106 protein-coding genes, 1 tRNA gene and 3 pseudogenes (2 of these 110 cut by a window edge) are annotated in these 114721 nt (G+C 70.5%); 43 read left to right on the top strand and 67 right to left on the bottom strand.

Features of this window, described 5'->3' with window-relative positions; all coding sequences use genetic code 11:
* The 4 genes from nadC to ET445_RS09560 all read left to right on the top strand — a co-directional run.
* A protein-coding gene (nadC, locus tag ET445_RS09570) for a carboxylating nicotinate-nucleotide diphosphorylase (RefSeq protein WP_129190922.1) crosses the window boundary here: on the top strand, positions 1-401 show its final stretch. It extends 496 nt beyond the left edge of the window; only the last 401 of its 897 coding nucleotides appear in the window; its start codon lies beyond the left edge, outside the window; the stop codon is at positions 399-401.
* Entirely contained in the window at positions 398-1543 is a 1146-nt protein-coding gene (locus ET445_RS09565) for a cysteine desulfurase family protein (RefSeq protein WP_129190920.1), read from the top strand. The genes nadC and ET445_RS09565 overlap by 4 nt, the downstream gene beginning before the upstream one ends.
* Positions 1540-1683: a hypothetical protein gene (locus tag ET445_RS17230; RefSeq protein ID WP_165314358.1), complete on the top strand. Its 144-nt coding sequence runs from the start codon at positions 1540-1542 to the stop codon at positions 1681-1683. The genes ET445_RS09565 and ET445_RS17230 overlap by 4 nt, the downstream gene beginning before the upstream one ends.
* Before the next feature lie 174 nt (positions 1684-1857).
* On the top strand, positions 1858-3423 hold the full coding sequence (locus ET445_RS09560; protein WP_129192497.1) for an MDR family MFS transporter: 1566 nt from the start codon (positions 1858-1860) through the stop codon (positions 3421-3423).
* An 80-nt stretch (positions 3424-3503) separates the two neighbouring features.
* Here ET445_RS09560 and ET445_RS09555 read toward each other — a convergent pair whose 3' ends face one another.
* Positions 3504-5258 carry a VWA domain-containing protein gene (locus ET445_RS09555; protein ID WP_129190918.1) on the bottom strand — a complete coding sequence of 585 codons (1755 nt, stop codon included), beginning with the start codon at positions 5256-5258 and terminating at the stop codon, positions 3504-3506.
* Positions 5259-5439: 181 nt separating this feature from the next.
* On the opposite strand from ET445_RS09555, the gene ET445_RS09550 reads away from it, so the two are divergent.
* Together ET445_RS09550 and ET445_RS09545 are read left to right on the top strand one after the other, a co-directional pair.
* Entirely contained in the window at positions 5440-6585 is a 1146-nt protein-coding gene (locus ET445_RS09550; protein WP_129190916.1) for an N-formylglutamate amidohydrolase, read from the top strand.
* An 11-nt stretch (positions 6586-6596) separates the two neighbouring features.
* Positions 6597-7304 (top strand): phosphoribosyltransferase, encoded by a 708-nt coding sequence (locus ET445_RS09545; RefSeq protein WP_129190913.1) that lies wholly within the window; start codon positions 6597-6599, stop codon positions 7302-7304.
* A gap of 12 nt (positions 7305-7316) precedes the next feature.
* Here ET445_RS09545 and ET445_RS09540 read toward each other — a convergent pair whose 3' ends face one another.
* Positions 7317-8150: a putative protein N(5)-glutamine methyltransferase gene (locus ET445_RS09540; RefSeq protein ID WP_129190911.1), complete on the bottom strand. Its 834-nt coding sequence runs from the start codon at positions 8148-8150 to the stop codon at positions 7317-7319.
* Between the two features lie 5 nt (positions 8151-8155).
* Positions 8156-9016 (bottom strand): Fpg/Nei family DNA glycosylase, encoded by an 861-nt coding sequence (locus tag ET445_RS09535; protein ID WP_129190909.1) that lies wholly within the window; start codon positions 9014-9016, stop codon positions 8156-8158.
* Between the two features lie 91 nt (positions 9017-9107).
* Between ET445_RS09535 and ET445_RS09530 the strand changes: the two genes are divergently transcribed.
* Entirely contained in the window at positions 9108-9800 is a 693-nt protein-coding gene (locus tag ET445_RS09530) for a hypothetical protein (protein WP_129190907.1), read from the top strand.
* On the opposite strand, the gene ET445_RS17225 is transcribed toward ET445_RS09530, so the two are convergent.
* Positions 9755-9919: a hypothetical protein gene (locus ET445_RS17225; protein ID WP_165314357.1), complete on the bottom strand. Its 165-nt coding sequence runs from the start codon at positions 9917-9919 to the stop codon at positions 9755-9757. The two genes, ET445_RS09530 and ET445_RS17225, sit on opposite strands and share 46 nt — an antisense overlap.
* A gap of 3 nt (positions 9920-9922) precedes the next feature.
* Here ET445_RS17225 and ET445_RS09525 point away from each other — a divergent pair, with 3 nt between their 5' ends.
* Complete coding sequence (locus ET445_RS09525) at positions 9923-10690, top strand: carboxymuconolactone decarboxylase family protein (RefSeq protein ID WP_129190905.1); 768 nt, start codon at positions 9923-9925, stop codon at positions 10688-10690.
* Entirely contained in the window at positions 10600-12438 is a 1839-nt protein-coding gene (locus tag ET445_RS09520; RefSeq protein ID WP_129190903.1) for an anthranilate synthase family protein, read from the top strand. The genes ET445_RS09525 and ET445_RS09520 overlap by 91 nt, the downstream gene beginning before the upstream one ends.
* A gap of 141 nt (positions 12439-12579) precedes the next feature.
* On the opposite strand, the gene ET445_RS09515 is transcribed toward ET445_RS09520, so the two are convergent.
* Positions 12580-13827 (bottom strand): ROK family transcriptional regulator, encoded by a 1248-nt coding sequence (locus ET445_RS09515; RefSeq protein WP_208008356.1) that lies wholly within the window; start codon positions 13825-13827, stop codon positions 12580-12582.
* A 68-nt stretch (positions 13828-13895) separates the two neighbouring features.
* On the opposite strand from ET445_RS09515, the gene ET445_RS09510 reads away from it, so the two are divergent.
* From ET445_RS09510 to ET445_RS09480, 7 genes and pseudogenes are all read left to right on the top strand, one after another.
* Positions 13896-14798 carry a LacI family DNA-binding transcriptional regulator gene (locus tag ET445_RS09510; protein ID WP_208008355.1) on the top strand — a complete coding sequence of 301 codons (903 nt, stop codon included), beginning with the start codon at positions 13896-13898 and terminating at the stop codon, positions 14796-14798.
* Between the two features lie 101 nt (positions 14799-14899).
* Positions 14900-16198: an ABC transporter substrate-binding protein gene (locus ET445_RS09505; RefSeq protein WP_129190901.1), complete on the top strand. Its 1299-nt coding sequence runs from the start codon at positions 14900-14902 to the stop codon at positions 16196-16198.
* 536 nt (positions 16199-16734) lie between these two features.
* Complete coding sequence (locus tag ET445_RS17625) at positions 16735-17250, top strand: carbohydrate ABC transporter permease (protein ID WP_208008354.1); 516 nt, start codon at positions 16735-16737, stop codon at positions 17248-17250.
* A gap of 87 nt (positions 17251-17337) precedes the next feature.
* Entirely contained in the window at positions 17338-18129 is a 792-nt protein-coding gene (locus ET445_RS09495) for a carbohydrate ABC transporter permease (protein WP_129190899.1), read from the top strand.
* Positions 18126-19058: pseudogene (locus ET445_RS18650) on the top strand (glycosyl hydrolase 2 galactose-binding domain-containing protein); the annotation flags it as partial. The gene ET445_RS09495 and the pseudogene ET445_RS18650, both read left to right, overlap by 4 nt.
* A gap of 317 nt (positions 19059-19375) precedes the next feature.
* A complete protein-coding gene (locus ET445_RS09485) occupies positions 19376-20794 on the top strand; it encodes a glycoside hydrolase family 2 TIM barrel-domain containing protein (protein WP_243695146.1) in 1419 nt (472 codons plus the stop codon).
* An 89-nt stretch (positions 20795-20883) separates the two neighbouring features.
* Complete coding sequence (locus ET445_RS09480) at positions 20884-21105, top strand: hypothetical protein (RefSeq protein ID WP_129190893.1); 222 nt, start codon at positions 20884-20886, stop codon at positions 21103-21105.
* 21 nt (positions 21106-21126) lie between these two features.
* On the opposite strand, the gene ET445_RS09475 is transcribed toward ET445_RS09480, so the two are convergent.
* Together ET445_RS09475 and ET445_RS09470 are read right to left on the bottom strand one after the other, a co-directional pair.
* A complete protein-coding gene (locus ET445_RS09475) occupies positions 21127-22014 on the bottom strand; it encodes a DNA-formamidopyrimidine glycosylase family protein (protein ID WP_129190891.1) in 888 nt (295 codons plus the stop codon).
* Complete coding sequence (locus ET445_RS09470) at positions 21960-22937, bottom strand: EamA family transporter (protein ID WP_129190890.1); 978 nt, start codon at positions 22935-22937, stop codon at positions 21960-21962. Before ET445_RS09470 ends, ET445_RS09475 begins: the two co-directional genes overlap by 55 nt.
* A gap of 39 nt (positions 22938-22976) precedes the next feature.
* Here ET445_RS09470 and ET445_RS09465 point away from each other — a divergent pair, with 39 nt between their 5' ends.
* From ET445_RS09465 to ET445_RS09450, 4 genes are all read left to right on the top strand, one after another.
* Positions 22977-23507, top strand: a complete 531-nt coding sequence (locus tag ET445_RS09465; RefSeq protein ID WP_129190888.1) for a MarR family winged helix-turn-helix transcriptional regulator — start codon at positions 22977-22979, stop codon at positions 23505-23507.
* A gap of 64 nt (positions 23508-23571) precedes the next feature.
* Positions 23572-24162 carry a 1-acyl-sn-glycerol-3-phosphate acyltransferase gene (locus ET445_RS09460; RefSeq protein ID WP_129190886.1) on the top strand — a complete coding sequence of 197 codons (591 nt, stop codon included), beginning with the start codon at positions 23572-23574 and terminating at the stop codon, positions 24160-24162.
* A 53-nt stretch (positions 24163-24215) separates the two neighbouring features.
* Positions 24216-24560, top strand: a complete 345-nt coding sequence (locus tag ET445_RS18725) for a cation efflux transmembrane domain-containing protein (protein ID WP_129190884.1) — start codon at positions 24216-24218, stop codon at positions 24558-24560.
* On the top strand, positions 24494-25162 hold the full coding sequence (locus ET445_RS09450; RefSeq protein ID WP_165314355.1) for a cation efflux transmembrane domain-containing protein: 669 nt from the start codon (positions 24494-24496) through the stop codon (positions 25160-25162). Before ET445_RS18725 ends, ET445_RS09450 begins: the two co-directional genes overlap by 67 nt.
* Before the next feature lie 42 nt (positions 25163-25204).
* Here the strand turns inward: ET445_RS09450 and ET445_RS09445 are convergent, their stop codons facing one another.
* The 13 genes from ET445_RS09445 to ET445_RS09385 all read right to left on the bottom strand — a co-directional run bounded on the left by ET445_RS09445 (position 25205) and on the right by ET445_RS09385 (position 40464).
* Positions 25205-26632 carry a hypothetical protein gene (locus ET445_RS09445; protein ID WP_129190880.1) on the bottom strand — a complete coding sequence of 476 codons (1428 nt, stop codon included), beginning with the start codon at positions 26630-26632 and terminating at the stop codon, positions 25205-25207.
* A 90-nt stretch (positions 26633-26722) separates the two neighbouring features.
* On the bottom strand, positions 26723-27313 hold the full coding sequence (locus tag ET445_RS09440; protein WP_243695145.1) for an RNA polymerase sigma factor: 591 nt from the start codon (positions 27311-27313) through the stop codon (positions 26723-26725).
* A gap of 148 nt (positions 27314-27461) precedes the next feature.
* Positions 27462-27962, bottom strand: coding sequence for a hypothetical protein (locus ET445_RS09435; RefSeq protein ID WP_129190878.1), 501 nt, complete (start codon positions 27960-27962; stop codon positions 27462-27464).
* A complete protein-coding gene (locus ET445_RS09430) occupies positions 27959-28519 on the bottom strand; it encodes a signal peptidase I (protein ID WP_165314354.1) in 561 nt (186 codons plus the stop codon). Before ET445_RS09430 ends, ET445_RS09435 begins: the two co-directional genes overlap by 4 nt.
* A 10-nt stretch (positions 28520-28529) precedes the next feature.
* The gene (locus ET445_RS09425) at positions 28530-28880 is read right to left on the bottom strand and encodes a hypothetical protein (RefSeq protein WP_129190874.1); all 351 of its coding nucleotides are present in this window, start codon (positions 28878-28880) and stop codon (positions 28530-28532) included.
* A 447-nt stretch (positions 28881-29327) separates the two neighbouring features.
* Positions 29328-29903, bottom strand: coding sequence for a hypothetical protein (locus tag ET445_RS09420; protein ID WP_129190872.1), 576 nt, complete (start codon positions 29901-29903; stop codon positions 29328-29330).
* A 241-nt stretch (positions 29904-30144) separates the two neighbouring features.
* Positions 30145-31848 (bottom strand): ABC-F family ATP-binding cassette domain-containing protein, encoded by a 1704-nt coding sequence (locus tag ET445_RS09415; RefSeq protein ID WP_129190870.1) that lies wholly within the window; start codon positions 31846-31848, stop codon positions 30145-30147.
* Positions 31849-31876: 28 nt separating this feature from the next.
* A complete protein-coding gene (locus ET445_RS17995) occupies positions 31877-32065 on the bottom strand; it encodes a hypothetical protein (RefSeq protein ID WP_243695144.1) in 189 nt (62 codons plus the stop codon).
* 149 nt (positions 32066-32214) lie between these two features.
* Positions 32215-33378, bottom strand: a complete 1164-nt coding sequence (locus tag ET445_RS09405; protein WP_243695143.1) for an ATP/GTP-binding protein — start codon at positions 33376-33378, stop codon at positions 32215-32217.
* A gap of 52 nt (positions 33379-33430) precedes the next feature.
* Complete coding sequence (locus ET445_RS09400) at positions 33431-35968, bottom strand: DEAD/DEAH box helicase family protein (protein WP_129190864.1); 2538 nt, start codon at positions 35966-35968, stop codon at positions 33431-33433.
* The gene (locus tag ET445_RS09395; protein WP_129190862.1) at positions 35961-37655 is read right to left on the bottom strand and encodes an Eco57I restriction-modification methylase domain-containing protein; all 1695 of its coding nucleotides are present in this window, start codon (positions 37653-37655) and stop codon (positions 35961-35963) included. The genes ET445_RS09400 and ET445_RS09395 overlap by 8 nt, the downstream gene beginning before the upstream one ends.
* Positions 37652-39829, bottom strand: coding sequence for a GmrSD restriction endonuclease domain-containing protein (locus ET445_RS09390; protein ID WP_129190860.1), 2178 nt, complete (start codon positions 39827-39829; stop codon positions 37652-37654). Before ET445_RS09390 ends, ET445_RS09395 begins: the two co-directional genes overlap by 4 nt.
* Positions 39826-40464 (bottom strand): N-6 DNA methylase, encoded by a 639-nt coding sequence (locus ET445_RS09385; protein ID WP_129190858.1) that lies wholly within the window; start codon positions 40462-40464, stop codon positions 39826-39828. Before ET445_RS09385 ends, ET445_RS09390 begins: the two co-directional genes overlap by 4 nt.
* Before the next feature lie 95 nt (positions 40465-40559).
* Between ET445_RS09385 and ET445_RS09380 the strand changes: the two genes are divergently transcribed.
* Entirely contained in the window at positions 40560-40832 is a 273-nt protein-coding gene (locus ET445_RS09380; RefSeq protein WP_129190856.1) for a helix-turn-helix domain-containing protein, read from the top strand.
* A 223-nt stretch (positions 40833-41055) separates the two neighbouring features.
* Here the strand turns inward: ET445_RS09380 and ET445_RS09375 are convergent, their stop codons facing one another.
* The 7 genes from ET445_RS09375 to ET445_RS09345 all read right to left on the bottom strand — a co-directional run bounded on the left by ET445_RS09375 (position 41056) and on the right by ET445_RS09345 (position 46762).
* Entirely contained in the window at positions 41056-41280 is a 225-nt protein-coding gene (locus ET445_RS09375) for a hypothetical protein (protein WP_129190854.1), read from the bottom strand.
* 8 nt (positions 41281-41288) lie between these two features.
* Positions 41289-41666, bottom strand: coding sequence for a zinc ribbon domain-containing protein YjdM (locus ET445_RS09370; protein ID WP_129190852.1), 378 nt, complete (start codon positions 41664-41666; stop codon positions 41289-41291).
* A gap of 173 nt (positions 41667-41839) precedes the next feature.
* Positions 41840-42787 (bottom strand): virulence RhuM family protein/type II toxin-antitoxin system death-on-curing family toxin, encoded by a 948-nt coding sequence (locus ET445_RS09365; protein ID WP_129190850.1) that lies wholly within the window; start codon positions 42785-42787, stop codon positions 41840-41842.
* A gap of 85 nt (positions 42788-42872) precedes the next feature.
* The gene (ychF, locus tag ET445_RS09360) at positions 42873-43946 is read right to left on the bottom strand and encodes a redox-regulated ATPase YchF (protein ID WP_129190848.1); all 1074 of its coding nucleotides are present in this window, start codon (positions 43944-43946) and stop codon (positions 42873-42875) included.
* Positions 43947-43957: 11 nt separating this feature from the next.
* Positions 43958-45286 carry a glycosyltransferase gene (locus ET445_RS09355; protein WP_129190846.1) on the bottom strand — a complete coding sequence of 443 codons (1329 nt, stop codon included), beginning with the start codon at positions 45284-45286 and terminating at the stop codon, positions 43958-43960.
* On the bottom strand, positions 45283-45855 hold the full coding sequence (locus ET445_RS09350) for a TetR/AcrR family transcriptional regulator (RefSeq protein ID WP_165314353.1): 573 nt from the start codon (positions 45853-45855) through the stop codon (positions 45283-45285). Before ET445_RS09350 ends, ET445_RS09355 begins: the two co-directional genes overlap by 4 nt.
* 103 nt (positions 45856-45958) lie before the next feature.
* Positions 45959-46762 carry a class I SAM-dependent methyltransferase gene (locus ET445_RS09345; RefSeq protein ID WP_129190842.1) on the bottom strand — a complete coding sequence of 268 codons (804 nt, stop codon included), beginning with the start codon at positions 46760-46762 and terminating at the stop codon, positions 45959-45961.
* Between the two features lie 174 nt (positions 46763-46936).
* Here ET445_RS09345 and ET445_RS09340 point away from each other — a divergent pair, with 174 nt between their 5' ends.
* Entirely contained in the window at positions 46937-47554 is a 618-nt protein-coding gene (locus ET445_RS09340) for a 3'-5' exonuclease (protein ID WP_129190840.1), read from the top strand.
* A gap of 68 nt (positions 47555-47622) precedes the next feature.
* Positions 47623-49065, top strand: a complete 1443-nt coding sequence (locus ET445_RS09335) for a DNA recombination protein RmuC (RefSeq protein ID WP_129190838.1) — start codon at positions 47623-47625, stop codon at positions 49063-49065.
* 56 nt (positions 49066-49121) lie between these two features.
* On the opposite strand, the gene menC is transcribed toward ET445_RS09335, so the two are convergent.
* Genes menC through ET445_RS09320 form a run of 3 tightly spaced genes read right to left on the bottom strand, consistent with a single transcriptional unit; the run spans position 49122 to position 51720 of the window.
* Positions 49122-50282, bottom strand: a complete 1161-nt coding sequence (gene menC, locus ET445_RS09330; RefSeq protein ID WP_129190836.1) for an o-succinylbenzoate synthase — start codon at positions 50280-50282, stop codon at positions 49122-49124.
* Between the two features lie 2 nt (positions 50283-50284).
* The gene (locus ET445_RS09325; RefSeq protein WP_243695142.1) at positions 50285-50872 is read right to left on the bottom strand and encodes a MurR/RpiR family transcriptional regulator; all 588 of its coding nucleotides are present in this window, start codon (positions 50870-50872) and stop codon (positions 50285-50287) included.
* Positions 50873-50922: 50 nt separating this feature from the next.
* Positions 50923-51720: a GNAT family N-acetyltransferase gene (locus ET445_RS09320; RefSeq protein ID WP_129190833.1), complete on the bottom strand. Its 798-nt coding sequence runs from the start codon at positions 51718-51720 to the stop codon at positions 50923-50925.
* A 160-nt stretch (positions 51721-51880) separates the two neighbouring features.
* On the opposite strand from ET445_RS09320, the gene ET445_RS09315 reads away from it, so the two are divergent.
* A complete protein-coding gene (locus ET445_RS09315) occupies positions 51881-53005 on the top strand; it encodes a M20/M25/M40 family metallo-hydrolase (protein WP_243695141.1) in 1125 nt (374 codons plus the stop codon).
* Between the two features lie 73 nt (positions 53006-53078).
* Here the strand turns inward: ET445_RS09315 and ET445_RS09310 are convergent, their stop codons facing one another.
* From ET445_RS09310 to ET445_RS09285, 6 genes are read right to left on the bottom strand one after another with little or no spacing between them, the layout of a single operon-like run.
* Complete coding sequence (locus ET445_RS09310) at positions 53079-54047, bottom strand: S66 peptidase family protein (protein WP_129190831.1); 969 nt, start codon at positions 54045-54047, stop codon at positions 53079-53081.
* Positions 54044-56125: a prolyl oligopeptidase family serine peptidase gene (locus tag ET445_RS09305; protein WP_129190829.1), complete on the bottom strand. Its 2082-nt coding sequence runs from the start codon at positions 56123-56125 to the stop codon at positions 54044-54046. The genes ET445_RS09310 and ET445_RS09305 overlap by 4 nt, the downstream gene beginning before the upstream one ends.
* Positions 56118-57794, bottom strand: a complete 1677-nt coding sequence (locus ET445_RS09300; protein WP_129190827.1) for a dipeptide ABC transporter ATP-binding protein — start codon at positions 57792-57794, stop codon at positions 56118-56120. Before ET445_RS09300 ends, ET445_RS09305 begins: the two co-directional genes overlap by 8 nt.
* Entirely contained in the window at positions 57794-58726 is a 933-nt protein-coding gene (locus tag ET445_RS09295; RefSeq protein WP_129190825.1) for an ABC transporter permease, read from the bottom strand. The genes ET445_RS09300 and ET445_RS09295 overlap by 1 nt, the downstream gene beginning before the upstream one ends.
* A complete protein-coding gene (locus ET445_RS09290) occupies positions 58723-59760 on the bottom strand; it encodes an ABC transporter permease (protein WP_129190823.1) in 1038 nt (345 codons plus the stop codon). The genes ET445_RS09295 and ET445_RS09290 overlap by 4 nt, the downstream gene beginning before the upstream one ends.
* 1 nt (position 59761) lies before the next feature.
* Positions 59762-61606: an ABC transporter substrate-binding protein gene (locus tag ET445_RS09285; protein ID WP_129190822.1), complete on the bottom strand. Its 1845-nt coding sequence runs from the start codon at positions 61604-61606 to the stop codon at positions 59762-59764.
* A gap of 324 nt (positions 61607-61930) precedes the next feature.
* Here ET445_RS09285 and ET445_RS09280 point away from each other — a divergent pair, with 324 nt between their 5' ends.
* Positions 61931-63280 carry a M20/M25/M40 family metallo-hydrolase gene (locus tag ET445_RS09280; protein WP_129190819.1) on the top strand — a complete coding sequence of 450 codons (1350 nt, stop codon included), beginning with the start codon at positions 61931-61933 and terminating at the stop codon, positions 63278-63280.
* A gap of 73 nt (positions 63281-63353) precedes the next feature.
* Here ET445_RS09280 and ET445_RS09275 read toward each other — a convergent pair whose 3' ends face one another.
* From ET445_RS09275 to ET445_RS09265, 3 genes are all read right to left on the bottom strand, one after another.
* Positions 63354-64199: a serine hydrolase gene (locus tag ET445_RS09275; RefSeq protein ID WP_129190817.1), complete on the bottom strand. Its 846-nt coding sequence runs from the start codon at positions 64197-64199 to the stop codon at positions 63354-63356.
* 108 nt (positions 64200-64307) lie between these two features.
* Positions 64308-65306, bottom strand: coding sequence for a class II fructose-bisphosphatase (gene glpX / locus ET445_RS09270; RefSeq protein WP_129190815.1), 999 nt, complete (start codon positions 65304-65306; stop codon positions 64308-64310).
* 52 nt (positions 65307-65358) lie between these two features.
* Positions 65359-66420 (bottom strand): fructose-bisphosphatase class II, encoded by a 1062-nt coding sequence (locus ET445_RS09265; protein ID WP_165314352.1) that lies wholly within the window; start codon positions 66418-66420, stop codon positions 65359-65361.
* A gap of 112 nt (positions 66421-66532) precedes the next feature.
* Between ET445_RS09265 and fbaA the strand changes: the two genes are divergently transcribed.
* Positions 66533-67564, top strand: coding sequence for a class II fructose-bisphosphate aldolase (gene fbaA / locus ET445_RS09260; RefSeq protein ID WP_129190811.1), 1032 nt, complete (start codon positions 66533-66535; stop codon positions 67562-67564).
* A 9-nt stretch (positions 67565-67573) separates the two neighbouring features.
* Entirely contained in the window at positions 67574-68227 is a 654-nt protein-coding gene (locus ET445_RS09255; RefSeq protein WP_129190796.1) for a DUF6264 family protein, read from the top strand.
* 4 nt (positions 68228-68231) lie between these two features.
* Here the strand turns inward: ET445_RS09255 and ET445_RS09250 are convergent, their stop codons facing one another.
* The 4 genes from ET445_RS09250 to ET445_RS09235 all read right to left on the bottom strand — a co-directional run bounded on the left by ET445_RS09250 (position 68232) and on the right by ET445_RS09235 (position 73991).
* Entirely contained in the window at positions 68232-70307 is a 2076-nt protein-coding gene (locus tag ET445_RS09250; RefSeq protein WP_129192492.1) for an ABC transporter ATP-binding protein, read from the bottom strand.
* Positions 70308-70402: 95 nt separating this feature from the next.
* A complete protein-coding gene (locus ET445_RS09245) occupies positions 70403-72139 on the bottom strand; it encodes an ABC transporter ATP-binding protein (RefSeq protein WP_129190794.1) in 1737 nt (578 codons plus the stop codon).
* Between the two features lie 7 nt (positions 72140-72146).
* Positions 72147-72758 (bottom strand): TetR/AcrR family transcriptional regulator, encoded by a 612-nt coding sequence (locus ET445_RS09240; RefSeq protein WP_129190792.1) that lies wholly within the window; start codon positions 72756-72758, stop codon positions 72147-72149.
* Positions 72759-72956: 198 nt separating this feature from the next.
* Positions 72957-73991: a 4-hydroxy-3-methylbut-2-enyl diphosphate reductase gene (locus tag ET445_RS09235; protein WP_129192490.1), complete on the bottom strand. Its 1035-nt coding sequence runs from the start codon at positions 73989-73991 to the stop codon at positions 72957-72959.
* A 79-nt stretch (positions 73992-74070) separates the two neighbouring features.
* On the opposite strand from ET445_RS09235, the gene xseA reads away from it, so the two are divergent.
* The 5 genes from xseA to ET445_RS09210 all read left to right on the top strand — a co-directional run bounded on the left by xseA (position 74071) and on the right by ET445_RS09210 (position 78541).
* Positions 74071-75414: an exodeoxyribonuclease VII large subunit gene (xseA, locus tag ET445_RS09230; protein WP_424922838.1), complete on the top strand. Its 1344-nt coding sequence runs from the start codon at positions 74071-74073 to the stop codon at positions 75412-75414.
* Positions 75415-75424: 10 nt separating this feature from the next.
* Positions 75425-75682 (top strand): exodeoxyribonuclease VII small subunit, encoded by a 258-nt coding sequence (locus tag ET445_RS09225; RefSeq protein ID WP_424922837.1) that lies wholly within the window; start codon positions 75425-75427, stop codon positions 75680-75682.
* Positions 75682-76323, top strand: coding sequence for a DUF4245 domain-containing protein (locus tag ET445_RS09220; protein WP_129190788.1), 642 nt, complete (start codon positions 75682-75684; stop codon positions 76321-76323). Before ET445_RS09225 ends, ET445_RS09220 begins: the two co-directional genes overlap by 1 nt.
* Before the next feature lie 58 nt (positions 76324-76381).
* Positions 76382-77095, top strand: a complete 714-nt coding sequence (locus ET445_RS09215; RefSeq protein ID WP_129190786.1) for a carbonic anhydrase — start codon at positions 76382-76384, stop codon at positions 77093-77095.
* 72 nt (positions 77096-77167) lie between these two features.
* Positions 77168-78541, top strand: a complete 1374-nt coding sequence (locus tag ET445_RS09210) for a class II fumarate hydratase (RefSeq protein WP_243695394.1) — start codon at positions 77168-77170, stop codon at positions 78539-78541.
* 100 nt (positions 78542-78641) lie between these two features.
* Here ET445_RS09210 and ET445_RS09205 read toward each other — a convergent pair whose 3' ends face one another.
* From ET445_RS09205 to ET445_RS09195, 3 genes are all read right to left on the bottom strand, one after another.
* On the bottom strand, positions 78642-79994 hold the full coding sequence (locus ET445_RS09205) for an RNA 5'-3' helicase PhoH2 (protein WP_208008353.1): 1353 nt from the start codon (positions 79992-79994) through the stop codon (positions 78642-78644).
* A gap of 258 nt (positions 79995-80252) precedes the next feature.
* Positions 80253-81371 carry an aminotransferase class V-fold PLP-dependent enzyme gene (locus ET445_RS09200; RefSeq protein ID WP_129190782.1) on the bottom strand — a complete coding sequence of 373 codons (1119 nt, stop codon included), beginning with the start codon at positions 81369-81371 and terminating at the stop codon, positions 80253-80255.
* A 91-nt stretch (positions 81372-81462) separates the two neighbouring features.
* A complete protein-coding gene (locus ET445_RS09195) occupies positions 81463-82245 on the bottom strand; it encodes an isoprenyl transferase (RefSeq protein ID WP_129190780.1) in 783 nt (260 codons plus the stop codon).
* 115 nt (positions 82246-82360) lie between these two features.
* On the opposite strand from ET445_RS09195, the gene trhA reads away from it, so the two are divergent.
* The gene (gene trhA, locus ET445_RS09190; protein ID WP_129190779.1) at positions 82361-83167 is read left to right on the top strand and encodes a PAQR family membrane homeostasis protein TrhA; all 807 of its coding nucleotides are present in this window, start codon (positions 82361-82363) and stop codon (positions 83165-83167) included.
* 3 nt (positions 83168-83170) lie between these two features.
* Here the strand turns inward: trhA and ET445_RS09185 are convergent, their stop codons facing one another.
* Positions 83171-83494 (bottom strand): hypothetical protein, encoded by a 324-nt coding sequence (locus ET445_RS09185; RefSeq protein ID WP_129190777.1) that lies wholly within the window; start codon positions 83492-83494, stop codon positions 83171-83173.
* A 78-nt stretch (positions 83495-83572) separates the two neighbouring features.
* Between ET445_RS09185 and ET445_RS09180 the strand changes: the two genes are divergently transcribed.
* Positions 83573-83977, top strand: a complete 405-nt coding sequence (locus ET445_RS09180) for a DUF4307 domain-containing protein (RefSeq protein WP_129190775.1) — start codon at positions 83573-83575, stop codon at positions 83975-83977.
* Positions 83978-84092: 115 nt separating this feature from the next.
* Complete coding sequence (gene greA, locus ET445_RS09175) at positions 84093-84584, top strand: transcription elongation factor GreA (protein WP_129190772.1); 492 nt, start codon at positions 84093-84095, stop codon at positions 84582-84584.
* A 71-nt stretch (positions 84585-84655) separates the two neighbouring features.
* On the opposite strand, the gene ilvA is transcribed toward greA, so the two are convergent.
* Both ilvA and ET445_RS09165 read right to left on the bottom strand, forming a co-directional pair.
* Entirely contained in the window at positions 84656-85903 is a 1248-nt protein-coding gene (ilvA, locus tag ET445_RS09170) for a threonine ammonia-lyase (RefSeq protein WP_129190770.1), read from the bottom strand.
* A complete protein-coding gene (locus ET445_RS09165; RefSeq protein WP_243695140.1) occupies positions 85900-87021 on the bottom strand; it encodes an AI-2E family transporter in 1122 nt (373 codons plus the stop codon). Before ET445_RS09165 ends, ilvA begins: the two co-directional genes overlap by 4 nt.
* Positions 87022-87236: 215 nt before the next feature.
* Here ET445_RS09165 and ET445_RS09160 point away from each other — a divergent pair, with 215 nt between their 5' ends.
* Positions 87237-88472, top strand: coding sequence for a winged helix-turn-helix domain-containing protein (locus tag ET445_RS09160; protein WP_129190766.1), 1236 nt, complete (start codon positions 87237-87239; stop codon positions 88470-88472).
* Here ET445_RS09160 and ET445_RS09155 read toward each other — a convergent pair.
* Together ET445_RS09155 and ET445_RS09150 are read right to left on the bottom strand one after the other, a co-directional pair.
* Positions 88469-89350, bottom strand: a complete 882-nt coding sequence (locus ET445_RS09155) for a M48 family metalloprotease (RefSeq protein WP_129190764.1) — start codon at positions 89348-89350, stop codon at positions 88469-88471. The two genes, ET445_RS09160 and ET445_RS09155, sit on opposite strands and share 4 nt — an antisense overlap.
* Positions 89351-89373: 23 nt before the next feature.
* Positions 89374-89940, bottom strand: coding sequence for a LemA family protein (locus tag ET445_RS09150; RefSeq protein ID WP_129190762.1), 567 nt, complete (start codon positions 89938-89940; stop codon positions 89374-89376).
* Between the two features lie 138 nt (positions 89941-90078).
* Between ET445_RS09150 and ET445_RS09145 the strand changes: the two genes are divergently transcribed.
* Genes ET445_RS09145 through ET445_RS09135 form a run of 3 tightly spaced genes read left to right on the top strand, consistent with a single transcriptional unit; the run spans position 90079 to position 92274 of the window.
* Positions 90079-90756 carry a TetR/AcrR family transcriptional regulator gene (locus tag ET445_RS09145; protein ID WP_129190760.1) on the top strand — a complete coding sequence of 226 codons (678 nt, stop codon included), beginning with the start codon at positions 90079-90081 and terminating at the stop codon, positions 90754-90756.
* Positions 90749-91543 (top strand): ABC transporter ATP-binding protein, encoded by a 795-nt coding sequence (locus ET445_RS09140; protein WP_129192488.1) that lies wholly within the window; start codon positions 90749-90751, stop codon positions 91541-91543. Before ET445_RS09145 ends, ET445_RS09140 begins: the two co-directional genes overlap by 8 nt.
* Entirely contained in the window at positions 91540-92274 is a 735-nt protein-coding gene (locus ET445_RS09135) for an ABC transporter permease (RefSeq protein WP_129190759.1), read from the top strand. Before ET445_RS09140 ends, ET445_RS09135 begins: the two co-directional genes overlap by 4 nt.
* A 98-nt stretch (positions 92275-92372) precedes the next feature.
* Here the strand turns inward: ET445_RS09135 and ET445_RS09130 are convergent, their stop codons facing one another.
* The 4 genes and pseudogenes from ET445_RS09130 to ET445_RS18645 form a co-directional block, all read right to left on the bottom strand.
* Positions 92373-93686 (bottom strand): D-arabinono-1,4-lactone oxidase, encoded by a 1314-nt coding sequence (locus tag ET445_RS09130; RefSeq protein ID WP_129192487.1) that lies wholly within the window; start codon positions 93684-93686, stop codon positions 92373-92375.
* 83 nt (positions 93687-93769) lie between these two features.
* On the bottom strand, positions 93770-95020 hold the full coding sequence (locus tag ET445_RS09125; RefSeq protein ID WP_129192486.1) for an alanine racemase: 1251 nt from the start codon (positions 95018-95020) through the stop codon (positions 93770-93772).
* Positions 95017-96285: an MFS transporter gene (locus tag ET445_RS09120; RefSeq protein WP_129190757.1), complete on the bottom strand. Its 1269-nt coding sequence runs from the start codon at positions 96283-96285 to the stop codon at positions 95017-95019. Before ET445_RS09120 ends, ET445_RS09125 begins: the two co-directional genes overlap by 4 nt.
* A gap of 541 nt (positions 96286-96826) precedes the next feature.
* Positions 96827-96997 (bottom strand): annotated as a pseudogene (locus ET445_RS18645) (hypothetical protein); the annotation flags it as partial.
* Positions 96998-97052: 55 nt separating this feature from the next.
* Between ET445_RS18645 and ET445_RS09110 the strand changes: the two are divergent.
* Positions 97053-97979 carry a Ppx/GppA phosphatase family protein gene (locus ET445_RS09110; RefSeq protein WP_129190755.1) on the top strand — a complete coding sequence of 309 codons (927 nt, stop codon included), beginning with the start codon at positions 97053-97055 and terminating at the stop codon, positions 97977-97979.
* Between the two features lie 152 nt (positions 97980-98131).
* Complete coding sequence (locus ET445_RS09105) at positions 98132-99340, top strand: cupin domain-containing protein (protein ID WP_129190753.1); 1209 nt, start codon at positions 98132-98134, stop codon at positions 99338-99340.
* Positions 99341-99354: 14 nt separating this feature from the next.
* Here the strand turns inward: ET445_RS09105 and ET445_RS09100 are convergent.
* The 7 genes from ET445_RS09100 to ET445_RS09070 all read right to left on the bottom strand — a co-directional run bounded on the left by ET445_RS09100 (position 99355) and on the right by ET445_RS09070 (position 105826).
* Positions 99355-99428, bottom strand: a tRNA-Leu gene (locus ET445_RS09100).
* Positions 99429-99560: 132 nt separating this feature from the next.
* Entirely contained in the window at positions 99561-100967 is a 1407-nt protein-coding gene (locus ET445_RS09095) for an NAD(P)/FAD-dependent oxidoreductase (protein ID WP_129190751.1), read from the bottom strand.
* Positions 100968-101004: 37 nt separating this feature from the next.
* Positions 101005-102264: a S8 family serine peptidase gene (locus tag ET445_RS09090; RefSeq protein WP_129190749.1), complete on the bottom strand. Its 1260-nt coding sequence runs from the start codon at positions 102262-102264 to the stop codon at positions 101005-101007.
* Positions 102261-102857, bottom strand: a complete 597-nt coding sequence (locus ET445_RS09085) for a DUF501 domain-containing protein (RefSeq protein ID WP_165314351.1) — start codon at positions 102855-102857, stop codon at positions 102261-102263. The genes ET445_RS09090 and ET445_RS09085 overlap by 4 nt, the downstream gene beginning before the upstream one ends.
* Positions 102854-103609 carry an FtsB family cell division protein gene (locus ET445_RS17990; protein ID WP_243695139.1) on the bottom strand — a complete coding sequence of 252 codons (756 nt, stop codon included), beginning with the start codon at positions 103607-103609 and terminating at the stop codon, positions 102854-102856. The genes ET445_RS09085 and ET445_RS17990 overlap by 4 nt, the downstream gene beginning before the upstream one ends.
* 75 nt (positions 103610-103684) lie before the next feature.
* On the bottom strand, positions 103685-104965 hold the full coding sequence (gene eno / locus ET445_RS09075; protein WP_129190747.1) for a phosphopyruvate hydratase: 1281 nt from the start codon (positions 104963-104965) through the stop codon (positions 103685-103687).
* 216 nt (positions 104966-105181) lie between these two features.
* The gene (locus ET445_RS09070; protein ID WP_129190745.1) at positions 105182-105826 is read right to left on the bottom strand and encodes a DUF559 domain-containing protein; all 645 of its coding nucleotides are present in this window, start codon (positions 105824-105826) and stop codon (positions 105182-105184) included.
* On the opposite strand from ET445_RS09070, the gene ET445_RS09065 reads away from it, so the two are divergent.
* The gene (locus ET445_RS09065; protein ID WP_129190743.1) at positions 105827-106366 is read left to right on the top strand and encodes a hypothetical protein; all 540 of its coding nucleotides are present in this window, start codon (positions 105827-105829) and stop codon (positions 106364-106366) included. It abuts the gene before it with no gap.
* A gap of 99 nt (positions 106367-106465) precedes the next feature.
* Here the strand turns inward: ET445_RS09065 and hisS are convergent, their stop codons facing one another.
* From hisS to ET445_RS09050, 3 genes are read right to left on the bottom strand one after another with little or no spacing between them, the layout of a single operon-like run.
* A complete protein-coding gene (gene hisS / locus ET445_RS09060; RefSeq protein ID WP_129190741.1) occupies positions 106466-107740 on the bottom strand; it encodes a histidine--tRNA ligase in 1275 nt (424 codons plus the stop codon).
* A 55-nt stretch (positions 107741-107795) separates the two neighbouring features.
* Positions 107796-108473, bottom strand: coding sequence for a nucleoside triphosphate pyrophosphohydrolase (locus ET445_RS09055; RefSeq protein ID WP_129190739.1), 678 nt, complete (start codon positions 108471-108473; stop codon positions 107796-107798).
* Between the two features lie 29 nt (positions 108474-108502).
* On the bottom strand, positions 108503-109186 hold the full coding sequence (locus ET445_RS09050; RefSeq protein WP_129190737.1) for a LysE family transporter: 684 nt from the start codon (positions 109184-109186) through the stop codon (positions 108503-108505).
* 133 nt (positions 109187-109319) lie between these two features.
* Here ET445_RS09050 and ET445_RS09045 point away from each other — a divergent pair, with 133 nt between their 5' ends.
* Complete coding sequence (locus tag ET445_RS09045; protein WP_129190735.1) at positions 109320-110549, top strand: Na+/H+ antiporter NhaA; 1230 nt, start codon at positions 109320-109322, stop codon at positions 110547-110549.
* A gap of 56 nt (positions 110550-110605) precedes the next feature.
* Here the strand turns inward: ET445_RS09045 and mfd are convergent.
* Positions 110606-114270, bottom strand: a pseudogene (gene mfd / locus ET445_RS09040) (transcription-repair coupling factor); the annotation flags it as partial.
* A 40-nt stretch (positions 114271-114310) separates the two neighbouring features.
* On the bottom strand, positions 114311-114721 hold the 3' portion of the coding sequence (locus tag ET445_RS09035; RefSeq protein ID WP_129190732.1) for a hypothetical protein. The gene runs 168 nt beyond the window's last position; only the last 411 of its 579 coding nucleotides appear in the window; the start codon falls outside the window, past its right edge — the gene reads right to left on this strand; the stop codon is at positions 114311-114313.

Genomic DNA, 114721 nt, shown 5'->3' with positions numbered 1-114721 from the left:
ACAATCACCTCGCGGTGCTCACCGCCGGCGGACGCGACCTCGCGACGGCGCTCCGCGCGGCGCGCGACCGGATGCCGCACACCGCCCACCTCGAGGTCGAGATCGACCGGCTCGACCAGCTCGATGCCGTGCTCGCGGGCGGCGCCGACACGATCATGCTCGACAACTTCACGCTCGACGACCTGCGCGCGGGCGTCGCCCGCATCGGCGGCCGCGCGATCGTCGAGGCGTCGGGCGGCGTCAACCTCGACACCGTCGCCGCGATCGCCGCGACGGGCGTCGACGTCGTCTCGGTCGGGGCGCTCACGCACTCGGTGCGGTCGCTCGACCTCGGGCTCGACGCGGTCATCGAGACTGCACCCGCCCTCGCGAACGCGAACGCGGGCGGCGACTCCGCGTGATCTTCCTCGACCACGCGGCGACGAGCCCCGTGCGCCGCGAGGCGCTCGAGGCGATGTGGCCGTACCTCACGGGCGCGTTCGGCAACCCGTCGAGCCGCCACGGGCTCGGCGACGAGGCCGCGCGGGCGCTCGCGTGGGCGCGCGAGGAGGTCGCCCGCGCGGTCGGAGCACGCCCCGGCGACGTCGTGTTCACGAGCGGCGGCACCGAGGCCGACAACCTCGCCGTCAAGGGCCTCGGGCTCGCGAATCCTCGCGGACGGCACGTCGTCGTGTCGACCGTCGAGCACGAGGCCGTGCTCGAGTCCGCCGACGCCCTTCGGCGCCTCCACGGCTTCGAGGTGTCGCACGTCGAGGTCGACGCGGGCGGCGTCGTACGGCCCGAGGCGCTTGCGCGGGTCATCCGGCCCGACACGACGCTCGTGTCGGTCCAGCTCGCGAACAACGAGGTCGGCACGGTGCAGCCGATCGCGACCCTCGCCGAGATGGCGCGCGCACACGGAGCGCTCGTGCACACCGACGCCGTGCAAGCGGCCGGATGGCTGCCGCTCTCGCTCGACGCGCTCGGCGTCGACGCGCTCTCGCTCGCGGGCCACAAGGTCGGCGCGCCCAAGGGCACGGGCGCGCTCGTCGTGCGCGGTCGCCTCCCCCTCGAACCCGTGCTGCACGGCGGCGGGCAGGAGCGCGGCAAGCGCTCGGGCACCGAGAACGTCGCCGGCGCGGTCGCGTTCGCGACGGCGCTCGGCCTCGCCGAGCAGGAGCGGGCGGATGCCTCGGCCCGCGTCGGCGCCCTGTCGGCCTCGCTCGTGGCGCGCGTACTCGGGTCGATCGAGGGGGCGCTGCTGACCGGCGACCCCGAATCTCGACTGCCGGGCACGGCGTCGTTCGTGTTCCCGAGAGCCGCCGGCGAAGCCGTGCTCCTCGAACTCGAACGCGACGGCGTGCTCTCGTCGAGCGGATCGGCGTGCGCCGCGGGCCGCGATGAGCCCTCGCACGTGCTCACGGCGATGGGGTACTCCCCCGAGCTCGCGCAGACCGCCGTGCGGTTCACCCTCGGCCGCGAAACCACGGCCGCAGAGATCGACACCGCGGCATCCGCCGTCATCCGCGCCGTGTCGGCGGTGCGCGGTATCGTGGGCGCATGACCGACTCCACCCCTGAAGAGCGCACGAACGCCGACGAGGCCGACCGCGACCTCGAGGTCGAGCTCGCCCCCGAAGAAGAGCTGCTGAAGGGCTTCCTGCCCGAGGCCACGCCGACCGACGGGCCCGCGCCGGCTCCGTAGGCCGGCCGCTCGTTCCCCTCTCGCTCGCAACGCGTTCGAATGCGTTGCGATGATTCGCCGTTTCCGGGAATGCGCGACGACCGTCCGCGGTTGTCGCTCGATACCGACTTCATCGGCACTCCAGACCCCACACCACGAGACCGGTCGTCCGCGCTGCGCGACGGCCTCGATTGGATGCTTGTGACCGAACGCGCTCTCGACGACCTCGACACCCGGAGCGACCCGGCGATCGGCGACTCCGCCGCCGAGGCCGCTGCGAACGCACCCGCGACGCACGCGGCACCCGCGACCGGCAGCACGTCTGCCGCACCGCCCGCCGACACGCGCGTCATCTGGCTGCTGCTCGGCGCGACCTTCGTCGTCTTCCTCAACGAGACGATCATGGGCGTCGCGATCCCGCACCTCGTCGTCGACCTCCAGGTGAGCCTGAGCGCCGCCCAGTGGCTCACGACGGGCTTCCTGCTGACGATGGCCGTCGTCATCCCGATCACGGGCTTCCTCATCAAACGGTTCCCGACCCGGCCGGTGTTCATCGCGGCCATGAGCCTCTTCTCGGCGGGCACGCTCCTCGCGGCCGTCGCCCCCGGATTCGAGCTGCTCCTCGCGGGCCGCATCGTGCAGGCGACGGGCACCGCGATCATGATGCCCCTCCTCATGACGACGATCATGACCGTCGTTCCGCCGCGCGACCGCGGCCGCTTCATGGGTCGCGTGTCGATCGTCATGTCGGTGGCCCCAGCGATCGGCCCCGCGATCTCGGGCCTCATCCTGAGCTTCCTCAACTGGCGCTTCATGTTCTGGCTCGTGCTGCCGATCGCCGTCGTCATGCTCCTCATCGGCGCGCGCCGCGTCACGAGCGTCGGCGACACCGAGCGGCTGCCCATCGACGTGTTCTCGATCGTGCTTTCGGCGATCGGCTTCGGCGGACTCGTCTACGGGTTGAGCCTCGCGGGCGGCGAGGCGAGCGGTGCGACGCCGGCGGGACTCCTCTGGGCGACGCTCGCCGTGGGCGCCGCCGGCATCGCGGCCTTCGTCGCACGCCAGCTCGTGCTCCAGCGCCGCGACGCCGCCCTCCTCGACCTCCGCACCTTCAAGTCGGGCAACTTCGCCGTGTCGGTCGCGCTCATGGTCGTCATGATGGCGGCGCTGTTCGGCACCATCATCGTGTTGCCCGTATACCTGCAGAACGTGCTGAAGCTCGAGCCGCTCGCGACGGGCATCCTGCTCCTGCCCGGCGGCCTCGCGATGGGCCTCCTCGGTCCGACCGTCGGCCGGCTGTTCGACCGCTACGGCCCGCGTCCGCTCCTCGTGCCCGGCAGCATCGTCGTGAGCGGCGTGCTGTGGGCGCTCACGACCGTGGGCCCCGAGACATCCGAATGGTTCGTGCTCGCGATGCACGTCGTGCTGTCGATCGGCCTCGCGTTCATGTTCACGCCGCTCTTCACGTCGGCGCTCGGATCGGTGCAGCCGAAGTTCTACTCGTACGGCTCGGCGATCGTCGGCACCGTGCAGCAGGTCGCGGGCGCGGCCGGCACGGCGCTCTTCATCACCGTGCTGACCGCGCAGCAACTCGCCGCGCAGTCGGCCGGCGCGACGGCGTTCGCGGCCGAGGCGTCGGGCATCCGCACGGCGTTCCTCGTCGGCGCGATCATCTCGATCGTGGCGATCGTCGGCGCGTTCTTCGTGCGTCGGCCCGCCGACATGGTCGAGGGCGCCGACGCGCACCACGGCGGGCACTGAGCTTCGCGTTCCATCGACGACCAGGGGCCGGGCGGATCATCCGCCCGGCCCCTGCCGTGTCTCGTCCGTACGCGCCGCGCTCAGCCGCCGCAGTTCGGACGGCAGCTGCGCTGGGAGAGCGCGTCGACGAGCACCTTGCTCAGGTCTTCGGGCTGCGCCGCACTGTAGGCGGCACCGCCGGTGACCTGGGCGATCTGCTGCATCGCCGCGACGTCGGTGTCGGGACCGAACCCGATCATGATGACGGGAACCGGTCGCTTGGGGTCGTGCATCTGCTGCAGCTCGGCGATGAGCTGGTCGAGCGAGATGCCGTTCTCGTCTTCGTTCTTGCCGTCGGTGAAGAGCAGCACGGAGTTGACCTTGTCGGGGTCGTACGTCTCTTGCACGCGCTGCACGGCGGCGAGCGTCGTGTCGTAGAGGCCCGTCGCACCGCCGAGCCTCGCGGGCAGCGAACCGATGATCTGCTGGATCTCCTGCGTGTGGGCGAGGTCGGCGAGCGGCGCGATGGGCGAGAGGTCTTCGTAGTCGAGGTCGCCGTTGCGTGCGGTCGAGAACACCCACACGCCGAGCTCGACCTCGCCCGAGAACTTCGACATGGCGCCGACGGCGGCCTGCTGGAAGATGTCGATGCGGCGCAGGCCGTTGGCGGCGGGCTCCTCCATCGAGCCCGACACGTCGATGACGGCGAGCATGCGCGAGCGGAGCGTGAGCACCGCCCACGACCGGAGGATGTCGAGTTGGGCGAGCGAGTCGATCGCGGAGGGCGCGACGGGCGCGTCCTTCGTGATGCCGGCGATGTCGAGTTCGCCGGTGCCGTCGGGTTCGCGGAACCCGAACGCGGCGCGCACCTTCTGCGCGTCGACGAGCGCCTGCTGGAACCGCTCGAGGAGGGGCTTGCCCTTCTCGACGAACTCGGCTTCGGTGTCGGCGTCGGCGTTCTCGGCGGCGAGTGCCGCGGCGGCCGCGGCCTTGTCGGCTTCGGCCTCGCGGTCTTTCAGGACGATGAACGGGTAGTCGAGGGCGACGGTGCCGTCGGTCGGATAGGCGGCGACGAGCGGGTCGACCTCTTCGTCGAGGTTGTAGGCGGCCAGCTGCGCTTCGCTCGTGATGACGACGGTCGCGGTGGGCGTCGACGGGAGGGCGCCGAAGGCGGCGCTCGGCGAGGCGGGGATGGCCTTGCCGAGGGCGATCATGGCGCCCGCGAACTGGCGGGGGTCTTCGGCCGAACTGTGCCCCTTGAGCGCGTAGAGCCCGGCGAGGCTCGCGGCCTGCGCCTCGGGGTCGGGGAGGATCGCGGGAAGGGTGCCGCCGATGACGCGCGCCCAGGTGACGGGCTCGGCCGCGATTTCTGGGGCCTTCGACGCGGGGGCTGCGAACACGACGGGCGAGCTCGCGACCGATCCGCGCGCGTCGAGCTCGGGCGCCGGACGGCCGAGCGACGACGCGGTCGCGCCGGCGCGCTGCACCCACACGCTCGAGTCGGGGATCCAGACGTCGGCTTCGAGCCCGCCGCCGGCGACCATCGCCGCGGAGTCGGCGGACTCCTGCGAACGGACCTCGGTCTCGACGCATCCCTTCTCGGCCTTGTCGAACGCGGCGGCGACCTCGGTGACGTACTTCGCCGCCGTCGCGTCGGCGACGACCGAGAGTTCGCGCACGCCGTTCTCGCACGACGGTTCGTCGGCGGACGCGAAGAGCGGGTTCAAGTGCCCGCCGACCCACAGGTAGACGCCCGAACCGATGACGCCGACGACTGCGGCCGCCGCGACGATCGAGAGCACGAGGGCGCGCTTGGACTTCTTCGCCGGCGCAGCGGCGATGCTATGACGACCCACGGAACACTCCAAGCCGAACCGAGGGCCAGGTCGCGCCGCCGATCCCGAACTCTGAACAGGGATCCCCCTGTTCAGGGGGAGGGTGCGCACAAGTTTAGGTGATGCCGGCGCGTTGTCGAGCAATCATTTCCACAAAGAGCGCCTCTCGACCCTCGCTCTGGGGCCGACTAGGGTCGGCAGCATGGATGCCGCGGCGCCGCTCTTCCTCCCGTCGGGGACGGTCTTCGAGCCGTCGGACATCGTGCATTTCGCGGGTCGCGGCACGCGTTCGCTCGACGAGGCGCTCGCCCGCGCCGACGTGATCGTGTCGGCCCCGCACGCGGGGTCGGCGATTCCCGAAGAGCTCGCCGAGTTCATCGCGCCCGAGTTCACGCGGCGCCTGCAGTTCGACTACACGGACTGCTCGACGAGCCCGATCGTGCGCCGGTGGGCCGAGATCGACGACCGCATCGTCGTCGTCGAGAACCCGCACCCGCGCATGGTGCGCGACCCGAATCGCGAGCGGCCGGCCGATCTCGCGGCGACGCTCCGGGAGGCGCTCGCACGCGTGCGCGAGGCGGGGGCGTGGAACCGCGTCGACCTCTCGGGGGTCGATGCGATCCGGCCCGTGACGTTCTCGTTCTCCCCGCTGCTGCGCGTGCCCGATGACGAAGCGGGCGTCGACCGGCTCGTCGCGGCGTTCGAGCGCGTCGGCGCGCAGGGCGTCGACGTGTACGAGCGCACGCGCGACGACCTGCTCGAGCGCCTGGTGCGGTCGCGTTTGGACCGAGCGGATGCCTCGGGGCCGACGGATGCTCCGCGCGAGCGCGCCGTGACCTTCCTCGCCTTCCACGACACGATGAACCGCACCACGACGCGCGAGGGCGCCATCGACGTGCTCCGAGATCCGGCCGACCGTCTGCCCGACGTCGTCGCGCTGTCGAACCGCGGCGACGCCGACGGCGAGTCGCGCGGCGCCGCGAGCGTCGACGACCCGATCACGATGCGCGCCGACGTGCTGCGCCTGCTCGCCGACGACGTCCGTGCGGGATTCGGCGTGGAGCATCCGGCCGCCGTCGCCCTCAACCAGCCGTATCTCGGGAGCTACGAGATCGTGCGCGAGTCGGCGCGCTTCCGCGAGCTCGCGAGCGAGGCGGATGCCGCGGGGCTCGTGTTGAACGCGCTGCAGGCCGAGTTCCTGCGCGAGTTCCTGCTCGGTGCGGCGAACGTCGAGGTGCTGCGGCGGCCCGGCACCGGCTGGATCGAACCCGACGCGGAGCGCGTCGACGAGATCGCGCACGCGTGCAAGCGGTCGTTCGACCGGTTCCGCGCTCGCTGGACGGAGTGAGCGCGGCGGCGATGTCGCGCTTCGCGGATCGGCGCGACGCCGGGCGGCGGCTCGCCGAGGCGGTCGCGGGACGGTTCGCGGCGGATGCCTCGGTGTCGGCTGTCCCAGGGCCGGATGTCTCAGGGCCGGACGTCGTCGTCCTCGGACTGCCGCGGGGCGGCGTGCCCGTCGCCGACGAGGTCGCTCACGCGCTCGCCGCGCCTCTCGACGTGCTCGTCGTGCGGAAGCTCGGCGTGCCGCACCGGCCCGAGGTCGCGATGGGCGCCGTCGGCGAGGGCGGCACGGTCGTGTGGAACGACGACGTGCTCGCGCAGGCGCGGGTGCCCCACGGCGAGCTGCGGCGCATCGAAGCGCGCGAGCGCGCCGAGGTCGAGTCGCGCGTCGCGCGGTTCCGGAGCGGGCGTGCGGCCGCGCCGATCGAGGGCCGGACGGCGGTGATCGTCGACGACGGCGTCGCGACGGGAGCGACCGCGCGGGTGGCGTGCCGGGTCGCGCGGGCGATGGGTGCCGCGCGAGTCGTCCTCGCCGTCCCGGTCGCGGCTCCCGACTCGCTCGCCGACCTCGTGGGCGACGGCACCGCCGACGAGGTCGTGCGCCTCGCGGCGCCGCCGGGCTTCATGGCCGTCGGCATGCACTACCTCGACTTCGCGCAGACCCCCGATGCCGAGGTCGTCGCGATCCTCGCGGACGCCGATTCGCGGGTGCGCGGCGGGGGCTGAGCGCTCGCCCGCTCAGCCCGCCTTCCGCCCGACGACGAGCCGGCCCACCACGAACGTGCCGTCGCGGTCGTCGTCGTGCTCGACGCGGACCTCGAGCCCTCCCGCGGCGAGGAGCGCCGACGTGCGCGGCGCCTGCGCGACACTCGTCTCGATGAGGATGCTGCCGCCGGGGGCGAGCCAGTCGGCGGCCGACGCCGCGATGCGCCGGTGCAGCTCGAGTCCGTCGGCGCCGCCGTCGAGCGCGACGCGCGGCTCGTGGTCGCGTGCCTCGGGCGGCATCGTCGCAATCGCGTCGGTCGGCACGTAAGGCGCGTTGACGGCGAGCACGTCGATGCGACCGGCGAGGTCCTCGGGCACCGCCGCGAAGAGATCGCCGGCGTGCGCCTCGCCCGCGTAGGGCGCGAGATTGCGCGCGGCGACGGCGGATGCCACGGGGTCGATGTCGGTCGTGACGAGCGCGCCGAGCGCGACGCCCGCGGCCCGGCACCGTTCGCCGACGACGGCCGCGATCGCCCCGACTCCCCCGCACAGGTCGACCACCACGGGCGCGGAGGCCCCCGAAGCCGCGATCGCGAGCCGCGCCGCCTCCGCGGCGAGCGCCTCGGTGCGCACGCGCGGCACGAAGACGCCGGGCGCGACGGCGAGGCGGAGCCCGCCGAACAGGACCCAGCCGAGGATCGTCTCGAGCGGTTCGCCCGCGACACGGCGCGCGACGAGCCCGTCGAGCACCGAGGCATCCGCCGCCCGTGCCGCTTCTTCGAGCAGCCGCGTCTCGTCTTCGGCGAAGACGCACCCGGCGGCGCGCAGCCGCGCGACGACGGCGTCGCGCGCGTCGGCGTCGCTCACCCGGCTCACTTGACGAGCCGCGAGAGCACGCGGTCGGCGAGCGGCTTGCCGCCCGTCTGGCACGTCGGGCAGTACTGGAAGGTCGAGTCGGCGAAGATCACCTGACGGACCGTATCGCCGCACACGGGGCATGCCTGGCCGGCGCGGCCGTGCACCTGCATGCCGCGTCGCTTGGCGTCTTTGAGGTCGGCGGGCGGTTTGCCGGATGCCTCGGCGACGGCCTCTGCGAGGGTGTCGCGCATCGCGGAGTAGAGGGTGTCGATCTGCTCGGGCGTGAGCTTCGCGGCGAGCAGGTAGGGCGACATCTTCGCGGCGTGCAGGATCTCGTCGGAGTAGGCGTTGCCGATGCCCGCGAAGATCGACTGGTCGCGGAGGACGCCCTTGATCTGCGTGCGCCGCCCGTCGAGGATCGCCGCGAAGTCGTCGCGCGTGAATCCGGGCTCGGTGGGGTCGGGTCCGAGCCGCGCGACGCCCGGGATCTCGGCGGGGTCGCGCACGACGTACACGGCGAGCGACTTCTTCGTGCCGGCCTCGGTGAGGTCGAAGCCCGCGCCGTCGTCGAGCCGCAGTCGCAGCGCGAGCGGCGACTTGCCGGGCTTCACGGCCGTCTTCGGCACCTCGTCGTACCAGCGCAGCCATCCGGCGCGCGCGAGATGGAAGACGAGGTGACCGGCCGGCGTCACGAGGTCGACGAACTTGCCGTGCCGATCGACGGCCGTGATCTCGGCGCCCTCGAGCGTGTGCAGGGGCGGATCGAACGTCTTGAGCGCCGAGATCGACGCCATCCGGATCGACGCGACGGCATGGCCCACCGTGCGCTCGCGGAGGAACCGCGAGAGCGCTTCGACCTCGGGGAGTTCGGGCACGCTGACATCCTGCCGCGCCGAGCCGACATCCGCGAGAGCTCCCCCGAAGGAGTCCTTACCTCGCGTCGGCGGTCGCCCATAGGATCGCGACGTGGACCCGTACACCGCCCGCGCCTGGCTGCGCCTCGATCCCACCGCGCCGCTCACCGTCGACCGCATCGAGTCGGCCGCCGCGCAAGCGGCCTGGGCGAGCCATCCGTCTCGCGCGATCGACGAAGCCTCGCGCCGCGAAGCCGAACGCGCCACCGCGGCGATCGCCGTCGCCCGGGCGACGCTCCTCCACGAACTCGCCGCCGCCCCGCGGCGACACCTCTCGGGTGGCGCGATCGCGGGCATCGTCATCGGATCGGTCGCGACCCTCGCGCTCCTCGTCGTCGCGGTGTTCGCCGGCGTCGCCGCCGTGCGGCCGCTCGTCGACACGGCGGCGTCGGGCGGCTCGGCGGGGCCGGGCGAGCACGGCGTCGACCGCTACTCCGCACTCGAAACGCTCTTCACGTTCCCCGCCGCGCTCGAGGTCTACACCGACGGCCGCCTCGACGACCTCTGCTCGGAGAAGTTCGAGAAGGGCTGCTGGGAGACCGCCGTCTTCCCCCTCGACAAGTGCCGCATCATGTCGGTCACGATCGGCTACACGAACGACGAGGACGGGGTCGAACCCGAGTTCTACGAGACCCAGCGGTTCCAGGACGCCGAGTCCGGTGAGGAGTTCGACGTCGTGTTCGGCAACGACCTCTACGACTACGGCTGGGTGAACGACGTCAACTGCCATGACTCGGCTGCGTAGCGCGTCGGTCTCGCGGCTCGAAGCTCGCGGGCGGATGCCTCGGGGTCGCCCCTGATGCCGCTGCGGCGCTGGGAGCGTACCTTGACCTCGTCGAAGGCGACGCCGATCGGGAGGGACACGCCATGTCGATCATCCGGACGCCCGAGCCTGGCGAGGCCACGGGACTCGCGGCCGAGCAGTACGCAGAGGACGAGCGCGACCTCGGCTACGTCGCGAGTCACACGCGCGTCATGGCCGTGAACCCCGAGGCGACCGCGGCGTTCCGTGCGCTCGTGAAGGCCGTCGTCGCCGACCTCGGGCTCCGCAGGTACGAGCTCGTGACGCTCGCCGCGGCCCGCGCGATCGGGTCGGACGCGTGCCTGCTCGCCCACGGGCGCAAGTCGCTCAAGGTCTTCGACGAAGACCAGTTGACCCGCATCGCGCGCGACTACCGCGACGCAGATCTCTCCCCCGCCGAGATCGAGATGATGGCGTTCGCCGAGCGGTTGAGCGGCGACTCGGCGTCGATGACCGAGGCGGATGCGTCGCGCCTTCGCGCCCACGGCTTCTCGGACCGCGAGATCGTCGACATCGCGCTCGCGGCGGGCGCCCGCAACTATTTCTCGCGCGCGCTGCACCGAGACATCCGCAGCGCTCGACCTCGTCGGCATGCGCTACGCTCGTGCCCATGCAGCCCGCGTCGACCCGCTCCTGGTGGCCCGCCTCCTAGGCGGATCACGAGCGCACGACGCACGACGACCGCCCGAGGGCGGTCGTCTCGCGTTTCCGGCGGCCACCGCGGGCCCGACCGGAGAACCACATGTCGAGACTCCTCCCCACGCTCACCGCCCCCGGCGCCCCCGCGTTCGCGATCATCCGCCGCGAGCAGGAGCCCACGCTCGACGTGCTGATCGGCGACGTGGTCGATGTCGACCGGCTCGCCGACATCCCGCTCGACGGCGCCGAGGTGCTGACACTCGTGCCGTTCCGCCAGGTGCGCGAGCGCGGGTACGTCGCCCACGACGACGGGGCGCCGCTGCGCTGCCTCATCGTGCGCGACCGCGAGACGCTCTCCGTCGATGCGGCGATCACCGCGCTCCCGCCGCACCCCGCGGCGATCGGCGACCTGTCGGTCGACATCCCCGACGACGAGTACGCCGCCATCGTGCGCCGCGTCATCGACGACGAGATCGGGCACGGCGAGGGCGCGAACTTCGTCATCCGTCGCGACTTCACGGGCACGACCGACGTGCCGACGCGCGAGGCGCTGCTCGGCTGGCTGCGGGCGCTCCTCGAGTTCGAGCGCGGCGCGTACTGGACGTTCGCGATCTCGACGCCCGGCGTCTCGCTCGTGGGCGCGACGCCCGAACGGCACGTCTCGTCGATCGGCGGCGTCGTATCGATGAACCCGATCAGCGGCACATTCCGCCACCCCGCGGGCGGCGCGACGGGCGACGACCTCGTCGCGTTCCTCACCGACGTGAAAGAGCGCGAAGAGCTCTTCATGGTCGTCGACGAAGAGCTCAAGATGATGAGCGCCGTGTGCCCGAACGGCGGCCGCATGCGCGGCCCGTTCCTGAAGCGGATGTCGCGGCTGACCCACACCGAATACCTGCTCGAGGGGCATTCCGACCTCGACGTGCGCCAGGTGCTGCGCCTCACGATGTTCGCCCCGACCGTCACGGGCTCGCCCATGCAGAACGCCTGCACGGTCATCGCCCGCCACGAGACGACGGCGCGCGGATACTACGCGGGCGTGCTCGCGCGCTTCACGCCGACCGACGCGGGCTACGACGTCGACGCCCCCATCCTCATCCGCACGGCCTTCGTCGACGACGCCGGGCACGTGCGCGTGTCGGCGGGCGCGACGCTCGTGCGCCACTCCAAGCCCGAGAGCGAGGTCGCCGAGACATGGACCAAGGCGTCGGGCGTCCTGACCGCGATCGGCGCGATCCCCAGGGCGGATGCCTCGGCGGCGGGCTCGTCGGCCGAAGCCCACGACGACCCTCGCGTCGCACCCCTCCTCGCGGCCCGCAACCACGACCTCGCGCCGTTCTGGAGCACCGCACAGGCCTCACGACCGTCGAAGGACGCCGACGTGCTCGTCGTCGACAACGAAGACGAGTTCACGACGATGCTCGCCCACCAGTTGCATCACCTCGGCTACCGCGCACGGGTCGTGCCGTGGCACGAGGCGCCCACCGAGGCATCCGAAGCCCTCGTCGTCTTCGGCCCCGGTCCCGGCGACCCGCGCGACGAGTCCGACCCGCGCGTCGCGCGCCTGCGCGAACTCGTGTCGGCCCGCCTCGCGCAGGGCCGTCCGGCGCTCGCGGTGTGCCTCAGCCACCAGGTGCTCTCAGACCTCGCGGGGCTTCCCATCGAGCCGCTGCCCGCGCCCCGGCAGGGGCAGCAGCATGTGATCGACGTGTTCGGCGAGCAGGCGGCCATCGGGTTCTACAACACGTTCGCGGCGCGCGGCGAGAACGGGTCGACGACGCCCGAGCTCGCGCTCGAGATCGCGTCCGACCCCGAGACGGGCATCGTGCATGCGCTCCGCGGCGCGAAGATCGCGTCGGTCCAGGGCCATCTCGAGTCGGTGCTCTCGCCCGACGGCCTCACGGTGCTCGAGCGACTCGTCGACGGGGTACTCACAGACTGAGCGACGCTGCGCCCTGCGCACGTCGCCGGTCTCTCCACCGATCCGTCGCAGAACGCCCTTCGCGAGCACCACTGAGGGCAATCTGCGACGGATCGACGCACATGCGACCCACGCGGGCGCGGTGCGAGGGTGTCTGCACGCTCAGCCGCGCGCCGCAGGCCCGTGGCCGGGCGCGACCGACGACTGCAGCACGAGCGTCGCCGCGCCGATCGCGGCCGAGTCGCGCGGGTCGATCGCGAGTTCGACGCGCACGGGATGGATGCGCCGGGCGAACGCCCGCGCGTCGAGGCGTTCCTGCACGGCGGTCGCGAAGATCGAGCCGGCGACGGCGAAGCCGGCGCCCGCGAGCACGATGCGGTCGAGGTCGAAGAGGTTCGCGAGGGTCAGGACGGCCCGGGCGAGCCGATCGGCGGCCTGCCCGACGATCGCGCCCGCGTCGGGATCGCCGATGACGGCGGCCCGCGCGAGCAGGTCGAAGAGGGCGTCGTCGCCGAGCGCGTCGGCGTCGGGAGCGGGCAGGATGCCCCGCCCGCGGGCGAGTTCGGCGACCGCCGCTGGCGACGCATAGCGCTCGAGACATCCGATGTTCCCGCAGAAGCACTCGATACCGTCGGGCTCGATCGTGATGTGCCCGAGCTCGGCCGTGTTCGAGCTCGCACCCCGCAGAAGCGCCCCGTCGAGCACGACGCCCGCGCCGATGCCGCCGTCCATGTAGACCGTCGCGAAGGCGTCGGAGCGCGAGACGTTGCGGCTCCAGAACTCGCCGACCGCGGCGAGCGACGCGTCGTTGTCGACGAACACGCGCGTGTCGAGACGCTTCGCGAGCTCGTCGCGGAGCGGCACCCCCTCCAGGCCGGGGACCGTCGCGGGCGCGGGCACGAGGCCGGAGGCGAGGTCGATCGCGCCGGGCACGGCGACCGCGAGCCCGACGACGTCGGCGGGGTCGAGCCCGACCGCGTCGACGAACCGTCGGTAGAGGGCGACGATGCGGTCGGCCATGCCGCCCACGGCATGCGTGCCCGACGCGACCGCGCCGTCGGACGCGCCGCCGCCCGCGCTCGTCGCGACCGCCTGGCGCGCGACGACGCCGCCGAGGGTGTCGGTCGCGACGCACGTGATGGCGCCGGGGCTGACGTGCATCCCGATGCCGTAGGCGGCGTGCGAGTCGAGTTCGAGGAGCGAGCGCGGCTTGCCGCCCGTCGAGACGACGGCACCCGTCTCGCGGATGACGCCGTCGGCGATGAGCTTGCGGACGATGCCCGACACGGCGGGCTGCGTCAGCCCCGTGAGCTCGGCGAGCTCGACGCGGCTGATGCGGCCGGCCGAGCGCACGAGGTCGACGATGACCGCGCGGCTGCCCGGCCCCGCGGCCTGTTCGCGACGCGCCACACCGTCTCCCTCCGTCGTCCCAGTAGGTTAGTTCACCAGAACAGGGCGGCGATCGGCGGGAGGCGCGAGTGGAGCTCACGGTCGGATTCGCACTGGCCAAACCCGCCGAAGTGCTGGGCGCCGAGCCGTACATGCACGAACTCGTCGCGGGCATCGAGCGTGTGCTCGTGCCGCAGGGCGGCTCGGTCCTGCTTCGGATCGTGCCGTCGGCCGCCGAGGTCCAGGCGACGATCCGCCGATGGGCGGACGGCGGGCTCGTCGACGCCGTCATCCTCATGGACCTCGAGCCGGGCGACCCGGCGGTCGCGCTCGTGCGCGAACTCGGCATGCCCGCGGTCGTGTCGGGCGACCTCGACACGGCGTCGGGCCTCTCGTCGGTGTGGTCGCAGGACGAACTCGTGATGGATGCCGCGGTCGAGGCAATGCTGCGGCTCGGTCACACCCGCATCGCGCATCTCTCGGGCCCCGAGCGGATGGCGCACACGCGCCTGCGGCGCGCGGCGTTCGAGCGGGCCGCCGCGGCAGCCGGTGCGAAGACGGCCGTGCGCGAGGGCGACTACTCCGAGCGCAGCGGGCGCGAACTCGCAGCCGAACTGCTCCGTGAGAACGCGGAAGAGCGGCCGACGGCGATCGTCGCCGACAACGACGTCATGGCGATCGGCGCGCTCGAGGCGGCGCGCGAGGCGGGGCTGGATGTCCCGGCCGACGTGTCGATCGTCGCGTGGGACGACTCGGCGCTGTGTCAGCTGTCGCAGCCGGCGCTCTCGGCGATGAGCCACGACGTGCAGACGATCGGCGAACTCCTCGCGACCGCGGCGCTCGCGGCGGTGGCCGGCGAAGCGCCCGGAGCCGTGCGCGCTCCCGTCGCCGCGTTCGTCGCGCGCGGGTCGACCGCGGCGGCTCCCGTCGCAGCGGCCGCAGGCGTCGCGCCCGAGGCATCCGGCGGCTCCGAGGCATCCGGAGACCGCTGACTCACCTTCCAAGCAAAACATAAATTATTTATCTAAGTAATTGACATCCGATGTTCGATCGGTGATCCTGATGTGGATTCGCATTCGAGCAAAGGAGCCCCATGAATCACAGCAGGACCCGATCGGTCGCGCTCATCGCGGCCGTCGCCGTCCCGGCCCTCGCCCTCACCGGCTGCGCCGGGGCCTCCGGCGGAGCCTCGCAGGCGTCCGACCACATCAGCGTCGTGACCCGTTGGGCGGCCGGCAGCGCCGAGGCCGAGATCCAGCAGCGCGTCTTCGACCGCTTCACCGAGAAGACCGGCATCACGGTCGACTTCACCGACGGACTCGAAGACATCGACGACCAGGTCGAGACCGCCGTCGCGGCGGGCAAGGCACCCGATCTCGTCATCGTCAACCTCTACGACAAGACCCTCGGCTGGCTCGACGCGGGCGTCACCGTGCCGCTCGACGACCTCGCCGACGAGTGGGGCCTCACCGACAAGCTCCAGCCGAGCGCGCTCGACGAGTGGCGCGTCGGCGGCGACAGCTCGGCCGAGCTCCAGGGCCTGCCCTACTCGGGCTTCAACTGGCCGCTCTGGTACAACACCGACCTGCTCGCGAAGGCCGGCGTCACCGAGATCCCGCAGACGACCGACGACCTCATCGCCGCTGCGAAGGCGCTGCGCGCGGCCGACGTGCCGCCGCTCATCGTGGGCGGCAACGACTGGTCGGGGCAGAAGCTCTTCTACCAGATCATCCAGTCGTACGCCGACGCCGACACCTCGAAGGAGGTCATGTCGAAGGGCGGCTACTGCGACTCCGACGAGTTCCTGAAGGGCATCGACCTCTTCACGCAGCTCCGCGACGCGGGCGTCTTCGTCGACGACGTGGCCGGATACACCGCCGACGACATGTACGCGACGTACTACGCGGGCAAGGCCGCCGCGATGCCGGCCGGCTCGTGGGCTTTCGCGCCCGCGATCGAGGCGGGCACGGGCATCGAGGACGCCACGCAGCTCGGCGGCCTCGCGGTGCCCGACGGCGGCGCGTTCGACAAGCCCACGGCGTTCCAGGGCTTCACGGGCGTCGGCTTCATGGTGACCAAGCAGGGCGCCTCCGACGACCGCGTCGACCTCGTTCGCCAGCTCGTCGAAGAGTTCTACACCGACGAGTCGGTCGCCGACTTCGTCGAGAACGGCAACAACGTGACGCCCGTCATCGGCGACTTCGCGGACAAGGCCAAGAACCCGCTCCTCCAGCAGGCGCTCGGCCTCGGCGACACGGTCGACTACGCGGTGCTTCCGGACGTCTGGATCGGCGCCTCGTCAGACCCGCTCATCCAGGTCATCACGAAGGCCTTCGGCGGCGGCGACGCGCAGGAGATCTGCGCGGGCCTCGACGCGGCGACCGTCTCCTGACCCATCCGAACGACCGCGGAGTGCGGGGCCGGTCACCCGGCCCCGCACTCCGCGAAAGGACGCACCACTGTGATCGAGACCCCAGTGCAGGCCGCCCGCAGGGCAGCTGATCGACACTCCGACGCCCCCGGCGACGAGCGAGACCGAAGGAGCGGCGAACAGCGCTCCGGAGGAGGCATCCGCTCGCCGCGTCGCCGCACCGGCGGCCTGCTCTGGCTCACCGCCCCCTCGCTCGCGTGGTACCTGCTCTTCACGGTCGGGCCGCTCGCGGGCATGTTCGTCATCGCGTTCCTCGACTGGCGCGGACTCATCTACACGCCGAGCTTCGCCGGATGGACGAACTTCGAGCGCGTCTTCACCGACCCGACGTTCTACGACGCACTGCGCAACAGCCTCGTGCAGGTCGTCATCGCGATCCCCGTCATGATGCCGCTCGCGTTCATGCTCGGGTACTTCCTCAACTCGAAGCCGCGCGGGCATCGCCTGCTCGGCGTCCTGTTCTTCTCCCCGGCCTCATCTCGATCTCGATCAAGGCGATGGTCTTCTACGGCGTGTTCTCGCCGACGGGCGGCCTCAACGGGCTCCTCGATGCGCTCGGGCTCACGGATGTCTCGACCGCGTGGCTCGCGAATCCGTCGACGGCACTCGGGGCGATCATCTTCATCGACCTGTGGTCGGGCATCGGCTGGACAGCGGTGCTGTTCTCGGCGCGGCTCGCGAGCGTGCCGCACGAGGTGCTCGAAGCCGCCGACCTCGACGGCGCGGGGCGCACCCGCAAGATGTGGCAGATCGCGTTCCCGATGGTCAAGGACTACTTCGCGACGCTCACGATGCTGCAGTTCCTGTGGACGCTGTTCACGTCGGCGGCGCTCATCCTGCTCCTGACCAACGGCGGCCCGGGCACGTCGTCGACGACGCTCTCGTACCTCGTCTACGCGAAGGCGTTCTCGCAGCGCGACCTCGGCTACAGCCAGGCCGTGGGCCTCATCCTCCTCGTCGTCGGCGTCGCGGGCATGCTCCTCATCCGCCGCGTCCTCCGCTCCAAGATCTGAACGGACCGAACCCGTGACCGCAGTCCAGAACGCGCCGCGCCGCAGGCGCCGCCTCCCCGCCCCGAACTCGTCGGGCCCCTCGCGACGGTGCTCGCGTGGGTGTACGCCCTCATCCTGGCGATCCCCCTGTATTACCTGATCGTCTCGTCGCTCAAGAACAACGTCGGCATCTTCACCGACCCGTTCGGCCTGCCGCTCGACCCCGTGTGGACGAACTTCGCCGAGGCGTGGGAGCGCGCGAAGCTCGGCCAGGCGCTGCTGAACTCGGTGTTCATCTCGGTCGTCGCCGTCGCGCTCACGCTGTTCCTCGCGATCCCCGCGGCGTATGCGCTCGCTCGCAGCGAGGGCCGCATCGCCCGGGCCATCACGGGCACGTTCTCGGCGAGCTTCCTCATCCCGCCGTTCGCGGCGCTCATCCCGACGGTCATCCTCGCGATCAATCTCGGTCTCTTCTACACGCGCGAGTTCCAGATGCTCTTCCTCCCGGCGAGCGCGCTGCCGCTGTCGATCCTGCTGCTCGTGCAGTTCATGAAGACGGTGCCGGGAGAGCTCGTCGAGGCCGCGGCGATCGACGGCGCGGGCCAGTGGGCGATCCTCCGCCGCATCTTCATCCCGCTCGCGATGCCGGGCATCGTGAGCGTCACGATCCTGCAGGTGCTGACGTTCTGGAACGAGTACCTCTTCTCGCTCACGATCACGGGCACCTCGCCCGACATCCGCACGGTGCAGGTCGCGCTGCCGACGCTCGTCTCGGATTCGACGCGCTTCGGCGTGCTTGCGGCGGGCACGGTCATCACGTTGCTGCCCGTCTACCTCGCCTACAGCATTCTGCAGAAGCGGATGCAGGAGGCGCTCGTCGCGGGGGCGCTCAAGGGATGACCGACATCAAGCACTCCACCGCTCGCGCGGTGGAGCGATTCGACCTGACCGGCGAGTGGATGCTTCGGCGCATCGCATCGCCCGACGATGCGGCCGAGGCATCCGCCGCCCCTTCCCTGCCCGATGCGATCTCCGCGACCGTGCCCGGCCAGGTACACCTCGACCTGCTGCGTGCGGGGCTCATCGACGACCCCGACGTGGGGTTCGGCGAGCTCGCCCAGCGCTGGGTCGGGCATTCGGTGTGGGAGTACCGGCGCTCGTTCGAGTGGGCGGGAACGGCGGGCGACGACGCGTACCGGGCCGCCGAGCGCGTCGAGCTCGTCGCCGAGGGCCTCGACACGTTCTCCGAGCTGCGGCTCAACGGCGTCGTCGTCGGCAGCACCGAGGACCAGCACCTCGAGTACCGCTTCGACGTCGCGGGCGCGCTCCGCGACGGCGAGAACGAGCTCGTCGTGCGCTTCGACTCGGCGTGGGCGCGCGCCTACGCCGACGAGCGGGCGCGCGGGCCGCTCCCGAGCCCGTACGACGAGCCGTACGCGCACGTGCGGAAGGCCGCCTACAGCTTCGGCTGGGACTGGGGCCCCCACCACCTGTCTGCGGGCATCTGGAAGCCGATCCGCCTCGAACGGTTCGAGGCCCGCATCGCGGGCGTGCGGCCGCTCGTCGCGCTCGCCGACGATCACGCGTCGGCGACGGTCACGACGGTCGTGCGGGTTGAGACGAGCGGTTCGGATGTCTCGGATGTCTCGAATGCCTCGGATGTCTCGGGCTCCGCCCGTGCCGCCGGGCGCGTCGAGGCCGTGCTCACCGCACCCGACGGGCGGATCGTCGCACGTGCGGAGGCGCGGGTCACCGACGCCGCTCCGGCAGGGCCGGATGCCTCCGAGATCGCCCTTGCGCTCGAGGTGCCCGACCCCGAACTCTGGTGGCCCGTCGGCCTCGGCGCGCAGCCCAGGTACCGGCTCGTCGTGCGGCTGCTTCGCGACGGCGCTCCGGACGGGGACGACCCCGAGGCATCCGTCGTGCTCGACACCCGCGAGCACCTCATCGGCCTCCGCTCGGTCGCGGTCGACGACGAGCCGGGCCGCTTCGCGATCATCGTGAACGGTCGACGTGTGCGCATTCGCGGCTACAACTGGATCCCCGACGACCCGTTCGAGGCCGAGGTGACCGATGCGCGGCTCGCGCAGCGGCTCGATCAGGCGGTCGACGGCGGCGCGAACCTGCTCCGCGTCTGGGGCGGGGCGTGTTCGCGAGCGAGGCGTTCCTCGACGGCTGCGACGAGCGGGGACTGCTCGTGTGGCAGGACTTCCTGTTCGCGTGCGCCGCGTATCGCGAAGACGCCGACGTCGCCGACCTCGTGCGGCGCGAGGCCGAGCAGGCCGTCGAACGGCTGTCGAACCATCCGAGCGTCGCGGTCTGGTGCGGCGGCAACGAGACCGTCATGGGTCGGCAGGGCTGGAACTGGACCGACATCGTCGGCGATCAGCCGTGGGGCGCGGGGTACTACACCGACCTGCTGCCGAGCATCGTCGCCGAGCTCGACCCGACGCGTCCGTACGTCGCGAACAGCCCGTGGGGCGGCTCGCTCGACGCCGACGCGAACGACCCGACGCGCGGCCCGAGCCACCTGTGGGACGAGTGGAACGAGCGCGACTTCGCGAACTACCGCACGCACGATCCCGTGTTCGTGTCCGAGATGGGCTGGTGCGGCGCGCCCGCGTGGTCGACGCTGCGGCGGGTCGTGACGTCTGGCGAGCTCGGGCCCGAGAATCCCGAAGTCGTGCACCATCTGCGCGCGATCGGCGGCCTCCACAACCTCGCGCGCGGCATCCAACCGCACTTCCCCGTGCAGCGGACGCCCGAGGGCTGGCACTTCGCGACCCAGCTCGTGCAGGCGCGCGCGATGACGGCGGGCGTCGAGTGGCTGCGCAGCCGCGGCGGATGCTCCGGGGTCGTCGTGTGGCAATTGAACGACTGCTGGCCCGTGCTGAGCTGGGCGGCGGTCGACGCCGACGGCATCGAGAAGCCGCTGTGGCACGCGATGCGGCGCTCGTTCGCCGACCTGCTCGTGACCGTGCAGCCGCTTGCGCCGGGTGGGCCGCTCGACCCGACGGGGCCGGGCGGGCTCGAGATCGTCGTCGTGAACGACGGCGCGGACGACCGGCGGGTGCCGCTCGCTGTGCGCCGGGTCGACTTCGACGGCCGCACGCTCGCGTCGGCCGACCTCGTCGTCGACGTCGCGTCCGACGGCACGGCGCGTCTGACGCTCGATGACGCGCTCGCCGCACCCGGCGACCCGTCTCGTGAGCTGCTCGTCGTCGACTCGGCCGCGGGTCGCGCACTCTGGGCGTACCGCACCGACCGCATGAGCGGCCTCGCGGCGGCCTCGCCGGCGATCGCGGTCGACCTCGACGAGGGCGCCCTGCGCGTGACGGCGACGGCCGACGTGCTCGTCCGCGATCTGACACTCCTCGCCGACCTGCTCGGCGAGGCGGTCGGCGTCGAGCCGAACGCGCTCCGCGTCGACGGTGCGCTCGCGACGCTCCTGCCGGGCGAGCGCGCGGAGTTCCGCGTCACACGGCGCGACGGCGTGTCGATCGCCGAGGTCGTGCCCGATGCGGTCGTGCGCGCGGCGCTCCGGAGCGCGAACGACCTCGTGTGAGCCGTGCGCCGGGCTCTCGGACCTCCGTGTTCCCTGAGTCCGGCGCACGTCTCCGCTTCGAGGTCGGTGGGTGCTGAGAAGATCTCAGCATGGAGGTCATCGAACTGCGACAGACGCGAGAACTCGCCGCGGGCGACACGCTCGTCAACGTCCACGGCCGCCGCTTCGAGGTCACCAAGCTCGTGCGGGTCGGCCGCGGCATCCGCGTGCACTACCTCACGCCCGAGGGCGACCCCGGCTTCTTCACGGCCGCGCCCGACGCCATGAGCCGCGTCGCTGCGCCCATCGTCGTCGGGTCGCACGCCGCCTGAGTTCGCGCGCCACGCGCCGCGCTACGCCTTGAGCGGCAGGATCTCCCCACCCGTCTGGCACTCGGGGCAGTACTCGGCGGTCGTCGACGCGAACGAGAAGGAGCGGATGACTCCCCCGCACCCCGCGGGACACGGCTCGCCGGCACGCCCGTGCACCTGCATGGCCGCGACCTTCGCGGCCTTCAACCGCGAGATGGGGATGCCTCTGCGCGCGGCGATCGCGTCGCGGACGACGCCGACCGTGGCGGCGAAGAGCCGGTCGAGCTCGTCGGCCTCGAGCGTCGACGCGTGCGCGACGGGCGAGAGCCGGGCGGCGAAGAGGATCTCGTCGGAGTAGGCGTTGCCGATGCCCGCGAGCGACTCCTGCTCCTGCAGCACGGCCTTCAGCTGCTTCCGGCGGCCGACGAAGGCGCGGTCGAAGTCGGCGCGCGTGAACCCGGGCGACGCGGGATCCGGGCCGAGCTTCGCGATCGCGGGCACCTCGCGCGGGTCGTCGACGACGAAGACGCCGAGCGAGACCCAGTCGCCCGCGTCGGTGAGGTCGAGTGCGAGGCCGTCACCGTCACCGTTCCCGTCGCCGTCTGCACCGCCGTCGAAGCCGAGCGTCGCGAGGGTCACGTGCACCGGCGAATCGGGTGCGGCCGAGGCATCCGGAGTTTCTTCATCGCCCCACGCCGCCCACCCGTGGCGTCCGAGCGACACGACGAGGTGCTGTGCGCCGAAGGCGAGGTCGACGTGCTTGCCCAGGCGCTCCGCGCCCGTCACCGACTGGCCGACGAGCGACTCGGGCGGCCGCCCGCGGCTCTTCACGACACGGAACTCGACGAGGTCGACGCTCGCGAGGGCGCGGCCCGTCAGCCGCTCGCCGAGCGCCTCGGCGAGAGCCTCGACCTCCGGGGACTCGGGCACGCCGCCAGCCTGTCACGACCGGCGCCGCCACGGAAGGGCGCGACGCCTCGAAGAACGAGTCGTCCCACGACCCGTGCCGCGGCGGGCTGCCCGAGGAGGATGCCGGCGAAGACGAGCACGAGCCCTGCGATCTGCTGCGCGCCGAGCGCCTCGCCCGCGACGAGCGTGCCGAGGAGCACCCCCGTGACGGGGTTCACGAGTCCCACGAGGCCGACGGTCGCGGCATCCAATCGTCTGAGCGCGCTGAACCACGCGACGAACGCGAGCGCGGTCGCGACGATGCCGACGTACGCGAACCCGGCGAGCGCGACGCCGTCGAGCGCGGGCGGGGCGCCTTCCCACACGAGGGCGACGGGGACGAGCATCGCGCCGCCCGCGATGAGCTGCCACGACGTGAGCGAGAGCACGTCGAGGTCTGTGCTCCAGCGCTTGGCGAGGATGTAGCCGAGGGATGACATCGTCATGGCCGAGATCGACGCGACGACGCCCCACGGCGAGAACGAACCGGCGCCGCCCGCGAGCATGATCGCGACGCCCGCGATGCCGAGCGCCCCGCCGACGAGGGCGAGCGCGCGAAGCTTCTCGGAGACGAGGAGCCACGCGAACAGCATCATGACGACGGGCGAGGTCGCCATGATCGTCGCGGCGATGCTCGTCGGGAGGAGCTGGGCGGCGAGGTAGACGAGCACGAAGAAGGCGCCGACGTTGAGGGCGCCGATGACGGCTGCGCGCCACCACCACGAGCCGTGCGGCAGTTGCCGCTTGATGAGGAGGAGGAGCAGGATGCCGGCGGGCAGGGCCCGCAGCACGCCGCCCCAGAGCGGGAAGTCGGCCGGGAGGAACTGCCTGGTCACGTAGTAGGTGCTCCCCCACGCGATCGGCGCCACGGCCGCGATGAGCGTCCAACGCCATTTAGTTTCCATGGAAGATACAATACCTTCCAAGGAAGGTAAAGTGAAGGGATGTCCCGAACCGAGGTTCCCGACCCCGCCGAAGCCGCGCCCCGCGACCGCGTCGCGCATATCATGGCCGAGTGGGCGCGCGAGCGCCCCGACCTCGACATCTCCCCGCAGGGCGTCATCGCGCGCCTGCACCGGCTCGCGAACCACCTCACCGACGACCTCGTCGCGGTGTACCGCACGTTCGACCTTGCCGAGGGCGAGTTCGACGTGCTCGCGACCCTCCGCCGCAGCGGCGCCCCCTTCGAGCGCACGCCGACCGAGCTCGCGCAGACGACCATGGTGACCTCGGGTGCCATGACCAAGCGCATCGACCGGCTCGAAGAGCGCGGGCTCCTCACCCGGCGCGTGAGCGACGCCGACGGGCGCGGACGGGTCATCGCACTCACCGACGCGGGCCGCGACCTCATCGACCGCGCGTTCACGGCGCACCTCGCCAACGAGCGGCGACTCATCGACGAGTCGATCTCCCGCGACGACGCCGATGCGCTCGCCGGCATCCTCGCGCGCTGGCTCGCACACTACGAGGGGTGAGACATCCGGGGCATTCGTCCCTCGTATGTCGAAACGGACATACACTCTCGCATACGTTTGCCGGATGCTCAGACGATTCCTCGCCCGCATCTCCTGGGCCGCAAGCGGCTGGTCCCTCGTGGGCGAGCCCGCTCCCGATCGGCCGTCGGTGCTCGTCGGCGCACCGCACACGTCGAACTGGGACTTCGTCTTCATGCTCGGCATCGCGTGGCAGCGCGGCATGCGCATCCACTGGCTCGGCAAGAAGAGCCTCTTCGAGGGGTGGAAGGCCGGCATCATGCGCGGACTCGGCGGCATTCCCGTCGACCGCGCCGACCCGAGCAGGGTCGTCGGCGAGGTCGTCGACCGCATCAACGGCGGCGAGGTGTTCGGTCTCGTCGTGACGCCCGACGGGACGCGGAAGAACGCCGGGTACTGGAAGTCCGGCTTCTACCGCATCGCGCAGGAGACGGGGATGCCGCTCACCCTCGGTTTCGTCGACCGCACGACGAAGACCGCCGGCCTCGGCCCGACGTTCCCCGTCACGGGCGACGTGTCCGCCGACATGGACCGCGTGCGCGCGTTCTACGCCGACAAGGCCGGCGTCCGACCCGAGTACCGCCGCGAGCCGCGCCTGCGGTCGGAAGACGGCGGCGCCGAGGCATCCGAAGACTGACGCGCACCGCGCTTCGACGAGCCCGGCCGCACATGCGCCGATAGGCTCGCGACGTGGCCACAGAAGCCGATGACCTCTCAGGTTCGGCGAGCGACCGCGCCGCCGCCCGCGAGCGCCGCGCGCTGCGACTCTCGATCGTCGTGTCGCTCGGCTTCGTCGTCGTCGCGCTCGTGTGGGGCCTCCTCGCGCAATCGCAGGCGATCCTCCTCGACGCGATCTTCACGCCCGTCGCGCTCCTCATGACGTGGGCGTCGATGCGCGTCTCGGGCGTCGTCGCGAAGGGCCCGACGCGCCGCTACCCGTTCGGGCGCACGGCGCTCATCCCCTCGTCGTGCTCCTGCAGGCGATCGTCATGGTCGGCACGCTCGCGTACGTCGTCGTCGAGGCGGTGCGCGTGATCCTCTCGGGCGGGTCGGAGGTCTCGCCCGTGTCGCTCGCCGCCTACGGCGGCGCGAGCGCGATCGTGTCGATCCTGACGGCGCTCGCGCTGCGACGGATGGGCAAGGACCTGCCGCTCATCGAAGCGGAGGCGGCCGGATGGCTCTCCGCCGCCGTGTCGAGTGCGCTCATCTTCGTCGGCGGGCTCGTGGTGCTGCTCCTCCGGCTGACGCCCGCACGCGGGTTCGAGCCGTACGCCGACTCGGTGCTCGTCATCCTCGGAAGCCTCCTGCTCGTGCCGCTGCCCGTCATGCTGCTGCGGAAGGGCCTCCGCGAACTGCTCGGGTCGGTGCCCGACGACGCGATCCAGGCTCGCGTGCGCGAAGCCGTCGGCAAGGTCGCCACCGCGGAGGGCCTGCCCGTGCCGATCCTCCGGGCGAGCAAGCAGGGCAACACGGTGTCGATCGAGGCCGCGTTCGTCCTGCCCGACGAGTCGGGCGACGCGGGCGACGTCGACGCCGCCGACCGCGTGCGAAGAGGCATCCGCGACGGCCTCGCCGACCTGCCCTACGACGTCTGGATCATCGTCGAGTTCACGCACGACGCGGGGCTCGTGGAGTGAGCCCCGCGTCGGGTGCGCTCAGCGCGCCGACCGCGCCGGCCGCTACTTCGTCGCGAAGTCGAGCTTCGAGTCGGCGACCGCGATGACCGACCAGGTGCCGCCCGAGGCATCCGTGAACTCGTAGGCGGGCACGATGAGGACGCTCCCGTCGGGCTGCCACTGCGACGCGAGGCCGAGGCGCGCGCTCACGATCTCGACGTCGTTGACCGGCCACGAGAGGGCGATGCCCGCCGTCGGGGTCGCGGGCGGCTCGGTCGGGGGCGTCCATTCGACGGGCGCGTCGGGGGCGACCTCGAGGGATTCCGCGATCGCCCCGCCCGTCGTGTCGGCACGCGCCGCCATGGGCATGATGCCCGCCTGCGCGCCGAACCGCGGGTCGGAGAGCCGCTCGAACGCCTCCTGCGCGCTCACGACGGGGTACTCGCCGAGCGGCACGATCGCCGCGAGCTGGCCCGAGGCGCTCACGACGCCGCCCTCGGCGAGCTCGAGGTACCACGAGACATCCAGCCGCTGCCCGTCGACGACGGGGTACGCCTGCGCCGCGCGCGTGACCGCGCCCTCGTAGGTCTGCGACGCGAACTCGTAGGTCGCGGCATCGCGTCCGGTCGCCGCGATGAGCGAGCGCAGCGCGTCGATCGCGGCCTGCTCACTCGGCAGCGCACCGCTCGGCTCGCACGACGAGCCGTCGGCGGCGCACTTCCACGGGTTCAGCTGCGGGTTGTTGTACGAGAAGCTCAACGTGCCGTCGAGGCTCGCCCACAGGCTCGGCGACGATCCGTCTTGGGGGCCGAGCACCCAGCCGCCGTCCTTCAGCTCGGGCGTTCCCTCGAGGCCGAGCGTGTGCGCGACCTGTCCGATCGTCTCGGGGTTCGACGCCCCGCGTGCGTCGAACGTGTATCCCTGCGCGTTGCCGGCCTCGGTCGAGAGGCCCGATGCGCGGAACGTGTTCCGGCCGCCGAAGAAACCGCCCGGGTAACGCAGGTCGGTCGCGCCGGCCGCCATCTTCTCGGCGCCGGGTGCGCCGCCGCCCGCCCGCTCGCTCGCGCCGCCCTGCGTCACGCCCTGCAACGAGATCGGCGGCGCCGCGCCGTCGGCGAGGGTCGAGCCTCCGCCCGCGTTCGCGGCGGCGCCGATGCCGTAGCCGGCACCGCCCACGATGACGAGGGACGCCGCGACGGCCGCGATGCCCGCCCAGCGCCGCGGGCGGCGGCGGGCGCGCTCGGTCGCGAGGTCTGCGACGGGGGCGTCGTGGCCGGATGTCTCGGGCGTTCCGGATGTCTCGGGCGCAGTGTCTGCCGCGACGTCGGCCGCCGCTCGCGCGACGACCTCGTCGGCGAATCCGGCGCGTGCTTCGATGCCCGCGGCGGGGTCTGCGTCGCGCAGCCGCGCGACGGGGTCGAGGTCGGGGATGCCGGGCTCGTCGTGCCCGCCCGGGTTCGGACCGTCCGAGTTCGGGGTCTGCGCGTTCATGTCGTTCGCCTTCCGTGGCATCCGGTGCTCTCGACCGGGTCTACCTACGCATATGTCGGAGACATCCGGAACCTTGCAGCCGTGCGGCGCTCAGAACGTGAGCCGCTCGCCCCACGCCTCGCGGAGGCGCTTGCGCGCACGCGACAGCGCCGCGTCGGCGCCCGACCGCGAGATGCCGAGGGCGAACGCGAGCGCCTCTCCGTCGAGGCCCTCCCACGCGTGCAGCAACAGGATGCGCCGATCACGTTCGCCGACGCTCGCGAGCGCCCCGCGCAGTTCGGCGTCGAAGAGCGCCGCGAGCTCGGGATCGGCCGAGACGCTCGCATCGTGCGTCTCGGGCACCTCTCCGACCGGCAGTTCGACGTGCTTGCGGCGGTGGTTCGCGAGCGTGAAGCCCGCCGTGCGGTACAGCCACGGCAGCACAGCGTCTCGCGGAACGTCCGCGCGCCGCCGCCACGCAGTCGCGAACACGTCGGCAGCGAGGTCTTCGGCGTCCTGGCGCGGGCCGCGGCGCGCGAAGTACTTCACGAGCGCCGTCGCATGCTCGCGTGCGACGGACGTGAACCAGGTGAGGTCATCGGCGGTCGCCTGCGTCGGCGCAGCGCTGCCGTCCTCGGGCGCGTCGGGCATCGCCACCCCCTCGGTCTCGTCGGCGTCAGCAGCGGTGCTCGCAATCGTCACACCCTGCTTGTGTCGCGTCGACGCCGAGTCTTGCACGCGGACACGAGAATGGCCCCGACCGACGCGAGGGGGGAATGCGTCGGCCGGGGCCGGGGGAAGGGCCCGCGCGCTGGAAGGGGGATGCGCAGGCGGGCCCTGGTCTTTGGGGTCAGCCGATCGTCGGTTCGGGGACGCGCTGCCAGCAGATCACGAGATTCGAGGTCGGACTCGGAGCCCAGTGAGGTTCGCGCCCGAAGATCGGGCCTGTCCAGCTCTGCTCCGCGAGATCGATGTTGTCGGAATCGGGATGGGCCCAGACGTTGCCGGCGTTCCCCCAGAGCGGGAAGCCCTCCCTCGAGAACTCGAACGACCACGGGACGCCATCGCCCACAACCGTGAACGCAGCACAGCTCTGATCAGGTTCGTCGGCGCGATCGAACCACTCGATCTCGCCGATCGTCGTGGCTTCGCCGGGGATGAACGGGCCGAGGTCGCCGGGCTCGGGATCAGGATCGGGCTCCGGCGTCGCAGCGACGGTCGACCGGCCGAGCACGACGGCGGTCTCCGACCAGGCCGCGTTCGTCGAGGCGAAGGCCCCGAGTCCGGTGGCGACGGCCACGAGCCCGGCGAGCCCTCCGAGGGCGCGCTTCATGTGTGCTGGGCGGTTCATGCGGTCTGCTCCGTTCCGGCGGATCGCTTGGAGGCCTCGCGCTCACGCCGGTCGTCCTGCGCGGGGAAGACGGCGAGAGAGCAGAGGGCGAGCAGCCCGACGACGAGCGGCACCGCCACCGTGGGCGTCGTGAGCTTGTCGATGACCACGCCCGCCCCGGGAACCTGCATCCACGGCGTCCACACGCTCATGCCTGCCGGCACGACGTAGTCGTGCGGGTCGACCGTGTCGTTGGCGTCGCCCTGCATGCGGACGACGGCCGAGCCCGAGGCATCCGCTTCGACCTCGACGACGCGGTGCGTGATGAGCTCGTGCCGCGCACCCCCGCGGATCGTCGCGACGTCGCCGACTTCCAGGTCGGTCGCGGTCTTCGGCAGCGAGAGCAGCAGGTCGCCCGTGTTGATCTCGGGCGCCATCGACCCTGAGACGACGATGAGCGGCTTGACGAGGCCCGCTGCGCTCGCGGCCCACAGGGCGAGCGAGGCGGCGCCGATGATGGTCAGCACCCACAGCACGACCGATCCGGCCGTGCGCGCGATGCGCGTGAAGATGATCATGGTGTTCCCCCTAGGCCGGAATCGCGGCGGCGGCCGCGGCATAGCGAGGCTGGAGCGGGGTGATCGCCAGTGAGGTGCGCGTCTGTGCGGATTGCGCCGGCGCGGTGTTCGCCCCGCCGGCCGACCGCTGCGCGGCGGCAGTGACCGAACCGTCGACGGTCGCGGTCACGACGAGGCGCATCTCGCCCGTGCGCTCCTCGGCGTGCGGCTCCAGCACGCTCGGGTCGATGACGACGTCGATCCGCGCGGCCTGTGTGCTCGTGACGAGCACGTCGTACGTTCCCCCGGTCGTCGTGATCGGCGTTTCCCCGCCGTCGACGCCGATCTCGAACCGGAAGAATCCCGCCTCGCTCTCGAACACTCCCCGAGGGCTGCGTCGACGGTGATGAGCGTCGCGCTCGTGCTCGTGTTGCGCACGAACAGCGAGTGACGGCTCGCGGCGTCGTCGTTCTTGATGAGGCTGTCGTCGAGCGACGGCAGGAAGACCTCGCCCGTGTGCGAGAGCGGCTGCCAGGTCTCGCCGTTCCACGAGAGTTCGGGGGTGAACGCGGCCCCGTTCGCGGCTGCGTCGAAGGTCGCGCTGCCGGTGAAGGCCGCGGCGGTCGCGGTCGCCCCGAACCCGAGCATGGCGCATGCTGCGAGTGCGACCGGTACGACGGTGCCCCAGCGCCGTGACGCGCCCGCAGTCCTCGTCATGTCGATCCCCCTCAGGTCGATGAGTCATTCGTGGATGGCACCGTCGGGCCGGGGAGCTCGCTCGAAAGCGGCTCGCATCCGGCCCGACGGGCTTCAGGCTGAGCGATCGGCCTCAGTCCGCGATGGTGGCAGCCACTGCCTGGCCGTTCACGGTCACCATGATGGAGCCCTCACCGCCCATCGCCAAGTCGGGCATGGCGCCCGTCGTGACGATCAGGTCGAATGTGTGCGGGCTATGAGCCGGGATCGTCATGGCGGTGGTTCGGCTCAGACGGTCGAACGAGATGGTGGCGTCGAACGCGGGCCAGTTGGTGAAGCTCGCGACGACATCGGCAATAGTGGCGTCGAGCGCTGAAGTGCCGTTGTTGTGCAACGTGAGCTCGATCGTTCGGATCTCGTTGGGGACGAGGTCCTCGAGCTCGGATGCGGGAATCGGGACGATCGCGAGTTGTTCACCGCCACCGTGGCTGCCGAGGAACGCGAACTCCGCGCCAGTGGCGTCTGCGTTGAACTCGACATTCGCGTTGAAGACCGCAGATGTCGCCGCGGCCCCGATACCGAGGATCGCGAGGCCGGCGAGGCCGAACTTGAAGAAGGCTCCGCCGCGACGGCGGCGCTTCCGCTCCTCCTGCGGCTGGGTCGGGTCATGCTGCAGTTCATGCGTGGACATGGCGAGAGCCCCTTCCAAGGGTGCTTGTACCGTCTCCGGTGGGATGGTCGGCCCGCATGTTCCGCGGGCCCGGCCTGACTTCCTCTGTCGGCGCATTCATCAAACTACCGGGACTTTCTGGCAACCAGCTGTGGTCTGACCACATAGCGCCTGAAACCCGCGCATTATTCGTCTTTATGGACGGAGCGCTCCGAGTCCGGCTCGGTTCTCGGCCATCGAGAAGGTCTGCGCACGAGGCATCCCCCACCGTGCGCAAAGCTCACCCCTCGGTGACGCGCCCGCCCTCGACACTCCACCGCCGGTCGAGCCGCACGTGCTCGAGCATCCGCCGGTCGTGCGTCACGAGGAGCAGCGTGCCCTCGTAGCTTTCGAGCGCCTGCTCGAGCTGTTCGATCGCGGGCAGGTCGAGGTGATTCGTGGGCTCGTCGAGCACGAGCACGTTGACGCCGCGCGCCTGCAGCAGCGCCATTCCCGCGCGAGTGCGCTCGCCGGGTGAGAGCTCGTCGACGGGCCGGCCGACGTGGTCGGCCTTGAGCCCGAACTTCGCGAGCAGGGTACGCACCTCGCCAGCGGAGTACTCGGGCACGAGCGCTTCGAAGGCGTCGGCGAGCGGCCTCCGCCCGACGAAGAGCGACCGCGCCTGGTCGATCTCGCCGATCGCGACCGACGACCCGAGGCTCGCGCGGCCCGAGTCAGGCTCGACGCGACCGAGCAGGAGACCGAGCAGCGTCGACTTGCCGGCGCCGTTCGGACCGGTGATGCCGACGCGATCACCGCCGTTCACCTGCAGCGACACGGGCCCCAGCGTGAAGTCGCCGCGGGCGACGGATGCCTCGGCGAGCGTCGCGACGACGGCCGACGACCTGGGCGCCTGGCCGATCGTGAACTCGAGCTTCCATTCCTTGCGCGGTTCCTCGACCTCTTCGAGGCGGGCGATGCGGCTCTCCATCTGGCGCACCTTCTGCGCCTGCTTCTCGCTCGACTCCATCGACCCCTTGCGCCGGATCTTGTCGTTGTCGGGCGACTTCTTCATCGCGTTACGAACGCCCTGGCTCGACCACTCACGCTGCACGCGTGCTCGCGCGACGAGGTCGGCCTTCTTCGCGGCGAACTCCTCGTAGTCCTCGCGCGCGTGCCGACGCACGGTCGCACGTTCTTCGAGATAGCTGTCGTAGCCGCCCCCGTAGAGCCGGTTGGAATGCTGGGCGAGATCGAGCTCGAGCACCTTCGTGACCGTGCGTGCGAGGAACTCGCGATCGTGGCTGACGAGCACCACTCCCCCGCGCAGGCCCTGCACGAACGCCTCGAGACGCGCGAGCCCGTCGAGGTCGAGGTCGTTCGTGGGCTCGTCGAGCAGCACGAGGTCGAACCGCGAGCAGATGAGGGCTGCGAGACCGACCCGGGCAGCCTGGCCGCCCGAAAGGCCGGTCATGAGGGAGTCGACGGTCACTGCGGCGGATGTCTCGCCGGCGCTGTCCTTCGTCGCGTCGCCGCCGTGCGTCCGGTCGAGCCCCAGCTCGGCGAGCACCGCAGGCAACCGCTCGTCGAGATCGGCCGCGCCCGACGCGAGCCAGCGTTCGAGGGCGACCGAGTACTCCTCGCCGGGGTTCACCCCGGCGGGCACGTCGCTCGCGGCGAGCAGTTCGGCCGCAGCATCCATTCGAGCGGATGCCTCGGCGCACCCCGTGCGCCGGGCGACGTACTGCCCGACCGTCTCGCCCTCGACGCGCTCGTGCTCCTGTGGAAGCCACCCGACGAACGCGTCGGACGGCGCGAGCGACACCGTGCCCGCGAGCGGCGCGATCACCCCGCCGAGGATGCCGAGGAGCGTCGACTTGCCCGCCCCGTTCGCGCCGACCACGCCGATCACGTCGCCCGGGGCGACCGTCAGGTCGAGGTCGTCGAAGAGCGTGCGGTGCGCGTATCCGCCGGCGAGGCCCTGGGCCACGAGTGTTGCAGTCACGCTTCAACGGTAGCCCGGGTCGTGGCCCTCACTCCGCCGAGGGCGGCGAGGCGAGATCCCACACCCGAGCGTACTCGTCGGCGACGAGCGGCCAGACCTCCGCGAGGCCGTCTTCGACCGACCCGACTCGCTCTGCAAGCTCGCCGGACAGCACGAAGTCATGCGGGATGATCCGGCCCGCGCGATCGGTGCGCCCCTCGGGGTCGACGAACCGCAACGCGACGCGTTCACCGACACGAGCAACTCCTTGGCGTCGCCCTTGAAGATCAGCGAATGCGGTCTCGTACGTCGGAAGCGGATCGCCCAACCCACCGGTTCTGAGGAAGCGGAAGCCCCACGTCCTACCTCGTGTCGCCCATATCAGGCTCACCGGCGGCTCAGCCGCAACACTCGACGCTCCTCGCCCTCGATGAGGGCGAGTCGGAACCCCGTGAGCACCGCGGTGAAGTACTCCTTCTTCTCGAGCGCCCGACTCCTGGCATCCTCGAGCTTCTCTCTCGCCATGTTCAGGAGGCCTTCGATCACATCCTTCGAGAACACAGATGTCACCAGGCCGACCACCAGGCCGACGGGGCCGGGCATGTTGAACCGCTTGGTCAGCAGCAAGCCGACAAGGACGCTTGCCCCGGCGAACAGGTTCTCGACGACCTTCTCAGGGAGTTTGTTCGCAGCCCGCTGTTCGATCCACCGTGCGTGCCGTTCGAAGGGCAGGATCGCGGCGAGCGGAAGGATCAGATCCAGGCCGATCGGCGAAGTAAGGTCGATCTTCTCGGGCGAGAACTTCGCCGAGGAGAACAGTACGAAGTCGTCACCGACCGACAGCGCAGCCCCACCCTGAACCATGTCTCGGATCGTGTCAGTTAGCATGCTCAACTCGCCCGCGGCCTTGAGCACGATGAGTTCTTTGAAAGCCTGCACGTCGAGGTCTGGGAGGAGATCGGCCTTCGACAGCGCAACGACCCAGATGCGCGGAAACTCGACGAGCGGCTGGCCGCCGACCAGGATCTCGTCCTCGAGCCGCACCAAGCCGGTCCGGAAGTTGCTGAACAGCGACTTCAGATAGCGCTCTTCCTGCCCGACGTTGTCGATCAGACGCTGCGCATCGACGAGCAGGAACGCAACGTCGGAGCCGAGCAACGAGCGGAAGGTATCGACGCGGCGCTGCGCCTCTTCGCCCTCGACATCCTGCTCGAACCACTCACCCGGGTAGTCGTGCCACACGAGACGCAGGTTGTCGACCGGCTGCGCCCGCTGCGCTCTGGAGTCGGGGTTCACCTTGGGCTTGACCCTGAACGCGTAGCTGTGGGACCGGAACCTGTTCGGCTCGGGGGCGCGGGCGTCGTTGCGCATGCCGAGATAGTTCTGATGAAGCGTCAGCCCCTGTGATGCACTCTCCGCGATCACCTCGTACAGGTTCTCCTTCGCAAAGCCCGGCTCCTGCGTCGGCCCGTAGAACGACGACAGCAGCACGGTCTTCCCGCTGCCGCTCTCGCCGAACACGGCGATGTGCTGCTCGAGCGATCTGTTCACTTCCACCTGGTTTTGTCTCCCGGTTCTCTCTGCTTCGCTTCTTCGTCCACCGTCACGCGTCGACCGCCACAACCGTGTCGTAGAGCCCGATCTTCGTGAGGTCGTCGTGCGAGTCGATGCCCGTGTAGCGCAGCGAGGCATCCTCATATCGTCTGAACGCGAAGACCGCCTGGTTCATGTGCCCCGCGTTGAAGACGCCGAGGGAGACGAGCAGTTCGAAGTCTTCGACGGTGAGACCCGTGACGGCCTGGAACAGTCCGGGCTCGATCTTCGTGATGACGTCTTTCAGGGTGTGCTCGCGGTAATCCGTGAGGTACATGAAGGCGGGGATGCGCGTCGCGAACTTGATGAGCTTCTCTTGGATCTGTTTGCGCTTGGACTTGTACTCGCGTTCCTCCGCGGTCAGTTCGCGCTTCTCGGTCTGCGTGAGGTCGTCGCCCTTCTCCTTCTTCGTCTTGCCGACGGATTCGCTCTTGTTGACGACGGTCTCGAAGACGTTCGACCCGAGCGCGCGGAAGCCCTCGATGTTCATGACGGCGTCCATCGCCTTGGGGTCGCCCATGATCTTCTTGAGCGTCGCGTTGTCGACGTTGACGAGGATCGCCGACTCCCACTTGCGCGCGAGGAGCGTCGCCGAGGTGCCCGCCATCGCGATGTCCAGGATGCCTCCGGCGTCGACCTGCGTCATGTTCGAGCCGTCGTATGCGAGCACCGGCAGGAAGCTCACGAGGTCTTGCACGGCCTTCTCGGGGTTGGATGCCTCGGGGTCGAGCCCTGTGCCGTACTCGCTGATCTGCCGCAGCGCGCGCGTCGGCGCGAAGTCGAACACGAAGCAGACGGGCTTCAGAATCGCCTCGGCGTTGGGGTCGTCGCCGTCGGCGTTGCGGATGGTCCACGGCGACTGCACGCGGAACGCGGCCTGGAAGTAGGTCTCGGGCGCCTGGAGGTTCCGCAGCATGAGGATCGACGACCATTGCGGCACGGTCACGCCGGTCGTGAGCTTGCCGACCGTGAGCGTGATGGTCTTCGTGTCGTAGCCGTTGCCGATCGCGTCGCGCACGGGCGGCAACGCGTCGAGACCGACGCCGACGCCGGGCGCCGACACGTTCACGACCCGGTAGTCGTGCCAGAACGCGTTCTGGGGCTCTGCGAGGAGGTTCGCCATCGCGGCGCACGACGCCGTGCGCGGAAGCATCCAGATCGAGTGCTGCAGGTACGGCAGCAGGCGCACGTCGGAGTACGGAAACGGCGGCTTCGAGCCCGCCTTGAGCGCGTCGATCTGGGTCGCGAAGTGCGAGCCGCGAATGATGTCGAGCCACTTCTGCACTTCGTCCTTGTGCACGAAGGATGCCTCGGCGCCCGTGCCGTTCGCCTCGAAGAACGCGTTGAGGTCGAACTCGTCGAACTCGCCCTGGTGGGCGATCGCGACGAGCTCGTCGGGCATCTGGTAGGTGAGCAGACGCATTTCAGGCAGCGCAACGTAGGGATTCGGGACATCCGGATGCTTCGCCGTGAACTCCGCCTTCGCGCGCTGTTCGTCGGTGTAGGTCCAGTTGAAGATCTGCTCTTCGATGAACCGGCCCTCGCGCAGCACCTTGAACGGCGTGCCCGAGAGGTAGAGGTAGGCACCCGCGCGGATCGGCACGAACGCGTCTTCGTCGCTGCCGCGCTCTTCGAGCTCTTCGGCGAAGGTCTCTTCGGCGTCGGTGAACTCGAACGCCTCGGCCTTCTTGCGCGTCGAGTCGTCCTCGCCCTCGAACAGCTCTTTCGAGGCATCGCGCCACGCGCCGAAGTGGTACTCGTCGAAGATCACGAGATCCCAGTGCACCTCGGTGAGCCACTTGTGCTTCGCCTTGAAGTTACCGGCTTTGTCGCGCCCCATGAGATCTTGGAACGAGCCGAAGAAGACGAGCGGCTTCGCCGGATCGACGGATGCCGGGTCGCCACCCGTCGCCCGCGAGAGGTACTGCCACCCGTTGAAGTCGACGTGCGACTTGAGGTCGGTTTCCCACGCGTCTTCGACGGCGGGTTTGAACGTGACGACGAGCACGCGCTTCGCGTCGAGCTTCTTCGCGAGCTGGTAGGCGGTGAACGTCTTGCCGAACCGCATCTTCGCGTTCCAGAGGAACTCGGGCACGGCGTCGGCGTCGTCAGCCCACAGCGACTGGTAGTACGCGTAGGTCTTCTCGACGGCCGCCTTCTGCTCATCACGCATGCCGAACGTCGCGTGGTGCGTGCCCTCGAAGCTCTTGTTGGCCCTGAGCTCGGCGATCGCCGTACGCACGTCGTCGACGCCGCACACCATCCACTCGAGCGTCGGGTTCGCGAACCCCTTCGCCTTCAACCGATCGCGCACGTCGAAGTCGCGGAACACGCTGCCGTCGGCACGCTCCCCCGACTCGTCGACCTCGATCGTGTAGTTCTCGATCGCAGCCGTCTTGAGTTGCTGCGCGACCCTGGTCTTCACGTCTTGGGTGGTGTGCCCGACCTTGAGCCGACCTGCATGCGCAGCGTCGTCGATCGAGTAGGCGTAGATGCGAAGGCGTGCGTCGGGCTTCTCAGGGAGCAGATCGTCGATGGGCCTAGGCATCCGCGACGTCCATCGGGCGAACGAGCTTCTCGACGAATGCGATCTCGTCCTCGGAGAGACCGTACTTCGCGTAGAGCTCTTCGTCGGTCCACTCCTTCGTCCAGTCTTGGGTCGGCACGAATGCATAGACCTTGCGCGTGACGTGCTGGGATGGCTTGTGCAGGAGGATCAGGAGTCTGGTCAACCTGCAGGAGATGTATGAGAGAGCGCTCTGCGCCTCAGGCTTCGACTCAAAAGGACCGATACAGAGGTATGTCTCCGACGAGATCTCTCCAGGCTCCCCGAGAAAGGGAGTGCCGATGATCCGGTGAGGATAGCTGTCCTTGTTTCCAGTACCGGGCGCTGCATACCCTGCGAACAGCTTCCACTTGTCGATGTACTGAACGCCGCTGGGCACATCCACTCTCGGGATATGGCCGATTCCGCCGTTCTGAAAGACGCGGAGGTCTCCGTCAGCGGCGGTGACCTTGCCCTTGAAGGTCGTCTCAAGGCCGAACGGCTTGCGCGAACTGACGAGTCGTTCGAAACGCTTCTGCTCCGGCAGGGACAGAGATGTCTCGTCGCGGCGTTCTACCGCCATGACCTTCTTCAGGATCGATAGCCCCTCGTTGAACCGAATGAACACATCCGCACCTGGTTCGAGCAACGGCCGGACAGCGACAGAGTCCTCCCACCCGGCGAAGTGCGTCGACACTCTGGAATCGCCAGGGTGGTCTCGATTCCAGAGGAAGTGACATACGCCGCCTTTGAGCCCGACGCCCGGGAAGACATCCGACGCACTCAGGTAGTCGTCGATGGATCGCAGTCGATCGTCCGTCAGCATCGATTCCCGGAAGTCATCAAGGCCCTTGCCACCGGCGAACCAGCGCGAGGGAATGATCATCGAGAGGAACCTGGGATCCAGCGCCTTCGCTTGCTCGACGAACTCCTGGTAGATGGGCGCCGCACTCGTGCCGAACCCACCGTCGCCAAGCTGGTACGGCGGATTCCCGATGATGACGTCGAACTGCAATTCGGCTCCGAACAGCTCATTGATGCGAGCGTTGATGTCGTCTGTGTGGATGAAGGCGTACGCGTGGGTCTCGAGCACTTCGGCGCGGTCGTACTCGCCGCCGGCACCGCAGTACTTGCACTTGCCGGTGCCCCGCAGTTCGACCGAGACCTCACGCCCCGTCGTCGGGTGCACGCGGAACACGCGCTTGCGCCCGACCCACGTGTGCTCGGTCCGTTCGAACCAGATGTTGCCCCAGTCGCGGTCGAAGCTCTTCGCGATCGAGTGCGACCCCGTGGCATCCTTCGAGCAGTAGACGCTGCGGCGGGCGAGGAGCGCGGTCAACTGCGTGATGCCGATGCCGAAGACCTGCTTCGTGAGGATGTGGTCGACGCGCTCCTGCAGGTCGGGGATCGCGTCGGCGAGCCGTTCGGTCAGGCGTGCCGTGATCTCGCGGAGGAAGACGCCCGACTTCGTGAACGGATCGAGGAACGTCACGTTCGGGTCGGACCAGATGGATGCTCCGCCGTTCGACTCGGCCCACGCCTTCTCGAGCGTGTCGAGCATCTGGTTCGCGAGCTCGGGCGGCGTGAACACCTCGTCGTTCGAGAGGTTCGCGATGCACGTGAGCACGTCGGGGTTATGGCCGCGCAGCGCGAACGAGGCCTTGCCCGAGGCATCCGTCGCCGTGCTCACGCCTCGACCTCGTCGACGTCGTCGACGACCTCGGCATCGTCGAGCTCGGCATCGTCGAGCTCGTCGTCGCCCAAGCTGGCGAGGTAGTCGGCGCGCACGTCGGTCAGCCGACGGTCGGTGCCCGCGACGCCCCAGAACCACCACCCGTTGATCGCGCCCTTCCCTGCATAGAGCGAACGCGCCGCCGCGCTGGGGGTGTTGTACGCGACGCCGTCGAGGAAGATGCGGCCGTCTTGCGACACCTCGGCCTCCGCCCTGCCGAGATATCCCTGGAGCGCCGGCACGAGTGCCGTTCCGGCGTCGAGCCAGCCCGCGTCGATGAGCTGTGCGAGGTCGACCGACGCACGGGTCACGGGTGCCGGCGGCGGGGCGGCCAGCCCCACATGGCCCGCGGGAGCCGGCCAGAGCGCACAGATCTGCGCGATCATCGTCGCCGTGCGAGAGGCGATCGCACGTTCGTTCCACTCGCCGTCGCCGGCGAGCGCGAGCGCCTCTTTGGTGATCAGCACATCGTCGGAGGTAAGGAAGTGCGCGCGCTTGTGCGCCCACGGGCCGTTCGACACCTTGCTGTTCAGGGCTTGCGTGACGATCGTGAGGTTTCCGAGCTGCTGGACGACCGCGTCGCGGTGCCGGGCCTCTTCGTCAGTGAGGTCGTCGTGCCAGTGGGTGCGCCACTTCTGCGGCATGAGGTGCTCGACCGTCGCCTTGCCTCGCACGATGGGCCCCATCGCCAGCGGGTTCGCGCCCGGGTAGCCACGCTTGTGGTCTTCAAGCGCTTCGAGCACCATCCGCACGCGGCCGCGACGGTAGTTTCCGTACATGTTCGCGTCGGTCAGCGCCGCACGCACCTCGTCGTCACCGGGCCAATAGCCGACCACGGTGTGGTTCGCGACGAGGAACTCCTCGACCGCCTCGTCCAACCGCTCCTTCGGCGCCCGGCTCAGGTACTGCAGCAGATCGGCGAGGAACCGGTTGGAGCCTTGCGACGGCGCCTTGACGAGCGCGCGGCGCACGAACCAGCTCTCGAGCACCTCGAGGATGCGGTCGCGGACCGACGAGGGGAGATCGGCCTGCTCGGGCTCTTCGAGCCAGATGAGGAGCGGTCGGCTGATCTCGGAATCGAGCGTGCCGACCCGATAGCTGAAGAGCTGGGCACGGGTGAGCTCGCCGACCGGATTCTCCGAGCGCTCGATCACGGTGCGGTAGCGGTCGGCGGCAGCGCGCACGCGCGGCAGCAGCACGTCGACGTCTTTCTCGACTGTGGTGACGTAGTACTTGAACTGCGTGAAGACCTCGCGGATGGGAAAGTCGCTGAGGGTCCGCGCGACGAGCCACTGCCAGAGGAAGAGCGACGCGCGGGGGTTCTTGAGACGCCCCGACGTGATCACGGCCTCCCACCACGGAGTCTCGAACTCCGCCCAGTGCGAGACGTAGGCGCGCTCGGCCCGATCGGCGTCGACCTGCTGGAAGACGAAGTTCTTGATCAGGTCGGCGGCCGACAGCGGGGTGCCGCGCGCGTTGAGCGTCTCGAAGATCGCCTGTGCGTCTTCGTCGGCGTCGAGCCGGATGCTCGCGATCTCGAGCCGTTCGGTCAGCGCTCCGACCAGCAGCGTCGCGCGCTGCTCGAGATCGTCACCGCCCAGCCACTCGCCGATCTCTTCCGAGAAGTAGCGGTGGGCGTCGCGCAGACGGGATGCCGGAAGCGAGGCATAGGCCACGGGGGAAGGCGCCGACATCACGGCGCTGAACGCGTCGCGATCGCGATTGGTCGGCCACAACTTGTAGCGGTCTTCGACGGACTTGCGGTAGCTCCTCGGGTTCTCGACCAGCGGAAGCACCCGATCGGCCAAGTCGTGCAGCCCTCGCAGCTCCAACTGCGCATGCAGCGCATCGAGCAGCAGTTGGAGCGTCGTGAGGCGTTGTTGCCCGTCGATGACGTTCCACGTCGGCAGTCCGCCGAGTTTGGGAGGGCCATGCTGGATGACGATCGCGCCCAGGAAGTGCGTCGCGTTGTGATTGTGGCTCTCGATCACGTCGATCAGCCGGACGATGTCGTCCCACAGCGGCTTCCATTGCTCCTGCTGCGCCCACACATACGGGCGCTGGAACAGCGGAACCGTCAGCCGGGTCGGGTTGAAGAAGATCTCCTGAGGTTTGACGACGTCGGTTCTCATGCCGCGCCCCCCGCGATCTCGGCGACCGACATGACGGGGTACGACCGCACCGGCGTGAAGATCTCGTGCTCCTCGAACGCGTCGAAGAGGGTGCCCTGCACAGACGCCCGCTGGGTGAGGTTCTCGAAGTGGAAGTCGCGCCGCTGGTACTTGCCCTTGCCGAGATAGCCCCACTCGGGGAACGTGATCGGCTCGCCCGAGGCATCCGTCATCGCGAGCGCGTCGCCTTGCACGATGTTCGCCGCGAGCACCCCGGCTGCGGCCTTCGACCAGACGTCGACAGCTGAGACATCGAGATACCGGGCGAAAGTACCCGCGAGGTTCTCCCGACACTCGGCCGCATTGTCGGCGAGCAACTCGATGCCATACACGCACATGAGGCCGAAGAGCGCGTAGTGGCGCCGCTCGAAGTCGCTGCGCCCGTACTTCGCCTCGACGGCCGCGAGCTTGCGCTCGAGGATCGGCACGAGGAAGTTGCCGGACCCGCACGCCGGCTCGAGGAACCGCGAGTCGATGCGCTCGGTCTCGGCCTTGACGAGGTCAAGCATGTCGTCGACGAGCCACCGCGGCGTGAACACCTCGCCGTGATCGGCGACGCGCTGGCGCGACTTGACCAGCCGCTCGGGATCGGACACCCATGGCCCCCCTTCGTGAAGACAGAACCTGAGTGTACTTGTACCCGGCGACATGCACCCTGGCACGAGCGACCGGAGTTGAACAGTCTTGACGGATGCCCCGAGTCCCGTCCGAAGCCGCCGCCTATATCGGCGCACGGATCGCGGACGCGCGGAAACGCATGGGCGTCTCTCAGGACTGGCTCGCGGCGACGAGCGGCATCGACTCGTCGAACATCCGCAGCTACGAAAGCGGCCGAGCGATGGTGAGCGTGCACACGCTCGTGCGCATCGCCGATGCGCTGGATGCCCCGCCTGGAGACTTCCTCGACGGACTCACGCTCGACCTGTTCGGCGGCCCGGCGGGTGAGCGCAAGAAGGTCAGCTGAGCGAACCCGTCACCGGAGCGTTTGACGCCTCCCCAACAGTTCGGTGCGAGCGCGAACGTTCCACAGTGTGAGCGAGGAGCGAGATCAGCGTCGGCGGGAGCACGCGATCCTGTGCGCCATGACAATCCGCCAATCCGAGTCGACCGATCCGGCGCTCGAGAAGCTCTCCGCCGAGACCGCCGTCAAACAGCTGAGGAAGCTCGATCGTTCTACCGCCCGCGGTTCACCGGACCGCGACGATCACCATCCCGACGATCACGAACAGCCCGGCGCAGATGAAGAAGACCCCTGCACCGAGAAGCAGCCGCGGCGACTGCGTGCGCGCGATGAACCCGCTCCCCTGCTGTTTGGCGAGTTCCGAGATGGCCTCGCGCTTCACGATGAAGAGCACGCCCAGGCCGACGGCGAGCACGCCCCAGACGACGGCGAAGATCTGACCGGCATCCATCAATCCGCTCACGCCTTCTTGACGACGCTCGACTTGAGCTGCATCTGGCCGAAGCCCGGCACCTTTGCGTCGATGTCGTGGTCGCCGACACCATCGGTGATGAGCCGGATGCCCGTGACCTTCGTGCCGACCTTGACGGTGCCGCCGCCCGCGCCCTTGACCTTCAGATCCTTCACGACGGTCACGGTGTCACCGTCGGCGAGCACGTTGCCGACCGCGTCGTGGACGACGCGGGCGTCGGAGACATCCGCCCCGTGTTCAACAGCATTCGAAGCGCCGGCCGCCCACTCATACCCGCACATCGGGCACACGAGCAACGCCCCCTGCTCGTACGTGTACTCGCTCGCGCACTCGGGACACGGCGGAAGCTGCTGGGATTCGGGCATGCGTCAAACCTAGCTTGCGAGCCGTGGGCGTACCCTGAACGAAGCCGCGTCCTCGACCGCGCGCACCGACGAAGGGCACCTGTGAAGATCGACCAACTCCGCCGGTTCCTCGTGGTAGCCGAGGTGCTGCATTTCCCGCTCACACGTTGAACCGGCACTCCACCGCGTTCCGCTCAGCCGACCTCGCCGGCGAGCATGCTCACAAGCAGCCCGACCATGAGCTCCTTCTCTTTCGGATCGCTCATCGCGACCATGAGCGTGATCGCGGCGAGCGCATTGTTCGAGATGAGGGGAACCCCGTGCGCGTCGTCGAGCGCACCGTTGCGTGCGAGGAAGTGCACGAAGAGCGCGGCGGCGCTGCGCTTGTTGCCGTCGGAGAGCGGATGATCCTTGACGACGAGGTAGAGCAGGTTCGCCGCCTTCTCCTGCACCGTCGAGTAGAGCTCGACCCCGCCGAACCCCTGGTAGATCGTCGCGACGACACCGCGGAGGGCACCGCCGCGCTCGCCGCCGAACAGCGTGTCGTCGGGGAACTCGGCCCCGACTTCGTCGATGACCTCGCGAGCCTCGTCGTACGTGAGTGTCCAACTGGGCGCAATGCCGACCGCCGGGAGAATCTCGCCCTCGTCGTACGCGCGGAGCGCGCGCAAGCTTGGGAGATACCGAGCCACGACTTCGGCGACGCCTGCCACGAGTTCATCGGTCGACCGCGAGAGCACGTGCACGAGCGAACCGAGTTGCTCCAGCCGACGCTCGTTGAGCGCGACACCGTCGAGGAGATACTGCCGAAGTACCTGCGTCGCCCATCGGCGGAACCGAATTCCTTCGGGAGATTTCACGCGGTATCCGACCGAGATGACGACGTCGAGATCGTAGTGCGCTACTCGATAGGTCTTGCCGTCCGCGGCAGTTGTTGCAAAATCTGCAACAACTGACTCGCGTTCGAGTTCGCCTTCAGAGAAGACGTTTCGAAGGTGCCGCGAGATCGTCGACCTATCTCGGCCGAAGAGTTGCACGAGTTGCTCGGCGGTCAGCCACACCGACTCCCCGTCGGTGCGAACCGCGATTTCGAACTCGCCGGTCGCCGATCGATACAGCTCAACGCTCTGAACGTCGGGCACGCGCTTCCTCTCTGCGTTCCCGCCCGGACGGCAGGTCGCCTGCGGTCAAGATAGCGCGCGCGACCGACACCAGGCTCGAGTCAACTCACACGTTGAACCGGAACTCCACGACATCCCCGTCTTGCATGACGTAGTCCTTGCCCTCCATGCGGGCCTTGCCCTTGGCGCGGGCCTCGGCGACCGAGCCGGTCGCGACGAGGTCGTCGAACGAGATGACCTCGGCCTTGATGAAGCCTCGCTCGAAGTCGGTGTGGATGACGCCTGCGGCGGCGGGCGCCTTCCACCCCTTGCGGATGGTCCACGCGCGCGACTCTTTCGGGCCCGCGGTGAGGTAGGTCTGCAGGCCGAGGGTCGAGAAGCCGATGCGGGCGAGCTGGTCGAGGCCCGACTCCTCCTGGCCGGTCGAGGCCAGAAGTTCGGCGGCGTCGGCGGGGTCGAGGTCGATGAGCTCGGACTCGATCTTCGCGTCGAGGAAGACGGCCTCGGCGGGGGCGACGAGGGCGGCGAGCTCGGCCTTGCGGACGTCGTCGGTGAGCACGGCCTCGTCGACGTTGAAGACGTAGATGAACGGCTTCGCCGTCAGGAGTCCGAGCTCTTTGATCGGGTCGAGATCGATGGATGCCGCGGACAGCGGCGTGCCGCGCTGCAACAGGTCGAGCGCCTGCTTCGCGGCCTCGAGCACCGAGGGGTCGAGCTTCTTGCCCTTGACCTCTTTCTCGTAGCGCGTGATCGCGCGCTCGAGGGTCTCGACGTCGGCGAGGATGAGCTCGGTGTTGATGGTCTCCATGTCGGCCTTGGGGTCGACGGCGCCGTCGACGTGCACGACGTCGGCGTCGGCGAAGCCGCGGACGACCTGCGCGATCGCGTCAGCCTCGCGGATGTTCGCGAGGAACTTGTTGCCGAGTCCTTCACCTTCGGACGCGCCGCGCACGATGCCGGCGATGTCGACGAACGACACCGTCGCGGGCAGGATGCGCTCGGAGCCGAAGATTCCGGCGAGCGTCTCGAGGCGCGGGTCGGGCAGGTTGACGACGCCGACGTTGGGCTCGATCGTCGCGAACGGGTAGTTCGCCGCGAGCACCTGGTTCTTGGTGAGGGCGTTGAAGAGGGTCGACTTGCCGACGTTCGGGAGACCGACGATTCCGATGGTAAGAGCCACGGGCGACCAGTCTACCGGGGGTCTTCCTGAGCGGATGTCTCCCCCGCACGCTCGCGAGCGAGTGCGCGCCCGGGCAGCGCCTCCAACTCGGCTACGAGGACCCCCGAGGCGATCTCGGCACGGATCCGCTCGCCGAGCGCCGCCGCGGCAGCGGCGTAGGTCGGCGTGGCGAGCATGTCGACGACGGCCTGGGCGATGGCCGAGGCATCCGCCCGCTTCGACAGCACGCGCCCTGCGCCGTGGCGCACGACGCGCTTCGCGTTGTCGGGCTGGTCGCGTGCGATCGGCAGGCACAGGAGGGGTACGCCCGCGGCGAGCGCCTTGATGACCGTGCCGTGCCCGGCGTGGGTGACGACGAGCGACGCGTGCTCGAAGAGCGCGGTATGCGAGGCCGCGCGGACGACGCGCACGTGGGCGGCGGCCGGCACATCGGCGGGGTCGATCGCGGGCCCCGTCGTGATGACGGCCCGCACGGGCAGTTGCGCGAGGGCGACGGCGATGTGGCGGAGCAGCAGCTCCTGCTGCATGTACGAGCTCGAGAGGCCGACGACGACGAGAGGAGCGTCGCCTGGCGGCAGGTCGAGGGCGCCGTCGGCGGGGAGGTCTTCGAGCACGGGCCCGACCCAGCGGACGTTCGCGGGCACGGGTGCGGTGTTGTCGAACGCCGCGCCCGTGAGGATCAGCACGCGGTCGGCGCGATCCCACTGCGACCACACGTGCTTCAGTGGCGCGAGTCCGTACCGCGCACGAGTCGTGTTGAGGTCGCGGAGTCCCGTGTCCCACCCGGCGTTCGTGAGCGCGAACCCGAGACGGTCTCGGAGACGGCCGAGCGGCCCGCGCGCGGGCGCGAGGCCGAGCCCGAACAGGGGGCGGTCGGGGTTCGGCGCGAGGTAGACGCTTCCGACGAGCGCGGCGTTCGGGATGCCTCGGGCCTCCGCCGCGACGAGCGCGCCGAAGAGCATCCCGTCGGCGAGCACGACGTCGAACGGCGCGCCCGATCCGGCTTCGGCAAGCGCCGTCGCCTCGTCGATCGCCGCCGCGACATCCGCGGCGAAGCGGCCCGACGCACCCGTGACGAGACGGTCGCGCAGGCGCGCGAACGCGCCCATCGGCGTCGCCGGCTCCCAGTCGCGCAGCAGGTCGTCTTCGATCGCGCTCGACACGCGCTGCGGCGCGGTCGGCCATTGGCGATGGGTCGCCCCCGTCGCGAGGATGCCCTCGGCGACGCTCGGGTCGCCGTAGACGACGACCTCGTGCCCGCGCTCGATCAATAGGCGTGCGACGCCGAGGTTCGGCGGGGTAGCGCCGCCGCCGTCCCAGACGGCCATGAGGTATCTCATCGTCCGCTCCCTTCGAGCAGCGTTCCGACGAGGCGGCGCAGGAGTGCGCGCGTCTCGGACTCCGAGCGGCCGAGGTCGCGTCGGAGGAGCTTCCAGGTGCCGACGTCGGTCGCGGCGTAGAGCGCGTCGACGAGGGCGGTGCGGGCGGATGTCTCGGGGCCGGGCAACTGCGGCGCGAACACCGTCTCGAGCCACTTCCGGTGCTCGCCGCGGGCACTCTCGAGGAGTTCGCGGAGCACGGGCTGCCGTTCGGCGTCGGCCACGGCCCGCCAGTTGCCGTCGCCGAAGGCCTCGTAGTGCCGCATGAGCGCGTCGATCGCGCCGTCGAGGTCGCCGGGTTCGACGGGGCCGCGGAGGTCGGCGACGGCGCCCGCGAAGTGCTCGATGCCGGCGCGCAGCAGCCCTTCTTTCGAGCCGAAGTGATTGAAGACGGTCTGCACGGTGACGCCCGCGGCCTCGGCGATGCCCGCGAGGGTGACGTCGTCGTAGTGGGCGTCGGCGAAGCGGACGGCGGCTGCCATGAGGATGCGCTCGCGAGTGCGGACGGCACGGGCCGCGCGTGCGGTCATGTCGTATTCGCGAGTCGCCCCGGCTTCCCCAGCAGCCATAGCTGAAGCATCCTCGTGATTTGATGCCGAGTCAAGCGAAATCTTGACCCGCATTCAAACGAATTCAGGGGCGCAGGCGCGCGCGATAGGCCCGGGTCACGTAGGGCACGTCGAGCTCGGCGCGCCCCGCGACATCCGGATGCTCCTCGAAGAGCCGCTCGAGCTTCGCGATCGTGTCGGCCTGCTCGGCGGGCGACGACGTGATGAAGTACGAGCGCGACCGCACGAGGTCGAGGAACCGCTCGCGCGGCATCCGCTCGACCCACCTCGTCTCGTGCTCCTCGATCGCGCCGAACGGCCGCCCGATGCGCACATACGACTCGAAGGTCGCGCTCGCGTCGTGCCGCTCGTGCATGATCTCCCCCGCTTCGCGGAGCCATCCGACGCTCGTGTCGCGGCTGTTCCACACGAGCCCGAGCACGCCGCCCGGCCGCAGCACGCGCGCGATCTCGGGCACCGCCCGCTCGGGGATGAACCAGTGCCACGCCTGCCCCACGACGACCGCGTCGAACGAGGCGTCGTCGACGGGGATGTCTTCGGCCGTGCCGAGGATGCGCGGCACAGCGGGCACCGCGAGCTCGAGTTCCTCGAGCATCTCCTCGACGGGATCGACCGCGACGACCTCGCGATCGAGCGCGACGAGCGCCTGCGTGAGCTTGCCCGTGCCGGCGCCGAGGTCGAGCACCTTCGCCGCGTCGCCCACGAGCCACGCGACGGCGTCGGCCGGGTAGCCCGGCCGCGACGCCTGATAGACGGATGCCGCGTGGCTGAACGACCTGGCATGCAGGGCGGCCTCGGGCGAGGCGGGATCACGCACGAGTCCGTCGGACGGGTTCGGAGCGTCGATCTGCTCGGATGTCTCGGACATGCGTTCCTCGTTCCCTGAGCGTGTCGACGGGGTGGGCCGTGCGAGGGCCCCCGCCATTCCACGCCAGGGCCGAGGCATCCGTCAAGCGCGCGACCCGCGGGTCGAGGAGCGCAGCGTATCGAGACCCCGGCGGGGCATCCGCCCGCTGTCGCCGGGCCATGCGACGATCTGAGCGTGCCAGTGGACTTCACCGCGATCGATTTCGAGACCGCGAACTCGTCGGGGGCGTCCGCGTGCTCCGTCGGGCTCGTGAAGGTGCGGGGCGGCGACGTCGTCGACCGCGCATACTGGCTGCTCAGACCGCCGTTCCCGCACGACGAGTTCCACGAATGGAACGTGCGCATCCACGGGATCACGCCCGAGATGGTCGCGGATGCCTCGACGTGGGCCGACCGCATGCCCGAGTTCCGCGCGTTCGCGGGCGACGACTGGCTCGTCGCCCACAACGCGTCGTTCGACATGGGTGTCATCGCGAAGTCGTGCGAGGCGTTCGGGGTCGACGTGCCGAACCATCCGTACCTCTGCAGCCTGCAGGTCGCACGCAAGACCTATCACCTCGACTCGTACCGGCTGCCGTCGGCGGCGATGGCCGCCGGCTTCGAGGACTTCTCGCACCACAATGCGCTCGACGACGCACTCGCCTGCGCGGCGATCGTGCAGCACGCGGCGAAGCGCCACGACGTCGACGACCTCGCCGCGCTCGCGCGCGTGACGGCCGTGCGCGTCGGCGCGCTCGGGCCCGTCGCGACGCGCGAGCGCGGGGCCCTGCACGGGCCGATGGCCCTGCAGTAGCGGGTCGGTCTTCCGCTCCGCGCCCGTCGGAACCGCGGATGTCGGCGGCCCCTGCGACACTCGATGGCATGGAGATCCTGCTGCTCGTCATCGGCCTCGTGGTCGGCGCCGCCCTCGGTTCGCTCGTCATGTGGGTCGTCGCCGCGCGCCGCGCCTCCGAGGCCGCGTCGACCGCCGCCCCGGTCGAAGACCCGGCCCTCGTCGAGGCGCGCCACGAGCAGGCGCTCATACGGCTTCGCGCCGAGGCCGACGCCGCGCTCGCGCGCTCCGTCGCCGAGCAGCAGCAGCTCCAGTCGCAGCTGCGCGCCGAACTCGCGGCCGTCGAGGCCACAGCAGACGGGCTTCGCGAGCAGATCGAGTCCGCCCGGCAGCAGTACCGCGAGATCGTCGAGCGACAGAAGGCCGAGCAACGCGAGCGCGAGGCGCGCGAGGCGGGCGACAGCAAGGTGCTCCAGGCGCTCGCACCCGTCAAGCAGAGCCTCACCGAGATGCAGACGAAGGTCGCAGACCTCGAGACCCAGCGCCACCGCCAGCACGGCGAGCTCAGCCAGCAGCTCAAGATCGCCGCCGAGAGCGAAGAGCGGCTTCGCTCGACGGCCGAGTCCCTCGCCTCGGCCCTCCGGTCGAACAGCACACGCGGCGTGTGGGGCGAGACCCAGCTGCGCAGCGTCGTCGAAGCCGCGGGCCTTCTCGAACGCGTCGACTTCGACACGCAGCGCTCGATCTCGACCGACGCCGGGGCGGGTCGCCCCGACATGGTCATCCACCTCCCCGGAGGCAAGAACATCGCCGTCGACGCGAAGGTCCCGTTCACGGCGTTCCTCGAGGCGAGCCAGATCCCGGCGACCGCGGCGGGTGCCGAGGGCGCGCAACGCGACGCCCTCCTCAAGCACCACGTCAAGGCGGTGCGCGACCACATCAACGCGCTCAACTCCAAGACCTACTGGGAGGGACTCGGCGCTTCCCCCGAGCTGGTCATCGCCTTCATCCCGAGCGAATCGCTCATCTCGAGCGCCCTCGAAGCCGACCCGTCGCTGCTCGAGTACGCCTTCTCCAAGCGCGTCGCGCTCGCCTCGCCCGTCACGCTGTGGTCGGTGCTCAAGACGGTGGCGTTCAGCTGGCAGCAAGACGTCCTGACGAACGAGGCGAAGTCGCTTTTCGACCTGAGCCGCGAGCTCTACTCGCGCCTCGCCACGACCGCGGGCCAGATCGAGAAGCTCGGGCGCACGATCGAACGCACCGTCAAGGACTACAACACCTTCGTCGGCTCGCTCGAGAGCCGGGTGCTCCCGACCGCCCGCAAGCTCAAGGCGCTCGACGAGACCAAGGTGTTCGCGTCGCTCGAGGGCATCGACGAGTCACCGCGCGAGCTCACGGCGTACGAGTTCACGACCGCGATGGCGGCTGCCGAGTCCGGTGCCGCGATCGAGTCGGGCGATGCGTCGACCGCGCCTGCGGTCGACGACTCCCTCTTCGAGGCCGACCTCGACCCCGACCTCCGCTCGATCTGAGCACGCCCGCCGCTCGATCTGAGCACGCCCGGCGTTCGTCGCCGAGCTCGGGCGCGTCAGGCGCGAGTCGCGAGCGGCACGGCCGATGCCTCGGCCGAGGCATCCCCCAAGACGACGACGTCGACCGTGTTGCTCGCCGTGAACTCCTCGTCGACGTCGTAGCCGAGGCCCGGAGAAGCGGGCACCGCGACACGACCCTGGAGGGCGCGAATCGGCTCGGTCGTGACATCCCGTGCATAGTACTTGTCGGAGCCCGACACATCGCTCGGCAGCACGAAGCCGGGCAGGCTCGCGATCGCGAGGTTCGCGGCGCGCCCCACGCCGAACTCGTGCATGCCGCCGCACCACACGGGCATCCCGGCGTCGAGTGCGACGGCGTGCGCGGCGCGCGCGGGCGTGAGCCCGCCCATGCGCGAGACCTTGATGTTGAGAATGCGGCCCGCGCCGAGCGCGAGCGCCGTGTGCAGGTCGTCGACCGACTCGACCGACTCGTCGAGACAGACGGGCGTCTCGATGCGGGCCTGCAGACGCGCGTGAGCGAGCAGGTCGTCGGGCGCGAAGGGCTGCTCGATCATCGTGAGCCGATGCTCGTCGAGGGCGACGAGTGCCGCGAGGTGGTCGGGTTCCTCGCGGTAGGCGCCGTTCGCGTCGACGTGCAGGTCGAGGTCGGGTCCGAACGCTGCACGAACGGCGCGCACGGGCTCGACGTCCCAGCCGGGAGCGATCTTGAGCTTCACCCGCGGGTAGCCCGAGGCGATGTGGGCGGCGACCTGCTCGAGGAGCCCGTCGATCGTCGGCTCGATGCCGAGTGAGACGCCCGCGACGACCTCGGTCGCCGTGCCGCCGAGGTCCTGGGAGAGCGAGACCCCGTTCGCGGCCGCGTGCAACGCCCACACCGCCGCATCCACGCCCGCCTTCGCGAAGCGGTTGCCGCGCACCCCGCGCCACAGGCCGGCCGCCTCTTCGGGGGTATCCCACTCGGCGCCCACGAGCCGCGGCAGCAGGTGGTCGCGCGCGATGAGCCAGCACGTGTCGGTCGTCTCGGCGCCGTAGAACGGGCCGCTCGGCGAGGCGATCTCGCCCCACGCCACGAGTCCGTCGTCTGAGACGAGCCGTACGAGCAGATGCTCGAGCGCACCCTTCGTGTGGGAGCTCGTCTGGAACTCGTGCACGAGCGGAAGGCGCACGCGCTGAAGGCGTGCCTGGACGATGCGCATGGTCAGTTCTCCACGTAGAGGTCGAGCGATTCGGCGAGCCGATCGCGTTCGGCGAGTCGACGGCCGGCGCCCTTGGCGCTCGCGGTCGTGAGGGTCGCGAGGAGGTGGATGACGAGGGCGACCGAGGTCGGCGAGTTCGCGAACGAGGCGCTCTCGGTGCTCACGATGATGCGTTCCGACGCGTGCTGCACGAGGGGCGCGTCGGGCGAGTCGGTCACGACGATGAGGGTGCCTCCCGCCTTCGCGAACTGGAGCGCCATGTCGACCGTGTACCGCCGGTAGCGCGACAGGGAGATCGCGACGAGCACGTCGGAGGAGCGGACATCGCTCAGCACGTCGAGCGGCCGCACGATCGTGCCGTCGATGAGCGTGACGTTCGCGAGCCCGGCGCTGAGGTCGAGAGCGAGGAGCGAGGCGTACGTGAACGACTTCGCAGCGCCCAGGATGAATCGGCGCCGCGCCGCGACGATCTGGGCGGCGACGCGTTCGAACGCGTCGTCGTCGCGGGCCCAGTCGAGGGCGAGCTCGAGCTGGCGGCGCTCCTGCTCGATGACGCGACGCTTGAGCACGGCGGCGGAACGTCGTTGCACGCGCGCGTCGAATCGTTCGTGGGGGCTGGAGAGTCGGTTCTCAGGCATCGTCATCGCCCTCCGAAGACGTAGACGGCGCGAGCGGGCGGAAGATCGGCGGTCGGCCCGTCGGACACCCCCGAGCGCGAGTCGAGTCCGCACGAGCGGGCCACGAGCCCGTCGGCCATGGCCGCGGCGATCGCGGCGCCGAGCGCCGGCCGATGCACGGGAGCGACCGCGCCGCCGTCGAGGGGCGCCGAGATCGTGCGCACGTCGGCGCCGGTCGCGACGACGACGCCCGCCGCGTCGGCGCGGCCCTCGACGTCGGTCGAGGCTGCGAGTGAGGATGCGTCGGCGAGCGCGCGCACCCGGCGGGACGCCGCGGCGGCGGCGAGCTCGGGGTCGAGCGGCCAGTCGACGACGACTCGGTCGGTGCCGGGTTCGCCGTAGTAGTCGTGCCGGAACCGGATGCCGACGCCGCCGAGCACGTCGAGGTTGAAGTGCGCGTTCCGGGTGAGCGCGGGGTCGTACGTCCAGCGCATCGAGCGAGCGCCGAGGGCGCGGGCGGCGTCGGCCTGCGCGTGCTTGAGGGCTCGGCCGAGTCCGCGGCCCTGCTCGGAGGCTGCGATGACGGTCGCCTGCGAGTAGTGGTAGAGGCCGCTCGCGTCGATCGCGGAGAAGCCGTAGCAGAACCCGAGCGCGCGTCCGTCGGCGGTGAAGACGCCGAGCGCCGTGCCGCCGTTGTCGACGAGACCCTGCAGGAGCTTGGGGTTGACCGAGTGATCGGTGTCGGCGTACGCGAAGACCTCGCGGTAGAGCACTGCGGCCGCGCGTTGCCGTGCGAGGGTGTCGAGGGGCACGATGGACACAGCGGGAGTGTCGCGGTCCGGGGCCTCCCGGATGCTGGGGGTCGGCATGGGCGATCCGTTCGATGCAGGGATACAACACGCAACTTTGATTGCGATGGTCAGAGTACCGCTAGTTTATGCGGGTTGAGTTCCAAAGAGAAGGACTATACGTTTCATAACTGTGTCACGTAACGATCGCATCGCCACCCTGGTCGAACGGCTCCGCCTCGCAGTCGCGCTCGAGTCTCCGACTGGCGACGCCCGCGCGATCGCCGCGCTGGGGGCGCACCTGACCGAACGATTCACCCGACTGGGGGCAGCCGTCTCCGTCGAACCGCACGAGACCGGCCCCAACCTCGCCTTCGCGTTCCCCGGCACCGCCGGTCGCGAGTCCGAGGCCCCCGTGCTCTTCCTCGCCCACGCCGACACCGTGTGGCCCGTCGGCACGCTCGCGTCGACGATGCCGTGGCGCGATGACGACGGCATCGTCGCAGGCCCCGGCGCATTCGACATGAAGGGCGGCATCATCGCCTTCGAAGGCGCGCTCGAACTGCTCGCCGAGTCGGGCGCCGCGCACCGGCCCCTGACCCTCCTCCTCGTCGCCGACGAAGAGATCGGCTCGCCCTCCTCGCGCGCGCTCGTCGAGTCGCACGGCCGCTGCGCCGTCGCCGTGCTCGGCCTCGAGTCCCCCCACGCCGACGGAGCCCTGAAGACCGCCCGCCTCGGATCGACGCGCGTGCGTCTCACCGTCGTCGGCCGCGAGTCGCACGCCGCCCTCGACCCCGACGGCGGCGTGTCGGCGATCGAGGAACTCGTCGACCAGCTCCTGCGCGTGCGCGAGATCGCGGCGGCGCACCCGACCGTGCTGTGCAACGTCGGCACGATCGCGGGCGGCGGGCGCACCAACGTCGTCGCGGGTCGCGCACACGCCGACATCGGCTTCCGATTCCCGGATGCCTCGACCGAGCGCGCCGTGCTCGACGCCCTCGCCGCACTGGCTCCAGTCCGCTCGGGCGGCGAGCTCTCGGTCGAGGTGCTCTCGAGCCGACCCGCATGGGGGGTCGACGCACGTCACGACGCGCTCACCGCCGAGATCGCCGCCGCCGCCGCGACCGTCGGGCAGGCCGTCGACGGACGCCCTGCAACCGGCGCCGCCGACACCAACCTCACGGGAGCACTCGGCGTGCCGACCGTCGACGGGCTCGGCCCGCGAGGCGCGGGCGCCCACGCCGTGCACGAGCACGTGGTCGCCGCCTCGCTCGCCGAACGCGCCGAGCTCATCGCCGCGCTGCTCGCCCGGATCTGACGCGCGACGCGCACGGGGCCATGCCGCCCGGCGACTCGAGCGCGCGCGACGCGCACGCGCGGACCCGCCGTCGTCAGCCCACGACGAGACGCGGCGCATCCTCGGCCTCGAGCGTCGCGATGGTGCCGAGCGGCACACTGTGCGCCCGCGGCCCGTGGCCGAAGCCGAGCTCCCACACGAGCGGCACGCCGAGCGGCGCGAGGAGTTCGACGGCGAGCGCCTCGATCTCCTCGAGCGGTCCGCACTCGTGCCAACTGCCGAGCGCGATGCCCGCGATGCCGTCGAACCAGCCGGCCCGGAGGAGCGACATCAGGAACCCGTCGACCCGGTAGGTCGCCTCGGTGACGTCTTCGAGCAGCGCGATGCGGCCGGTGTTGTCGACGGGCGGACGCCCCTTGGCGCCGAGCGTCATCGCGACGAGGCTCAGGTTGCCGCCGACGGTCTGTCCCGTGGCGCGCCCGGGCACGAGCACGCGCGCATCGGACGACGTGTAGACCCGCCCCGCGACGGGCTCGAGGACGGAGCGCCGGAGGCTCTCGATAGCCTCGTCGTCGTCGAGGAGCGCACCGGTCGCGAGCATGGGCGTGAACCACGTCGCGACCCCGAGGCGCTCGAGCCAGAACTCGTGGACGCCCGTGACGTCGGAACTGCCGAAGAGCGGCTTCGGGGCCGCGGCGGCGAGGGCCGAGACATCCAGGCGATCGAGCACGCGCACCGATCCATAGCCGCCCCGGACGCAGAACACGGCATCGATCGAGGGATCGCACCACGCCTGCTGCAGGTCGGCGGCACGCTGCGCGTCGTCGCCCGCGAGATAGCTCGCACGCGGGTGCGACGCCGCGACGCTCGGGAACACGACGGGCTCGAGCCCCCATGCCCGCACGAGATCGAGCGACCGCTCGACCAGGGGCGCGGCCGGCGGGCCGCTCACCGCGACGAGCGCGACGCGCGCGCCCGGCCGCAGCGGTCCGAGCTCGGGCGGGACGTCCGAGCCGGCCGGCGCCGACGCGGACACCGCCGCCGCGGATGCGCGTGCGCTCATGCGACCGCCTCCGCTCGCGTTTCGCGGACTGCCGGCAGGCCCGCGACGTCCGCGATCTCGTCGAGCCCGAGCGGCTCGGCCGACACGGGATCGAGCTCGAACGCGCGTACGAGGAACGCGAACTCGGTCGCGATGGCGTGCTCGACGGTCTCGCTCTTGCGGAACCCGTGCTGCTCGCCCTCGTACCCGACGTAGTGGTGCGGCTGGCCCGAGCCCGCAAGGCCCGCGACGAACCGCTCGGTCGTCACGGCGAGGCAGATCCGGTCGTCGAGGCCCTGGAGGACGAGCACCGGCCCGTGCGCTTCGGCCGGATGCTCCGACGGCGACCGGTCGCGGTAGCGCTCGACCTCCTCGGGCAGCGGCCCGACGATGCTCACGAGGTACTGAGATTCGAGGTCGTGGTTCTCGCCCTCCATCCACGCGATGAGGTCGATCACGGGATAGCTCACGAGTCCGACGGCGAAGCTCGACGGCGCGGTCATCGCGCGCGCGCTCGTGAAGCCGCCCGCGCTGCCGCCGCGGATCACGAGCCGGCCGGGGTCGGCCTCGCCCGCCGCGACGAGCCCGCGCGCGACGGTCTCGGCGTCGGCGAGGTCGACGACGCCCCACTGCTCGTTCAGTCGGTCGCGCCATGCGCGGCCGTAGCCCGTCGACCCGCCGTACTCGGGTGCGACGACGCCGACGCCGCGCGAGGTGAAGTACGCGATCTCGAGGTCGAGGCTCACACCGTTCGTGCCGGTCGGTCCGCCGTGGATGTGCACGACGTACGGCGGGCGCTCGCCCGCGGGGCCGTGGGCGCCGGGGTTCGTCGGCGGATAGACGTGCGCAGGCACGCGAACGCCGTCCGCCGCGTCGAACCAACGGTGCTCGGGAACGGGGAGCCACTCGGGATCGAGCGTCGTCGAGGCATCCGCACCGATGAGCGGCAGCGCAGGCAGCGTGCCGAACACGGCGATGCGGCCGGATGCCTCGCCGCGGGTCTCGACCGCCACGACGGCGGGGAGGTGGGCGGGCCCATGACCGACGGCCGCGAGACGGCCCTCATGGGCCGTGATCGTCGAGGTCCAGTGGTCGAGGCCGAGTTCGTCGAGCCCGGCGATCGGCTCGATCGCCCCCGCGACCGGATCGAGGATGCCGGGGCGGTCGGCCGCGAGCACGCCGAAGCGGCCGTCGCCGAGCGGCGCGAACCAGCGCTGGCCCGGACGCCACAGCGCTCCGCCGATCTCCTGCTCGACCTCGAGCACGGGAGTCTGCTCGCCCGACGCTGGATCCAGGCGGCGGAGGTTCCACCAGCCGTTCTCGTCCCCGAGGTAGAGGATCGTGCCGTCGGCATCCCACTCGAGCTGGCACACGGCGACGTCGGGGCGGCCTTCGCGCACTCCGCCCGCGAGCGTTCGGGGGTTCTGGAACCCGCCGTCGACGAGGTCGGCGACGACGAGCTCCGCGCTCCCCCACGACATGTGCGGGTGGCTCCAGCCGAGCCACGCCGCCCTCGCGCCGTCGGGCGAGACCCGGAGCCCGGCGAGGAAGTGGTGGCCGCTCGCGCCGAGCTCGTGCACGGCGTCGGGGTCGTCGGCGGCGGCGCCGTCGAGCGGGATCGCGACGTAGTCGCGCACGACATCGGTCGGCGCGTCGCCGTAGTGGTGCTCGCGGAGCGCCCACACCTCGTCGCCCACGACCTGGAGCTCCGCGTAGCGGAAGCCGCCGTCCCGGTCGGGTGCCGGTGTGATCGGTCGCGCGACACCGCCCTCGACGAGCCGGATGCGGCCGTCGGTCCACTCCGTGTAGCAGAACGAGGACGGGACGGATGCCCCGGGCACGGCGCACCACGGCAGCCCGCCGTACTCGTGGACGCGGTTGCGGACGTTCGAGCCGAGCGGCGTGAGCCGCACCGCCTCATCGGGCGCTCCAGCGCGGTAGAGCGCGAGCCTGCCGCCGTCCGCCGGGTCGCTCTGGATCCACCAGACCGCTCCGTCGGGCTGCGCGGCCCACGTCATCGAGCCGTGGGCGGCCGCGACATCCGCCGCCGTGATGGGCGATGGCCACTCGCCGTAGGCGACTTCCCGCGACTCAGCCATTCGCCACCGCCAGACGAGACGGCACGACGGAGAGCAGCTTCTTCGTGTACTCGTGCTGCGGGTCGAGCAGCACCTGCTCGACCGTCCCCTGCTCGACGATGCGCCCCTGGTTCATGACGACGACGCGGTCGGCGATGTTCCACGCGAGGCCGAGGTCGTGCGTGATGACGAGCGCGCCGAGCCCGAGCTCGTGCTTGAGCCGCAGGAAGAGCGCGAGGATCTCGCCGCGGACGCTCGCATCGAGGCTCGCGACGGGCTCGTCGGCGACGAGGTACGACGGGCCGAGCGCGAGCGCGCCCGCGATGACGACGCGCTGCCGCTGCCCGCCCGAGAGCTCCTGCGGGATCGCCTGCGCGTACCGCTCGAACGGCGTGAGCTCGGCCTCGCGGAGCGCCCGCTCGACGATCTCGCGCTCGTCGCCCGGGAGCCGGTGCAGGCGCGGCCCCTCCGCGACGGCCTCGTAGACCGTGTGCTTGGGGTTCAGCGACCCGGTCGGGTCCTGCAGCACGAACTGCACCCGGCGGCGGTACTCCTTGAGGCCCTTGCGAGAGCGGGGCATGGGCTCTCCGAGGTAGCGCACAGTGCCGGAGGTCGGCTGCTGGAGCCCGAGGATGGTACGTGCGAGGGTCGTCTTGCCCGAGCCGGACTGTCCGACGAGGGCGACGATCTCGCCCGCACGGCAGTCGAGGCTCACGTGGTCGACGGCCTTGACCTCTTCGCCGCGGGCGTGGAAGCGCACCGAGACGTCCTCGACCGAGAGCACGACCTCGCGGCCGGCCGATGCGTCCGGCGCATCGGCCTCGACCGAGGTCGCCCCGTCGGCGGGAGCGTCGGGCGCCGTGTAGTTCGGCAGGCGCCGACGCGAGGCGGGATCGCCGATCGTCGGGAACGCGGCGGCGAGCGCTTGGGTGTGCGGATGCCTCGGCGACGTCATGACCTCGAGCGACGGCCCCTCCTCGACGATGCGTCCGTGCTGCATGACGACGATGCGCTCGCACGTCGCCGCGAGCACCGAGAGGTCGTGGCTGATCATGACGAGCGAGAGCCCGCGGTCGCGCACGAGACCGGTGAGGACGTCGAGCACCTGCGCCTGCACGATGACGTCGAGGGCGGTCGTCGGCTCGTCGGCGATGATGAGCTCGGGGTCGCACGCGAGCGCCATCGCGATCATGATGCGCTGCTTCTGCCCGCCCGAAAGCTCGTGCGGGTAGGAGCGACCCTTCGCGACGGGCAGGTCGACGAGTGCGAGCAGCTCGGCGACGCGCGCGGAGCGCGCCGCCTTGTCGCGGTACGTCTTCGACGAGTGCAGCACGAGCGCCTCGGCGATCTGGTCCTCGACGCGCTGCACGGGGTTCAGCGAGTGCATCGCGCCCTGGAAGACGATGGCCGCCTCCGTCCAGCGCACGGCGCGCAGCCGGCCCCAGCCGAGCGTGAGGATGTCCTCGTCGCCGAAGCGGATCGCGCCCTCGATGCGGGCGTTCTGCGGCAGGAGGCGAAGCACGCTCATCGCGAGCGTCGACTTGCCGCACCCCGACTCGCCCGCGAGCCCGAGCGTCGAGCCGGGCTCGAGCACGATGCTCACGCCGTCGACGGCGGTGCGCTCGGCCGGCCCGTCCTCGCTCTGGGTGCGGTAGACGACCCGGAGGTCCTGGAGTTCGAGTCTGGGCATCAGCGGCCTCGCAGGGTGGGGTTGACGACGGCCTCGAGTGCGCGGCCGACCAGGGTGAAACAGAGCACGACGAGCACGATCGCGATGCCCGGCGGCAGCACGTACCACCAGTAGCCGGCGGTCGCGGCGCCCGTGTCGAGGGCGGTCTTCAGCATCGTGCCCCACGACACCGTGGTGGGGTCGCCGAGGCCGAGGAAGGCGAGCGTCGACTCCGAGATGACCGCCGAGCCGACGGTGAGGGTCGTGTTCGCGAGCACGAGCGGCAGCACGGCGGGCAGCACGTGCTTGCGCAGCACGTGTCCGTTGCCGGCGCCGAGCGCCCACGCGCGCTCGATGTAGGGGCGCGCCTCGATCGTGAGGGTCTGCGACCGCACGAGCCGCGCGGTGCCGGCCCATGACGTGACGCCGATCGCGATGATGATCGTGACGACGCCGCGCGAGAGCACGGTCGAGAGCACGATCGCGAGCACGAGCGACGGGAGCACGAGGAAGAAGTCCATGATCCGAAGGAGCACTGCCTGCGCGACCCCGCCGAAGTGACCCGCCGACATGCCGACGATCGTGCCGATGATCATCGACACGGCCGTCGCGGCGAAGCCGACGAGCAGCGAGACCCGCGAGCCCCAGAGGAGCATGACGAGCACCGAGCGGCCCGCCGGATCGGTGCCGAGCGGGTTCGCCCACGACGGCGGCTCGTTCGGACCGGCCGTGACCTTCGTCACGTCGAGCAGCTGCTCGGGCGCGATGACGGGGGCGAGCAGGGCGAGCGCGATGACGGCGAGGAGGAGCACGAGTCCCACGACGCCGGAGCGGTGGCGGGCGAACTCCCGCCAGACCTCGCCGGCGCGCTGCTTGCGGCGCGCGGATGCCACGGAGCGGGCGCCGCGCGCGGCACTCGCCGTGACGGCCTCGGTGGTGACGGCCTCGGTCATGACGCCTTCAATCTCGGGTCGATGACGCGGTAGACGAGGTCGGCCGCGAGGTTCGTGATGATGACGATCGAGGAGAACACCACGAACGTGCCCTGCAGGAGCGGCAGGTCGGGCGAGGTGAGGGCCTGGAAGGTCAGGTAGCCGAGCCCGGGCCACGAGAACACCGTCTCGACCGTGACGGCGCCCCCGATGAGGCCGCCGATCGTCAGGAAGATCAGGGTGATGGTCGGCAACAGCGCGTTGGGAACGGCGTGCTTGCGACGGACGTCGTCTTCGCGCAGTCCCTTCGCACGGGCCGTCGTCAGATAGTCCGCGGACATCTCCTCGAGGAGCGAGGCGCGCATGACGAGGAGGTACTGCGCGTAGACGACCGCGACCATGGCGGTGACGGGCAGCACGAGGTGCCGCACGACGTCCCACACGTACGCGAGACCCGTCGCCCCGAGGCCCGGGGTCGACATGCCTCCGGTGGGGAACCAGTGCAGCCACCCGCCGAAGACGAGCAGGAGCAGGAGGCCGAGCCAGAAGGTCGGCACCGACCAGAAGATGAGCGCGACGGAGGTCTGCGTGCGGTCGAAGGCCGTGCCGCGACGCCACGCCGCGCGCTGGCCGAGCGAGAGTCCGAGGACGATCGACACGAGCGCCGCCGTCCCCGTGAGCAGGAGGGTCGGGCCGATGTAGGTGCCGATGAGGTCGACGACGGGACGGTTGTACGTGTACGACGTGCCCAGATCGCCGTGGAGGAGTCCGACGAGGTAGTTCCAGAACTGCACGATGAGCGGCTGGTCGAGGCCGAACTGCTTGCGGAGGATCTCGACCTGGTCGGCGCTGACCTGACGGCCGCGGGTCATCGAGATGGCGGGGTCGCCGGGCAGGACGCGGAAGGCGAAGAACCCCACGACGACGACCATGACGAGGCTCACCGCCGCCCCGCCACCCTTGAGGGCGAGGTAGCGGGGCCAGGAGGCACCGCGAGAAGTCTCCTCCTCGGGTGCCCCCTGGATCGCCTCTCCGGGCTGGAGAGCGACGGTCATCTTATGCCCGATCGTCCGAGGTCGCGGCGCGGCGGCGGGCGATGAGGAACACGGCGAGTCCGCCGAGCACGACGACCGCCGCACCGATGCCGATGTACAGACCCGTCGGGGCGCCCGCGTCGGCGAGCTGCGACGTGTCCGCGACCGGCGTCGTGCTGTAGTAGCCCCAGTAGCCGTTCTGGCCCGAGATGACCCCGCCGTCGGCGGGCTGCGTGACGAAGCCCGTGAAGCGGTCGGAGCGGTAGGCCTCGAGCGAGTCGGCGTACCAGATGACGTTGTTCACCGAGGCGTCGTAGATCGTCGCGAAGGCCTGCTTGACGTAGTCGGCGCGCTTGGCGGGGTCGAGCTCGCCGTGCTGCTTGTCGAACAGCGCGTCGAACTTCGGGTCGCACCAGTTGTTCTCGGAGAGGTTGCCCGAGCCGTCCGCGTTGGGGTACGACGAGCAGCGGTTGATCGAGAGCTGGAAGTCGGGGTCGGGCCCGATGCCCCAGCCCGTGAAGTACAGGTCGTACTTGCCGAGCGTCGAGTCGTCGTTCACCTGGTTGTCGGAGTACATCGCGACGTTCAGGCCGATGCCGATCTCCTTGAGCCACGAGACCATGTACTCGGAGATCTGCGCGTGCTGCGGGTTCGACGAACGTCCCATGAGGCGGAGGTTCAGCGGTGCGCCCTGCTTGTCGAGGCGGATGCCGTCGGGGCCCATGACGTAGCCGGCCTCGTCGAGGAGCGCGTTCGCGCCGTCGATGTCGAACGGGATGACCTTGTCCTCGTCGATGCCGAAGTAGTTCGGGTAGACGGGCGGGACCTCGGTCTGGCCGAGCGTGCCGAGACCCTGGAGCACCTTTTCGAGGAGGGTCTTGTTGTCGATCGCCATGAAGATCGCACGACGCAGCGTCGGGTCCTGGAGGGCGGGGTTGCCGTCGCCGAGGGGTGCGCCCGTGGCATCCTTCGCGCCCGGGTTGATCGCGACCGACGTGTAGCGGCGACCGGCGCCGGCGTTGACCGTGATGCCCTCGACGCCCTTGAGCGACTCGTACTGGGCGGGGAGCAGTCCGCTCACGATGTCGACCTCACCGGACTTGAGCGCCTGCACCTGGGCGTCGGCGTTCTTGTAGTAGACGAACCGGATGCCGTCGATCTTGGGGGCGCCCCGCCAGAAGTTGGGGTTGGCCTTGAGCTCGACCGACTGGCCCTCGTCCCACTTCGCGATCGTGAAGGGGCCCGAGCCGACCGAGTCCTCCGCGTTGCGGTACTCGGCGGGGTCCTTGATGTCCTTCCAGATGTGCTCGGGGAGCACCATCATGCTGTTGCCCGGGTTCTGGGGCTGCGGTTCCTTGAGGACGATGCGCAGGTTCGTGTCGCTCGTCGCCTCGATCGACTTCATGTTCGCGACGAGTCCGCCGCTCGCCTGCTGCAGGTCGGGGTCGGTCTGGATGGCGTTGAGGGTCCACTCGGCGTCGTTCGCCGTGAGCGGCTCGCCGTCGCTCCACTTGCGGCCCTCGGGGAACGTGAAGTCCCACGTGAGGCCGTCGTCGGAGGTCTTCCACTCGGAGGCCGCGCCGGGCACGGGCGCGTTGTCGGCTGCGCCCCACTCGACGAGGCGCTCGTAGGCGAGCGTCAGGATGCCGGTGCTCGAGCCGAGCACCGCCGTGAAGGGGTTGAGCGTGTCGATGTCGGCGCTCGTCGCGATCCGGAGGTAGTTGCCGCCGTCGCCGTCTTCGGCGGCGAACGCCGCCGGCGCGAAGGCGAGGGGCGCCGCCGCGACGGCCGCGCTCACCGTGAGGGAGAGCGCGAGCCGGCCGAGCGGGCGTCGCCTCGCCGTGCTGCTGGATTGGGTGTCGAACACTGGGCCTCACCTTGTTCGGGGGGTGCGGCGCCGTCGCTCGCACCCTGGTTCTGTAGGGACAGGAGACCGAGCGGAGCTCGTCTCCGGTTTCTGCCGTCATCGGCGTTCGTTGAACCAATCACCCGTGCCGGTCGACTGTCAAACCGATTCCGGCAAGCCGTGAATATGTTTACACAGTCGAAACGTTTGGTCGGTTTACGTTACGGATAACGTGCATTGGCGTCGAGCATTGTCCGGAAATTCCGGAAATTCAAGGGGCAATGCAAACTTCTCTGGTAGAACTGACGAAATTATCCGAAACGTAACCTTGCTCCTGGAGTTCCAATGGCGGATGCCGCACCCCCTCTCGTCGATCGAGTCGCGACCACCGACGTGGCGGCGCTGTGCGCGCGCCTGATCCGGTTCGACACGAGCAACTTCGGCGCCGACCGGTCGAACGGCGAGCGCGAGTGCGCCGAGTTCATCGCGGGCGAGCTGCGCCGCGCCGGGTACGAGCCGCTCATGATCGGTCCCTCCCCCGCACGGCAGAGCGTCGTGCTCCGCGTGCCCGGTCGCGACCGGTCGCTCCCGGGCCTCCTCGTCCACGGCCACATCGACGTCGTGCCGGCCGAGGCATCCGATTGGTCGGTGCCGCCCTTCGAGGGCCGCATCGCCGACGGCTACATCTGGGGCCGCGGCGCGATCGACATGAAGGACATGGTCGCGATGATGCTCGCCGTGCTCCTCGACTGGGCCGAGACCGGCGACGGGCCCGAACGCGACGTCGTCTTCCTCTTCGTCGCCGACGAGGAGGACCGCGGCGAACACGGCGCGCTGTGGCTCGCCGCCGAGCACCCCGAGCTGCTCGCGGGCGTCGAGGCCGCCATCGGCGAGAGCGGCGGAGGACCGACGCCCGTCCTCGCCCCTGACGGGCGGACGGTCCGCCTGTATCCCATCGCGACCGGCGAGCGCGGCACCATGCACCTCCGCGTCCGCGCGCACGGTCGCGCGGGGCACGGTTCGCGGCCGACCTCGGAGCACGCCGTCCAGCGACTGATCGACGCGCTGCACCGCGTCGGCACCCACCGCTGGCCGCTGCACGTGTCGGCTTCGGTCGGCGCATTCCTGTCGCGCGCGAACGCGGCCATCGGCCTCGACGCCGACCTCTCGACCGAGACGGGCGTCGAAGCCGCCATCGCAGCACTCGGCGACGCCGGCGAGACCGCCCGCTACACCGTGCGAGGGTCGTCGACCCCGACCATGCTCTCGGCGGGCTACAAGGTCAACGTCATCCCGCAGACGGCGTCGGCCGAGATCGACGTGCGCTGCCCTCCCGGGTACGACGACGAGATGCTCGCGACCATCACGACGCTGCTCGGCGATGAGGTCGAGTTCGAGTTCTCGTCGTTCCAGTCGCCGATCGAGGCGCCCATCGACAGTGCGTGGTTCGAGTCGATGCGCGCCGCTGTGGTGCGCGCCGACCCCGAGGCCGTCGTAGTCCCGTTCTGCATGGGCGGCGGCACCGACGCGAAGGCGTTCGCGCCCCTCGGCATCGCATGCTACGGCTTCGCTCCGCTCGGTCCCGACCCCGACGGGCGGGTGCCCGCCGGTGCGCACGGGATCGACGAACGCGTTCCGGTCGCAAGCCTCGAAGCCGGTCGCCGCATGCTGCGGGACTTCCTCGAGCAGGTCTGAGGCCGCGGTTCCCCCGGGGGCAGGATGCCTCGGGCGCGAGCGCGACCCCGAGGCATCCGCGCTCTTCGCCCGGTCAGGACTCGGCGCCGACCTCGGCGCGGACGACGCGCCCGACCGCTCCCATGCGCGCGAGCACGGCGTCGCGAGGGTCGCCGTCACTCGCCCAGTTCGCTCCGACCGCCCACGCGATCGCGCGACCCGACGGCCCCTCCGCGGCGCCGACGTCGACGCGCACGGTCGAGACCGTGCCGGTCTTGTTCCAGAGCCGGATGCCTCGGTCGACGTCGGCGTGGGCGAGCGGGTCGAGTCCGAATGCCTGCGCGGTCATCGACAGGTCGGTGTTGAGCTTCAACCAGTCGGTGACGCGCGACGAGACCCCCGGTGAGACGATCGCGCCCCGGTGCAGGCGCGCCGCGACGTCTGCGAGCTCGTCGGCCCGACCCACCGACAGCGCCACGGGGTGCTCTGGCAGCCGCTCCTCGCGCACCCGGTCGAGCAGGGCCGACTCGGCGACGCCGAGCGCGCGCGTCGTCTCACGGATGCGATCGATGCCGAGGCGGCGCACGAGCACGTTGGTCGCGACGTTGTCGCTCACCATGCCGATGAGCGCGCACGCGTCGCCGATGCGGAGCGTGTCCTCGGCGAGCACGTGCCAGATGCCCGAGTCGGCGAGGATCTCTTCGGGCAGGCGCGTGACGCGTTCGGAGAGGTCGAGCTCGCCCGCCTCGATGAGCCGCGCGACCTCCACGAGCAGGAAGATCTTGCCGATGCTCGCGGTGCGCAGCACGACGTCGGGCGTGTGCGACCAGAGGACTGCTCCCGAGCCGGCGTCGACGACCGAGGCCGACCACGAGACCTCCGCGAGTGCCGGGTCGTCGGCGCCCAGGGCCAGGTCGAGTCGTCGGGCGATGTCGGTCATCGGTCTCCAATCTCCTCGGCGAGCGTACCCGCTCCGCGGAGCCCGATCGGCCCGAGTCGGCGCTCCGCGGTCAGAGATGCGCTCCGCGGTCAGCGATGCGCTCGGCGCTCAGAGATGCTCATCGTCGAGCCACTTCTCGACGAGGTGCTCGGCCTCGATGCGCCGCAGCGTGCCCGACTTCGACCGCAGCACGACCGACTCGGTGCGGATGATCGGGCCCTCGCGCTTGACGCCGTTGACGAGCGCGCCATCGGTCACGCCCGTCGCGACGAAGAACGTGTTGTCGCCGCGCACCATGTCTTCGATCGAGAGGACGGCGTCGATGTCGAGTCCGGCGGCGATGCCGCGCTCGCGCTCGGCCTCGTCCTTCGGCGCGAGGCGACCCTGCATGAATCCGCCGAGCGCCTTGACCGCGCACGCCGTCGTGATGCCCTCGGGGCTCCCGCCGACCCCGATGCACATGTCGATGCGCGTGCCGCGGCGCGCGGCGTTGATGCCGCCGGCGACATCGCCGTCGAGGATGAGCCGGGTGCCGGCTCCCGTCGCCCGGATGTCGGCGATGAGTTGCGTGTGCCGCGGCCGGTCGAGCACGGCGATGCGCATCTCCTCGATGTCCTTGCCGATGGCCTTCGCGTAGGCGCGGATGTTGTCGCCGACGGGGCGTTCGATGTCGATGACGCCGTGACCTTCGGGGCCGGCGACGATCTTGTCCATGTAGAACACGCTCGACGCGTCGAGCATCGTGCCGCGATCCGAGACGGCGAGCACCGAGAGTGCGTGCGATCGCCCGGCAGCGGTGAGCGAGGTGCCGTCGATGGGGTCGACGGCGATGTCGCACGCGGGCCCCTTGCCCGACCCGACGTGCTCTCCGTTGAACAGCATGGGCGCTTCGTCCTTCTCGCCCTCGCCGATGACGATGACGCCGTCGAAGTCCACCGTCGCGAGGAACGCGCGCATGGCGTCGACTGCGGCCTTGTCGGCGGCGTTCTTGTCGCCCTTGCCGATCCACGGCACCGCGCGGATCGCGGCGGCCTCGGTCGCGCGCACGAGTTCGAGGGCGAGGTTGCGGTCGGGGTGGTGGAAGAGCGGGGCTTCTTCGGTGCTCATCGTCGAGGTCCTCCGTCGGGCCGTGCGGCGGGGGTGTCCCGCCCGTTCGAGCCTATCCGCGGGCCTTTCGCGCGCGGCCGGAATCTCGGTGAAACCCGAGCGAAAGATCGAGGGTTCTTAACGCGACGGGAACTCGGGAAGGAGGTCGATCCAACCGGTCTGCTGCTCCGAGGCCGTCCAGTGGGTGACGCGCACCCCACCGCCGGGGAGGGCGCGCGCGCCGTCGACGGGGGTGCCGACATCGAGGTCGGTCACGGCGGCCAGGACGAGGTCGGCGGGAGCCGAGCAGAGATCGTCGAGCATCAGGATGTCTCCGAGCGGCGCGCCGTGGGCCACGACTCGGTCGTGTTCGCGCGAGGACTGGGGGGGCCAGCCGGGCGCGCATCGACCCGCCGAGCGCCCGCACGCCCGCTGCGACGAGCACGCCCTCGGGTGCTCCCCCGATGCCGACGAGCACGTCGATCGCACCGGCACCTCCTTCGTCGGCGACCCGCCGCTGCGCGGCGCGGAGCGAGCGCTCGACGTCGCCGTGCACGAACTCCTCGACGGTCGCGCCGGCCGCGCGTGCGGCGTCGGCGTAGACGTCGTTGCGCGGTCGGCCCTGCACTGCGACCCGCACGCGGGCCGGGTCGCCGCCGCGCGTCGCCGCGATGCGGGCGACGAGCCAGGGCACGCGGTCGAGGATGTCGCGGGGCCCGGCATCTGCAGAGGACGCGTCCGAGTCATCCGGCCACCACGTGACGAGCTTCTCGAGGTAGTGCGCGGGGCCGATGTCGCAGAACGCGCCGCGGGGCGCGACCGCGGCGACCGCCATGGCGCCGGGGAGCCCGACCGCGGCGAGTCGGGTGCCGTCGACGGGGTCGACGGCGAGATCGATCGCGGGCCCCTCCCCCGTGCCGAACCGCTCGCCCAGGTACAGCATCGGGGCGTCGTCCTTCTCCCCTTCGCCGACGACGACGCGGCCGTCGACGGGCGCGTCGGCGAGCGCGGCGCGCAGCGCGTCGACCGCGGCGCCGTCGACGGCGTCGCCGTCGCCCGAGCCGACGAGCGGCAGTGCCGCGGCGGCCGCGCGCGCGACGGCGAGACGGAACGGGCCGACGGGAAGCGAGGTCACGCCTCCATCCTGCCCGCAGACGCCCGCCACGGGACATCCGGATTCGCCGCGCCGCCGCACGCCGACTCGATAGACTCGTGCCAAACCAGACATATCCGACGGAGGAGCCTTCATGCCCATCGCCACCCCCGAGCAGTACGCAGAGATGCTCGATACCGCGAAGCAGAAGGGCTTCGCCTTCCCGGCGTTCAACGTCTCGAGCTCGCAGACGCTCAACGCGGTGCTCCAGGGCCTCACCGAGGCGGGCTCCGACGGCATCATCCAGGTCACGACGGGCGGTGCCGACTACTTCGCCGGCCACACCGTCAAGGCCCGTGCGCGCGGCGCCCTCGCCTTCGCGGCGTTCGCCACCGAGGTCGCGAAGTCGTACCCCATCACGGTCGCCCTCCACACCGACCACTGCCCGAAGCCGGCGCTCGCCGACTTCGTGTTCCCGCTGCTCGAGGCGTCCGAGGCGCAGGTCAAGGCCGGCGGCAACCCCATCTTCCAGTCGCACATGTGGGACGGCTCGGCCGTGCCCCTCGACGAGAACCTCGAGATCGCCAAAGAGATCCTCCCCCGCATGAAGGCGATCAACGCGATCCTCGAGGTCGAGATCGGCGTCGTCGGCGGCGAAGAAGACGGCGTCAAGCACGAGGGCTCGAACGACGCCCTCTACACGACGCTCGACGACGCGATCGCGACCGTCGAGGCGCTCGGCCTCGGCGAGCAGGGCCGCTACATGGCCGCCCTCACCTTCGGCAACGTGCACGGCGTGTACGCGCCCGGCAACGTCAAGCTGCGTCCGGCGCTCCTGAAAGAGATCCAGGACGGCCTCGCGGCCAAGTACGGCACCGGCCCGAAGCCGCTCGACCTCGTCTTCCACGGCGGCTCGGGCTCGACCGATGCCGAGATCGCCGAGGCCGTCGCGAACGGCGTCGTGAAGATGAACATCGACACCGACACGCAGTACTCGTTCACGCGCTCGGTCGCGGGCTACATGTTCGACAACTACGACGGCGTGCTCAAGGTCGACGGCTCGGTGGGCAACAAGAAGGCCTACGACCCGCGCGCGTGGGGCAAGGTCGCCGAGACGGCGATGGCCGCGCGCGTCGGCGAGTCGACGCGCCAGCTCGGCTCGGTCGGCAACTCGATCACCGCGTAAAGGCACCGGATGTCACGCGACGAGGCCGCTCAGACGCCCGCACCCGAGGCAGGTTCCGGCCAGAACCAGGCCGTGCCGCCTCAGGTGCCCGCCGACGAGCGGCCTCGTCCGCGCTACGGCGAATACGCTCCTCCCGGGTGGACGTGGACGCCGCCGCAAGAGGCCGCAACCGAGGCATCCGCTTCGACGGCCGATGCGAACGCCGACCGGCCTGCCTCGCCCTGGGGGGCGACCGCCCAGCCCGCGCCGAGCGCCGCGCCCGGCGCGCCCGCCGGCCGCTCCGCCGACCGCTCGTGGACGACGGCACTCCTCGTCTTCGGCGTGCTCGGCGCCCTCTACAACACGCTGTCGCTCATCAGCGCGCCCGGGGCTGCGCTCCAGGCCGCCCAGACGTCGGCGTCGATGCTCGGCCTCGACGGCCCGACGTCGTTCACCCCGGGCCCGGCAGTGCCATTCGCGATCGGCGTCGGCGTCGCCCTGCAGATCGTGCTGTGGGTCGGAGCGATGCTGTGGTCGCGCGCCCGTATCCGCGCCGGTCGGCTCGCGTGGTGGGTGCCGCTCCTCGCGGGCGCCGTCGCGTTCGTCGTCGTCGTGATCGTGCAGATCATCGTGTTCGCGAGCGACCCCGACTTCTTCGCGACCCTCACTCAGCTGCCGACCTGACTCCTCACTCGGCCGACGTGAGCTCCTCCGCGGTCTGCTCCTCGGCCGCCTGCTCCTTCGCCGCCGCCTCGGCGACGACCGCGGCATCCACGGCCGTCTTCGCCGCCGACTCGGCCGCCTCTTCGACGCTCTCATCCATCGGCGCCGCGAACTGCGCCTCGTAGAGCCGCGCGTATGCGCCGCCCGCGGCGAGCAACTGCGTGTGCGTGCCCTGCTCGACGATGCGGCCCTGCTCCATGACGATGATGAGGTCGGCGTCGCGGATCGTCGACAGGCGGTGCGCGATGACGAACGACGTGCGGTCGGCCCGCAGCGCGTTCATCGCCTGCTGCAGCAGCAGCTCGGTGCGGGTGTCGACCGAGCTCGTCGCCTCGTCGAGGATGAGCACCGACGGGTCGGCGAGGAAGGCGCGCGCGATCGTCACGAGCTGCTTCTCACCGGCAGACAGGTTGGATGCCTCGTCGTCGAGCACGGTGTCGTACCCGTCGGGCAGTGTGCGCACGAACCGGTCGACGTAGGTCGCGCGTGCCGCTTCGAGCAACTCGTCGTCAGAGGCATCCGGTCGCCCGTAGCGGATGTTGTCGCGGATCGTGCCCGCGAACAGCCAGGTGTCTTGCAGCACCATGCCCATGCGCGATCGCAGGTCGTCGCGCGTCATGCGGCGGGTGTCGACGCCGTCGAGCGTGATGCGTCCGCCGTCGAGTTCGTAGAACCGCATGATGAGGTTCACGAGGGTCGTCTTGCCGGCGCCCGTCGGTCCGACGATCGCGATCGACTGGCCGGGTTCGGCGATGAGCGAGAGGTGCTCGATGAGCTTCCGCTCGGGGTCGTACGAGAACGAGACGTCCTCGAAGACGAGACGGCCGGATGTCACGGCGGCGGCGGCGACCGCAGCTTCACCCGCGCCCGCGCGCGACGGCGACTCCGGGTCATCCGGATCTGGCACCTCCTCCTCGGCGTCGAGCAGCTCGAACACGCGCTCGGCGCTCGCGACACCCGACTGCAGGAGGTTCGCCATCGAGCCGAGCTGGCTGAGCGGCTGCGTGAACTGGCGCGAGTACTGGATGAAGGCCTGCACGTCGCCGAGCGAGATCGACCCGCCCGCGACCATGAGCCCGCCGACGACGGCGATCGCGACGTAGACGAGGTTCCCGACGAACATCATGGCGGGCATGATGATGCCGCTCACGAACTGGGCGCCGAAGCTCGCGTCGTAGAGGGCCTCGTTCTCGGTGTCGAAGCGCCGTTCGACCTCGCGGCGGCGACCGAAGACCCGCACGAGCGCGTGGCCCGAGTACGACTCCTCGATCTGCGCGTTGAGGGTGCCCGTTCGCGCCCACTGGGCGACGAAGTGCTTCTGCGACCGCTTGGCGATGAGCGCCGTGATGACGAGCGTGAGCGGGATCGTCACGAGCGCGATGAGCGCGAGGAGCGGCGAGATGACGAACATCATGACGAGCACGCCGACGACCGTGAGGAGCGAGGTCAGGAGCTGGCTGAGCGTCTGCTGCAACGTCTGCGAGATGTTGTCGATGTCGTTCGTGACTCGGCTCAAGAGCTCGCCGCGTTGCATCCTGTCGAAGTACGACAGCGGCAGGCGGTGGATCTTCGCCTCGACCTCTTCGCGCAGCCGGAACACCGTGCGCTGCGTGACGCCGTTGAGCACGTACCCCTGCGCCCAGCCGAACAGGGCTGCGACGATGTAGAGCGCGAGCACCCACATGAGCACGGTGCCGAGCGCCGTGAAGTCGATGCCCTGCCCGGGCACGAGGTTCATCGACTGCAGCATGTCGGCGAGCTGGCCCTGCCCGTCGGCGCGGAGGCCCTCGAGCACCTGCTCCTTGGTCGCGCCCGCGGGCATCTGGGCGCCGATGACGCCTTCGAAGATGAGGTTCGTGGCCTGGCCGAGCACCTTGGGGCCGAGCACCGAGAGCACGACCGACACGACGCCGAGGAACACGACGAACGCGATGACCATGCGTTCGGGCCGGAGCTTGCCCATGAGCCGCTTCGCGCTCGGCCCGAAGGCCTTCGACTTCTCGGCGGGCATGCCCATGCCGCCCATCGGGCCGCCGCCCATCGGGCCGCGGCGGGCGGGCGGGCGCGCCGGCGTCACGGTCTGCGTTGCGGTCGCACCGGTGTTCGCGCCGCCTTCGTTGTTCGCAGCCGTCTCGCTCACGCGGCCGCCTCCTCTGCGCTCAGCTGGCTCGACACGATCTCGACGTAGGCCGCCGAAGTGTCGAGGAGTTCTGCATGGGTGCCGCTCGCAGTGATGCGGCCGTCTTCGACGACGAGAATGTTGTCGGCGTCGACGATCGTTGCGACGCGTTGGGCGACGACGAGCATGGTCGCGTCCGAGACATCCGCCGCCAGTGCGCGCCTCAGGCGCGCGTCGGTCGCCGTGTCGAGCGCCGAGAACGAGTCGTCGAAGAGATAGATCGGCGGATGCTTCACGAGCGCGCGTGCGATCGACAGGCGTTGGCGCTGCCCGCCCGAGACATTCGTGCCGCCCTGGGCGATGGGCGCGTCGAGGTCGCCGGGCATGGCGCGCACGAAGTCGGCGCCCTGCGCGATCTCGAGGGCGCGCCAGAGCTCTGGGTCGGATGCCTCGGGGTCGCCGTATCTGAGCGTCGAGGCGACCGTGCCGGCGAAGAGGTAGGGCTTCTGCGGCACGAGTGCGAACTGGGCGTTGAGCACCTCGGGGTCGAGGTCGCGCACGTCGACACCGCCGACGAACACGCTCCCCTCAGTCGCGTCGAAGAGCCGCGCGGCGAGGTTCACGATCGTCGTCTTGCCCGACCCCGTCGCGCCGACGATCGCGGTGACCTCGCCCGGGCGGGCCGTGAAGCTCACCTCGTGGAGCACGGGCGCCTCGGCGCCGGGGTAGGCGAACGTGACGTTCCGGAATTCGAGGGTGCCCGGCGCCGTGAGCGCGCGCACGCCGCCCTCCGGTTCGACGACGCTCGGCGCGGTCTCGAGCACTTCGCCGAGCCGACCCGCAGAGACCGCCGCGCGCGGCAGCAGGAACGCGATCATCGTCGACATCATGACGGCCATGAGGATCTGGATGAGGTAGCTGAGGAACGCCGTGAGCGAACCGATCTGCATCTCGCCGGCCTCGATGCGGAACGCGCCGAACCACAGCACGGCGACGCTCGACGCGTTCAGCACGAGCATGACGATCGGGAAGACGAGCGCGAACGTGCGGCCCGCCTTGAGTGCCGTGTCGGTGAGCGCGGCGTTCGCCTCGTCGAAGCGCTCGCTCTCGACGCCCTCGCGGACGAACGCCCGGATGACCCGGATGCCCGTGAGCTGCTCGCGGAGCACCCGGTTGACGTGGTCGAGCTTCTTCTGCATCGACTGGAAGAGCGGCACCATGCGGCTGATGATGATGCCCACGACGAGGAGCAGCACGGGCACCGCGACGACCATGATCCACGAGAGCACGAGGTCTTCGCGCAGCGCCATGACGACGCCGCCGATCGCGAGGATCGGCGCCGACACGAGCATCGTGCAGCTCATGAGCACGAGCATCTGCACCTGCTGCACGTCGTTCGTCGTGCGCGTGATGAGGCTCGGCGCGCCGAAGCGTGTCACCTCCTGCTCGCTGAAGTCGGCGACGTGATGGAAGACCCCGCGCCGCACGTCGCGGCCGAACTTCATCGCGACGCGCGCGCCGAACCACACCGCGGCGATCGAGCACGCGATCTGCAGGAGCGTGATGCCGAGCATCATGCCGCCCGTCTGGATGATGAACCCCGTGTCGCCCTTGGCGACGCCGTCGTCGATGATGTCGGCGTTGAGCGCCGGCAGATAGAGCGACGCGATGGTCTGGGCGAGCTGGAACACGACGACGCCCGCGAGGAGCCAGCCGTACGGTTTCAGATACCGCTTCAGGAGGGTCATGAGCATGTGGCGCTCACCTCTCGTTCGTGGGGTCGGATGTCTCGTCACGCGCGATGCCGTGCACGATGAGGTGCGCGAGCCGCGCCGTGTCGAGATGAGCGGATGCCCCGAGGTGCGGCATCGCCGAGGAGAACGCGACGAGGCGCACGAAGCCGACGACGTCGATGGGCGCGACGCGGAGGCGCTCGAGCTCGGGCGTGAGCAGTTCGTCGAAAATCGCGATCATGACGGATGCGTCGGGCACGACGGGCTTGCGCGGCTGCATGCCGAGCGACGCGAACACGCCGAAGATGCCGCTGAACCGGTCTTGGAACCGGTCGAGCAGGAGCCGCACCTTGAGTTCGAGCGGGAGCGACGGGTCGATCGCGCGGAGCGCGTCGCGGAACGGCTCGGGGTCGAGGAACTGCTCGACGGCGGCGTCGATGATCTCGGTCTTGTCGGCGAAGACCCTGAAGAGCGTCCCTTCGGCGACCCCGGATGCCTCGGCGATCTGCTTCGTCGTGACGTCACGCCCGTGCGCGATGAGCAGGGGCACGGTGGCCTTGGCGATCGCGGCACGGCGCTCTTCGACGGGCAGGGGCTTCGCCCGCGCCGCCTTCGCCTTCAGTCGTTCCGTCTGCGCCACGCGGGTGACCCTACTCCTGAGTGAGCGCTCACTCCACTGAGGGTCGCCTCACTTCGGGGTGATGTTCGCGGACGGCTGAAGCCCGGAGCATCCGAAGCTCCGATGACCCTCGCGATCCGTCGGAGATCGCCCTTCCGCGCACACTCGAGGGGCGATCCGCGACGGATCGCGATGCGGGAAATTCGCGCGGAGCGTGCGTCACGCGCGCGTGCGACCGCCGAGCGCGCGCTCGTCGCGGTTGCCCGCGAGATCCTTGCGGAGCTCCTTCGGGAGCGAGAACATGAGGTCTTCTTCGGCCGTCTTGACCTCGGACACCTCGCCGAAACCCGCGTCGGCGAGCTCCAGCAGCACCTCTTTCACGAGCCCCTCGGGCACCGACGCCCCGCTCGTGACGCCGACGGTCGCAATGCCCTCGAGCCACTCCTGCTTGATCTCGGTCGAGTAGTCGACTCGGTAGGCGGCCTTCGCGCCGTTCTCGAGCGCGACCTCGACGAGGCGCACGCTGTTCGACGAGTTCGCCGAGCCCACCACGATGACGAGTTCGGCCTCTTCGGCGACCTTCTTGATCGCGACCTGACGGTTCTGGGTCGCGTAGCAGATGTCGTCGCTCGGCGGATCCTGCAGGTTCGGGAACCGTTCGCGCAGCCGCCGGACGGTCTCCATCGTCTCGTCGACCGAGAGGGTCGTCTGCGAGAGCCACACGACCTTGTCGGGGTCGCGCACCTCGATGTTGGGCACGTCGTCGGGGCTGTTGACGAGGGTCACGTGGTCGGGCGCCTCGCCCGCCGTGCCCTCGACCTCTTCGTGGCCCTCGTGGCCGATGAGCAGGATCTCGAAGTCGTCGCGCGCGAAGCGCACGGCCTCGCGGTGCACCTTCGTCACGAGGGGGCACGTCGCGTCGATCGCGTGCAGACCCCGATCGGACGCCGCGTGCACGACCGCGGGCGAGACGCCGTGGGCGCTGAAGACGATGTGGGCGCCCTCGGGCACCTCATCGACCTCGTCGACGAAGATCGCACCCTGCTTCTCGAGCTCGGTCACGACGTGGATGTTGTGCACGATCTGCTTGCGCACGTACACGGGCGCGCCGTAGTGCTCGAGCGCCTTCTCGACGGCGATGACCGCGCGGTCGACACCCGCGCAGTAGCCGCGGGGCGCGGCGAGCAGCACGCGCTTGGGTCGGTCGCCGGGGATATCCTTGAGCCGGCCTCGCACGCTCGGGATCCTCGGCATGCCGAGGTCGATGCGGGGGGTTTCGGTGGCGATCGTCACGAGTGTCATCCTACGCGGCGACGCATGAGAGGAGCCCGCAGTGGCAGACGGAGCAGGCGGGCCGACGACGCGCGATGCGCCATGGCCCGTCGCGATGCTGTCGAACAAGCTCAAGGAGTACCTCGACCGTCTCGGCACCGTGTGGGTCGAGGGCGAGATCACGCAGTGGGGCATCTCGGCGGGCAACGTCTACGGCAAGCTCAAAGACGTCGACGCCGACGCGACCGTGTCGTTCACGATCTGGTCGTCGGTGAAGGCCCGGCTCTCGGAGCAGTTCACGCAGGGCGACCGCGTCGTCGCGCTCGTGAAGCCCAACTGGTGGGTCAAGGGCGGCTCGCTCACGATGCAGGTCTTCGACCTCAAGCACGTGGGCGTCGGCGACCTCCTCGAACGCATCGAGCAGTTGCGGGCGAAACTGCAAGCCGAAGGCCTGTTCGACCCGGCGCGCAAGAAGCGCCTCCCCTTCCTTCCGGGCGTCATCGGACTCGTCACCGGCCGCGACTCGGACGCCGAGAAAGACGTCCTGCGCAACGCCCACTTGCGCTGGCCCGCCGTCGAGTTCCGCATCGAGTACGCGGCCGTGCAGGGCGACCGCACGGTGCCCGAGGTCGTGCGCGCGATCGCGAAGCTCGACGCCGATCCCGAGGTCGAGGTCATCATCGTCGCGCGCGGGGGCGGAGACTTCCAGAACCTGCTGGGCTTCAGCGACGAGCGCGTCGTGCGGGCCGCCGCCGAGGCATCCACCCCTATCGTCTCGGCGATCGGCCACGAAGCCGACCGTCCGCTCCTCGACGAGGTCGCCGACCTCCGTGCGTCGACGCCGACCGACGCCGCCAAGCGCGTCGTGCCCGACGTCGCCGACGAGCTCGCCCGCGTCGAGCAGACCCGCGCGCGCCTCGGCATGCGGTTGACCGCCATCCTCACCCGTGAGATCGACCGCATCGAGCACTTGCGCTCGCGCCCGTCGCTCGCCGATTCGAACTGGATCGTCGACCGCCGCGCCGAGGAGCTCACGCGTTGGGTCGCACGCGGCACCGAGCTCGTCGAGCGAACCCTCGAACGCCAGGCCTCGCGGGTCGGAGAGCTTCGCGGGCATCTGCGCGCGCTGTCGCCTCAGGCGACGCTCGACCGCGGATACGCGATCGTCCAGGGCGCTGACGGTCACGTCGTGAGATCTTCGGATGCCGCGCCGGCAGGCGCTTCGCTCGTGGTGACGCTCGCCGAGGGCGCGCTCGCGGCGGTGTCCGAGGGGGCGACGGGCGACGTGCGCACGGGGGCGAGCACGGTGACGAGCACGGGGGCGAACACGGGCACGAGCACGGGCGCGAGCACACCGAACCCGTCGGAATCCACCCCCGCCGAGCCCGTCGGCGGCCGCGAATAGAATGACAGGCATGCCCACTCTCCCCGACGTCGCGTCGCTCAGCTACGAGCAGGCCCGCGACGAGCTCGTGCAGGTCGTCGCCGAGCTCGAGCGGGGGTCGGCGACCCTCGAGCAGTCGCTCGCCCTGTGGGAGCGCGGCGAAGCCCTCGCGGCGCGCTGCGAAGAGTGGCTCATCGGGGCGAAGGCCCGTCTCGACGCGGCACGCCAGGGCGCCCGCGCCGAGGCATCCGCCGCATCGAACCTGAGCGACGCAGGAGCCGACGACTGATGGCGAAGTCCACCGAACCGCCCGTCGTCGCCGAACTCGGCCGTCCTGAGACGCCCGAGGAGACCGCCGCGCGCAAGGCCGCGAACTCCAAGCGCTACCGCGACGCCAAGACCCTGCAGAACCTCGTGTGGGCGACCCTCGCGACCCTCGCGATCGTGCTCGTCATCGTCCTCATCGTGCCGCGCAGCAACACGCCCATCGAGCGCGACATCGACGTCGCGGGCACGGCCCAGCAGGCACAGATCGCGTCCGACACCCCGCTCGCGGTGCCCGACCTGCCCGATGGCTGGCGGGCGAACGCCGCCGAGCTGCGCCGCAGCGACGTCGACGGCGTCACCGCCTGGTACATCGGCTACCTCACGCCGAGCGACGAGTACATCGGCGTGTACCAGGGCATCGAGGCGAATCCCACGTGGGTCGCGGGTCTCCTCGCCCGCACGCTCGCGACGGGCGCGACCACGATCGCCGGCGTCGACTGGACGCTCTACGACAACCGCGATTCGTCGGCCGACGTCGGCAACGCGCGATACGGCCTCACGACCGAGGCCGGGTCGACGACGTTCGTGCTCCTCGGCACAGCCTCCCCCGAAGAGTTCGCTACGCTCGCGACGGCGCTCGCGCCGACGATCGCCGAGCAGTAGCCCGGCACGACTCCTCCGCCGCAGCGCCGCGGCCCGATCCGCCCCCAGGAAGGACCGCATGAACGACGCGACGCAGAGCCCCGAGACCGAGGCTCCGGTCGAGGCCTCGATCCAGGCGCCCGGCCAGCCGACGACGCAGACCCCCGCCGAGGCGTGGCGCGAGCTCCGCCGCGGCAACGAGCGGTTCATGTCGGGCAAGCCGCTGCACCCGCGACAAGACGTCGAGTACCGGGAGGCGCTCGCGGCGACGCATCGCCAACTCCCCCGAGTCGCGGTGTTCGGCTGCAGCGACTCGCGCCTCGCGGCCGAGATCATCTTCGACCTCGGCCTCGGCGACGCGTTCGTCGTGCGCAACGCCGGGCAGGTCATGGGCGACTCCATCCTCGGCTCGCTCGAGTACGCGGTCGGCGTGCTCGGGGTGCCGCTCATCCTCGTGCTCGGGCACGACGAGTGCGGCGCCGTGCGCGCGGCGATCGACTCGGTCGGGCCCGACGCGCCGGCACTCCCGGCGCACATCAAGTCGCTCATCGACCGCATCGTGCCGTCGGTGCGCAGGGTCGCGGGCGGCGATTCCGATGCCTCGCTCGACCCCGCCGAGATCGATGCCGGCTTCGTCGGACGCGAGCACCTGCGCGACACCGTGAGCGAGCTCCTCGAGCGCAGCGAGATGATCAGCGAGGCGATCGCAGCCGGTAGGCTGGCGGTCGTGGGGGCGAACTACCGGCTCGTCGAAGGCCGCGCTGAAACCGACGTCGTCGTCGGTCGCATCTGAGCCCCGAACGAAATCGAAGGGAATCACACCGTGGTGGACAACGCCGCCGACTACCGTATCGAGCACGACACGATGGGCGAGGTGCGGGTTCCCGCGAGCGCCCTGTATCGCGCGCAGACGCAGCGCGCCGTCGAGAACTTCCCGATCTCGGGGCACGGCCTCGAGCCTGCCCAGGTCGCCGCCCTCGCGCGCATCAAGAAGGCAGCAGCGCAGGCCAACGCCCAGCTCGGCGTCCTCGACGCCGACATCGCGCAGGCGATCGTCGACGCGGCCGACGAGGTCATCGCGGGCGAGCACGGCTTCACCGAGCACTTCCCCGTCGACGTCTACCAGACCGGCAGCGGCACGAGCTCGAACATGAACATGAACGAGGTCCTCGCGACGATCGCGACCTCCAAGCTCGGCCGGCCGGTGCACCCGAACGACCACGTCAACGCGTCGCAGTCCTCGAACGACGTCTTCCCGACGTCGGTGCACATCGCCGTCACGGCCGCCCTCATCGACGACCTCATCCCCGCGCTCGACCACCTCGCGGTCGCCCTCGAAGAGAAGGCGACCGCGTGGGCCGAGCTCGTGAAGTCGGGCCGCACCCACCTCATGGACGCGACGCCCGTCACCCTCGGCCAGGAGTTCGGCGGCTACGCACGCCAGATCCGCCTCGGTATCGAGCGCGTGCGCACGGCGCTCCCCCGCGTCGCCGAAGTGCCGCTCGGCGGCACGGCCGTCGGCACGGGCATCAACACGCCCGCGGGCTTCCCGCAACTCGTCATCGAGATCCTGCAGAAAGAGACCGAGCTGCCGATCACCGAGGCCCTCGACCACTTCGAGTCGCAGGCCAACCGCGACGGCCTCGTCGACGCGTCGGGCGCGCTCCGCACGATCGCCGTGAGCCTCACGAAGATCTCGAACGACCTCCGCTGGATGGGCTCGGGCCCCAACACGGGTCTCGGCGAACTCCACATCCCCGACCTCCAGCCGGGCTCGTCGATCATGCCGGGCAAGGTCAACCCCGTCGTGCCCGAGGCCGTGCTCATGGTCGCCGCGCGCGTCATCGGCAACGACGCGACGATCGCGTGGGGCGGCGCGTCGGGCTCGTTCGAGCTGAACGTGCAGATCCCCGTCATGGGCACCGCACTCCTCGAGTCGATCCGCCTGCTCGCGAACTCGGTGCGCGTGCTCGCCGACAAGACGATCTCGGGCCTCGAGCCGAACTACGACCGCATCGCCGCCCTCGCGGGCATGTCGCCGTCGATCGTGACGCCGCTCAACAAGCTCATCGGCTACGAGGCGGCCGCGGCGATCGCGAAGCACTCGGTCAAGAAGGGCATCACGGTGCGCGAAGCCGTCGTCGACCTCGGCTACGTCGAGCGCGGCGAGCTCACCGAGGAGCAGCTCGACACCGCTCTCGACCTGCTCTCGATGACCCGCCCGCCGCAGGCGAAGTAAGGGTCGCGCCCGCGAGGGCGCACACGCACCACGAACACGGATGCCTCGTGCCGCACGCGTGCGGCACGAGGCATCCGCCGTTCTCAGGCTGCGCCGCTCGCTACGCGAGCTCGTTGCCGTCGAGCAGGTCGCTCACGAGCGCCGCGATCGCGGAGCGCTCGCTGCGGGTGAGGGTGATGTGCCCGAAGAGCGAATGGCCCTTGAGCGTCTCGATGACGGATGCCACGCCGTCGTGCCTGCCGACCCGCAGGTTGTCGCGTTGCGCGACGTCGTGGGTGAGCACGACGCGCGAGTTCTGCCCGATGCGGGAGAGCACCGTGAGGAGCACGTTCCGTTCGAGCGACTGCGCCTCGTCGACGATGACGAACGCGTCGTGGAGCGAGCGGCCGCGGATGTGCGTGAGCGGCAGCACTTCGAGGATGCCCCGGTCGACGACCTCGTCGAGCACGTTGTCGGAGACGACCGAGCCGAGCGTGTCGAACACGGCCTGCGCCCACGGGTTCATCTTCTCGGCGGCGTCGCCCGGCAGGTAGCCGAGCTCCTGCCCGCCGACGGCGTACAGCGGGCGGAAGACCATGATCTTCTTGTGCTGCTGCCGCTCGAGCACGGCCTCGAGTCCTGCGCAGAGCGCGAGCGCCGACTTGCCCGTTCCCGCACGCCCGCCGAGCGAGACGATGCCGATCTCGGGGTCGAGGAGCAGGTCGATCGCGAGCCGCTGCTCGGCCGAGCGCCCGTGGAGGCCGAAGACCTCGCGGTCGCCGCGCACGAGCCGCAGTTCGCCCTCGTCGCCGACGACGCGCGCGAGCGCCGACCCGCGGTCGGAGTGGAGCACGACGCCCGTGTTGACGGGAGTGCCCTCGGCCACCGGGAGCGTCAGGTGCTCGTGCTCGTAGAGCTTCGCCATGTCGTTCGACCCGAGGTCGAGCTCGGCCATGCCGGTCCACCCGGAGTCGATCGCGAGCTCGTGCCGGTACTCCTGCGCGTCGAGGCCGACCGAGGCGGCCTTCACGCGGAGCGGCAGGTCTTTGGAGATGACCGTGACGGCGAGCCCGTCATTCGCGAGGTTCATCGCGCACGCGAGGATGCGGGAGTCGTTGTCGCTGAGGCGCAGACCCGTGGGCAGCACCCCCTGATCGGTGTGATTCAGCTCCACTCTGAGCGAACCGCCGTCGCCCACGGGGATCGGGAAGTCGAGCCGCTCGTGCTCGATCCGCAGTTCGTCGAGGATTCGGAGTGCTTTGCGCGCGAAGAACCCGATCTCGGGATCGTTGCGCTTGGCCTCGAGTTCGGTGATGACGACGACCGGGAGCACGACCGCGTGTTCGGCGAAGTTGAACAACGCCCGCGGATCGCTGAGCAGCACCGACGTGTCGAGCACGTAGGTGCGCTCGGCCTGCTCCTGCCCGGAGGATGCTCCGCGCCCGACCGACCTTGAGGTTTCGAGAGATGCCACGACCGCTCCCGCCCCGAGCTTCCGCTCGGCTTACACCAGCCGGCGAGGGATCCTCTCGACGAGCGGTTCACGAGCCGACTCGAACAGGCACCTTGCCCGTTGACAGGAACCTACGTCGCACCGCCGACATCCGGTGTAAAGACACGCGAAACGTCATCGCGTGTTCATCAACGGATGACCCGGCGGCAACATTCGCGGGCGCGGTGCGCGCGCGAGCAGGCGCGGGCGGCGCCGGATGTCCCGTCCGAGTCATCCCGCTCAGTACGTCGCGGCCGTGCCGTACGACACGAACGCGGCACGCAGCATGTCGAGCGTCTCGTCGTCGGTCGCGGCGTGCACCGAGAGGCGCACCTGCCCGAGCCTGGTCGTCGCACTCACGCCGTGGTTGTGGAGCGACGCCGTGAGGAGCGTGGTCTGCTCGGCGGGCGGCTCGAGCACGACGATGCCGGCCCGCTCGTGCTCGTCGCGCGACGAGACGACGGCGAGCGCGAACTCGTCGGCGAGCTCGATGACGCGGCTCACGCGTTCGGCGATCTCCGCGTTGACGGCGGCGACGCCGACGGCGGCGAGCTCTTCGAGGCCGGCCGCGAAGCGGGCCTCTGCGATGGGGTCGGGGTTCGACACCCGGTAGGCGCGCGCGTCGGCCGCGGGCGGCGGCACCTGGCCCCACACTTCGTCGCCGTCGGTGCCCGTGTAGCCCGAGAAGACGGGTGTGAGCCGTTCGAGCGCGCGGTCGGAGAGTGCGAGGAAGCCCGTGCCCCAACCGGCGCGGCACCACTTCTGCCCGCCCGACACGACGACGTCGGCGACCTCGTAGGGGGCTTCGACGACGCCGAACCCTTGGATGGCGTCGACGATGAGCAGACGGTCGCCGATGACCTGGCGGATGCCTTCGAGGTCGACGAGGTAGCCCGTGCGCGAGTCGACGAGGCTCACGGCCACGGCCTGCACGTTCTGCTCGAGCTGCTCGCGGATGGAGCCCGGCGTGACCTTGCCGTGGTCGGTCTCGAGCCACGCGGGCTGCACGACGTGCAGCGCCTCTTGCGCGCGCACGATCGAGATCGGCAGGCTCGGGAACTCGCCCGGCGAGCACAGCACGGCCCCCGTGAGTCCGAACGCCGCGTGCATGAGCCCGGACGTCGTGTTCGGCACCCCGACGATGTTCGCCGCCGCGAAGCCCGTGAGCGTGCCCACGGCCTCACGGAGCCTCTGGTCTTGCTCGCCGAAGACCTCCATGCTGCCGTGGCGCGCTCGCTCGAGCAGGTGCGCGAAGGCGTTGCCCTCTTCTGCCGCGACGCGCGACAGCGGCCCCACCCGGCCGTAATCGAGATAGCCCGGTTCTTCGTTGAACCCGGCGATGAATTCGTCGATGGTCACTTGCTCGTGCCCCCTTCTCCGGTGGCTATCTTGGCAGAACCAGATAGCGCCGGTGAACGCCCCCGCTCGCGGGACGTCGCAGAGCGACGTGTCAGCCGCCGAAGCGCCGGTTGCGTTTGGCGTAGTCGCGGATGGCTCGCAGGAAGTCGACGCGGCGGAGGTCGGGGCCGAGCGCCTCGACGAAGTAGAACTCGCTGTGCGCCGCCTGCCACAGCATGAAGTCGCTGAGCCGCTGCTCGCCCGATGTACGGATGACGAGGTCGGGGTCGGGCTGACCGCCCGTGTACAGGTGCTCGCCGATGAGCTCGGGCGTGAGGCGCTCGGCGAGGTCTTCGAGGCTCCGCCCCTCGGCGTGGTGGGAAGCGACGATCTTGCGCATGGCATCGGTGATTTCGGTGCGCCCGCCGTAGCCGACCGCGAGGTTGACGTGCAGGCCCTTCTTGTCGGCCGTGCGGTGCTCGGCGGCGTCGAGCGCGGCGATCAGCGGCTCGGGCAGTCCCGCGTCGCTGCCGACGTGCTGCACGCGCCAGTCGCGGTAGTGGCTGAGCTCCTCGGCGAGGTCGGCGATGATCTCGATGAGGTCGGTGAGCTCGGGTTGCTGCCGGTTCACGAGGTTGTCGCTCGAGAGCAGGTAGAGCGTGACGACCTGGATGCCGAGGTCGTCGCACCACTCGAGGAACTCGCGCACCTTCGCGGCACCGGCGCGGTGGCCGTGGGCTGCGGTCTCGTAGCCGAGCTGCTTGGCCCAGCGCCGGTTGCCGTCGATGATCATCGCCACGTGGCGCGGCAGTGCTCCCTGGTCGAGGTCGCTGCGGAGTCGACGCTCGTAGACGCGGTAGAGGAGGCCGCGACCGGATGATCGATCGCTGTTCACGGCACTACGCTACCCCCGTCGCGAGGGTGTCGCGTGACGGCCGGGGTGCACGGACGGCGACCGTCCAGGCACCCTCACAGCATCGCGGCATATACGACGCCCTACGCTTGGCGACATGACCCCCGCGAACCGCAACGAGCCCGAAGACGTCGCCGAGCACCTCGAACACCCGGCGGCCGAGCTCGACGCGGCCGACCGCGCCGTGGCCGTCGACGACCGCGAAGGCCCCGCCCTTCCGAACATCCCGCTCCTCGACGCATCCGTCGCCGACCCGACCGAGCTCAAGCCCACCTGGCGCGGGTGGATCCACGCGGGCACCTTCCCCGTCACGATCGCCGCGGGCATCGTGCTGATCGTGCTCGCCGACGGCGCGTGGGCGAAGTGGGCGAGCGCCGTCTTCACGCTCACGTCGATGCTGCTGTTCGGCAACTCGGCGCTCTACCACCGCTTCAACTGGAAGCCGAAGACGAAGGTCGTCCTGAAGCGGATCGACCACGCCAACATCTTCCTGCTCATCGCGGGCACGTACACGCCGCTCGCCCTCCTCGCGCTGCCGCCGTCGAAGGGCTGGCTGCTGCTCGCGATCGTGTGGGGCGGAGCCCTCCTCGGCATCGGCTTCCGCGTGTTCTGGATCACGGCACCGCGGTGGCTGTACGTTCCGATCTACCTGCTGCTCGGCTGGGCGGCCGTCATGTACCTCGGCGACCTCCTCGCTGCGAGCGTCGCCATGATGGTGCTCGTGCTCGTGGGCGGCGTGCTCTACACGATCGGCGCCGTCGTCTACGGCATCAAGAAGCCGAACCCGTGGCCGGGCCACTTCGGCTTCCACGAGATCTTCCACGTGTGCACGGTGCTCGCGTTCATGTGCCACTGGACGGCGACGCTCATCATCGCGCTCGCGCCCGCGTACCACGCGGGCTAGGAACTACCGAGAGGATGCCTCGCCCGAGGCATCCTCTGCGCGCCCGTCTGCCGACCCGCCGTCGACGGCTCCGCCGTCGGCGTCGCCCGCGACATCCGCCTTCGCGCCTTCAGCCTCTGCGGCCGCCTCGGCCGCGAGCTGCTCGCGCACCTCGGCCCGGTAGTTCACCCGACGGATGCGGCGCACCATGTCGATCACGAGGAACACGACGATGAGCATGATGACGATCGTCAGGACGAATCCCGCGACGCCCGGCGTCACGTCGTTCGGATCGAACTCGTCTTGGTTGTCGGCGACGACGGACACGATCCGGGAGAGCTGGTGCACGGGTGGGAAATCCCTTCAGACGCCGAGGTTAGGCTGGTGGAAAGCCTAATCGATCCGACCCGGAGGGAACCGCTGGTCATGAGCGCCGACGACGCGATCGCGTCCCGCTACGGACGCACGCGCCGCACCCGTCGACGCGACCGGATCGTGCTCGTCGCGGGCGGCGTGTTCGCCGCGATCGTCGTGATCGCGTGGGTCATCTGGGCCGGGTCCGACAGCGCCGGCCCGTCGATCTCGACGAGCGACACGGGGCACACGCTCCACAACGACGCCCGCTCGGTCGAGGTCAGGTGGAACCTCACCGTGCAGCCCGGCACCGAGACGGTGTGCGTCGTGAAGGCGTACAACGACGACTTCACGGTCGTCGGGTGGAAGGTCGTCGAACTCCCGGCCTCCGACCGCTACACGCGCAGCTTCACCGAGACCGTCCGCGTCGCGCAACCCGCCAACACAGGTTTGATCGACCGCTGCTGGCTCGCTTAGACTGAGGCCTTCGCTCCGATGTTCATCGGGGCGACACGTCTATCCGGCGCAATGCGTCCGGCGAAGAGATTCGCGGATGTCCCACGCCGGCAAGTTCCGGAACGGAGGGTGCATCATGGCGCAGACGACCACGGTCACCTGGCTGACCCAGGAGGCGTACGACCGCCTCGCCGCCGAGCTCGAGCACCTCTCGACGACCGGCCGCGAAGAGATCGCGAAGCGCATCGAAGCGGCACGCGAAGAGGGCGACCTGAAAGAGAACGGCGGCTACCACGCCGCGAAGGACGAGCAGGGCAAGCAGGAGGCCCGCATCCGCCAGCTCAAGGAGCTGCTGCGGACGGCGCAGGTCGGCGAAGCCCCCGAGTCGACGGGCGTCGTCGAGGCGGGCACCGTGATCACGGCGGTCATCGCGGGCGACGAAGAGACCTTCCTCATCGGCAGCCGCGAGATCGCAGGCGACTCCGAGCTCGACGTCTTCAGCGAGCAGTCCCCCCTCGGCGCGTCGATCCTCGGCCTCAAGGTCGGCGACTCGACGTCGTACACGGCGCCCAACGGGCGCGAAATCTCGGTCGAGATCACCAAGGTCGAGACCTGGGGCGGCCAGTAAGGCTCTGAACACACGAACGGCGGAGGCCCCGTGGCATCCGCCGTTCGTCGTTTCCGGGTGTCCTGGGGCGCTCAGTCGTCGAGCACGACGGGCGAGTACCCCGCCCGGCGCAGCACCTCGACGACCTCCTCGCGATGGCCGGGGCCGCGCGTCTCGACCGAGATGTCGATCTCGACCTCGGAGATCTGCAGGCCGCGCCCGTGGCGCGTGTGCAGGACCTCGACGACGTTCGCGTGCATGCTCGCGAGGAGCTCGGCCACGCGCACGAGTTGTCCGGGACGGTCGGGCAGTCCGAGGCGCACCGTGAGATAGCGGCCGGAGGCTGCGAGGCCGTGGGCGATGACGCGTTGCATGAGGAGCGGATCGATGTTGCCGCCCGAGAGGAGCGCGACGACGGGGCCGTCGAGTTGGACCGCGTGCGAGAGGAGCGCCGCGACCGACACCGCGCCGGCCGGCTCGACGACGAGCTTCGCGCGCTCGAGGAGCACGAGGAGCGCGCGCGCGATGTCGTCCTCGCTCACGGCGACGACCTCGTCGACCGCCTCCTTGATGATCTCGAAGTTCAAGACGCCCGGCCGGTAGACGGCGATCCCGTCGGCGATCGTCGGCACGACGGGCACGTCGCGCGCCTCGCCCGCTTCGAGCGAGACGACGTAGGGCGCGGCGTTCGCAGCCTGGACGCCGATGACGCGGATGCTCCGACCGAGGCGCGCGGCCTGCTGCTTCGCCGCGCTCGCGATGCCGGCCGCGAGCCCGCCGCCGCCGATCGGGACCACGATGGTCGTGACATCCGGAGCCTGCTCGAGGATCTCGAGCCCCAGGGTGCCCTGACCCGCGATGACGTCATGGTGGTCGAACGGCGGGATGATCATGGCGCCCGTCTCGGCCGCGAACGCCGCGGCGGCCTGGAGCGTCTCGGCGACCGTATCACCGCGGAGGACGACCTCGGCGCCGTACGAGCGGGTCGCTTCGAGCTTCGGCAGCGCGACGCCGACGGGCATGAAGATCGTGGCCTTGATGCCGAGCTCGCGCGCCGCGAACGCGACGCCCTGCGCATGGTTGCCGGCAGACGCCGCGACGACGCCGCGCGCTCGCTCGTCGGCGGTGAGCGCCGAGATGCGGTTGAACGCACCGCGCAGCTTGTACGAGCCCGTGCGCTGCAGGTTCTCGGCCTTGAGGTACACGGGCACGCCGAGCAGACGCTCCAGGTGGCGCGACGACTCCATGGGCGTGCGGCGGGCGACGGCCGCGACCGTCTCGCGGGCGCGCTCGAACTCGTCGAGGGTCGGCCCCGGGTACAGCTTGGTCGCTTCGGTCATGCTTCGGGCTCCGCTTCGCGTCTGAATCCTGGTCGCTTGGGGACGGTCTGCCAGAGCGGCGACCGCGTCGCGCCCGTGGGCGGCGCCGAACCGCCCTTCCACGAGCCGCCCGAGATGAAGAGGATCATGACGTTCGCGACGGCCGCGAACGGCACCGCGAAGAGCGCACCCGGGATGCCTGCGAGGAACGAGCCGGCCGCGACGGCGAGCACGACGCCGAGCGGATGCACCTTGACGGCCGTGCCGAGGATGAGCGGCTGCAGGATGTGCCCCTCGACCTGCTGCACGAGCAGCACGATGCCGAGCATGATGAGCGCGGGCACCCACCCGTTGAAGACGAGGGCGACGAACACCGCGAGGGCGCCCGTCGCGACCGCGCCGACGATCGGGATGAACGAGCCGAGGAAGACGAGGATCGCGATCGGCACGGCGAGCGGGATGCCGAGGAGGAGCGCGCCGAGCCCGATGCCGACGGCGTCGATCGTCGCGACGAGGATCTGCACCTTGACGAAGCTCTGCAGGGTGTTCCACCCGGCGAGGCCCGCACCGTCGACGGCGGCGCGCGCCCGGCGCGGGAAGATGCCGACGATCCAGTTCCAGATGCCGCGGCCGTCGATGAGGATGAAGAGCGTCGTGAAGAGCGTGAGGAGGAGCCCCGCGAGGAAGTGCCCGACCGTCGATCCGACCGAGAGCGCGCCGCTCACGAGCACGCCGCTGTCTTCCTGCAGCGCCTTGAGCGCCTGATCGGCCCACGCGTTGAGCTGCGCCTCGGAGATGTGGAACGGGCCTTCGAGGAGCCACACCCGGAAGTCGTCCCACGCGACGAGCGACTGCGCGGTCAGATCGTCGGCGCCGCGAACGATCTGCGAGATGCCGAGCGTCAGCAGGCCGCCGACGACGATGAGCGCAGAGAGCATCGCGACCGCGACGCCGAGCCACTTCGGCCAGTGCAACCGCCTCTGGAGGAACTGCGAGAACGGCACGAGGAGCGCGCCGAGAAGCACGGCCACGAGGAGCGGGATGACGATCAGCCGCAGCTGGATGACGAGGAACACGACCACCGCGATGACGCCGCCGACGAGGAGCAGCCGCCACGACCACGCGGCCGCGAGTCGCATGCCGAAGGGCACCGACTCGGTGACATCGTTTCGCTCGGCATGCTCGATCGCATCGATGTTCGGCCGGGGGGCGTCCGCCCCGAGTTCCCGCCGTCTGCGTCGCCGCATCCGCCCTCGATCCCGCCCGTCCGAGTCCGTCATCGTTCCAGCATAGGCGGGGCGGATTCCGCGGGCGGTATGCGCTGTCGGAGGCCGGCGGTATCGTCACAAGCATCATGACCGACACCGCCCGCGCCTCACGCACCGACACGATCAGCCCCGCGCTCGCGCGCCGCATCGCGCTCGCCGCACAGGGGTTCGGGCGTCCGCAGCCGCCGACCGCCGGCCTGCGCCACGTCGGCGGCGTGTTCGACCGGCTCTCGCTGCTGCAGATCGACTCGGTCAACGTCTTCGAACGCAGTCACTACCTTCCGGCGTTCAGCCGCATCGGCGCCTACGACCGCACGATGCTCGACAAGCTCACGACGGGCAAGCGCGGGCGCGCCGTCGAGTACTGGGCGCACGAGGCCGCGTTCATCCCGCGTGAGCTGTGGCCGCTCTTCGGCTTCCGGCGCGACTACTACCACGAGGCCGGGCACGCCTGGGGCGGGTGGGTCGCCGAGAACCTCGAACTCAGCCGGTTCCTGATCGACGAACTGACGGCGAACGGGCCGATGCGCGCGAGCGAGATCGAACACGACGCCAACGAGAGCACCGGCCCCTGGTGGGGGTGGTCGGGAGTCAAGCGCACGCTCGAATGGATGCTCCGCACGGGCGAGGTCGTCTGCATCGAGCGCCAGCGGTTCGAGCGGGTCTACGCCCTGCCCGAGCAGGCACTGCCCGACTCGCTCCTCGGGGTGGAGATCGCCCCCGCCGACGCGATCCGCGAACTCGTCGGGCTCGCGGCATCCGCCCTCGGCATCGCGACCGACGCCGATCTCGCCGACTACTGGCGACTCAAGCGCGAACAGGTGAAGCCCGCGATCGACGACCTCGTCGACGCGGGTGTGCTCGTGCCCGTCACTGTGCCCGGCTGGCAGAAGGGGTCGAAGCCGATCCCCACGTGGGTGCACCGCGACGCCCGCCGTCCGCGCAAGCTCGAGGCGGCCGCCGTGCTGTCGCCGTTCGACCCCGTCGTGTGGTTCCGCCCGCGCGCCGAACGGCTCTTCGACTTCCACTACCGCATCGAGATCTACACGCCCGAGCCCAAACGCGTCTTCGGCTACTACTCGCTGCCGGTGCTCATCGACGACGACGTGGTCGGCCGCGTCGACCTCAAGAGCGACCGCAAGGCGAAGGTGCTGCGGGTGCAGTCGGCGTGGATCGAGCCGGGGGCGTCTGCCGAAGACACGGCCGAACGCCTCGCACCCGTGCTGCGCCGGGCGGCGGAGTGGCAGGGACTCGACGACGTGCTCGTCGTCGACAAGGGCGACCTCTCCCCCGCGCTCGGCGCGGTCGTGAACGCGGGCTAGAAGCTCCCGCCCATCTCTTCGAGCCGCTTGACGCGCTCGGGGATCGGCGGGTGGGTCGCGAACAGGCGGTCCATGACGCCCGGCTTGAGCGGGTCGGCGATCCAGAGATGCGCCATCGACGAGTTCTGGCGCTGCATGGGGCGACCGTATTGCTCGAGCTTGAGGAGGGCGCGCGCGAGCGCGTCGGGGTGGCGGGTCGTCATCGCACCGGTCGCGTCGGCGAGGTACTCGCGCTGTCGCGAGATCGCGAGCTGCACGAGGGTCGCGACGAGCGGTGCGACGAGGAGCGCGACGATGCCGAAGATCGCGAGGATCGGGTTGTTGTTGTTGTTATTGCGGTTGCCGCCGAAGAACGTGAGGCGCACGAGCACGTCGCTGATGAAGCCGATCGCGACGACGAGTCCGAAGACGATCATCGAGAGCCGGATGTCGTAGTTGCGCACGTGTCCCATCTCGTGGGCCATGACGCCCTCGAGTTCGGCGTCGTCCATGATCTCGAGGAGGCCGGTCGTGGCTGCGACGATCGCGTGGTCGGGGTCGCGGCCGGTCGCGAACGCGTTGGGCGCGGGGTCGGAGATGACGTACACCTTGGGCATGGGCGAACCGGTCGCGATCGAGAGGTTCTCGACCGTGCGCCAGAGGCGCGGGTGGTCGGCCTTCGACTCGATGAGCACCGCGCCCGACATCGCGATCGCCTGCTTGTCGGCCGTGAAGTACTGGATGAGCGCGTAGCCGATCGCGATCGCGACGGTCACGATGACGATCGTGAGGTCGTTGTAGATCGCGGCTGCGAGCCATCCGAGTCCGCCGACGATGGCGAGGAACAGGATGATCGTGAAGACGGTGTTGCGCTTGTTCCGTGCGATTGCGCGGTACATCGGGGGCGCTCAGCGCTCCTGGACTAGAACTGCACGCGCGGCGGCTCGGCGATCGCCGCGGCGTCGGTGACCTCGAAGAACTCGCGCTCGTGGAAGCCGAGGTTGCGCACGAAGAGCGTGTTCGGGAAGACCTTGATCTTGGTGTTGAGCTCGCGCACACCGCCGTTGTAGAAGCGGCGCGAGGCTTGGATCTTGTCTTCGGTGTCGACGAGCTCGGCCTGGAGCTGGAGGAAGTTCTGGCTGGCCTGGAGCTGCGGGTACGCCTCGGCGACCGCGAAGATCGACTTGAGGGCCTGCTGCATGTGGTTCTCGGCGACGGAGGCCTGCGCGGGGCCCTGCGCGGTGAGCGTCTCGGCGCGCGCCTTCGTGACGTTCTCGAAGACGGCCTTCTCGTGCGCCGCGTAGCCCTTGACCGCCTCGATGAGGTTGGGGATGAGGTCGGCGCGGCGCTTCAGCTGCACCGTGATGTCGCTCCACGCCTCGTCGACGCGGACGTTGAGGGTGACGAGCGAGTTGTACGTCGCCCAGAGGTAGATGCCGATGATCACGATCAACGCGACGACGATGAGGACGGGGATGAGCCATTCCATGGCCAGAACTCCTTGCGGACGTGATTCGGACGGTGTGCTCATACTATCCGCGCGCCTCGCGCGCTCCGCGGTTTCCCACAAGACTCCAAGAAACCGTGGAGAAGACGCTCCGCGAAACCGACGGATTAGGCTCGCCTCGTGAGCGAGGAGGCGTCGGCAGGGCACGTGGGAGCCCCGCGGCGGCGCGGCCGCCCGAAGGGGTCGACCGCGGGAGAGACGCGCGCGCGCATCCTCGAGGCCGCGCAGGCCGAGTTCGCCGCGCTCGGCTACGAGGCGGCTTCGCTCCGCGGGGTCGCACGGCGCGCCGGCGTGGACGCCTCGCTCGTGCACCACTATTTCGACGACAAGTCGGGCCTCGTCGCGGCGGTCATGGACGTGCCGGCGCGGCCCGACCGGCTCATCGCCGAGGCCGTCGACGGTCCCCTCGACGGCATGGGCGAGCGCATGGTGCGCATGGTGCTCTCGGCGTGGGACTCCCCCGCCGTACGGCCGGCAGGGCTCGCGATCGTGAAGTCGATCGTGTCGGGCGGGCCGACCGGGAAGGTCGTGCTCGAGTTCTTCCGCCGCGAGATGCTCGCGAAGGTCGCCGCGCGCCTGCCGGGCGACGACGCGGCGCTCCGCGCCGAGCTCGCGGTCTCGCAGATCATCGGGCTCGTCGTCGCCCGGTATGTCGCGAGGTTCGAGCCGCTCGCGTCGGCGGGCGTCGACGACCTCGCGGCTCGGATCGGCCCGGTCGTGCAGGCGCACCTGACGGGCCGGTACGGACCTCTTGACGGCGCGGAAGCCCGAGCGAATAATTCAACGCGTGATGAATAATTCGGATGCCTCGGGGTCGAAGGCGCACGCGGGCCCACCCGGCGCCGCGCCCGGCCCCGCGATCGTCGTCGAAGACCTGCACGTCCGACGCGCCAAGACGCCCGTGCTGCAGGGCCTCTCCCTCGAGGTGCCGAGCGGCCGCATCGTCGGTCTCCTCGGCCCGAGCGGCAGCGGCAAGACGACGCTCATGCGCTCGATCGTTGGCGTGCAGGTCGTGCAGTCGGGCCGCATCGACGTACTCGGCCTGCCTGCCGGCTCGCCGCCGCTCCGCAAGCGGGTCGCCTACGTCACCCAGCAGGCGAGCGTCTACGACGACCTCACGGTGCGGCAGAACCTGACGTACTTCCGAAGAGTGCTCGGCGCACCGGCATCCGATGTCGACCGAGTGGTCGGGCGCACCGACCTGACCTCAGTCGCCGACCGTCTCGCGGGCTCGCTCTCGGGCGGACAGCGCGGGCGCGTGTCGCTCGCCGCCGCGCTCCTCGGCTCGCCCGAGGTGCTCGTGCTCGACGAGCCGACCGTCGGCCTCGACCCCGTGCTGCGCGTCGAACTGTGGGCGCTCTTCCGCAGCCTCGCCGACGAGGGGGCGACGCTCCTCGTCTCGAGCCACGTCATGGACGAGGCCAAGCGGTGCGACCGGCTCCTCCTCATGCGCGACGGCGCACTCCTCGCCGACGACACCGTCGCCGGCGTGCTCGCGACGACGAGCACCCTCGACGTGGAGGACGCCTTCCTGCGGCTCATCCAGCGGAGCGACGCCGCCCGTGCGACGGGGGCCCCGGCATGACCCTGGCACGCACGTTCGCGACCGCAGGTCGCGTGCTCTCGCAGATCCGCCACGACCCCCGCACGATCGGCCTGCTCGTCGTCGTGCCGAGCCTCCTCATCGGCCTCGTCGCGTGGATCTTCACCGACACGGCCGTGTTCGACTCGATCGGGCCAGCGATGATCGCGCTCTTCCCGTTCATCGTGATGTTCCTCGTGACGAGCATCGCGACCCTCCGCGAACGTCGCAGCGGCACGCTCGAGCGCCTGCTGTCGATGCCGCTCGGCAAAGGCGACTTCATCCTCGGCTACGCGCTCGCGTTCGGCCTCCTCGCGATCGTGCAGACGGCCGTCGCGGTGTCGTTCGCGGTGTTCGTGTGCGGGCTCGAGATCGACGGGTCGATCTGGCTGCTGTTCGGCGTCGCGGTCTCCGACGCGCTGCTCGGCACGTCGCTCGGTCTGCTCGCGAGCGCGTTCGCGCGCACCGAGTTCCAGGTCGTGCAGTTCATGCCCGTGCTCGTGTTCCCGCAGATCCTCCTCGGCGGCATCTTCATCCCGCGCTCGGACCTGCCCGACGTGCTCGAGGCGATCAGCGAGTGGTTGCCGCTGAGCTTCGCGATCGACGCGCTCACGGCCGTCGCGAACGACAGCGAGGACGCCGCGTGGATCGCGACGAAGATCGCCGTCATCGCGGCGTGGATCGTCGGCGCGATCGTCATCGGGTCGATCACGCTGCGGCGGCGCACGCCGTAGCGGCGCGATTCGGATGTCCCGGCGGCGCCCGCCCGGGGCGCCGACCCGCTGCCGCCGAGGTGACCGGCGGCAGCGGGCGGGTGCCCCGCGCGAGCGCGCTACCCGCCCAGCACCCTCTCGAGGTACGGATTCTGGAACCGGCGCTCGGGGTCGAGCTCGTCGCGCACGCGCAGGAAGTCGTCGAACCGCGGGTAGCGCTCGCGCAGCGCATCGGCGCCGAGCGTGTGCATCTTGCCCCAGTGCGGGCGGCCGCCGTGGGCGAGCATGATGTCCTGAACGGCCGCGAAGTACTCGGTCGGGTCTTCTTTGAAGTAGCGGTGCACGGCGATGTAGCCCGTCTCGCGACCGTGCGCCGTCGAGAGCCAGTTGTCGTCGGCGGCCGCCGCACGCACCTCGACGGGGAAGCCGATCCTCCAGCCGCGGCGGGCGATGAGCGCCTGCAGTTCGCGGAACGCGTCGGGCACGGCGGCAAGCGGCAGCGCGTACTCCATCTCGCGGAACCGCACGGTGCGGTTGGTCGTGAACACGGCGGGCGAGGCATCCGTGAAGTCCCGGTCGCCAGTGAGCTTGTCGACCTGACGCGCGAAGAACGGCAGCATGCCGGGCGCCGCGACGCCGAGCGCGCAGATGCCGCGGTAGAGGCCGTTCGCGAGCAGTTCGTCGTCGACCCAGCGCGAAAGGCGGCCGAGCGGGGCGCGCGGCGCATCCCACGGCAGCCGCGTGTTCGTCTTCGTGAGCGCCGTGTCGGTGTGCGGGAACCAGTAGAACTCGAAGTGGTCGGCACCGCGCACGCGGCTCTCCCACGCGTCGAGCACGTCGGCGAGGGGTTCGGGCCGTTCGACGGCCTGCAGCACGAACCGGGGCACGAACTGCACGGTCACGTCGACGAGCACGCCGAGCGCACCGAGGCCGAGCCGCACGGCGGGCAGCAGCTCAGGCCGCTCGGTCTCGCTCACGCGCAGCACCTCGCCGTCTGCCGTCACGAGCGTCGCGGCGACGATCTGCGTCGCGAGCCCGCCGAACCCGAGGCCCGTGCCGTGCGTGCCCGTCGAGGTGGCGCCCGAGATCGACTGCTTGTCGATGTCGCCCATGTTCGCCATCGCGAGCCCGTAGGGCTCGAGGAGGGCGGGCAGCGCGTGCAGCTTCGTGCCGGCGGCGAGCGTCACGAGGCCGGATGCCTCGCCGGCGGCGAGCACGCCCGAAAGCCCCGCGAGGTCGAGTTGCACGTCGGGCGCGACGGCGATGCCCGTGAAGCTGTGCCCCGAGCCGACGGGCTTGACACGGAGGCCGTCTGCGGCGGCGCGTGTCACCGCCGCCTGCACCTCGCCGACGGTCGTCGGGCGCTCGACGCGCTTCGGGCGTGCGAGTTCGGTGCGCCCCCAGTTGCGCCAGATTCCGGATGCCCCCGAGATTCCGGATGCCCCGGCCCGCGCGCCGCTCGCGGCGGCGCCGCGGTCGGGGGCCGCGCCCGAGACATCCTTCATCGTCGTGCTCGTCACAGGAAGACCTTTCCCTCGCCCCGGTAGGTGGGGATCTCGGCGACGACCTCCTCGCCGTCGACGACGGCGAACCGGTCGAGGTGCTCGGCGAGCTCGCCCGACTTCGTGTGGCGGAACCACACGCGGTCGCCGACCTTCAGGCGCCGCGCCGCGGCGCTCGTGAGCGGGGTCTGCACCTCGCCCGCGGCTTCGCGCGCGACGTATTCGAGCCCCTCGGGCCACACGGGCTTCGGCAACCGGTCGGCACCGGGCGGCCCCGACGCGATCCAGCCGCCGCCGAGGAGGGTCGCGTGATCGGCGCTCGGGCGTCGCACGACGTCGAGCGCGAAGGCCGCAGCAGGCGCGGGCGAGAAGTGCGCGTAGCCGTCGAAGAGGTGGCCGCCGAGCAGTCCCGATCCGGCGCCGATCTCGGTCACCGAGGGGTCGGCGGCGGTCTGTTCGAGCGAGCCCGTGCCGCCGCCGTTCACGAACTCGAGGTCGGCGTGCTCGCGCACCGCCGCGACGGCGAGCGCGCGCCGCTCGACGAGTTCGGGCATCGACTTCGACTGCATCCACCGGTTGACGGCGCCCTCGAGGGGCCTGCCCGCCGGTCGGTTCACAACGCCCGCGATCTGCGCTTCGTACGACATGAGCCCGACGAGCCGGAATCCCGGGCGCTTCGCGACGTACGCCGCGAACGCGCCCGCGTCGGGCGCGGCGTGGAGCGGCGAGCGCCAGACGCCGAGGTGGCCGAGGACGGGCGCCTTCCACGACGCGTCGAGGTCGAGGCACACGCGGATCTCTTCACGCCGGGCGGGCGGGAGCACCCGGTCGACGAGGTCGAGTTGCGCGGGCGAGTCGACCATGATCGTGATGCGGCTCGCGAGGTCGGGGTCGGTCGCGAGCTTCCGGAGGGCCCCCTTCGCGGCCGTGGGATAGCCGACGACGAGGTCGTCGACGGTCGAGGCGAGCCAGATCGCCTCTTCGAGCGTGTACGCGAGCACGCCGTGGTAGCCGGGCAGGCGCAGCACGGCCTCGAGCACCTCACGCACGCGGATCGACTTCGACGCGACGCGGATGGGCATGCCGCCGGCGCCGCCGCCTGCGCGCCGCACCATGTCGGCCGCGTTGGCGCGGAGCGCGCCGAGGTGGAGGGCGCCGACCGGCGCGTCGAGGTGCGCCGTCGCCGCGGTGAGCGTCGGCCAGTACGTCGCGGGGTCGATCCAGCGTGGGGCTTCGGGGGCGGTGATCGCGAGGTCGAGGCTCATCGCACGCTCCGAACCCGCGCGACGGCGAGGCCGCCGAGGATGGCGGCGGCCGCCGAGAGCACGAACACGAGGGTGAACGAGCCCGTCGCGACGACCGCGAGCGCACCGAGCAGCGGCCCGATCGCCTGCGGCACTGCCGAGGCGATGTTCATGATGCCGAGGTCTTTGCCGCGCGAGGCGGCGTCGGGCAGCACCTGGGTCGCGAGCGCCTGGTCGACCGAGAGGAAGCAGCCGTAGCCGAGGCCGAGGAGGCCCGCGCCGACGATCGCGGCTCCGAGGTCGGGCACGAGCGCGAGGAGGAGCGCGGCTGCGGCCTGGAGGACGGCTGCGACGAACACGAAGAGCTTGCGGCGCCCGAGCTTGTCGCTGAGCTTCCCGAACACGAGCGAGGCGAGCACGACGAACACCATGTAGACGAGCGTCAGGATGAGCAGGTCGTCTTCGGCGTTGGCGTCGCCAAGACCGAACATGAGGAAGTACAGCAGGAGCGACGTGCCGAGCGCGTTGCCGATCGAGACGAGCACGCGGCTCGCGAGCGTCCAGCCGAAGTCGGGGTAGCGCCTCGGGCTGATCCAGAGCGACGACAGGATGCCTCGTGCGCTCACCCGCTCGCGCTCCGCGCCGACGAGCGGCGCATCGGGCTGCCGCAGGAACGGCAGCACGAGCACGACGAGGGCGACGGCGAGCACGGCGTAGCCGGCCGCCTGGTCGGTCACGAGCATCGTGACGACCACGAGCCCGACGATGATGCCGATGGACTGCGGCGCCGACATCCAGCCCGACACGAATCCGCGCTGCCCGACGGGCACCCGATCGGAGATCGTCGCCGTGAGCGCGGCCGTCACGATGCAGAACCCGATCGTCGCTGCGACCCAGCCGGCGCCGATCGCCCACAGCTCGGTCTGGAAGCCGAGCACGACGAGCGCGAGCGCGAAGAGCACCGAGCCGGTGAGGATCCACGGCCGACGGCGGCCGAATCGCGATGCCGTCCGGTCGGAGAGTGCCCCCGTGAGCGGGTAGGCGACGATCGTGAAGACGGCCGCGATGCCCGAGATCACGCCGAAGGCGAGCACGCTCTCGGTCCAGTCGTCGGGATGGAGCACGGCGTCGATCTGCGCGGGGAGCAGGAGCTGCACGGGCACGAGCTGCGCCATCCAGATCGCGAACCACGCGAGCGCGAACGTGCCGATCCAGCCCGCGCGCACGCGCACGGTGGGTTCGGCGAGCGCATCGAGGGGTGGCGCCTCGGCGTCGAGATCGGTCATGCGGGGCTCCAGTCGGGTCGGATGGGGCGAGGGAAGAGACAGGGACGGGCAGTGCAGGAGGGAGAGCCGCGAAGCCCGCGATCCCGACGGCTGCGGCCGAGATCACGCGGCGCGCGGCGTCGTCGTCGCGGTCGACGAGCCACGTCACGGTGAGCCCGTCGGTGAACGCCACGAGCACGCGGGCGACCTCGCCGACGGGCAGCGACCACGAGGCATCCGTGAGTTCTGCCGCGAGCTCGAGCGCGCGCGTCGCGAGCTCGGTGTAACGCTCGTACTGGGCGACGGCGAGCGGATGCCGCTCGGGCGAGCGCAGGGCGTACTGGGTGAGCTCGAGCATCGCCTGCTCATGGTCGGGATCGGCGCGCAGATGGTCGAGGTAGCGCTCGAGCCCGGTCTCGAGGATCTCGACGAGGGATGCCCCGGGCTCGAACTCGGGCACGATGACCTGTTGCTCGCGCTCGACGACCGTGCGGATGAGGTCGTCCATGAGGGCGTCGCGCGAGTCGAACGCGTAGTGGAAGCTCGCGAGGCTCATGCCGGCCTCGGCGACGATCGCGCGCGTGGTGGCGTGGGCGATGCCCTCGCGCGAGACGACGCGCAGTGCGGCGTCGACGAGCGCGGCGCGGCGCTCTGCTGCAGAGATGCGGGCCACCGTGCTCCTTCCGACGCCGTCGCCGAGTGGGACGATCGTCCCAGTCGGAACAGTATGCATGAAAGCGGGCGTCCGCGGAACCTCGGATGTCCCGTCCGCCCGCTACGCTCACAACATGCGCCTCGGGGTCCTCGACGTCGGTTCCAACACCGTGCACCTGCTCGTCGTCGACGCGCATCCCGGCGCGCGGCCCGTGCCCGCGGCATCCCACAAGTCGGTGCTGCGGCTCATGCGCTACCTCGAGCCAGACGGCGCGATCAGCGCCGAAGGCGTCACGGCCATCCTCGACGCGATCGGCGGCGCCGCGCAGACGGCCCGCGAGAGCGGCATCGACGAGCTCCTCGCGTTCGCGACGTCGGCGATCCGCGAGGCCGCGAACGGCGAAGAGGTGCTCGCCCTCGTGGAACGCGAGACGGGCGTCGCCCTGCAGGTACTGAGCGGCGACGACGAAGCCCGCTACACCTTCCTCGCCGTCCGCCGCTGGTACGGCTGGTCAGCGGGGCGCATCCTGCTCTTCGACATCGGCGGCGGCTCGCTCGAGATCGCGAACGGCGTCGACGAGTATCCGGATGTCGCGCGGTCGCTGCCGCTCGGAGCCGGGCGCTCGACCGTGCAGTTCCTCCCCGACGACCCGCCCTCGGCCGACCAGGTCGACGCGCTCCGCGCGCACGCGCGCGAGGTGCTCGCCGGTGCGCTCGGCGATTTCGCGGGCCTCTCCTCCCCCGATCACGTCGTCGGCTCCTCGAAGACGATCCGGTCGCTCGCGCGCCTCGCCGGCTGGACGGAAGACGGCGTCGGCTCGGGAGAGCGGAGCATCCTGAAGCGCAAGGGCCTCGACGACTGGATCCCGCGCCTCGCGCGCATCCCCGCCGACGCGCGCCCAGCCCTGCCCGGCATCACGGCCGATCGCACGTTCCAGATCGTCGCGGGAGCCGTCGTCCTCTCCGAGGCGATGCGCGCGTTCGACGTCGCGGAGTTGGATGTCTCGCCGTGGGCCCTCCGCGAGGGGCTCATCCTTTTGCGCCTCGACCAGCTCGGCTGACGCGAGCCCGACCCGTCCTGCGGCCATTCGTCCCGCTCCCCGAGCGCGGCTCTGGCGGCGACCCCGGCATCGTGGTCGGCTGAGCGCGGACGACGGCACGGAGCATCCGTCTCCGCCCGTCGCCCTCACGCAACGTCTGTGAGGAGCACACGATGGCCGACGACACGCCGCACCACGAGACCCCCGCCTTCGGCGACCCCGACCTGCCGCCCGAGGGCGAGGTGAACACGACCGACGACCCGGGGAGCACCGCGATGACCGGTCCGCAGAACCCGGCCCTCGCGAGCATCTTCCCGAGCCAGCTCCACGCGCCCGCGACCGACATCTCGACGCAGCCGTTCTTCTGGTCGTCGTTCAACATCTCGCCCCGGCGCGTGCAGCGCGGCGGCTGGGCGCGCGAGCTCACCCAGAGCGACTTCGCGATCTCCGACGAGATCGCGGGCGTCAACATGTACCTCGAGCCCGGCGGCATCCGCGAGCTGCACTGGCATCAGACGGCCGAGTGGTCGCTCATGACGAGGGGCGGATGTCGCATCACGACCTTGAGCCCGCAGGGGCTGCCGAGCGTGGAGGACGTCTTCGAGGGCGACCTGTGGTTCTTCCCCGCCGGGCTCCCCCACTCGCTCCAAGGCCTCGGCCCGTCTGGCGCGGAGTTCGTGCTCGCCTTCGACGACGGCGAGCAGTCGGAGTCGAACACGCTCCTGCTGACCGACTGGTTCGCCCACACGCCGCCCGACGTGCTCGCGAAGAACTTCGGCGTCGCGCAGGAGGTGTTCAGTGACATCCCGCTCCACAACCTCTGGATCTTCCCGAGCGACGTGCCCGGCCCCCTCGAACAAGACCAGCTCGACGCGCGCGTCGAGTGGGGCGGCACCGAGCCTGTCATCTTCCGCCTCTCGCAGTCGACGCCGATCCATGAGAACTCGGGCGGCAGCATCCGGATCGCCGACAGCACCAACTTCCCGGCATCGAAGACCGTCGCCGCCGCCCTCACGGTCGTCGAGCCGGGGTCGATGCGGGAGCTCCACTGGCACCCGAACGCCGACGAGTGGCAGTACTACCTCAAGGGCACGGGCAGGATGACGGTGTTCAACACGGGCCCGCACGCGAACACGATGGACTTCACGGCCGGCGACGTCGGCCTCGTGAAGCGCAACCTCGGCCACTACATCGAGAACACGGGCGACGAGCAGCTCATCTACATCGAGACGTTCAAGAGCGACCACTACGAAGAGGTGTCGCTCGCGAACTGGCTCGCCCACCTGCCCCCGAGCCTCGTGTCGGCGCACCTCAACATCCCCGAAGAGGTCCTCGCGACCTTCCCGCGCGAGACGCAGGGGATCGTGCCGATCAGGAGATGAGTCGAACGCACCGGTGCCCCCGCTGGGATTCGAACCCAGACTGAGGCGAGTTTAAGTCGCCTGCCTCTGCCGATTGGGCTACGGGGGCCGTGTGCCACGGGCCGATGCGCCGCAGCGCCTTAACGATATCGACGGATGCCTCACCCGAACGCCGAACGGCCGCCCACCCTGTGCAGGGCGAGCGGCCGTTCGAAACGATGCACTCGGAAGCGCCGCGGGCTCACTTGGCCGCGACGGGCTCCTTCGCGGCCTTCGCGGGCTTCTCCGCCTTCGCGGGCTCCGCCGGGGCCGCCGCCTCGACGACCGGAGGCTTCGGGCGCGACGCGAACGCCTCGAACCCGGCGCGGGGCGTCTGCACGGCGGCGAGCTCGACGATGTCGCGGCCGAGCCAGAAGTTGTTCCACCAGCCGGTGAAGACGCGGAACTTGCGCTCCCAGCTCGGCATCGCGAGGCCGTGGTAGCCGCGGTGCGCGAACCACGCGAGGAGGCCCTTGATGGCAAGACCCTTCGACTGGAACACGCCCTGGCCGATGCCGAGGCCGGCGACCGCGCCGAGGTTCTTGTGGATGTACTGCTTCGGGTCTTCGCCGCGGAGCACCGCGACGATGTTCTTCGCGAGAAGCTTGCCCTGACGCACGGCGTGCTGGGCGTTCGGCACGCAGTAGCCGCCGACGCCGCCGCCCGTGAGGTCGGGGACGGCCGAGATGTCACCGGCAGCCCACGCGTCGGCCACGATCGTCTCGTCGTCGCCCACGCGGAGGTCGGCGCGCGTCTTGATGCGGCCGCGCTCCTCGACGGGCAGGTCGCTCGTGCGGACGATGCCGGGGTTCGCCATGACGCCCGCCGTCCAGACGATGAGGTCGGACTCGAAGGACTCGCCGGTCGAGAGCTCGATCTTGCCGTCGACGGCGCTCGTGAGCTGGGTGTCGAGGTGGACCTCCGCGCCGCGCTGGGCGAGGTGCTTGATGACCCAGTGGCTCGTCGGGAGCGACACCTCGGGCATGATGCGGCCCATCGCCTCGATGAGGTGGAAGTGGGTCTCTTCGAACGAGATCTGCGGGTAGTACTCGAGCAGGGCGCTCGCGAACGAACGGAGCTCGGCGAACACCTCGATGCCGGCGAAGCCGCCGCCGACGACCGTGAACGTGAGCAGGCGCTGGCGCTCGGGTCCGGCGGGGAGAGCCGCGGCCTTGTCGAAGTTGTGGAGGACGCGGTCGCGGATCGCGACGGCCTCTTCGATCGACTTGAGGCCGATCGCGTTCTCGGCGACACCCGGAATGGGGAACGTGCGCGAGACGGCGCCGCCCGTGACGACGACGACGTCGTAGTCGAACTCCCACGGCTCGCCGACCTCGGGCGTGATCGTGGCGACCTTCGACGCGTGGTCGATGCGGGTGACCTTGGCCGTGACGACGTTCGTCTTCTTCAGATGGCGGCGCTGGGCGACGACCGCGTGACGCGGCTCGATCGAGCCGGCCGCGACCTCGGGGAGGAAGGGCTGGTACGTCATGTAGGGAAGCGGGTCGACGATCGTCACCTCTGCCTCGCCGCGGCGCAACCACTTCTCGAGCTTCCACGCCGTGTAGAACCCCGCGTAGCCGCCGCCGACGATCAGAATCTTGGGCACGGTGAATGGACTCCTTGAACTCATGATGATGGCGGTCCTACCCGCGATTGCGGGCGGCGCGCCTGAATTGCCGAGTGGCGCCGATGCCCAACAGCGTTGCTAGCGTACCAAATCCAGCGACGAGCGAGAGCGGCACCGTGATATACGCGAGCGTCCACGGGGTCGGCAACAGCGTCATCGCACTGTCGGAACGGGGCAACGGCGGGTCGGCGATCGGCACGATCTGCTCGGGTGCGGCCTCCGCCGGGCCCCCGCCCGCGGCTCGACGGTGCAGCACGATCCAGTCGGCCAGACTTCCCAGGGGATTCTCAGTCACCTTCGGCACTTCTGCCGTGAGGGCGGCGACCGGGTCGATGAGCCCGTACCCGTAGATCGGACCGCCCACCGGGTGCCCGTTCGGATTCGCCGTGGAGATCACGCGATTGATCACGTTGTTCGCGTCGAGGTCGGGGAACTTCGACCGCACGAGCGCGACGAGCCCCGAGACGAGCGGGGTCGCGCCGCTCGTGCCGCTCCACTTGATGAGGCTGCTGTCGGGCATCACCCCGACGAGCTCCTCGCTCGGCGCCGCGACGGCGATCGTGATGCCCTGCGAGCTCGCATCGAAGCTCGCGTTCTTGTCACGGTCGACGCCCGCGACCGTCAGCACGCCCGGGATCGTCGCGGGCGCGCCCACCTGGGTCGTGCCGCTCCCGCGGTTGCCCGCGGCCGCGACGATGACGACGTCGTGGTCGAACGCGTACATGAACGCGTCGTCCCAGCTCTCGGGCCAATCCGGCGTGTTGCGCGTGAGCGACATGTTGATGACGTCGGCGCCGTGATCGACCGACCACTTGACCGCCGCCGCGATCTGGTCGTCGTTCGTGTAGGGCGAGCCCGTGTCGGCGCCGAAGGCGACCGACGCGGAGAGGAGGGATGCCTCGGGCGCGACCCCGATCACCCCCGAACCCGGCCCGGTGCCGCGCCCCGCGAGCAGGCTCGCGACGAGCGTGCCGTGCTGGCTCTCGTCGCCGACCGGCGTCTGCCCGTCGGGCGAGCCGATGCCCGAGACATCCGTGCCGTCGATGACGACGCCCTGGAGCTCTGCGACGCCGCCGACGACGCCCGTGTCGATGACGGCGACCGTGACACCCGCGCCGCGCGACTCGTTCCACGCGGTCGTGAAGCCGTACTCGGTGAGCCAGTACTGGTAGTCGCGCACGAGGTCTGCGCGCGCGGGACCCGCGCCGACGCCCAGGAGGGCGACGGTCGCGAGCGCGCCCGCCACGAGGCGCACACCGAGTGCGCGGCGGCTCATGTCGATGCGCCCCCGGCGGTGTCGAAGTCGTCGTCGCCGCGAGCGCCGTACTCGTCGAAGCCCTCCGCGCCGACGTACTTCGACAGCCCGTAGTCTCGGCACACGCACACGTCGGGCGACCACGACGAGCGCTCGAGCGCGAGGTCGCCGATGGGGTTCGCCCCGGGGCCCGCCGCGAGCGACTGCGCCGCGACCGCGTGCAGGCACTTCACGCGGGACGGCATGCCGCCCGCCGACACCCCTGCGATCTCGGGCACGTCGCCGAACTGCGACCGGTCGGCGAGGTAGTCGGCGTGAGCCTGGGCATAGCCCGCCGCGACCGACTCGTCGGCGCCGAGGAGTTCGTTGCACTCGACCATGACCTGCGCGGCCTCGAGGTAGCTCATCGCGGCCGTCGCCGCCGGATGGGTCATGTAGTAGAAGGTCGGGAACGGCGTGCCGTCCTCGAGACGCGGCGCCGTCGCGACGACCGTCGGGTTGCCGCACACGCAGCGTGCGGCGATGCCGACGACGCCGCGCATGGGCCGCCCGAGCTGGGCGGCCATGACCTGCAGATCGCGCTCGGCGACGGGTTCGAACGGCGGCCGGGTCACGGAGCGACCCCCGTCGCATCGGGCGCGAGGCCGGCGGTCATGACGGAGCCGAGGAGCGAACGCATCCAATCGCCTTTCGTCTCGGTGAGCTCGGCGGAGACCGCCTGACTCGGATCGGACTTCGCCGCCTCGCTGCGGTCGTCGATGACGAGGTAGCTGACCTCGCCGGGAAGCACGTAGTACAGGCGCTCGCGCGCCTGCGTGATGATGAAGGTGTCGTCGTTCCACCGCTCGCGCTCGGTGCGGAGCTGCTGGAGCTCCTCTTCCTGCTGCGACACGCTCGCGCGGAGTTCTGCGATGTGCCGACGCTGCTCTGCGAACGAGCCGATCGTCGGCGCGAGCACGACGACGCCGAGGACGAGCACGCCCATCATGATGACCGAGAAGCCTGAGAAGCGGATGCCTCCGAGCCACCCCGCACGGGCGGCGCGGGCGTTCGCGGCGACCGGTCGCCTGGCCGGGTGCTTCGCGCCGGGCTTGGAAGCAGCGGACTTCTTCGCGACGGGCTTGGTCTTGCTCGGCTTGGAACCTGCCGGCTTCACGCCCGGCTCGGCGGCGGCAGCCGCCTTGGTGGATGCCCCGGCGCGGGCCCCTGCCGCAGGCTTGGGCTTCGAGGCATCCGATGCCGTCTTCGAGGCATCCGAAGGCCGTTTGACCGACGCCCGCTTCGCCGCCTGCGGAAGACCCGGCTCGGCGGGACGCTTGGGGTACGCGCGGCGCTCAGGATGCACCGGACCGCTGCCCGTCGCCATCGCGCCTCCTCTGCCGGCTCCGGACGCGGAAACGGGGCGGCCTTCCGGCCGCCCCGCCCCGAGTCAGTCTGGGAACTACGCCGTGTAGCGCGGGAATGCCGAACGGCCCGCGTACACCGCGGCGTCGCCGAGCTCTTCTTCGATCCTCAGAAGCTGATTGTACTTCGCGACGCGCTCGGACCGGGCGGGCGCGCCAGCCTTGATCTGACCCGCGTTCGTCGCGACGACGAGGTCGGCGATCGTCGTGTCTTCGGTCTCGCCCGAACGGTGCGACAGCATGGCCGTGTAGCCCGAGCGCTGCGCGAGGCTCACGGCGTCGAGGGTCTCGGACAGCGTGCCGATCTGGTTGACCTTCACGAGAAGCGAGTTCGCGACGCCGCGCTTGATGCCGTCGGCCAGGCGCGTCGGGTTCGTGACGAACAGGTCGTCGCCGACGAGCTGCACCTTCGTGCCGAGCGCGTCGGTGAGCGTCTTCCAGTTGTCCCAGTCGTCTTCGGCGAGCGCGTCCTCGATCGTGATGATCGGGAAGTCGGCCACGAGGCCCTCGTAGTAGCCGATGAGCTCGTCGGCCGACCAGTCCTTCTGGTCGAGGCGGTACACGCCGTCGTTGAAGAACTCGGTCGCGGCGACATCGAGACCGAGCGCGATCTCGGTGCCGGGCTTGTAGCCCGCCTTCTCGATCGCCTTGACGAGGAACTCGAGGCCGGCGCGGTTGCTCGGCAGGTCGGGGGCGAAGCCGCCCTCGTCGCCGAGACCCGTGGCGTAGCCCGCGGCCTTGAGCTCGCCCTTGAGGACGTGGTAGACCTCGGCGCCCCATCGGAGCGCCTCGGAGTAGGTCGGGGCGCCGATCGGGGCGAGGAAGAACTCCTGCATGTCGATGCCGTTGTCGGCGTGCTCGCCGCCGTTGATGACGTTGAACAACGGCACGGGCAGGACGTGCGCGTTGGGGCCGCCGAGGTAGCGGAAGAGCGGCAGGTCGGCCGAGTCGGCCGCGGCCTTCGCGACCGCGAGGCTCACGCCGAGGATGGCGTTCGCGCCGAGGCGGCTCTTGTTCTCGGTGCCGTCGGCCTCGATGAGCGCCGCGTCGACGAGGCGCTGGTCGGAGGCGTCGAGGTCTTCGACGGCCGGGCCGAGCTCGTCGAGGACGGCGTCGACGGCCTTGAGGACGCCCTTGCCGAAGTAGCGGTCCTTGTCGCCGTCGCGCAGCTCGTACGCCTCGAACGCGCCGGTCGACGCGCCCGAGGGCACCGCTGCCCGTGCGAGCGAGCCGTCGTCGAGGAGGACCTCGACCTCGACGGTCGGGTTGCCGCGAGAGTCGAGAATCTCGCGAGCGCCAACAGCTTCGATGAATGCCACAGTGATCTCCTCTGTGATGGGCGGTTCTGAAGGACGACTCCGTCGTGATCCGTCGCTCAGTCTAGGGGTGCGGACGGGTGCGCGTCTTGCCGTGACGTGTCTGGCCGCGCCTCTTCTCCCGCGCTTTCGCCCGCCTTCGACGAAATGAGTGCGATCCGTCGCGGATCGCCCTTGGAAGGGTCGCTGCAGGGCGATCCGCGACGGTTCGCGGCTTCGTCACCGCGTCACGAGGGCGATGACCGAACGAATCCGCGCGATCAGCCCACCGGGGTCGGCGAAGAGATCGTCGGCGGTCACGCGGATGATCCGCCAACCGGCGGCCTCGAGGTCTTCGCGACGCCGGATGTCTCGCCGCCACCGCTCACGATCGGTGCGATGCCCGTCGCCTTCGTACTCGAGGGCGACCTTCCACTCGGGCCAGGCGAGATCGGGGTGGAGCACGCGTCCGCTCGGGGTCGCCACCTCGTATCCGATCACCGGCTCGGGGAAACCTGCACCCCCCACGAGGAGACGCAAGAGGGACTCAGGCCTCGAATCGGGGCCGGTCCGCACGTGCGGGAGCGCACGCAGCAGCGCACGCGCACCGCGACGGCCCGCCCACGCGCGTGCCGCGTGTTCGAGTTCTTCGAGTGTTGCAAGCGGGTCCAGCCGTCGGCCGCCCGTCAGCCTCGCCCCTGTCACGAGCGCATCGCCCGCCGCGACGAGATCCGCGTGCGAGAGCAGGGTCGCGAGCTGGCACCAGGCGCGCGAAGGCTCGACGACAGGGTGGACGTCGACGAACCGCACCGCGAACACGTCGGTGTGCTCATGCCCGACGACGCCCCGACTCCGCGCACGGGTCAGTCCCGGCGGAGAAGCCACATGGAGCCGATCATCGCCACGTGGCAGCGGAACGCCGTACAGGGCGGCAGCCGTGCGATGGCTGAACGCTTCACCCGGGCGGAGGAGCGGCGCGTACGCGAGGCAGCGGTCGCGGACGGAGTCGAGCTCGAGCGCGATCGAACGCACGCCCGTGAACGGCCGCTGCAAATCGCGCCCGCGCAGGCGTTTGGGCGACGCGCCGTGCAGGTGCACGTCCCGCACGTGGAAAGCCGCGCCGGACAGATGCGCAGGCAAGGCGATACGAGGTTTCACGCCGCCAGCTTCGCCGTCGAAGGCATCCTGAACGCCGGGACGGAACGGATTGTGGACGACTCCCCGGACCCGAACCCTGTGAAGGTGGCGTGGCCGATGACGACGCGCGCGCGTGAGCCGTCGCGCGTCGCCCTTCGCGAACCACAGCAAGGGCCATCCGCGACGGATCACGTGGGCTTGCAGACGACGTGTCGCGGGTCAGCACACGAGCCGTCGCAGATCGCCCCTCGCGAACTGCGGCAAGGGCCATCCGCGACGGATCGATGAGAGGCGTCGGACGAGGGATCGGGGGTGCGGGTTGCCCAAGCGATGGCAGGCGAGGGCGAGGGCAGGCGAGGGCGCGCAGCGCGAAAGCGCGGGCGCGCGCTACGCCTGCAGGTCGCGGAAGGTCAGCCCCGAGGCATCCGTCGTCTCGGCCGTGACCTGCGCGAACGCGTCGAAGCCGTCGGCCGTCACGCGGTCGAGCAGGTTCTTGAGGTTCTTGACGCGGCGCTCGAGGCGCACGCGCGATCCGGATGCCACGAGCTCGCGCTTGAGGGCGAGGAGCGTGCCTGCCGGCACATCGGCGTCGTGCACGAGCACGACCGCGCGAGGGCGGTCGGCGTCGCGGATCTCGAGGAGGTCGACGATGCGCTCGAACCCGATCGAGAACCCGCACGCGGGCACCTGCTGGCCGAGGAAGCGCCCGATCATGCCGTCGTAGCGGCCGCCGCCGCCGAGCGAGTAGCCGAAGTCGGGGTGGGCGATCTCGAAGATCGTGCCGGTGTAGTAGCCCATGCCGCGCACGAGTGTCGGGTCGAACTCGATCGCCGCGTCGGGGAGGGCCGCGCGGAGGGCGAGGAGGTCGGCGTAGGCGTCGAGGTCGAGCCAGGCGGGCGGCTTCACGACGCCGTCGTGGAGGTTCCAGTGCGCACTCGCGAGCCCCTCGAGGGCGGTCTCGATCTCGGTCGCACGTGCGGCGTCGACGACGCCGATCTCGACGAGTTCGGCTGCGACGCCCGAGACGCCGATCTTGTCGAGCTTGTCGATCGTGATGAGCGCGCGGTCGCGGAGCGACGGGTCGACGCCCCACGACGCGAGCACGCCCTGCAGGATGCGGCGGTCGTTGATGCGGATCGTGCAGCCGGCGAGCCCGAGCGCGTCGAGCGTCGCGAGGGTCGCCGTGAGCAGTTCGAGCTCGGCGAGGTTCGAGCCGTCGCCGATGATGTCGATGTCGCACTGCACGAACTGGCGGTAGCGGCCCTTCTGCGGGCGCTCGGCGCGCCACACGGGAGCGATCTGGATCGACCGGAACACGGGCGGCAGCGCCGCGCGGTGGGTCGCGTAGAACCGCGCGAGCGGCACGGTGAGGTCGTAGCGGAGGCCGAGGTCGGCGAGCGCGAGGGCGTCGCCGGATGCCGCGGCCGCCTCGAGATCGGCGGGCGTCAGGCCGCGCTTCATGACCGCGAACGCGAGCTTCTCGTTGTCGCCGCCGAGTCCCGCGTGCAGGCGCGAGGAGTCTTCGACGACGGGCGTCTCGATCTCGTCGAACCCGTGCGATGCGTACACCCCGCGGATGACGCCGAGCGCGTGCTCGCGTCGAGCCTTCTCGGCGGGCAGGAAGTCGCGCATGCCGCGCGGGGGCGTCACGGTTTGGGCCATGCGTCCATTCTTCCAGTCGCGCGGGCGCCGCTCGAATCGGCGGTGTTCCGCACGCTCAGGATGCCGCGGCGGCGGCCTCTGCGGAACGCACATCGTCTTGGAACGCGCGGAGGGCGCCGCGGAGGGCGCGTTCGGCGTCGAGCCCGCGGGCACGGGCGGCCGCGACGAGTGCGAGCAGGTCTTCGCCGAGCTCGGCCTCGGTCGTGGCATCCGTCACATATTCACCGAGCTCGCGCGAACGCGGCGCGACGCCCGCCTTCTCGGCCTTGCCGATGACCTTGTCGGCGAGCGCGAGCGCGGGCATTCCCTGCGGCACGCCGTCGAGCACGCTCGTGCGGTGCGGCTTCTCGGCAGCCTTCAGGTCTTCCCAGAAGGCGACGACGTCGGCGGCGGTCTCGGCTTCGCGGTCGCCGAAGACGTGCGGATGCCTCGCCATCATCTTCGCCGTCATGTGGCGTGCCACGTCGTCGATGTCGAAGTCCTCGCCTGCGGTCGCCGCCGCGAGATCGGCGTGGAAGAGCACCTGGTAGAGCACGTCGCCGAGCTCCTCGATCATCTCGGCGCGATCGCCCGACTCGATCGCGTCGACGAGTTCGAACGACTCCTCGACGAGGTACCGCACGAGCGACTCGTGGGTCTGCTCGGCGTCCCACGGGCAGCCGCCCGGCGCGCGGAGCAGGTGCACCGTCGCGACGAGCTCGTCGAGTCCTGGGTGAGGGGCTGCGTCGGTCATGCCGTCCAGCGTAAGTCGGTAGACCCGAATCAGTGCACGAACGCGAGCAGCGCGGCGACCCCGATGAAGAGCGACCCGAACACGATGTTCAGCACCCGCTGGCCGCGCGCGGACCGCGTCACGCCCCGGAACGTCTGCGCCGCCGCCGCGAAGAACCCCCACATGACGGCGATGTCGACGACGACGATCGTCGCGCCGACGATGAGGTACTGCGCGAGCAACGGCTGCCCCGGCCGGATGAACTGCGGGAGGAACGCGAGGAAGAAGACGATCGCCTTGGGGTTCGAGAGGTTGACGAACAAGCCCCGGCGGAACATCGACCACGCGCCCTCGCCTCCGGGCAGCGATGCGGTCGAGACATCCGCCTGCTCTGCGACATCCGCCGATCCCGCGACATCCGCCTCTCCCCCGCCCTCCGCATCGACGCCCGGCTTCGCGAGGAACTGCCGGATGCCGAGGTACACGAGGTACGCGGCGCCCGCGTACCGGATGCCGTCGAAAAGCACGGGCGTCGTGGTCACGAGCACACCGACCCCCGCCGCAACGACGCACAAGTGCAGGACGAGCGCGGCCTGCTGCCCGAGGATGCCCCAGATCGAGCGGCGGAACCCGACCGCGAGCGAGTTGCCCATCGTGTTGATCGCGCCCGCGCCCGGCGTGAAGCTGATCACGGTGCTCGCGGTGAGCAGGGTGAGCCAGAGCGGGAACGACATCGTTCCAGCGTACGTCGAGGCGGCGGATGCCTCGTGCCGCGGGTATCTTCGAACACGGAGTGCCGGGAAGTCTGGTCGGCCGACGCGAGCGCGTCGTCACCGTCGATCGACCCCGAGACACGAAGGAGACTCCGTGACCGGCTTCCTCCGCCTCCTCCGCACCGAGCGGCTCGCCGCCTCGCTCCTCCTCGCCGCGGCCGCCCTCGGTCTCGCGATCGCGAACGCGCCCTTCGGGCCGTCCGTCATCGCCGCGCGCGACGCGCACGCCGCCGTGCCGTGGCTCGACCGGCTCGGCCTCGACCTCTCGATCGCGCACTGGGTGAGCGACGGCCTGCTCGCCGTGTTCTTCTTCGTCGTCGCCGTCGAATTGAAGCGCGAACTCTCCATCGGCGACCTCTCGTCGCCCGCGAAGGCCCTCCTGCCCGCGATCGCCGCGGCGGGCGGCATCGTCGTGCCCGCCCTCGTCTTCCTCGCCTTCACGGCGGGCACGACATCGGTCGACGGGTGGCCCATCCCGACCGCGACCGACATCGCCTTCGCGCTCGGCACCCTCGCGGTCTTCGGCAGGTTCATCCCGACGCGCGTCCGCGTCTTCCTCCTCGCGCTCGCCGTGCTCGACGACCTCGTCGCGATCCTCGTCATCGCGTTCTTCTTCACGGACGACGTCGATCTCGCGTCGCTCGGATTCGCGGCCCTCGCCGTCGCGGCGTTCGGCGCGCTCAGCCGCCTGCTGCGCGCCCGCTCCCCGTTCCGACTCGCGCGCAAGTCCGCATGGCCCGTCGTCGCCGCGCTCGTCGTGCTCGCCCTCGTCGCGTGGGTCTTCACGTTCCGCTCGGGCGTGCACGCCACGATCGCGGGCGTCGCCCTCGGATTCGCGATGTCGCGCCGCCCCGGCGGGCGGGCCGCGCACGCGCTCGAGCCATGGTCGAACGCGATCGTGCTGCCGCTCTTCGCCTTCACGGCCGCGCTCGTCGTCGTGCCGAGCGTCGCGCCCGACGCGCTCGATCCCGCCTTCTGGGGGATCCTCGTCGGGCTTCCGGTCGGCAAACTCGTCGGCATCACGCTCGCGTCCGCCGTGGGCACGGCGATCCTCGGGCGTGGGGCGCGTCGCAGTCAGACCCCGCTCACGATCGGCGACCTCACGATGGTCGGCGCCCTCGGCGGCGTCGGATTCACCGTGTCGCTCCTCATGAACGAACTCGCGTTCGAGGACTCCCCCACCGTCGCCGACGAAGGGACCCTCGCGGTGCTCCTCGGCTCGCTCGTCGCGATCGTCGTCTCATCGGTCTTCGTCGCCGTGCGGTCGGCCCGATACCGACGGCTCGGGGCGGCTCCAGGCGAAGGCGGCGCGCTCGCGCACTGAGCGGGCCGCGTTCGCGCGCTATCCGACGGTGTTCGCGGATGCCTCGGCCGACTCCCCCGACGAGCCCTGCGCCCCTTCGGGCTCGGGAAGATCGCAGCGATGAGCCGCGACGCCCACTCGATAAGGTCGGCGTCGCCGGGGGCCTCGCCGCCGGGCGTCGGGAAGGGCACGAGCAGCACGTCGTTCTGCGGGAACACCTTGGCGCCCGGGTACATCCGCTCGAGCCTCACCCGACGCGAGTCGGGGAGCTTGGCGGGCGCGATCCGCAGCTTCGAACCCGTCGCGATGAGGTCGCTGAGCCCTGCGAGCTGCGCCTGGCGGCGGAGCCGCGACACCATGACGAGGTGCTCGACGGGTTCGGGCAAGGGGCCGTAGCGGTCGACGAGCTCTTCGACGACGAGGTCGATCTGGCCCTCCTTCGCCGCCGGGCCGCTCGCGGCGGACAGCTTCTGGTAGGCCTCGAGACGCAGCCGCTCGCTATCGACGTAGTCTTCGGGGATGTGCGCGTCGACCGGCAGCTCGAGTCTCAGCTCGGTCTGCCCCTCGGCGACGTCGCCGCGGAACGCCGACACGGCCTCGCCGATCATGCGCAGGTAGAGGTCGAACCCGACGCCCGCGATGTGGCCCGCCTGCTCGGCGCCGAGCAGGTTGCCGGCGCCGCGGATCTCGAGGTCTTTGAGCGCGACCTGCATGCCGGAGCCGAGCTCGTTGTTCGCCGCGATCGTCGAGAGCCGGTCGTGCGCCGTCTCGGAGAGCGGCTTGTCGGGGTCGTAGAGGAAGTACGCGTACGCCCGCTCGCGACCGCGGCCCACGCGCCCGCGCAGCTGGTGCAACTGCGAGAGTCCGTACTTGTCGGCGCGGTCGATGATGATCGTGTTCGCGTTCGAGATGTCGAGGCCCGTCTCGATGATCGTCGTCGAGACGAGCACGTCGAACTTCCGCTCCCAGAAGTCGTTCACGATCTGGTCGAGCACGTGCTCGTTGAGCTGGCCGTGCGCGACGGCGATGCGCGCCTCGGGCACGAGCTCTGCGAGTTGCGCCGCGACCCGGTTGATCGACGAGACGCGGTTGTGCACGAAGAACACCTGCCCTCGCGGAGCATCTCGCGCCGGATCGCCGCGGCGACCTGCTGCGACGTGTACGGGCCGACATACGTCAAGATCGGATGCCGGTCTTCGGGCGGCGTCGCGAGGGTCGACATCTCGCGGATGCCCGTGACCGCCATCTCGAGCGTCCGCGGGATGGGCGTCGCGCTCATCGCGAGGATGTCGACGTTGGTCTTGAGCTTCTTGAGCTTGTCTTTGTGCTCGACGCCGAACCGCTGCTCTTCGTCGATGATCATGAGGCCGAGGTCTTTGAACTGCATCTGCTCGGTGAGGATGCGGTGCGTGCCGATGACCATGTCGACCGTGCCGTCGGCGAGACCGGCGACGGTCTCGCGCGCCTCCTTGTCGGTCTGGAAGCGGCTGAGCGCCCGCACGTGCACGGGGAAGCCCGCGAACCGCTCGTTGAACGTCTCGAGGTGCTGCTTGACGAGCAGGGTCGTCGGCACGAGCATCGCGACCTGCTTGCCGTCTTGGATGGCCTTGAACGCCGCGCGCACGGCCACCTCGGTCTTGCCGAAGCCGACGTCGCCAGCCAAGAGCCGGTCCATCGGGATGGGCCGCTCCATGTCGGCCTTCACCTCGTCGATCGTCTGCAACTGGTCGACGGTCTCGGCGTACGGGAACGCCTCTTCGAGCTCGTGCTGCCACGGCGTGTCGGGCCCGAACGCGTGCCCCTTCGACGCCATGCGCGCCGAATAGAGCTTCACGAGTTCGACGGCGATGTCGCGCACGGCCTTGCGCGCCTTGCCCTTCGCGTTCGACCAGTCGCTGCCGCCCATCTTCGAGAGCGACGGCGCCTCGCCGCCGACGTATCGGCTCAAGAGGTCGAGCTGGTCCATCGGCACGAAGAGGCGGTCGCCCGCCTGGCCGCGCTTGGACGGCGCGTACTCGATCACGAGATACTCGCGCACGGTCGTCGGCTGCTGCGCGATGCCCGCCGTGCGGCTCGGCCCCTTGGGACGGGTGCCCGTCGCGACCTCGCGCTGCACCATCTCGACGAACTTGCCGATGCCGTGCGTCTGGTGCACGACGAAGTCGCCGGCCTTCAGCTGGATGGGATCGACGACGTTGCGGCGGCGGCTCGCGAGCTTCTTGACCTGCCGCGAGTCGTAGCTCGCGCTGCGCCCGTAGAACTCGGCCTCGGCGATGAGCCCGAGCTTCGCCTCGGGAACCTCGAACCCCTTCGTCGCGCCCGCCTGCACGAGGTAGGCGACGCCCGGGTCGAGCGCGGACGGCACCTCGTCGACGATGCGCCCCGCGAGCCCGCGATCGGCGAGCACGTCGCGCGCGCGCTCGACGAGGCCGGAACCGGCGGATGCCACGACGAGCGACCATCCGTCGCGAAGCCGCTCTTCGACGTGGGCCACCGCACCGTCGACGTTGCCCGCGAAACTCGGCATCGCGCGCGCGCCGACGCGGACGTAGGAAGAGTCGGCGGCCGAGGCATCCGCCGCCTCTTCTCTCGCCTCGCCCGCGTCGAACGCGCTCAGCGTCCACCACACGCGCTGCGTGTCGGGCTCGCCCGGCGCGCTGAACAGCACCGCCTCGCGGAGCTCGCGCGGCGTCAGGAAGTCGCCCGCCGCGAGGTCGATGGGCGCGTCGGCGCCGAACGTCGCGGCGCTCCACGCGGCCGCGAGGAACTCGCGGTTCGTGTCGGCGAGGTTCGCCGCACGGCTCGCGACGCGCTCGGGCTCGACGACCGCGACCGCGGCGCCCCGCGGGAGGTAGTGCGCGAGCGGCACGAGCCGGTCGAGGAGGGCGGGCGCGAGCGACTCCATGCCCTCGACGGGGATGCCCTCGGACACCTTCTCGAGGATGCCCGCGAGGCTCGGGAACTCGTGCCGCATCTCGCGCGCACGCTGGCGCACGGCGGGCGTGAGCAGCAGTTCGCGGCTCGGCGCGAGGCGCACCGACTCGACGACCTCGGGCAGCGAGCGCTGGTCGGCGACCGAGAACGCGCGGAGCTCTTCGACCTCGTCGCCGAAGAACTCGACGCGGGCAGGGTGTTCGGCGGTCGGCGGGAAGACGTCGAGGATGCCGCCGCGCACGGCGAACTCGCCGCGACGGCTCACCATGTCGACGCGCGCGTACGCGAGGTCGACGAGCTGCTCGGCGATGCGCGAGAGGTCGTGGCCGCGGCCGCCCGCGACGAGCTCGACGGGCGCATGGTCGGCGAGGTTGTCGGCGAGCGGCTGCAGCGCCGCGCGCACCGACGCGACGACGACGAGCGGATGCTCCGGGGTCGCCCCCTGTTCGTGCGCCTCGGCGTGCTCGCGAAGCCGACGCAACGCGTGAAGCCGCCGACCGACCGTCTCGGCCGACGGACTCAGCCGCTCGTGCGGCAGGGTCTCCCATGCGGGGAACTCGAGGATCTCGGCCGCAGGCAGGAACGCCGCGAGAGACGACCGCAGCGCCTCGCCCTCACGGCTCGTCGGCGCGACGACCAGGAGCACGGGTGCGAGGCCCGCCGCGATGCGACGCTCGAGGAGCCCCGCCAGGAGCGCGGGGTCGAACCCCGAGGGCGCCGAGAAGTCGGCGCTCCGCTGAGCCTCGCCGAGGGCTCGTTCGACCGTGGAGGCGCGCGAAAGCGCCGTGTTCAAACCCGCGAGACTCACCCGAGGAGTCTACGCGTCGCCGCCGACACGACGCCCGGAGCTATCGCCAGCCGAGCAGTCGCTTCGCGGTCTTCGACGAGGCCCCGTGCTCGCCGCCGCCGAGCCCGAGGCTCGGTCCGTCCGCCGAGACGAGCGCGCCCGCGGCGTGCGCCACGGCGATCACGCCTTCGATCGCCGCCTCCACTCGGGAGGCCGCGCCGTCGGTCGATCCCGGGTCGCCCCGCCACGACGTGTGCGGCACGACGAGCAGCTCGGTCCGCGCCTCGGGGAGCGCCCTCGCCGCGACGATCACAAGGGTCGGGGCGATCGTGCGCTGCGTCGCGGGGATGAGGTCGAAGATCACGAGATCCTCGACGAGATCCGCGAAGATCCCGCGCTTCCACGACTTCTTCGCATCGCCGATCTGCACGGCCTGCGCCGTCCACTCCGACGCCTCGGCTGCGAGCAGGGC

This window comes from Agromyces protaetiae (genome assembly GCF_004135405.1).
Lineage (GTDB): Bacteria > Actinomycetota > Actinomycetes > Actinomycetales > Microbacteriaceae > Agromyces > Agromyces protaetiae.
The sequence above is the reverse complement of the archived record's forward strand: the minus strand, read 5'-3'. Positions and strand labels throughout refer to the sequence as shown.

Excerpts from the sequence above, each read along its gene's own strand:
- ET445_RS17230 (WP_165314358.1), top strand. The coding sequence starts at position 1,540 with ATGACCGACTCCACCCCTGAAGAGCGCACGAACGCCGACGAGGCCGAC.
- ET445_RS09560 (WP_129192497.1), top strand. The coding sequence starts at position 1,858 with ATGCTTGTGACCGAACGCGCTCTCGACGACCTCGACACCCGGAGCGAC.
- ET445_RS09550 (WP_129190916.1), top strand. The coding sequence starts at position 5,440 with ATGGATGCCGCGGCGCCGCTCTTCCTCCCGTCGGGGACGGTCTTCGAG.
- ET445_RS09545 (WP_129190913.1), top strand. The coding sequence starts at position 6,597 with ATGTCGCGCTTCGCGGATCGGCGCGACGCCGGGCGGCGGCTCGCCGAG.
- ET445_RS09525 (WP_129190905.1), top strand. The coding sequence starts at position 9,923 with ATGTCGATCATCCGGACGCCCGAGCCTGGCGAGGCCACGGGACTCGCG.
- ET445_RS09520 (WP_129190903.1), top strand. The coding sequence starts at position 10,600 with ATGTCGAGACTCCTCCCCACGCTCACCGCCCCCGGCGCCCCCGCGTTC.
- ET445_RS09505 (WP_129190901.1), top strand. The coding sequence starts at position 14,900 with ATGAATCACAGCAGGACCCGATCGGTCGCGCTCATCGCGGCCGTCGCC.
- ET445_RS17625 (WP_208008354.1), top strand. The coding sequence starts at position 16,735 with ATGGTCTTCTACGGCGTGTTCTCGCCGACGGGCGGCCTCAACGGGCTC.
- ET445_RS09480 (WP_129190893.1), top strand. The coding sequence starts at position 20,884 with ATGGAGGTCATCGAACTGCGACAGACGCGAGAACTCGCCGCGGGCGAC.
- ET445_RS09470 (WP_129190890.1), bottom strand. The coding sequence starts at position 22,937 with ATGGAAACTAAATGGCGTTGGACGCTCATCGCGGCCGTGGCGCCGATC.
- ET445_RS09465 (WP_129190888.1), top strand. The coding sequence starts at position 22,977 with ATGTCCCGAACCGAGGTTCCCGACCCCGCCGAAGCCGCGCCCCGCGAC.
- ET445_RS09460 (WP_129190886.1), top strand. The coding sequence starts at position 23,572 with ATGCTCAGACGATTCCTCGCCCGCATCTCCTGGGCCGCAAGCGGCTGG.
- ET445_RS09445 (WP_129190880.1), bottom strand. The coding sequence starts at position 26,632 with ATGAACGCGCAGACCCCGAACTCGGACGGTCCGAACCCGGGCGGGCAC.
- ET445_RS09435 (WP_129190878.1), bottom strand. The coding sequence starts at position 27,962 with ATGAACCGCCCAGCACACATGAAGCGCGCCCTCGGAGGGCTCGCCGGG.
- ET445_RS09430 (WP_165314354.1), bottom strand. The coding sequence starts at position 28,519 with ATGATCATCTTCACGCGCATCGCGCGCACGGCCGGATCGGTCGTGCTG.
- ET445_RS09400 (WP_129190864.1), bottom strand. The coding sequence starts at position 35,968 with ATGCCTAGGCCCATCGACGATCTGCTCCCTGAGAAGCCCGACGCACGC.
- ET445_RS09390 (WP_129190860.1), bottom strand. The coding sequence starts at position 39,829 with ATGAGAACCGACGTCGTCAAACCTCAGGAGATCTTCTTCAACCCGACC.
- ET445_RS09380 (WP_129190856.1), top strand. The coding sequence starts at position 40,560 with ATGCCCCGAGTCCCGTCCGAAGCCGCCGCCTATATCGGCGCACGGATC.
- ET445_RS09375 (WP_129190854.1), bottom strand. The coding sequence starts at position 41,280 with ATGGATGCCGGTCAGATCTTCGCCGTCGTCTGGGGCGTGCTCGCCGTC.
- ET445_RS09370 (WP_129190852.1), bottom strand. The coding sequence starts at position 41,666 with ATGCCCGAATCCCAGCAGCTTCCGCCGTGTCCCGAGTGCGCGAGCGAG.
- ET445_RS09355 (WP_129190846.1), bottom strand. The coding sequence starts at position 45,286 with ATGAGATACCTCATGGCCGTCTGGGACGGCGGCGGCGCTACCCCGCCG.
- ET445_RS09350 (WP_165314353.1), bottom strand. The coding sequence starts at position 45,855 with ATGACCGCACGCGCGGCCCGTGCCGTCCGCACTCGCGAGCGCATCCTC.
- ET445_RS09345 (WP_129190842.1), bottom strand. The coding sequence starts at position 46,762 with ATGTCCGAGACATCCGAGCAGATCGACGCTCCGAACCCGTCCGACGGA.
- ET445_RS09335 (WP_129190838.1), top strand. The coding sequence starts at position 47,623 with ATGGAGATCCTGCTGCTCGTCATCGGCCTCGTGGTCGGCGCCGCCCTC.
- menC (WP_129190836.1), bottom strand. The coding sequence starts at position 50,282 with ATGCGCATCGTCCAGGCACGCCTTCAGCGCGTGCGCCTTCCGCTCGTG.
- ET445_RS09310 (WP_129190831.1), bottom strand. The coding sequence starts at position 54,047 with ATGAGCGCACGCGCATCCGCGGCGGCGGTGTCCGCGTCGGCGCCGGCC.
- ET445_RS09305 (WP_129190829.1), bottom strand. The coding sequence starts at position 56,125 with ATGGCTGAGTCGCGGGAAGTCGCCTACGGCGAGTGGCCATCGCCCATC.
- ET445_RS09300 (WP_129190827.1), bottom strand. The coding sequence starts at position 57,794 with ATGCCCAGACTCGAACTCCAGGACCTCCGGGTCGTCTACCGCACCCAG.
- ET445_RS09295 (WP_129190825.1), bottom strand. The coding sequence starts at position 58,726 with ATGACCGAGGCCGTCACCACCGAGGCCGTCACGGCGAGTGCCGCGCGC.
- ET445_RS09290 (WP_129190823.1), bottom strand. The coding sequence starts at position 59,760 with ATGACCGTCGCTCTCCAGCCCGGAGAGGCGATCCAGGGGGCACCCGAG.
- ET445_RS09280 (WP_129190819.1), top strand. The coding sequence starts at position 61,931 with ATGGCGGATGCCGCACCCCCTCTCGTCGATCGAGTCGCGACCACCGAC.
- ET445_RS09275 (WP_129190817.1), bottom strand. The coding sequence starts at position 64,199 with ATGACCGACATCGCCCGACGACTCGACCTGGCCCTGGGCGCCGACGAC.
- glpX (WP_129190815.1), bottom strand. The coding sequence starts at position 65,306 with ATGAGCACCGAAGAAGCCCCGCTCTTCCACCACCCCGACCGCAACCTC.
- fbaA (WP_129190811.1), top strand. The coding sequence starts at position 66,533 with ATGCCCATCGCCACCCCCGAGCAGTACGCAGAGATGCTCGATACCGCG.
- ET445_RS09255 (WP_129190796.1), top strand. The coding sequence starts at position 67,574 with ATGTCACGCGACGAGGCCGCTCAGACGCCCGCACCCGAGGCAGGTTCC.
- ET445_RS09250 (WP_129192492.1), bottom strand. The coding sequence starts at position 70,307 with ATGGGCGGCGGCCCGATGGGCGGCATGGGCATGCCCGCCGAGAAGTCG.
- ET445_RS09245 (WP_129190794.1), bottom strand. The coding sequence starts at position 72,139 with ATGCTCATGACCCTCCTGAAGCGGTATCTGAAACCGTACGGCTGGCTC.
- ET445_RS09235 (WP_129192490.1), bottom strand. The coding sequence starts at position 73,991 with ATGCCGAGGATCCCGAGCGTGCGAGGCCGGCTCAAGGATATCCCCGGC.
- ET445_RS09225 (WP_424922837.1), top strand. The coding sequence starts at position 75,425 with ATGCCCACTCTCCCCGACGTCGCGTCGCTCAGCTACGAGCAGGCCCGC.
- ET445_RS09220 (WP_129190788.1), top strand. The coding sequence starts at position 75,682 with ATGGCGAAGTCCACCGAACCGCCCGTCGTCGCCGAACTCGGCCGTCCT.
- ET445_RS09215 (WP_129190786.1), top strand. The coding sequence starts at position 76,382 with ATGAACGACGCGACGCAGAGCCCCGAGACCGAGGCTCCGGTCGAGGCC.
- ET445_RS09210 (WP_243695394.1), top strand. The coding sequence starts at position 77,168 with ATGGGCGAGGTGCGGGTTCCCGCGAGCGCCCTGTATCGCGCGCAGACG.
- trhA (WP_129190779.1), top strand. The coding sequence starts at position 82,361 with ATGACCCCCGCGAACCGCAACGAGCCCGAAGACGTCGCCGAGCACCTC.
- ET445_RS09180 (WP_129190775.1), top strand. The coding sequence starts at position 83,573 with ATGAGCGCCGACGACGCGATCGCGTCCCGCTACGGACGCACGCGCCGC.
- greA (WP_129190772.1), top strand. The coding sequence starts at position 84,093 with ATGGCGCAGACGACCACGGTCACCTGGCTGACCCAGGAGGCGTACGAC.
- ilvA (WP_129190770.1), bottom strand. The coding sequence starts at position 85,903 with ATGACCGAAGCGACCAAGCTGTACCCGGGGCCGACCCTCGACGAGTTC.
- ET445_RS09165 (WP_243695140.1), bottom strand. The coding sequence starts at position 87,021 with ATGCGACTCGCGGCCGCGTGGTCGTGGCGGCTGCTCCTCGTCGGCGGC.
- ET445_RS09160 (WP_129190766.1), top strand. The coding sequence starts at position 87,237 with ATGACCGACACCGCCCGCGCCTCACGCACCGACACGATCAGCCCCGCG.
- ET445_RS09155 (WP_129190764.1), bottom strand. The coding sequence starts at position 89,350 with ATGTACCGCGCAATCGCACGGAACAAGCGCAACACCGTCTTCACGATC.
- ET445_RS09150 (WP_129190762.1), bottom strand. The coding sequence starts at position 89,940 with ATGGAATGGCTCATCCCCGTCCTCATCGTCGTCGCGTTGATCGTGATC.
- ET445_RS09140 (WP_129192488.1), top strand. The coding sequence starts at position 90,749 with ATGAATAATTCGGATGCCTCGGGGTCGAAGGCGCACGCGGGCCCACCC.
- ET445_RS09135 (WP_129190759.1), top strand. The coding sequence starts at position 91,540 with ATGACCCTGGCACGCACGTTCGCGACCGCAGGTCGCGTGCTCTCGCAG.
- ET445_RS09125 (WP_129192486.1), bottom strand. The coding sequence starts at position 95,020 with ATGAGCCTCGACCTCGCGATCACCGCCCCCGAAGCCCCACGCTGGATC.
- ET445_RS09120 (WP_129190757.1), bottom strand. The coding sequence starts at position 96,285 with ATGACCGATCTCGACGCCGAGGCGCCACCCCTCGATGCGCTCGCCGAA.
- ET445_RS09110 (WP_129190755.1), top strand. The coding sequence starts at position 97,053 with ATGCGCCTCGGGGTCCTCGACGTCGGTTCCAACACCGTGCACCTGCTC.
- ET445_RS09105 (WP_129190753.1), top strand. The coding sequence starts at position 98,132 with ATGGCCGACGACACGCCGCACCACGAGACCCCCGCCTTCGGCGACCCC.
- ET445_RS09090 (WP_129190749.1), bottom strand. The coding sequence starts at position 102,264 with ATGAGCCGCCGCGCACTCGGTGTGCGCCTCGTGGCGGGCGCGCTCGCG.
- ET445_RS17990 (WP_243695139.1), bottom strand. The coding sequence starts at position 103,609 with ATGGCGACGGGCAGCGGTCCGGTGCATCCTGAGCGCCGCGCGTACCCC.
- ET445_RS09065 (WP_129190743.1), top strand. The coding sequence starts at position 105,827 with ATGGAGCCGATCATCGCCACGTGGCAGCGGAACGCCGTACAGGGCGGC.
- hisS (WP_129190741.1), bottom strand. The coding sequence starts at position 107,740 with ATGGCCCAAACCGTGACGCCCCCGCGCGGCATGCGCGACTTCCTGCCC.
- ET445_RS09055 (WP_129190739.1), bottom strand. The coding sequence starts at position 108,473 with ATGACCGACGCAGCCCCTCACCCAGGACTCGACGAGCTCGTCGCGACG.
- ET445_RS09050 (WP_129190737.1), bottom strand. The coding sequence starts at position 109,186 with ATGTCGTTCCCGCTCTGGCTCACCCTGCTCACCGCGAGCACCGTGATC.